We start from the raw sequence: 105,981 nt of genomic DNA, 5'->3' as shown, positions 1-105,981 counted from the left end.
GGCGGTACGGACGTGCATCTGGTCCTGGTCGACCTGCGCAACTCCGAGCTCGACGGACAGCAGGCCGAGGACCGCCTCCACGAGGTCGGCATCACCGTCAACCGCAACGCCGTCCCCAACGACCCCCGGCCCCCGATGGTCACCTCGGGCCTGCGGATCGGCACCCCGGCGCTCGCCACCCGCGGGTTCCAGGCAGAAGACTTCCGCGAGGTCGCCGACGTCATCGCCGAGGCACTCAAGCCGTCCTACGACGCCGAGTCGCTGAAGGCCCGGGTCGCCGCCCTCGCCGACAAGCACCCGCTCTACCAGCGCTAAGTGCGCACGCGGCCGGTGAACGCCGCGGTGGCCCATCCCCGTTCCCATCCAGGTCCGGGCGGCGGAAGATCCGCCCGCCCGGACCTGCCCCCTTCCCGCCAGGACGCCCCGTCCTCACGCCTCGCAGGAGACCCGCCGTGGCCATCTCCGTCTTCGACCTCTTCTCCATCGGCATCGGCCCATCCAGCTCGCACACCGTCGGCCCGATGCGGGCCGCCCTCATGTTCACCAGCCGCCTGAAGAGCGAGGGCCTGCTCACTGACACGGCCTCGGTACGCACCGAGCTCTTCGGCTCCCTGGGCGCCACCGGCCACGGCCACGGCACCGTCAAGGCCGTCCTGTTGGGCCTGGAGGGCCACTCCCCCCGCACGGTCGACGTCGAGAAGGCCGACGGCATCGTGGAGCGCATCCGTACCACCGGACGACTACGGCTCATGGAGACCGAGATCGGCGCGGACCACGAGATCGCGTTCGACGAGTCGACCGAGATGATCCTGCACCGCCGCCGCTCACTGCCGTACCACGCCAACGGGATGACCCTCTTCGCGTACGATGCCAAAGGCGCCCCGCTGCTCGAGAAGACGTACTACTCGGTCGGCGGCGGCTTCGTCGTCGATGAGGACGCGGTGGGCGCGGACCGGATCAAGCTCGACGACACGGTCCTGCCGTACCCGTTCTCCACCGGCGACGAGCTGCTCCAGCTCTCCCAGGAGACCGGCCTGTCCATCTCCGCGCTGATGCTGGAGAACGAGAAGGCCTGGCGCACCGAGGACGAGATCCGCGCGGGTCTGCTCGAGATCTGGCACGTCATGCAGGGCTGCGTGACCCGCGGCCTCTCGCGCGAGGGCATCCTGCCCGGCGGCCTCAAGGTCCGCCGCCGCGCGGCGACTTCCGCCCGGCAGCTGCGCGCCGCGGGCAACGCGGAAGCGTACGCCATGGAGTGGATCACCCTGTACGCGATGGCGGTCAATGAGGAGAACGCGGCCGGTGGACGGGTCGTGACCGCTCCGACGAACGGCGCGGCCGGGATCATCCCCGCGGTCCTGCACTACTACGTCAACTTCGTGCCCGGTGCCGACGAGGAGGGCGTGGTCCGCTTCCTGCTCGCCGCGGGCGCCATCGGTCTGCTGTTCAAGGAGAACGCCTCCATCTCCGGCGCCGAGGTCGGCTGCCAGGGCGAGGTCGGCTCCGCCTGCTCGATGGCCGCGGGCGGCCTCGGCGAAGTCCTCGGCGGCTCCCCGCAACAGGTCGAGAACGCCGCCGAGATCGGCATGGAGCACAACCTCGGCCTGACCTGCGACCCGGTCGGCGGCCTGGTGCAGATCCCGTGCATCGAGCGGAACGGCATGGCCGCGGTCAAGGCCGTCACCGCCGCCCGTATGGCTCTGCGCGGAGACGGTCGCCACCACGTCTCCCTCGACAAGGTCATCAAGACCATGAAGGACACCGGCGCCGACATGAGCGTCAAGTACAAGGAGACCGCCCGCGGCGGCCTCGCCGTCAACATCATCGAGTGCTGAAGCGTGCTCGTCGACACCTATGGTCGCGTCGCCACGGACCTGCGGGTCTCCCTCACCGACCGGTGCAATCTGCGCTGCACCTACTGCATGCCCGAAGAGGGCCTGCAATGGCTGGCCAAGCCCGATCTGCTGACCGACGACGAGATCGTCCGGCTGATCCGCATCGCGGTCACCCAACTCGGCATCGAGGAGGTCCGCTTCACCGGAGGTGAGCCGCTGCTTCGCCCCGGCCTCGTCGGCATCGTCGAGCGGTGCGCCGCCCTCGAACCGCGCCCCACGATGTCGCTGACCACCAACGGCATCGGCCTCCAGCGCACCGCCCGGGCACTCAAGAGCGCGGGCCTGGACCGCGTCAACGTCTCCCTCGACACCCTGCGCCCCGACGTCTTCAAGACCCTGACCCGGCGCGACCGCCACCACGACGTGCTGAAGGGGCTCGACGCGGCGCACGCGGCCGGACTCACCCCGGTCAAGGTCAACGCGGTCCTGATGCCCGGCCTCAACGACGACGAGGCCCCCGAACTGCTCGCCTGGGCCGTGGCGAACGGCTACGAGCTCCGTTTCATCGAGCAGATGCCGCTCGACGCCCAGCACGGCTGGCAACGCGACGGCATGATCACCGCCGAGGACATCCTGGAGAGCCTGCGCAGCCGCTTCGTCCTCACCCCCGAGGACGCGGACGAGCGCGGCTCCGCCCCTGCCGAGCGGTGGCTGGTCGACGGAGGTCCGGACCGCGTCGGCGTCATCGCCTCCGTCACCCGCCCCTTCTGCCGCGCCTGCGACCGTACCCGGCTCACCGCCGACGGACAGGTGCGCAACTGCCTGTTCGCGCGGGAGGAATCCGACCTGCGCGCACCGCTGCGCGCCGGCGCTCCGGACGAGGAGATCACGCGGCGGTGGAAGCGGGCGATGTGGGGCAAGAAGGCCGGATCGGGTCTGGACGATCCGGCCTTCCTCCAGCCCGAGCGGCCGATGTCGGCGATCGGCGGCTGACCACTCCTCGGGGACCACCACCACATCCCTCGTACGAGCGAAGAACACCAATGAGACTGGAGTGAGGTTCGATGGGACGGGTCACCGAGCGACGGCGCGTCATACGGATCCGCGACGGTGCGGTGAGCACCCGCCCGGACAGCCTCGTCGCGGAGGAGCCGCTGGAGATACGGCTGAACGGCAAGCCGCTGGCGATCACCATGCGTACGCCCGGCGACGACTTCGCGCTGGCCGCCGGGTTCCTGGTGAGCGAGGGCGTGCTCGGCCGGGCCGACGAGCTGGCGAACATCGTCTACTGCGCGGGGGCGACACAGGACGGTTCGAATACGTACAACGTCGTCGACGTGCGGCTCGCCCCCGGCGTGAAGGTGCCCGACATTTCGCTGGAGCGGAACGTCTACACCACGTCCTCCTGCGGTCTGTGCGGGAAGGCCAGCCTGGACGCCGTACGGACCACGGCCCGGTGGCCCCTGTCCGGCACCCCGAACACGGTGCGGGTCGAGCCCGAGCTGCTTGCCGCTCTGCCGGACCGGCTGCGGGCCGCGCAGCGGGTGTTCGACCGGACCGGGGGCCTGCACGCCGCCGGACTGTTCTCGCCCGAGGGCGAGCTGCTCGATCTGCGTGAGGACGTGGGGCGGCACAACGCCGTGGACAAGGTCATCGGCCGCGCGCTCCAGTCCGGTGAACTGCCGTTGTCCCGGAGCGTGTTGCTGGTGTCCGGCCGCGCGTCCTTCGAGCTGGCGCAGAAGGCCGTCATGGCGGGCATTCCGCTCCTTGCCGCGGTCTCGGCGCCGTCCTCGCTCGCCGTCGACCTCGCGGCGGAGACCGGGCTCACGCTGGTCGGCTTCCTGCGCGGCAGCTCCATGAACGTGTACGCGGGTGAGCAGCGTCTCGCCCTGGGGCGCGGGCCCCAGGGCGTTGCGTGACGACTGACGACTGCCGAAACCCAGGGCGGGCCCTAGAGAGCCCGTTCCAGGCGGACCACGATGGACTTGGACGTGGGGGTGTTGCTGATGTCCGCCGTACTGTCCAGGGGAACGAGGACGTTGGTCTCGGGGAAGTAGGCGGCGCAGCAACCGCGCGGGGTGGGGTATGCGACCGTGCGGAAGGCCGGGGCTCGGCGTTCCACCCCGTCGGAGAACTCGCTGACGATGTCGACCGTTTCGCCTTCGGCCAGGCCGTGTTCGGCGAGGTCGTCCGGGTGCAGGAAGAGCACCCTGCGGCCCTGGTGGACGCCGCGGTAGCGGTCGTCGAGGCCGTAGATGGTGGTGTTGTACTGGTCGTGTGAGCGGAGGGTCTGGAGGAGCAGCCGCCCCTCCGGGATCCGCAGCACGTCCAGCGGGTTGACGGTGAAGTTGGCGAGCCCGGTCGCGGTCGGGAAGCGCCGCTCGTCCCGCGGGGGGTGGGGCAGCGCGAAGCCGTCCGGCTCGCGCACCCGGGCGTTGAAGTCCTCGAAGCCGGGGATGACCCGTTCGATCGCGTCCCGGATCCGGTCGTAGTCGGCCTCGAACTCCGCCCAGGGCACCTGCGGACCGTCGTCCCCGAGGGCCGCCCGCGCCATCCGGCAGATGATCGCGGTCTCGCTCAGGAGGGCGTCGGACGCGGGCGCAAGGCGCCCTCGCGAGAGGTGCACCATGCCCATGGAGTCTTCCACGGTGACCAGTTGAGGGCCGTCGGGCCGGAGGTCGGCTTCGGTGCGGCCCAGGCAGGGCAGGATCAGCGCCTGCCGTCCGGCCACCGCGTGGGACCGGTTGAGCTTGGTGGAAATCTGCACCGTGAGCTCGCAGTTACGCAGGGCGCGCTCGGTGAGCTCGGTGTCCGGTGCGGCGGAGACGAAGTTGCCGCCGAGGGCGACGAAGACGCGTACCTGTCCGTCCCGCATGGCCCGGATCGTCTCCACGGCGTCGTGGCCATGGTGACTCGGCGGTACGAAGCCGAATTCGGCGCCGAGCGCGTCGAGGAAGGCGGCGTCCGGCTTCTCGTAGATGCCCATGGTCCGGTCGCCCTGGACATTGGAGTGCCCGCGGACGGGGCAGAGGCCGGCGCCGGGGCGGCCCACATTGCCGCGCATCAGGAGGAAATTGACGACCTCGCGGATCGTCGGGACGGAGTGGCGGTGCTGGGTGAGGCCCATCGCCCAGCAGACGACGATCTTCTTGGCGGCCAGTACCTCCTGGAACGCCTCCGTGATCTCCTGCTCCGAGAGGCCGGTGGCCTCCAGAATGTCGTCCCAGGACGCCTTACGGGCCTGGTCGGCGAAGTCCTCGAAGCCGTGGGTGTGGTCGGCGATGAAGGCGCTGTCGAGGACGGTGCCGGGAGCGTCGTCCTCCGCCTCCAGGAGCATACGGTTGAAGGCCTGGAAGAGGGCCTGGTCGCCGCCGAGCCTGATCTGCAGGAACTGGTCGGAGAGTTGCGTGCCGCCGCCGAGCACACCGGAGGGCTTCTGCGGGTTCTTGAACCGCAGAAGTCCCGCCTCGGGGAGCGGGTTGACCGAGATGATGCGGGCTCCGCGGTCCTTCGCCGTCTCCAGGGCCGAGAGCATCCGGGGGTGGTTGGTGCCCGGGTTCTGCCCCACGACGAGGATCAGGTCGGCCTCGTACAGGTCCTCCAGGTGCACGCTGCCCTTGCCGATGCCGATCGTCTCGACCAGCGCGGAACCGCTGGACTCGTGGCACATGTTGGAGCAGTCCGGCAGGTTGTTGGTGCCGAAGAGCCGGACGAAGAGCTGGTACGCGAAGGCGGCCTCATTGCTCGCCCGGCCGGACGTGTAGAAGGCGGCCTGGTCCGGGGAGTCGAGCGCACCCAGCTCCCGGGCGACGACGGCGAATGCCTCGTCCCAGGAGATCTCCTGGTAGCGGTCGCTCCCGGCGGGGCGGTACATGGGGTGGGTGAGGCGTCCCTGCTGACCGAGCCAGTAGTCGCTGCGCTCCGCGAGCGACGTCAGCGTGTGCTCGGCGAAGAAGTCCGGAGTGACCCGGCGCAGGGTCGCCTCCTCCGCCACCGCTTTGGCGCCGTTCTCACAGAACTCGGCGCGGTGCCGGTGCTCGGGCTCCGGCCAGGCGCAGCCCGGGCAGTCGAAGCCCTTCTTCTGGTTGACGCTCAGCAGGGTCAGCAGACTGCGGCGGACCCCCATCTGCGCATGGGCGTGGCGCAGCGAGGAGGTGACCGCGGGAACGCCCGCGGCGTAGTCCTTCGGCGGGCCCACCCGCAGACGGGAGTCGCCGGGGTCCTCAGCAGGTGCCTTGCGGGTCATCGGTAGCGCTCCGCGGTGTGTGGGAAGTGGGAGAGATGGGTCGGGTGCCGGGCGGCGAGGGGATGTCCCCCCGCTCGCCCGGCACCCGTACTGGGGCTGTGGTGGAGCTAGCGGGTGCCGATGCGGTCCTTGACCCAGTCGTTGAATTCGCCGATGTGGTGCTCGCTGGGCACCAGCACGCCGCCCTTGGCGTACATGCGCGAGCTCATCGCGGGCTGGCAGCGCTCACAGGCATCGAAGTCCTGCCGGTTGACCCGGTCGAACAGCTCCACCGAGCGGCTGACGTCCTTGCCGCTCTCGACGACGTGCGGCAGGTAGAGCCAGTCGCACTCCACGATCGTGCGATCGGCCGCCACCGGGTACATCCGGTGGAAGATCACGTGGTCGGGGACCAGGTTGATGAACACCTGCGGCCGCACCGTGATCGCGTAGTACCGGCGGTCCTGATCCTCGGCGACACCCGGAATGCGGTCCAAGCCCTCCGAGCCGTCAACGGTGAATCCCTTGACGTCGTCTCCGAACTCCGCGCCGTGGCCCACGTAGTACTGGGCCGCGAAGCCGTCAGCGAACTCCGGGAGCACCTCGGTGAGTTCGGGGTGGATGGTCGCGCAGTGGTAGCACTCCATGAAGTTCTCGATGATCAGCTTCCAGTTCGCCTTGACGTCGTAGACGATCCGCTTGCCGAGCTCAAGGTTCTCGATGTCGTACGCGCTGATGGACTCCGCGTCCCCGAGCCGCGCCACCACATCCCCGATCACCGACTCCTCGAACGAGGGCGGGTTCTCGGCCAGGCACACCCACACATAGCCGAGCCACTCGCGCACCGCCACGTTCGCCAGGCCGTACTCGGTCCGGCCGACATCGGGCATCTTCGTCAGGTTCGGGGCCGCGATGAGCTTGCCCTCGAAGTCGTAGGTCCAGGCGTGGTACGGGCACTGGAAGGACCGCTTCACCTCACCCGACTCCTGCGTGCACAGCTTCGCGCCCCGGTGGCGGCACACATTGAAGAAGGCGCGGACGGAGTTGTTGCGCGTCCGGGTGATCAGGATGCTCTCCCGCCCCACGTCCACGGTCTTGAACGCACCCGGCTTGTCCAGGTCCGCGGAGCGCGCCGCGCAGAACCACATCGACTCGAAGATGCGCTCCTGCTCCAGACGGAAGATCTCCGGGTCCGTGTAGTGGTCACCGGGGAGAGTCGCGATCAGGCTCTCCGGAAGTCCGGTCGTAGTCATAGTTCACCTCGAAGGGAAGTGCTTTGGATAGGTAGATATGGATCGAAAGGGCAGGGGGGCTCCGGGTTCCCTTCAGCTCCCCTGCCGGGCCGGTGGCTCGATCTGTTCCGTCACGGCGTCGAGGAGCCAGTCGGCGAGGTAACCGGCGAAGGACGAACGGACCAACACCCAGAAGCCGGGCTTGAGTTCGTCACGAGGCACGAGGACGACCTGGGCCCGGGCCAGCGTGGTCTGGGCGCAGCGGCCGGCCCCGAAGACCCGCGGGTGCAGGTCGAGCGAGCAGCCGTGGGCGAGCAGGTCGCGGGAGCGCGGTCCGGCGACGAGCAGCGTGGTGCGTTGTGCGGATACGTCGACGACCGCGGCGGGATCGTCGCCGATCGCGGTACGCAGGCGCGCGATCAGGTCGGCGCTTGTCGCGGGTGGCCCGACGATGAGCCATTCCTCCGGGCCCAGCCACAGCACGGCCAGCTCACCACCGCGGCTGACGGTGTTGGGTTCGAGCGGCAGCGCAGTGCCCAGGGCCAGGCCGACGGCGTCCGCCGCCGCGCTCTTGGGGTCGAGGCGCACCGTGACCTGGGTGAGGAACGGGAGTTCCGCCAGGCGCAGCGCCCCGCCCGAGGAGCGGGTGACCTCGGCGAACCGGTCCGCCACCGGCGCCAACGGGCTGCGCCGGATCGTGGTTTCAGCCATCGCGGCGTGCCCCCTCAGGGTCGTAGAGAACAGGGCTTGTGACGGTCACCGGCACGAGGGCGCCGCCCACCCGCGCGTACAGCCGCTCGCCGATGCGGTCCCGGCCGCCCTTGATGAGGGCGAGCGCGAAGGTCCGGTCGAGCGCCGCACTGCGGTAGCTGGAGGTGACGTGTCCGAGCATCGGCACCGGCGGCTCCGGGAGCCGGTCGGTGGCGATCAGGTGCGTGCCTTCGCGCAGCAGCGTGCCGGGCTCGTCCGGGAGCAGGCCGACGAGGTGCTTGCGGTCGGGTCTGCTGTTGTCGGCGCGGGCGAAGGAGCGCTTGCCGACGAAGTCGGGCTTCTTCTTGGACACCACCCAGCTCATGCCGAGGTCCTGCGGGGTCACCGTGCCGTCGGTGTCCTGGCCGACGATCAGGTAGCCCTTCTCGGCGCGCAGTACGTGCATCGTCTCCGTGCCGTACGGGGTGATGCCGAGCGGCTGTCCCGCTTCGTACAACGCCTCCCACAGCGCAAGCCCGTCCCACGGCGAGACGTTGATCTCGTACGCGAGCTCGCCGGAGAAGCTGATCCGGCAGACGCGCGCCCGGATTCCGGCGACCTCGGTGTCGCGCCAGGCCATGAAGGGGAAGTCGGCGGCGTCGACCGCGAGCTCGGGTGCGAGTCCGCTCAGGACGTCGCGGGAACGCGGGCCGACGAGGGCGACGGTCGCCCACTGTTCGGTGACCGAGGTGCAGTGCACGCGCAGCTCCGGCCACTCGGTCTGGAGCCACTCCTCCATCCACTCGAGTACGGCGGCGGCGTTGCCCGTGGTGGTGGTCACCAGGAAGCGGTCGTCGGTGAGGCGGATGACGGTGCCGTCGTCGAAGACCATCCCGTCGGGGCGGCACATCACGCCGTAGCGGATCATGCCGACCTTCAGGGTGCTCATCATGTTGGTGTAGAGCCGGTCCAGGAAGACGCCCGCGTCCGGTCCTTGGACGTCGATCTTGCCGAGGGTGGAGGCATCCATGAAGGCGACGCCCTCGCGGGCGGCGGCGCATTCGCGCAGCACGGCCGCGTCCATGTCCTCGCCGTCCTGCGGGTAGTACCACGGGCGCTTCCACTGCCCGACGTTCTCGAAGAGAGCGCCGTGGGCGACATGCCAGTCGTGGATGGCGGTCGTACGCACGGGGTCGCTCAGGACGCCGCGGTCGCGGCCCGCGAGCGTGGCGAAGGCGACGGGCGCGTACGGGGCGCGGAACGTCGTCGTGCCCAGGTCGCCGACGTCGACACCCAGGAGGTGGGCGATGGCGCCGCTGGTGAGCACGCCCGAGGTCTTGCCCTGGTCGTGCGCCGTGCCCGCCGTGGTGTAGCGCTTGACGTGTTCCACCGAGCGCATGCCCGCGCCGGTCGCGCGCGCCAAGTCGTCCACGGTGACGTCGCGTTGCAGGTCGACGAAGGCGCGGGCGGTGTCCGTTCCGGGGACGACGAACAGCTGGGCACTGGCCGCGCCGGGCTGCTCCGCCGTCTCGGGGAGCAGCGGGCGCTCGGGCGTCCGGAAGCCCTCGGCCTCGATCGCCCGGGACGCGGCGTCGGCCCCGTCGGCCAGGCAGGCGGCCAGGCCGGAGCGGCCCGCGGCGGCGCCGGCGACCTCGACCGCCTGACGGCAGCTGGCGGCGTCGGGCACGAAGGACCCGGCCGTGTCGTCGTACCGCAGTTTGCCGCCCGCCTGGCTGAAGAGGTGGACGACGGGGTTCCAGCCGCCGGAGACGAGCAGGAGATCGGCCTCGATCCGCCGCGGTTCCCCGGCCAGGGCGCCGTCGACCAGCGCAGCGACCGTCACCGACGAGACGCGGGGCGCGCCCTCGGTGTTGGTCACCGCGTGGCCGGTCAGTACGCCGATTCCGGCCTGGGCGGCGGAGCGTGCCCACTCCCCCGCCTCGGCCCGGCTGTCGACGATCGCCGCGATGTCCACGCCTGCCGCGGCGAGGTCGAGGGCGGCGGCGTACGCGCTGTCGTTGGTGGTGAAGACGACCGCGCGGCGGCCCGGGGCGACGCCGTACCGGTTGACGTAGGTGCGCGCGGCACCGGCGAGCATGACGCCGGGACGGTCGTTTCCGGCGAACGCGAGGGAGCGTTCGTGGGCCCCGGTCGCCAGGACGACCCGTCGGGCGCGGATCCGCCACACGCGCTCACGGGCAACGTGTGCGGGCGCCGCGGCACCCAGGTGGTTGGTGCGGCGCTCCACGGCGAGGACGTAGTTGTCGTCGTAGTGGCCGAAGACCGTGGTGCGGCGAAGCACCCGCACCTCGGGGGTGGCGTCGAGCCCGCGGGCGACCTCGGCCGCCCAGTCGGCGGCGGTGTCGCCGTCGAGGGACTCGGAGCTGCCGAGCAGACTGCCGCCCAACTCCGGCTGGTCATCGGCGAGGATGACGCGCGCCCCGACACGGGCGGCGGCCGCCGCCGCGGCCAGACCGGCCGGTCCCGCGCCCACGACCAGGAGGTCGCAGTGGGCGTGGACGGCGTCGTAGCGGGCCGGGTCGGGCTCGGTGGCGAGCCGCCCCTGGCCGGGCAGGCTGCTCGCGGCCAGCCCGTCGTACAGCTCGACGGTGGTCGCCGGAAGCATGGGCTCCGGGAACGGGGCGTCGATCTGTACGACGGCGTTCGGCTCCTCGGCGCCCGCGGCGAAGATGCCGCGCGGGCGGCCGAGTTTGACGCTGGTGGCGGCCTGGTGCACGCCGTTGGCGAGGAGCGCGGAGGCGAGCGTGTCGCCCCGGTAGCCCTCGTACTCGACGCCGTCGAAGCGGAAGCCCAGCGGCTGGTCGCGGGCGATCCGGCCCCCGGCGGTCAGGCGGAAGGTCTGTTCGGTCATGAGGTCACCGGCCTCGGCTCGCCGACCCGGTACACGGCGAGGATTTCGTTGGTCGCCGTGTCCCGGACGGCGTTGAACCAGCTGCGGCAGCCGTCGGCGTGGCTCCAGCGCTCGGGGAAGGGCCCCTTGGTGTTGTCGCGGTAGAAGAGGTAGCGGGCCCACTCCTCGTCGGTCAGGGCCGCGGGGTCCTCGGGGTAGGTCACGTGGGCCTGGCCGCCGTAGTGGAATTCGGCCTCGTCACGAGGCCCGCACCAGGGGCAGGGAATGAGCATCATCGTGCGGGCTCCTAGTGGGCGACCGCGGCCGCGCCGTGCTCGTCGACGAGCGCGCCGGTGGTGAAACGGTCGAGCGAGAAGGGTGCGTTGAGCGGGTGCGGCGCATCGTGCGCGATGGTGTGGGCGTAGACCGAGCCGAGCCCCGGCGTGGCCTTGAAGCCGCCCGTGCCCCAGCCGCAGTTGACGTAGAGCTGGTCGACGGGCGTGAGCCCGACGATCGGTGAGGCATCGGGGCTGACGTCCACGATGCCGCCCCAGGTGCGCAGGATGTGCGCGCGGGCGAACACCGGGAACAGCTCCAGTGCCGCGGCCATCTGCTCCTGAATGATGTGGAACGCCCCGCGCTGGGTGTACGCGTTGTACGCGTCGATGCCCGCGCCCATGACCAGCTCGCCCTTGTGGGCCTGGCTGACGTAGACATGCACCGCGTTGGACATCACGACCGTGGGGTGCACGGGCTCCAACAGCTCGGAGACGAGGGCCTGAAGCGGGTGGCTCTGGATCGGCAGCTCGAATCCGGCCATGTCGGCCAGGACGGAGGAGTGGCCCGCGGCGCACAGGGCCACCTTGCCCGCGGCGATGGGGCCGAGGGTGGTCTGTACGCCGGTCACCCGGCCGCCGCTGATGTCGATGCCGGTGACCTCGCAGTTCTGGATGAGGTCGATCCCGGCGGCGTCGGCGGAGCGGGCGAGGCCCCAGGCGACGTGGTCGTGCTTGGCGATACCGGCGCGCGGCTGATAGGTCGCGCCGAGCACCGGATAGCGCACATCGGGCGAGACGTTGACGATCGGGCAGACCTTGGCGACCTCGTCCGGTTCGAGCCATTCGGCGTCGACACCGTTCAGCTGATTCGCCTCGACGCGGCGCACGCTGTCGCGTACGTCCTGCAGGCTGTGCGCGAGGTTGAGCACGCCGCGCTGCGAGAACAGGATGGGGTAGTCGAGGTCGTCGGCCAGCCCTTCCCACAGCTTGAGCGCGTGCTCGTAGATCCCGGCGCTCTCGTCCCACAGGTAGTTGGACCGGATGATGGTGGTGTTGCGGGCCATGTTGCCGCCCGCGAGCCACCCCTTCTCCAGGACGGCGACGTTGGTGATGCCGTGGTTCTTGGCGAGGTAGTGCGCGGTGGCGAGGCCGTGGCCACCGCCGCCGACGATCACGACGTCGTACGACCGCTTGGGCTCGGGCGTACGCCACAACCAGTCGGGGTGCTCGGGAAGTTCGGCACCCGGGGTGCGGGGACTCATGACGGGACTCCTGAGGCGTGCGGGACGAGACCGGCAGCGCGTTCGGCCGCCTCGACGACATTGGCGAGCAGCATCGCCCGCGTCATGGGGCCGACACCGCCGGGCATCGGCGCCATCCATCCGGCGACCTTGGCGACGTCCGGATGCACATCACCGAGCAGGCCCTCGTCCGTCCGGGTAATGCCGACATCGAGGACGGCGGCGCCGGGACGGACCATGTCCGCGGTGACAAGCCCCGGTGACCCGGCACCCGCCACGACGACATCGGCTTCCCGGGTATGCCAGGCAAGACCCTTCGTGCCGGTGTGGCACAGCGTCACCGTCGCGTTCTCCGACTTACGGGTCAGGAGCAGGCCGATGGGCCGTCCGACCGTGACACCGCGGCCGATCACGCAGACCCGGGCCCCGGCGAGCGGGACGTCGTGGCGGCGAAGCAGCTCGACGATGCCGCGCGGGGTGCAGGGCAGCGGGCTCTCGACACCGAGGACGAGGCGGCCCAGGTTGACCGGATGCAGGCCGTCGGCGTCCTTCGCCGGGTCCATCCGCTCCAGTACGGCGTTGGCGTCGAGCCCGCGCGGCAGCGGCAGCTGGACGATGTAGCCGGTGCACGCCGGGTCGGCGTTGAGCTCGTCGATGACGCGCTCCACCTGCTCCTGCGTGGCGTCGGCGGGCAGATCCCGCCGGATCGAGGCGATCCCGACCTGCGCACAGTCGCGGTGCTTGCCGCCCACATAGGCGTGGCTGCCGGGGTCGTCACCGACCAGGACCGTCCCGAGGCCGGGTACGACTCCGCGCTCGGCCAACGCCGCGACACGGCCGGCGAGTTCGGTGCGGATGGCGGCCGCGGTGCGGCGCCCATCAAGGGTGCGTGCGTTCATTTCTACTTCCCTTTTCTCGCCTCTACCTAGCCGCGCAGGCGCTGCATCTTCGGGTCGAACAGCGGCTCCTCGCCGACGACGGCCGGGATGAGCTGATCGAAGTAACCGATGTGCAGGGTGCGGCCGGGGGTGGCGAGTTCCGCGGGCAGCCAGGCGTAGGCGATGCCCTTGCCGATCGTGTATCCGTACGCGGCGCTGGTGACGTAGCCGACCGGCCGGTCCCCGTCGTAGACGGGTTCCTTGCCCATGACCACGGCCTGCGGGTCGTCGATGGTCAGGCAGGTCAGGCGGCGGGTGACAGCGGCGGCGCGCCGCTCGAGCGCCGCCTTCCCGAGGAAGTCGCCCTTGTCCATCTTCACGGCGAAGCCCACACCGGCCTCGTACGGGTCGTGCTCATACGTCATGTCGGTGCCGAAGGACCGGTAACCCTTCTCCAGGCGCAGGCTGTTGAACGCGCCCCGGCCTGCGGCGATGCCGCCGTACGGCCGCGCCGCCTCCCAGAGCGTGTCCCAGAGCTTGAGGCCCATGTCGGCGGTCGTGTACAGCTCCCAGCCGAGCTCGCCGACGTACGACAGGCGCATCGCGGTGACGGGGACGGAACCGATGTACGCCTGCTTCGCGCGGAAGAACTTCAGGCCCGCGTTGGAGAAGTCCGCGTCGGTCAGCGGCTGGAGCACCTCGCGGGCCTTCGGGCCCCACAGGCCGATGCAGCACGTGCCCGAGGTGATGTCGCGCACCTGGACCGACCCGTCCTCGGGCAGGTGCCGGGTGAACCAGTCCAGATCCAGTTCGCCGTTCGCGCCGACCTGGAACCGGTCCTTCGCGAGGCGGGCGATCGTCACATCGCTGCGGATCCCGCCGTCCACGTCCAGGAGCAGCGTGTACGTGACCGAGCCCACCGACTTGTCGATGTTTCCCGTCGTCAGGTACTGCAGGAAGGCGGCAGCCCCGCGGCCGGTGACCTCAAGGCGCTTCAGTGCGGTCATGTCGTACATCGCGACGCCCTCACGGGTCGCCTGCGCCTCGGCGCCCACGATCGGCGACCAGTAGCGGGCCGCCCAATCGTTCGGCGTGGGGATCTCCCGCCCCGCCAGCAGGGGCTCATTGGCGGCGTACCACTGGGGCCGCTCCCAGTTGTGCGCCTCCAGGAAGAGAGCACCGAGCTCCTGCTGGCGGGGGTGGAAGGGGCTGGTGCGCAGAGGCCGTGGCGCACCAGCCGGCTGGAGGGGGTGGAGGATGTCGTAGACCTCGACGAAGTTCTGGCAGTCGCGCTCGAGGACGTACTCGGGGGCGAGCTGCTGGGGTTCAAAGCGGTTGACGTCGAACTCGTGCAGATCGAAGGTCGAGCAGTGGCCGTCGACGAGCCATTCGGCGACGGCGCGGCCGACTCCGGCGGAGTGGGTGACCCACACGGCCTCGGCGACCCAGAAGCCCTTGACGTCCGGGGACTCGCCGAGCAGCGGCAGGCCGTCGGTGGTGAAGGAGAACAGGCCGTTGATGCCCTCCTCGACCTTGGCGTCCTGCGTCACGGGCAGCAGCGACTGCGTCTCGGTCCAGGCGTCCTCGAAGTCCTCCTCGGTGAACTTCAGGACCGACGGCATCGCGTCGGCCTCGTCCACGGAGAGGATGTCGTCGGCGGAGACCGGCATGGGCCGGTGGCCGTAGTAGCCGATGCCGAGCTGGTCGAAGCGGTCGCGGTAGTACAGGTCCGCGTCCTGGTGCCGCAGGATCGGGCGGACCGCCTCCTCGGTCTGTCCGGCGAGGGCCGGGACCGTGCCGGTCCACGCGAGCTGGTGGGCCAGCGGGGTCAGCGGCAGGTTCATGCCGACCATGCGGGCGACCTTCGGGCCCCAGATCCCGGCGCAGCACACCACGATGTCGGCGGGGATCTCGCCCTGGTCGGTGACGACGCCGGTGACGCGCCCCTCGCTCTGCTGTACGTCGAGGACTTCGTGGCCGCCGAGGAACCGGACGCCACGGCCCTTGGCGGCCCGGATCTGCGCCTCGACGGCGAGCACGGCCTTGGCCAGGCCGTCGGTGGGGATGAGGAGTCCGCCGAGGACGCGCTCGCGGGCCACCAGCGGGTGGAGCGCCACGCACTCGTCGGGCCCTACGAGCCGGGAGCCGACGCCCCAGGAGGTGAGCCAGCCGTGGCGACGCTGGAGTTCGCTGAGGCGCTCGGGGGACGTGGCGACTTCGAGGCCGCCGACCTGCAGGAAGCAGGGCTGGCCGTCGACATCGAGGGAGCAGAACTTCTCCACCGTGTAGCGGGCCATCTCCGTCAGCGCCTTCGAGGGGCTGGTCTGGAACACCAGGCCCGGCGCATGTGAGGTCGATCCGCCGGTTGCGGGCAGCGGCCCTTGATCGACCACCGTCACCTCGGTCCAGCCCCGGACGGACAGCTCATCGGCCAGCGCAGCCCCCACGACGCCTGCACCGATGATGACCACACGCGGTCCCGCCATCGCCAACCACCCTCCTATCTCGAACCCGTTCGTATGTTGCTTCATGTGCAACACACATCGGCTTGCGCAACACAGTGCGTTTTCCCCAGAGCCGCTGTCAAGGGGTCACGGAAACTGATTCCGTCAGCGGATCGAGAACGTCGACGCGGGGCGGATCCAGCGGGCCGACTTCGCGCGCAGAGACGTCGGGGCGAGCTCTTGACACCGGCCGCCACAGCCGGACTATGTTGCGTATCAAACACAACGTTGCGCATGGCGCACCCTGAGAAGGCCCGGTGTTCTCAATGTCTCTTCGCTCGCAACCCGGCCGCGAGTTCGTGCTCACGCTCTCGTGCCCCGACCGCTCCGGCCTCGTCCACGCCGTCACCGGCTTCCTCGTCCAGCACTCCGGGAACATCCTGGAGAGCCAGCAGTTCGACGACCGGCAGCAGGGCCGCTTCTTCATGCGCGTGCACTTCGACGTCTCGGATCCGAGCGTGTCCCTGGACGACCTGCGTTCCGGTTTCACGCCGGTGGCGGAGGCGCTCCAGATCTCCTGGAAGCTGCACGACGCGTCGACCCCGACCCGTACGTTGATCATGGTGTCGAAGTTCGGCCACTGCCTGAACGACCTGCTCTTCCGGCAGAGCACCGGGGCCCTCAACATCGAGATTCCGGCGATCGTCTCCAACCACCGCGACTTCGAGCCGCTCGCGCAGAGCCACGGGATCCCGTTCCACCACATCCCGGTGACCCGGGAGACCAAGGCCGACGCGGAGGCGCGGCTGCTTGAACTCGTCGCCGAACTCGACGTCGACCTCGTGGTCCTCGCCCGCTACATGCAGATCCTCTCGGACGACCTCTGCAAGCAGCTCGACGGCCGCGCCATCAACATCCACCACTCGTTCCTGCCGAGCTTCAAGGGCGCACGGCCGTACGCGCAGGCGCACGAGCGCGGCGTCAAGCTCGTGGGCGCCACGGCCCACTACGTCACCCCGGACCTCGACGAGGGCCCCATCATCGAGCAGGACGTCATCCGCGTGGACCACTCACAGAGCGCGGACACCCTGGTCACCCTGGGCCGCGACGTCGAGGCCCGGGTCCTCGCCCGCGCCGTGGAATGGCACAGCGACAGCCGGATCATGACCAACGGCAACCGCACGGTGGTCTTCCGCTGAGCGGTCGGCTCATTTCTCCAGGGACCTGAAAGCGTCTCGCCCATGAACTGGGCGAGACGCTGAGTTTCGGCGTACGACCGATCGAGTAGCCCGTGCAGGTGAGGTCTCCCAGGCGGGCGAGGCCCCCGTAGGCGGGCGAGGTCCCCTGTGCTGCCGAGGTCCTCACACCAGGGGTGTCAGTCCCGCCGGGTCGGTGACTTCGAGGCCCCAGCGGGCGGTCACCCGCACCGCGTCCATCGTCGAGGCGACGTCGTGCACACGCACACACCAGGCGCCCTGCGTGGCGGCCAGGACGGACACCGCGGAGGTGGCCGCGTCCCGCAGCTCCGCCGGGCGGGGAGAGCCCGTTACCGGGTCCGCGAGCAGCTGCCCCAGAAAAGACTTGCGGGCCGCACCCACGAGCATCGGATAACCGAGCGCCGCGACCTCCCGCAGCCGGCCCAGCAACTGCCAGTTGTGCTCGGGCTGCTTGGCGAACCCAAGGCCCGGGTCGAGGATGAGGCAGTCCGGCGAGATCCCGGCGTGCAGTGCCGCCTCGACCCGCAGCCGCAACTCGTCGACCACGTCGGCGACCACGTCCGCGTATACGGCGTTCGCCTGCATGTCCGCGGAGTGCCCGCGCCAGTGCATGGCCACGTACGGCGTCCCGGCCTGGGCGATCAGGGGCAGCATCTCGGGGTCGGCGCGGCCGCCCGAGACATCGTTGACCAGCCAGGCACCGGCCTCGATGGCCCGCGCGGCGACCTCGGCCCGCATGGTGTCCACGCTGATGAGCGCGCCCGCGGCGGCGAGCTCGCGCACGACCGGCAGTACGCGCCGCAGCTCCTCCTCGACCGACGGGCGCGCGGCGCCGGGACGGGTCGACTCGCCGCCCACGTCCAGGATGTCCGCGCCCTCGTCGAGCAGCGCCAGGCCGTGCGCGACGGCCCGTCCCGGGTCGTACCACCGCCCGCCGTCGGAGAACGAGTCGGGCGTGACGTTCACAATGCCCATCACCAGAGTCCGGGCGAGCCGGGGAAGCCCCCGCGGGTACAGCGCGGGGGCTCCCTGGCTCGGTCGGGTCGCGGTGCTCATGCCGTTTCGACGTGGGCCACGGGGGTGACGAGCTGCCGACGCCAGCGCGTGAAGAGCTTGGCCCGGTTCATGCCCAGGACGGCGACCGGCTGCCCGGCACTCCAGTAGACCGCGAGGAAGCTGCGGTCGGCCGGGCTGCCGTCCTCGATCGTCACGCTGTCGGCCATTGCGGTGTTCCCGGCGACCTGGATCCGTACGCCGTACTGATCGGACCAGAAGTAGGGCGGGCGCGGCGGATCGAACGGGGCGTGGCCGCCCGAGAGCAGGGCGGCCACCGCCGCCGCCGGGCGCTCCTGGGCGCCGCTCCAGTGCTCGACCCGGCGATGGGTGGCGGTAGCCGGGTCGTACCAGGCCGCGCAGTCCCCGACCGCGACGATGCCGGGGACGCTCGTGGTGCCGTTGGCCCAGCAGCGCACGCCGTTGTCGAGGATGACGTCGGATCCTTCGAGCCAGTCGGTGTTGGGAATCGCGCCGATGCCGAGCACGACGATGTCGGCCGGGATGCTGCTGCCGTCGTAGAGCAGCACCTCCGCTACCCGCTGCTCACCCGTCACCCCGCTCACACCGGTGCCGCACAGCACGTGCACCCCGTGATCGGCGTGGACCGAGGAGATTTCCGCTGCCATGTCCGGCCAGAGCGGACCGGCGAGCGGCGCGGGCCCCTCCACGACGAGCGTCACGTCCAGGCCCATGCTCTGAGCGGTCGACGCCACTTCGGCGCCGACGAACCCGCCGCCGACGACCACGAGCCGGCCGCCGCGCGCCAGGTCCTCCCGCAGGGCCCGGGCGTCATCGAGGGTGCGCAGGACGTGCACACCGGCCAGGCCCTCGCTGCCGGGCAGGGTCCGCGCCGAGGCTCCCGTGGCGATCACGATGCCGTCCGCCCGCACCTCCGTGCCGTCGGCGAGTCGTACCGAGTGGTCCCCGGTTCCCGAGTGGTCCGCGGTTCCCAGACCGACGGCTCGCGTGCCGAGAATCCACTCGGCCTCGAGGTCCTCGTCTTCCTCCTCCAGGGCGAGATCGGCCTCGTCCACCTTGCCGGTGAGGAACGCCTTCGACAACGGCGGCCTGTCGTAGGGGCGGTGGGGCTCCTCGCCAATGATGACGAGGCGTCCGTCATAACCCTGCCCGCGCAGCGAGCGGGCGGCGGACAGTCCGGCGAGCGAGGCGCCCACGATGGCGACGGACTTCATGCGAAACCTCCGAGCAAAGTGCGGGAGTACGGCAGGGCGGCAGGTTCAGTGACGGCGTCGGACGGAACTACCGTGGCCATATTGCGTATAGAGAAACATGATGCGTTATGCGCAACGAGAGTCTGCGGGGCGGTCCGGAGCCCTGTCAAGGCGCCGAAGCGGGCAACCCAGGACGGCTCCAGCTCAGTGGTGCCCCGCCGTCTCGTGCACGCTCGATGCCAGGGCCAACAGCCGGGAGGCCTTGAGTTCGGTCTCGTCCCACTCACGCTCCGGATCGGAGCCCCAGGTGATCCCGGCGCCCGTGCCGAAGCGCAGTACCGGGCCGCGTGGGGTGACGCGGTCGATCCAGAACGTACGGATGCCGACGGCCAGTTCACCGGTACCGCGGTCCGCGTCCACCCAGCCGATGCCGCCGCAGTACGGGCCGCGGGGCGCGGTCTCGAGCGCATCGATGATCCGCAGCGCGCTGGACTTGGGGGCCCCGGTGACCGAGCCGGGCGGGAACGTACCGGCGAGCAACTCGGGCCAGCCCGCGCCGTCGGCCAGCTCGCCGCGCACGGTGGAGACGAGGTGCACCAGGCCGGGATGCGCCTCGACCGCACAGAGGGCGGGGACGGTCACGGAGCCGGTGGCACAGACCCGCCCCAGGTCGTTGCGGACCAGGTCCACGATCATCACGTTCTCGGCGTGGTCCTTGTCGAGCAGGTCGGCCTCGGTGCGGCCGGTGCCCTTGATCGGCCCGGACTCGACGGTACGGCCCGCGCGGCGCAGGAAGAGTTCGGGCGAGGCGGTGGCCACCTCGACGCCGTGGCCGGGAAGCCGGACCGTACCGGCGTACGGGGCGGGGTTGCCGCGGGCGAGCAGCGCGGTCAGCGCGTCGACATCGGCGGCGACCGGTTCGGGCAGCGGCGCGGACAGCACCCGGCAGAGGTTGGCCTGGTAGACCTCGCCCTGGGCTATGTGCTCGCGGATACGGCGTACGCCCGCGGTGTAGGCGGCGCGGTCGAGCGACGAGGTCCAGTCGGCGGGGTCGGGCCCGCGCCACGCCCCGGGGACCGGCTCGGGCACCGGCTCGCGGCGCACGTCACCGAACCGCGCGCAGACCAGGCGACCCTCGAAGTCCGCGACGACGGCCCAGAAGCCGGAGGAGTCCAGGGCGGCGGGGTCGCTGGTCACCTCGCGCAGATCAGTGGCGACGAGGCCGCCGAAGCGGGCCAGCGGGGTGAGGTCGTACACGGTGGTGAGTCCAGTGAGCTCGTTGTTTGTACAGAACGGATAGTTGCTTAATATGGAACAAAAATCTCCATACGCAACGAGCATCGGGCAGGGGGAACCCCTGGTCAAGGGGCCGCGACGAAACGGATGTCGCTCCCCGCCCGACCGTCGGCCGGGTCAGTCCACGACGATCCCCGGATAGCAGTGCTCGTGGTGCCAGTCCGGGGCCACCGGGTAGCCGCAGTGGCAGAGTTCGGGCCGGGCGGGCTCGCCCCGGGCGCGCCGGGCCAGGGCGGCGATCAGGGGCTGGCGGTCCAGCCAGGACGCCGCGTCGTCGCGGTCGGTCAGGCCGAGGGCCTCCGGCGTCACGTCGAGCCCGTCGGTGAGCAGCTCGACGAGCGCGTCGGCCTGTTTGCGGATGAAGCGCAGGACGTTGCCGCAGTAGGACGGGGACATCTCGTCCAGGCGGTGGCGGCGGTCCTGGACGTCCTGCCAGACCTCGTCCTGGTTCAGGAGGTGCACCCAGTGATCCTCCAAGGTCCAGCGTGCCGCGGGCGCGACGGGCCCGCCGCTGCTCGCGGCCCGCGCCAGCTCCTGGGTCTCCACGGCCTCTTCGAGGGCCCGGCAGTACTCCGCGTGGTCCTCGGCCGCGAGGCGCCGGTAGATCGCCACGGACGCGTCGGCGTCCCGGCGCGCGGCGGCGAGGTCGCCCTCGGCGCCGAGCCGGGCCTGGGCCGACTGGCGCAGGACCTTCGCGTGGTCGCTCTCGTACCGGACCGGGTCGGCCGCCGCGAGCCGTGCGGTGATCCCCGCCGCCTCGTCGGTCAGGGCGAGGGCCTCCCGGTAGCGCTGTAGCCGCCCCAGATAGCTGGCGAGCCGCGACGCGAGGTCGGCCAGGACGGGCTCGTGCACCGTCGGCGCCACCGCGGCGAGCCGACGGGCGGTCGCGACCGCTTCCTCGAGCGCGGCGACCGCCTCGTCCCTGCGCCGCGACGCCCACAGCAGCAAGGACAGGTTGCCCAGGCACTGCGCCAGCCCGGACTCGTCGAGCACGAACGCGCGGGCGAGCAGCGACCCGGCGGGCGGACCGGCCGCGAGTCCGCGCCGGGCGAACTCGATGGCCCGCTCCTGCGCGGCCACGGCGTCCGAGAGGCGGCGCAGCTGCCAGGAGAAGATCCCGAGGTTGTTCAGGGCGAGCGCGAGACCGGTCTCGTACCGGTCCGGGTGGGTCGCCGTCAGCCGCCAGAAGATCCCGACCGCCTGCTCCGTGGGCGCCATGGCCCGGTCCGGATAGCCCGCCGCGGCAAGACCCCGGCCCACCTGTGCGAGGGCCAGGGCGAGACCGGGCTCGTGGGCCACCGGGTCCGCCGCTGCCAGGTCCTGGAAGAGCGCGGCAGCCTCCTCGGCCGCGTGCAGGGCGCGGTCCGGGGCGTCGGCGTCGAAGGCGTGCTGGGTCAGGTGCAGCAGCGCGGTCGCCAGGGCCGGGGACGGGGAGGTGGACGAGGGTGTGGATATGGACAGAGGCTGAGACGGAGACCTGTGCGCACCGGAAGCCGCCCCCTCCCGGGACGCGCCCCCGGCAGCCGCCGCCTCCCGGAAGCAGCGCACCGCCTCCTCGTCCGCGGCCAGTGCCTCCCGTGCCCGCCCGGCCCGGCCGAGCCGGAAGCCGAGGCCCTGGTGCAGGCGGCCGCGCTCGGCGGGGTCGACGGTGTCGGGGAGGCGTTCGGCGACCAGGCGGGCGGTGAACGTCGCGATGCCCGCGTCCAGGTCGAGCTGCCCGAACTCCGGGAAGCAGGCCGCCACGGAGGCGAGTACGGAGACCGGAAGCGCGGCCTCGGCGAGCGCCGTGAGGGCCGCGCTGCCCGCGGCGACGGCCACCGACGGGTCCTGCCGCAGGATCTGCTCCAGGTGCCCGGCGACGTGCGGCCAGCGCCCCGGTGCCGCCGCGGCGGCGAGGAACGTCAGGCCGCGCGTGACCGACGGCGGAACCGCGCCGTCCGGGCCGCGGGCGCTGAGCGTGCGCGCGGTCGGCGCCGCCCAGGGCGTGGCCGGGTAGCCGGTCACGCGGTGCCCGTCGAGGCTGAGGGCGAGGAAGTCCTCGGCGAGCCGGTCCGGGTAGAGGGGTTCGAGCACGGCGCCCGGCTCCGCCGCCGGGTAGCAGGTGCCGTGGTCGGTGAGCAGCCGCTGCGGCCGGGCCAGGCCGAGACCCGCGAGCAGGGCGCTGCCGTCCCCGGGTGACGCGGCGCCGGTGAGGGCGGCCGTGAACACGACGCGGTCCATGTCGCTCGGCGGGGTGGCGAAGTCCAGGCCCTCCAGGCGGTTCTCCCACAGCCGGGTCCAGTGCCGCCGCTCCCGGTTCAGGAGGTACGCGGAGAGACCGGCCAGGTCGTGCGGGGCCGGTTCGTGGCGTACGTGGGCGTCGACGGCGACCAGGGCGGCCATGTGCACCGCGAGGACGAGCCCGAACTCCTCCCGCTCCAGGTCCTTCGGGGGTGCGATCACGGCCGGGTCGGACACGCCGTACCGGGCGGCGAAGCAGTCCCGGGCCGCCGCGAACATGGCCGACCGGGCCCGCGGGTCGCCACCGGGGGTGCCAAGACCGCCGCCGGAGGTGCCAAGGCCGCCACCGGAGGCGCCCAGAGGCCCAAGCTCCTGGTCCCGGGTCCCGGCCATGACGTCCTCCAGGGCGGAGCGCACGGCGGGCCAGGCGGTGGCCGAGCGGGCGAGCAGCAGCAGCCGGGTCGGCAGCGGCCCGGCGAGAAGCCGGTTGCTGAACAGCCAGGTGAGGTGCGAGACGGGCCAGCGGTCCGCGTAGTCGACCACGAGGAGCAGGCCACGGGCCCCGTCGGGCCGCAGGTCCGCGCCGCTCTCCGGGCCAGGCCCTCTCTTCCGGATCATCCCGGCGTCGCGGGCCCTGGCACGCCCATCTGCGGCGTTGTCGTCAGTTGCCGACGCTCCGCGTCGCCGCCCTCCTCCGCCTTGCAGCTGCACGCACCAGACCCCGCTCGAGTCACCCGGAAGGCCCCGTCGTCCGGAGCCGGGCTGATCCGGAAGAGAGGACCTAGCGCTCAGGACGGCGCCCGGGCCGTGCGTGGCCGTGACGACCTTCCAGCCCGCGGCGGCGCTCTCGGCGGCGAACTCGTCGGCGAGGCGGCTCTTTCCGTGCCCACCGGGGCCGTGCAGCCACGTCGCCGAGAGCCGCGGCCCGGGGCCGTCCCGCCAGGCGGCGAGCTCGGCGCGCTCCCGCTCCCGGCCGGTGAAGTCGACCAGACGGTAACGGGCGTTGAGCATCCGGCTCGGCTGGTCGAGGAGCCAGGCGTCGTCCGGCGCGGGAGCCGCGCTCCGGTGCTCGCCGAGCAGGTAGACGGGCCCGCGGTCCGGGAAGACGTGCAGGTCGGCCCCCACGACGCCGTACCCGAAGCCGCTCTCCACCCGGATCGCCTGGTGGACGGCCGCCGCAGCGGCGGGCCCGGGCGGCGGCGGTGCGCCACCGCCGCCGCCCGGGGCCGCTCGGCGGCCCTCCTGTGCGCCCCCGTCAGCCGCGGTCACCGAGCGGCCCCGCGGGTGCTCTCACCCCCGGACTCCCCATCGTCCTCGGGTGGTTCGGCGGCCCGATCCGGTGCGGACTCGGGGCCGTGGTGGTGGTTGACGATGTTCCCGCCCTGCACCACGAACGCCTTCGCGTTGTCCCGGACGACGACGTCCTGCACCCACTTCGGGGCGCTGTTCCCGGCGGGCCGCACCTCCTCGATCAGGGCCCGCAGTTCGTCGGCCGCCTCCGGGTCGCGCCGCAGCAGTGAGCGCAGTTCGAGCTGCCACATCGGAAGCAGCGTCTGCCGCACCTCGTCGCTGTCCTCGGCCTCCGCCACGAGCCGTGCGTTGCTGTCGAGTTGGCCCTCGATCGCCTGCTGCCGGTCCTCGCCGCCGCGGCGCCGGAACAGCTCCGCCACGCGGGCGCGGGCGAGCGTCCACGAGTCGGTGGCCATGGCGCCGACCACGGCCGTACCGCCGGCCAGCACGAGTTCGTCGAGCACAATTCCTCCCTCTGCGGGCCCCGTTGAAGCCGCGCGTGCCGCGCACCCCCGCCCCGCACCGACGACCGTAGAACATCCAGCCGGAATCCGGGCGTTGCGCTGGGCGTTTTCACGACGTGTGAGCGATCACTCGCTCCGCCGTGCCCCCTGTGTCAAAGTTGCGTCATGCGCACGGCTGGTGGGGGAGAACACGAGGAAGCGGCCGCGTCGGGAGAGTCCGTACCGGACCTGGTCCGCACGCGGTGGGGGGTCCGCCTGACGGGCCCGCTCCTTGCCCGCTTCGAGGAGCCCGGCTGGAGCTACGAGGAGCAGGTCCCGCGCAGCTGCCCCGCTTGCGGCGGCGAGCTGCACTCGCTGCGCAGACCGTACGAGTCCCAGGGGCGCGTCTATCGCTACGTGGCCGTCGTCTGCCCGCGCTGCCCCGCCGCCTTCGCGCTCGCCGACCTCGGCGTGAAGACGTACGACAAACTCATGGGCCACAGCGGCCGGGCCCCGGCCCCCGGTCCCGCCCCGCCCACGCAGCCCGACCGCGACCCCGGCGACGCCTGGGAACGGCTGCTCGGCCCGTGCCCCACCGGCGACGAGCCGGGCGGCCTGACCATCACCCCGATCTACGCCACACCAGGCGGCGCCACCTCGACCCGCCGCACCCGCGGCTCCGCGCCCGGCCCAGCACGCGTCATCGCCTCGAACCTCGCGTCGCCCGGCCGCAGTTGGCCCGCCGACCTGCCGCTGCCCGCCGAGCCCGAGCGCCGCCTCCTGTACTGGTGCAAGGTGACCGACCCGCGGTGGCGGCCGCCCTTCGAGGCCATCGACGCGGCCGAGGACATCCGCGTCATCATGCCGGACGGCCCCGAATTCGACGCCCTGCGCGCGTACCTGGCCGACGAGGACATTCCGTACCGCTGCGCCCGGCACTGGCAGGAGGCCGAAGTCGTCGCCACCATCGGCGAATTGGGCGACCGTACCGACCTCGTCGCCCGGCCCGTCCGTAACGGGCCGCTGCCCGCCGCCCCGGTCGCGGGTCCCGGTGCGCACGCCGCCCGGGACGCGTTCGCGCAGCAGTGGGACGCCCTGGAGGAACTGCCCGAGGACGCCGACGACGCCTACGTGCCGGTGGCCGAGCTGGTGCCGCCGGGCTGGTCACCGTTCCTGAAGTACCCGACGTTCAATCCGGCGCAGGCCGACGCCGTCCCGGCGATCCTCGAGGACGACGGGAACGTCCTGGTCGTCGCCCCGACCGGCGCGGGCAAGACCCCGATCGGCATGGTCGCCGCCCTCAAGGCCAACGCGCAGGGCCGCAAGGCCGCCTGGCTGGTGCCGCAGCGCTCCCTGACCGACGAACTCGACCACGAACTCGACCTGTGGCGCGCCAACGGCCTGAGCGTGGTGCGCCTCACCGGCGAGTACGCCGTCGACGCCGAGCTGATCCGCAAGGCCGACATCTGGGTCGCCACCACCGAGAAGTTCGAGGCCATCTGCCGCACCGGCTCGCTGCGCGACGCCCTCGCCGACGTCGGCTGCCTCGTCGTCGACGAGGTCCACCTGCTCGGCGACCCCGGCCGCGGCCCGATCCTGGAGGCACTGCTCGCACGCCTCGGCGAGGACACCGAGCAGGTGCGCGTCGTCGGCCTGTCCGCGACGGTCGCCAACGCCGACGAGGTCGCCGACTGGCTCGACGCCCGCCTCGTGCGCACCACGTGGCGGCCCACCCGGCTGATCTGGCAGATACCCGTGCCCGCCGCGTCCACCAACAGCGACCGGGGCGCCCGCGCCACGGCCCGCACCCGCGCCGCCGTACGCCAGGTCCGCACCATCGCCGACGAGGGCGGCAGTGCCCTGGTGTTCTGCGGCAGCAAGCGCGGCGTACGGCTGACCGCGCTCGCCCTCGCCGAGGACCGCGGGGCCCGCACGAAGGGCGTCGACAAGGACGACCCGGAGGTCGTCGAGCGGCTCTGCTCGCAGGCGGGCGTGCGCGTCCACTACCGGGACTGGCCCTACAAGCGCGAGGCCGAGCGGGCCTTCCGGAACCGCGAGGCACACGCCCTGGTGGCGACCTCCACCGTGGCGGCCGGGGTCAACCTGCCCGCCCGCGCCGTCGTCGTACGGGACACCGAGATCGGCATGGACCGCGTCGAAGTCTCCATGGTTCAGCAGATGTTCGGCCGCGCCGGGCGCGTCGGCGCCGGGGAGCGCGAGGGCTGGGCCTTCCTCCTCACCGACGGCACCGACCGGCCCGAGTGGCAGGCCCGCCTGGCCGCCGGCTACACCGTGCGCTCCCGCATCCGCGAACGCCTGCCCGACCACCTGCTTGCCGAAGCGGTGCAGGGCCGGGTGCGCACACTCCGCGAGGCCGAGCAATGGTGGACCCGCACCCTCTCCTGCCACCAGGGCAACGAGAGCTTCGACCCGCTGTACGACGCCGTCGAGTTCCTCACCGAGGCCCGCTATCTGCGCCGCAGCCCCGGCCCGGAGGACGACGACACCCTGGTAGCCACCGAACTCGGCACCCTCACCAGCCGTTTCATGCTCGCCACCGACCTCGCCGACGCCCTGTCCGACGCGCTGCGCGCCGCCCCCGTGCCCCAGGACCCGGACGCCGCCGAGCAGTTGCTCACCGCGCTGCTCGCCACGCACCTGCCGCAACTGGAACAGGCGCAGTTCACCGACCGGGCCCGCGCCGCGCTGCTGCGGGTCCTGCGCAACGGCGGCCACCTGGACCCCCCGGACCCGGAGGCGGGCGGCGCCCCGGCGCGGCCGACAGACGAACCTGCGGTCGCCGGGGACCTGGCGCGGGCCGCGCTGCTCCTGGTCGCGCACAGCCCCAAGATCTTCCGCACCCGCTCCTCGTACATCCTCGGCATCCCCGCCGAGAGTCTGACCGGTATCTACGAGGAGTCCCAGCGCTACCTGTCCTGGCTCGGCGCGCAAGGCCCGCTCGGCACCGTGCACCCCTGGGCCGCCGTCGTCGCCGCCGACCTGGCCGCCCGGATCCGCTGGCGGGAGCTCGGCCCGCGCCGCGGCGCCGGGCGCCTGTTGTGGATCTGCGAGCAGATGGCCACCGCGCCGCTCGCCGCCCGGCTCGTGCCGCAGATGTGGCGCGCCGCCCGCAAGCGCGGCATCGGCGCCCCCGACTGGCCGGGCAGCACACCACCCAACGGCTGCGCCCTACCCACCCAGCGCTACCGACAGCTCCTCACGGAGCGCACGACCGGCACGCTCCTGACGCCGGGCCCGGACGGCGTCCTGGTCCAGGACTGCCCGCGCGGCGCGACCGTACGACTGTGGAACGGCACAGCCGTGGACATCCACCCGGCCGAACACACCCCGACCGACCTGCCCTACCCGCGCCCGTCCCCCGACGACCCGGAGCCCGGACACCGCGGCGCGGCCGTCTTCACCCGGGGCGACCACCTGGCCACGGGCTGGCTGGCCGCGTACAACGGCTTGGACTGACGACAGCCAAGCGGAACAACAGCCATGCGGAATGGCAAACGGCCTCACCGTCGGGTGCCGCCCGCTCTTCACGCGCGAAGAGCTCCGGCATGGCCGACTCCGCCTATCCCGATCTGACGCGCGCCCAGCCACGCACCCTCAAGGAGGCCGTCGCCGCGATGCGCGACGCTCCCCTGGCCACCGATCCCGGAGTCAAGCACAGCTACCACAACCCCCATTACTTCGTCGCCGCACGCCTGGTCGAGGTCGTCAGCGGACGGCCCTTCGCCGACCACATGTCCGCGAAGATCTTCCGGCCGCTGCGCATGACGCGTACGTCGTCCGCCTCCGGCACGGACGAGATGCCCGAGCAGGCGCGGGGCTACGTACGCGCGTACGGCATGGGGGTGTCCACCGCCCACCCCCGCTGGTTCACCGCAGGCGGCCACGGAGTGGTCACCACCGCCGACGACCTCGCCCAGTGGCTGATCTCCCAGAGCAACCACGGCGTCTCCGCCGACGGGCGGCGCATCGCGTCCGCACGGACCATCGACCTCACGCACACACCACCGACCACGCCGGAGGACAGCGACTACGCCATGGGCTGGTCGCAGCACACCAGCGACGGACCACGGCAGATCCAGCACACCGGCCAGCTCCTCACCCACAACTCCATGGCGACCCTGCTGCCCGACAGCCGGACCGGCATCGCGGTCGTCACCAACACCGGCATGATCTCCGGTGACGATGCGCCCCAGATCGTGCGGGGCCTCGTCGACCTGGCCCAGGGCAAGCGGCCCGAAGTGGCCGAGCCGTTCTCGATGACGGCCGACCGGGTCCTGGCGGCACTGACCCTGCTGGCGCTCGGCCTCGGTACCCGCGGCGCGGTACGCGCCGGCCGGTGGGCCCAGCGCGCTGCGGGACGAGCATGGTGGCGGCTCGCCCTGCGTGTTCTGCCGTATGCCCTGCCCACCCTGCTCCTCACGCAACTCGCCGCACTCTTCGGCCTGTTGATGCGCCGCTCCGGAACCCTGAGCCAGGTCGCCTACGCCTGGCCGGCCCTGGTGATCTGCGCGGCCGCGACCGCTCTCGCCTCGTCCACGGTCCTCGCGGCACGACTGCTCGCCGTCGTCCGTCTCCACCGGCGTACGCACAACGCGGCCACGACGGCAGCGCGGCCCTGAAGTCGTGTGAGTGCCGTTGCCGCGATGCGGCGGGCGGCGTATCCGGGCGCGGTTCCACCCTCCCGGACCAGCCATGCACGGTACGTGACTGCTGTACCGTGCCCGGCCAACGGCAGGACTACCGAGGGAGGCGCCTCCTATGTTAGGCAGGACGACGACGTACTTGCCGACGCTGGTGGTGCTCCCTGCCCTCGCTCTGGGGCACGGGGTCGCAGGGGCCGCCACGCACCTTCCGGCACCATCCTGACCGGGCGCTCCTGGCGATAACGGCGGGCCGCATGGCGGGGCTGTCCTCCCCGCCAGGTCTCCTCCGACACCATCCCTGGCCGTGATGTCCGTGTGGCGGATCCAGGAGACACAGCGCGCGCTGCTGCCCATGAGCGGCGCGGCGCGGATCAGCGCACTTCCGGAAACCACACATGGAAAGAAGTGGAAGGTCGCCTATGGGAACGCGAAGAAGGAACGCGGCACCTGTGATGGTGGACATGAGCGCGGCGCGTGTCATCGCGGCGTTCGCCGCCCTGGGGGCCGCCGTGATTCATCTCGCGTCTGCCCCGGACCACTACGGTGAGTGGTGGCCGGCCGGGGTGTTCTTCTACGCCGTCGGGGCACTTCAGATCGGCTGGGCCCTGGCCGCCCTCCGGTGGCCCGGACCGGCCGTGATGCTGCTCGGCCTGCTGGGCAATGCGGGTGTCATGGCGATATGGGCGGTCAGTCGTACCGTCGGGGTTCCTGTCGGCCCCAGCTCCGGGGTGCCCGAGGGCATCAGCCGAGCCGGCATCACCGCCGTGGCCTTCGAGGCGGTTGTCTGCCTGGTGGCGCTGTGGCATGTGAAACGGCGCAATCCGCGGGGTTTCGCCTCCTCTCTTCGAGCGGTTCTGGTGGTCGGCGCCGCAAGCGCGGCCGTTGTCGGCCTGACCATGCCCGCGGTGGAAACCGCCCTGAGCCACAGTCACGGCACAGCGGGGGATTCGGGCCCGCACGGGCACGAAGACGACGACGGACACCACGCGGAGCCCGAGGAGTCACCCGTCCCCAGCGACGGCGAGGCGGATACGGGCGAGTCATCACCCGGCTCCGGGTCCGAGCCCGGCGAGCCGCCATCATCCGAGAAGCCGACCGACCCCGGACACGATGACGAACCGCACGGCCACTGAGACGCCGGTGGAAGAGAACGGCACTGCTCTGCCCCACCGGGGCTCAGGCAGCACGGCGCCCGAGTAGCCGAACAGCGGGATCGCGGCCCTCAGGCGCGGTGACCTTAGCTGCGCCCTTCGCGGCGTGCGGCGAGCACCGCGCGCAGCTCGTTGACCTCGCCCTCGTCCAGCTCGTCGAAGAGCCGCACCAGCGTCGCCGTACGGTCGGCGCCGGTCGCCCACACCTGGTCGATCAGCGTGGCGGCGTACTCCTCACGATCCTTCGTGGCCCGGTAACGGAAGGCCCGGCCCTCCTTCGCCCGGGACAGCCAGCCCTTGCGGTGCAGGATCTCCATCACCGTCTGCACCGTGTTGTACGCCAGCGGCTGCGGCCGGGTCCGGTTGAGCCGCTCCAGGACCTCGCGCACCGGAAGCGGCTCCTCCGCGCCCCACACGACGTCCATGATCGCCTGCTCCAGCTCGCCGAAGCCCCGCATCCCAGCCGCCTCCCTGAACGAAAACCTAAGCGCCATAGTACGGGCGCCCCGGTGTCGGCTGGCCACGTCCAGACCCGCTGCTGGAGCCGCCGGGCGTTACTCCACCCCGATGCGCGCGAGAAAGCGTGAACTCCGGCCCGTGCAGACGTAGTTGGACGGCACCGGCACCGCCCCGCACACCCGCTCCTGCTACCGGCCTACCGGCCTACCGGTCTACCCGATCTAGAGGCGGAGCAGCCGTTGGATGATCTCCCGGTACTGCCGCAGCGCGAGGTGAAGTTCGGCGGACTGTGTTTCGGGGTCCTGGTCCTGCCAGCCCGCGCGGAGGGCACGCCGCTGTTCGGCGAGGACGTCCATGAGTTGAGCGGTGGTGTCGTCGAAGGCGCCTTCGGCTTCCTCCAGCGCCTGACGCGGGGTGTCGGGGAATGCGTTGAGGGCCCGTCCGAGGCGCTGGCCGATCTTGTCCCGCTCGTCCGACGGAAAGAGCGGTTCCGGGCCCGGGGCGCGGCGTGCCGCTGCGTCGCGGGGCAGGTCCGAGGGCTGTTGAGCGCGTGTCTGGTCGTACATCTTTGGGTGCCGCTTTCCTGTGCGTTGTGCCGGATTTCCGGAGCGGCATGGCGCTGAGCCGTGCCGCCAGTCAACGTCCGGCGTCGGTCCGTGTCAACGCGATGCCGCTGCCGAGCAGACGTGGTTGTTACACGGGCGGGAGTACGGTGAAGAGGACGGGGGACTTTTCCATGCCGGGTTCGGACCGGCTCCAGAACGCCGCTTCGTGTGCAGGACGAATCCACCGGACCCGTTCCTTCCGTAGCACGCGACCCGTCCTCGCAGGGGCAGCCCGTGACCCCGGCCGCGCCATCCGCATCCAGGCCGAGGAGCCAGTATGCCGCTCACTCCCCTCACATCCGCGACGGTCCCGCCCCCGGACACCGCGCCGCCACCCCAGGGCTACGACGGGACGTCCCCCTTCCCGCCGGACGGTACGGCATCCGCGCGCAAGGGCGGTGAGCGGCTGTACGTCACAGTGACGACGGTCATCGTCGTTCTGCCGTTCGTGGCGATCGGCCTGGCCGGCTGGCTGCTGTGGGGACGCCTCATCCATCCCACCGACATAGTCCTCGCGCTCGTCCTCTACACGATCACGGGCCTGGGCGTCACGGTCGGCTTCCACCGTGGTCTCACCCACGGCGGCTACCAGGCCGTCCGTCCCGTGCGCATCGCGCTCGCGGTGGCCGGTTCGATGAGTTTTCAGGGCGACGTCATCGGCTGGGTCGCCACCCACCGTCGCCACCACGCCTTCACCGACCGGCCCGGCGATCCGCACTCCCCGTACCGCTACGGCACCCATCTGCGCGGCCAGTTGCGCGGGCTGCTGCACGCGCATGTCGGCTGGCTGTTCCGCAACGACCCCACACCCGCCGACCGGTACGCGCCCGACCTCCTGGCCGACCGCGACATCCGTGCCGTCGCCCGCGCCTTCCCCGTCCTGTGCCTCCTCACGCTCGCCGTGCCGTTCGCGGCGGGCCTGGTCATCGGCGGTACGTGGGTGCACGGTCTAACCGCCCTGTTGTGGGCGGGACTTGTGCGCATCGCGCTGCTCCACCATGTCACCTGGAGCGTGAACTCCCTTTGTCACATGATCGGCGAGCGCCCATTCCGTACCCGGCGCCACGACCGGGCCACCAACCTGTGGCCGCTCGCCCTGCTCTCCTTCGGCGAGAGCTGGCACAACCTCCACCACGCCGACCCCACCAGCGCACGCCACGGCGTCGACCGCGGTCAGCTCGACCCCTCGGCCACCGTCATCCGCCTTCTCGAACGCCTCGGTTGGGTGTACGACGTGCGCTGGCCCACTTCGGCCCGCGTCGCCGCCCGCCGTGCCTGACACCGACCACTCACCTCCGCCGCCGCAAGGCATGCGCCGCCGCAAGGCGGTTGACGGGAGCTCTCATGACCACCGCACTGCAACCCCCGCTTCCCTCCCATCCCGTCCTCCGCCTGCGCCTCGCTCCCCACGGCGGTCTGCCCCGGCCCATCGACGGGGCGTGGTGGCCCCGTTCGTACGACCTGCTCGCCGAACTCCCGCAACTGCTCGCCGGGTTGCCGCCCGCGTGGGGTCACATCAGCAGCATCACCGTCAACGAGGCGGTGTGGTCCGCGGCGCCCGGCCGGATGCTCGTCTCCAACCAGGTCGTACGACTGCGCAGGACCGCGGCGGCATCCGCCCCGCACACCATCATCCTGCTCACTCCCGGTCTGGGGCGCTGGGACCTCCTTATCGTGCCTCCGGATACGACCGCGGAGGCCGCGGAACCGCTCATGGCAGCCGCCGCGGGCGATCACATGTGACGCGAGTCGCGCTACTCCTGAGATGGCGGAGCCGCGAACGGTCCGTTCGGCCTGTGCGAGGAGTACCCTGGGCTCACCGAGGATATTTCGCGCACCGGCTGCCGGGCTCGTGTCGTTTTCGGCGATCGAATATGCCGGGCCGGTTGCCATCGGTCCGGGGCAGGGTTCGCGTCATGACTGCGACCATCTCCTCCTCGCCGACACTCGAAGCCGATGACCGGTTCTCCCCGTCCTCTCTCCGTCTGTCGCTCGCTCCCGCCGGTTCCGCACCAGCTCTGCTGGACGGCGCCTGGTGGCCCCGCTCCCGCGACCTCTCGGCGGAACTCCCCTCCCTGACCGCCGTACTGGATCCGCTGTGGGGGCGGATCACGCGGGTCACGGTGAATCCCACCCACTGGCCGGTCGTTCCGCGCAAGGTGCCGGTCGCCGGACACGTCGTGAAGGTGGGCTGGTTCCTGCCGGAGCAGGACCCGCACGAACTGCTGCTGCTCTCATACCACTTGGGCCGCTGGAACCTCCTGGTGGTCCCACCGCGGACGACTCCCGCCTCGGCCGCCTGGCTGATGGCCGCCGCGAGCGACCCACTGGGCACGTCGACCGCGAGCCGGCTGATGGAGGCGGCGGCGAGCCTGCGGACGGTGTCCGAGACCGACCGGGCCGTGGAAGCGGCCTGGGAATCCGAAGGCGGACATGCGGCCCACGATCCGGCCGCAGGTCCACGGATCCCGACCGTGACCGCCGCGATGCCGCTTCAGCCGACGAGGATGTGAGAACCATGGAGACGTTCGTGACCGTGGCCGTGGTCGTGACGATGATCGCCCTCGGGGTGCTCCTCATCCACCAGCTCAACTCGCAGCACGGTGACCACAGCACCGCCTTCCACTACGGCCGCTCCGGGACGCCCGTCCCGGGACCGGCCCCGTCGACTCCGCGGAAGGCCCGCGGCAGGGCGGGGGCGCGCGGCACCGGCGCCCGCCGCGCGTGGCTCCGCCTCCGGCGCCGCACCCGTACGCCACACCCGTAAGGGAGCCGCGTGAGCCCCATCGTTCCGGCGAACTCCCCCGGCCGTCACCGAACCGCAAACCGAGACCACACACGTCGAAGGGCCCCACCGCGAACGGTGGGGCCCTTCGACATCGTGCCCGGTGAGGCACGGGATCCGGCCTCTTCCAGTGACAAGGCGTCGTTATCCGGCCGGCCATGACACGGTTCCCTCGGCGACCCATCGGTGGCGGCAGATCAACGCACCCTTCCCCTCGGTTTCAGCGGCACAGCGGGCAGGTCAGGAGCAGGAAGCGGATCCCCGTCGTACCCCTTGACCTGCCCGAATCGCGTCCCGGTCATCCAGTCCTCACGAGCCTGTGCGATCTCGTCGTGCGACCGCCCGATGAAGTTCCACCACATGACGAGTTCCTCGGCGAACGGCTCGCCGCCCAGGAGCATCAGGCCCGCTTCCGACTCGGCGCGGAGCGGGAGTTCGGTGCGGCCGCAGCCGAGGTAGAGCATGGAGCCGGGGAGGACCGGGACGCCGTCGACGGTGACCTCGCCGGACATGGAGAGGACGGCGTACTCGAAGTCGGGTTCGACCGGGAGGCGGACGTCGGCGTCCCGGTCGAGGGCGAGGTCGGCGCCGACGATCGGGGTGTACGTGATGCCGGGTGAGATCGCCCCGTCGAGGGTGCCGAGGATCAGGGTCGCCGTCAGGCCCGCGGCCTGGATGACGGGCAGGTCGGTGTGGTGCTCGAAGTGGGCGGCGCCGTGGCGTTCGTTGTCCGGCAGGGCGACCCAGAGTTGGGCGCCGTGCAGGAAGCGGGAGTGCGACGTCGGGGACTCCTCCGAGTGGCTGATGGCCCGGCCCGTGGTCTGCAGGCCCAGTTCGCGGGGGCGGATCGTGGCCAGGCTGCCCGTGGAGTCACGGTGCAGGACCTCGCCGTCGTGCAGCCAGCTGACGGTCTGGAGGCCCATGTGGGGGTGCGGCGGGACCTGCATGCCGGGCTCGTCCGCGATGTCGTCGGGGCCGTAGTGATCGACGAAGCACCAGGCGCCGACCATCCGGCGACCCAAGTTGGGGAGCAGGCGGCGCACTTCGGTGGACTCGCCGAGCTTCACCTTGCGCGGTGCCAGGAGTTCCCGTACCGGCTCGGCTACGACAAAGCCCCGTCCACCGCACACGGACGGGGTGGCCTCGCGATCTAGGTTGCTCATGGCGGACAACCTAGTCCAGACGGGGCCTGGGGTGGGGGTGCTTCGCGGGGCGGGTTTCCCCTGCCCGGCACCCCCCCGCCTCGCACCCCCGGCGGCCGTACGTCACCGCGTGCCCGTCACCCGCTTCTGGAGGCTCTCCAGCGGGCCGTACGAGAAGCGCCGCAGCCACAGCGCCGAACCGCCCATCAGGAGCAGGCAGACCACCGCCCACAGGCCGATCACCCACCAGGGCCCGGCGTCAGCGAACCGGGCGGCGAGGCCGAGCCCGATGCCGTACGAGGCGAGCATGCAGAGCACGTTCTGGCCGACGTAGCCGGACATCGCCATCCGGCCGAGCGCCGTCACGCCCGCCGTGAGCGGGCCCGGCCGCCGCACCCGGTCCATCACCGCGCCGATCAGGCCGATATAGCCGACCGCCACCAGCGGCGCCGCCACATAGCGGCCGAGGGCGAAGAAGTCGGGGCCGCCGAGCGACACGGCCACGTTGAGCGGCAGGCCGAGGCCCAGGCCCCAGCGGAGCATCCGGGTCCGCAGGGCGCGCCCGGTGGCGTCCGGGGCGAAGGCTCCGGCGCGGTGCAGCCGGATGCCGAGCAGGAACAGGGTCAGGAGCAGGCCGAAGGAGAGGATCGGTTCCAGGCGCAGGATCAGGGCGTGGTCCAGGCGGAAGAGGATCTGGTCCAGGTAGCTGCCGTGCGCGTAGAGGTCCACCACTGCTTGGTCGCCCGCGCCGCCGCCGTCGCCGCCACCATCGCCTCCACCGTCGTTCGATACGACCAGGGCGAGCGTGAACAGGGTCATCGCCGTCACATGCAGGGTCGCCGCGGTCCACATCACGCGGTTGCGGAGGCGCTCGGTCCGGGCGAGGAGGCGGGATACGAGGAGCGCCGTGAGGGCGTACCCCATGAGGACGTCCCACGCGAAGACGAACACGAAGTGCACCGTGCCCTCGGCGAGCAGGAACAGCGCCCGCCGCGAGTAACGGCCGGGCCAGGCAAGGCCCTTGCGCAGCGCCGAGTCGCACTGGATGGCCAGGCCCACGCCGAACAGCAGGGTGAGGAGCGAGAGGAACTTGCCGTCCGCCAGGAAGCGGAACACGCTCTCCACCGCCTGCGCGGGCGTGGGCTCGTCGAGTATCGCCCCCAGGCTCGCGTCCGTCACCGCGCTGCCGAGGACGCCCCACTCCGCGCCCGGCGCCGTGAAGATCCAGACGTTCGTCATCAGGGTGCCCAGGATCGCGGTGCCTCGGAGGACATCCAGGAGCGGCAGCCGTCGGCCGGGCGTACCTCGCGACGGTCCGGGCGCTCGCGGTCCGGGTGCTTGCGGTGCGGTCGCGGGCTCGGGCCCGGTGAGTGGATTCGGCATGGTCCCATCGTTGCCGCGCAGTTGGCGGCGATCATCGTGAGCGGTGATGAATCCGCCGTACATCGAAGGATGTACGGGATCCTTCTCGGGTGATCACTGACCACCGTTCCGCCGTACGCCGTCGCCGGGCCACCCTGTTCCCGGCCGGTGCCGCGGCCCTCGCCGCCCTGTCCGCCCTCTCCCTGCTGCCCGCCGCCGAACCGGCCGCGGCCTCCCCCGCGTTACCCGCCGCCCCCTCGTCCCCGGCCTCCGAAGCCACCCCCACTGCCACTCCCACAGCCACCCCCGCCGAGCAGCGCACCGACGCGTACCTCGACTCCATCCGTCAGAACCCCACCGCGCTACGGGAGTTCTTCACCCGCATGCCCAAGGGCGGCGATCTGCACAATCACCTCCCCGGCGCGGCCTCCACCGAGTTTCTGATCGAGCTCGCGGGGCGCGACGGGCTCTGCATCGAGCAGGACTCGATGACCGCCGTCCCGCCACCGTGCGAGCCGGGGCAGCGGCCCGCCGTCGAGGCGCGCACCGACGGCGACTTCCACCGTGCGCTCATACGGGCCTGGTCGATGCAGGACTTCCCGGCCGACGGGTCCGGCGAGTCGGGGCACGATCATTTCTTCGCCACGTTCGGGAAGTTCGGCGCGGCGGCCCGCGGGCACCGGGGCGAGCTGCTCGCCGAGGTCGCCGACACCGTCGCGGAGCAGAACCAGTTCTATCTGGAGACCATGGTCACCCCGGCCGCGGAGCGCACCAACGAGCTGGCCGACGAGGTCGGTTGGGACGGGGACGATGCGGACCTCGCCCGGATGCACCGCAAGCTGCTCGCGGGCGGCCGCCTGGACCGGCTGGTCGCCCAGGCCCGCCGTGAGGCCGACGACACCGAGGCCGACCGCCGGGCCGCGGGCCACTGCGGCACGACCCGACCCGCGCCCGGCTGTGCGCTGCCGACGCGCTTCATCTCCCAGGTCGCGCGCGGCAGTTCACCGGAGCGGGTGTTCACGCAGATCGCGCTCGGGCTGCGGCTCGCGGAGCAGGACGAGCGGTATGTCGCCGTCAACCTGGTCGAGCCCGAGGACGGGGAGCGGGCGCTGCGCGACTACCGGTTGCACATGCGGATGCTCGACTACTTGCACGGCCGGTACCCGGACGCGCATATCACCCTGCACGCCGGGGAGTTGTGGCCCGGCCTGGTCAAGCCGGAAGAGCTGACCTTCCACATCGGCGCGGCGGTGCGGACCGGGCAGGCCGAGCGGATCGGCCACGGTGTGGATCTGCGGTACGAGGACGACTGGCGGCGGCTCGCCCGCACCATGGCCCGTGAGGAGATCCCGGTGGAGGTGCCGTTCTCCAGCAACGCGCAGATCCTCGGCGTCAGCGGGGACGAGCACCCCTTCGAGGCGTACCGGGCGTACGGCGTGCCCGTCGTGCTCGCCACGGACGACCCGGGCGTCTCGCGGATCGACATCAGTCACGAGTACCGGCACGCGGCGATGACGTACGACCTGTCCTATCCGGAGCTGAAGGAGCTGGCCCGCGCCTCGCTCGAGTACGCCTTTCTGCCCGGGCGCAGCGTGTGGCGCGGCAACCCGACCCGGCAGGGGTACCGGCCGGCCGGACCGTGTGTGCGGGACGTGCCCGGCGCCGGGTCGCCCTCGCGGGCCTGCGCGCGGCTGCTCGCGGGGAGCCCGAAGGCGGCGGTGCAGTGGCGGCAGGAGGCGGCGTTCAGGGGCTTCGAGGGGCGGTACGGGGGTGCCACCTCGGGGAGCCTCACCCCTGGTACGTCTCGAGCAGCCGCAGCCACACCTCGCTGATCGTCGGGAACGCCGGGACCGCGTGCCAGAGGCGTTCGACGGGGACCTCGCCCGCGACCGCGATGGTCGCCGCTTGGAGGAGTTCCCCGGCTCCGGGGCCGACGAAGGTGGCGCCGAGCAGGATCTCGCGGTCGAGGTCGACCAGCATGCGGGCCTGGCCGCGGTATCCGTCCGCGTAGAGGGCGGCGCCGGTCACCGAGCCCATGTCGTAGTCGACGGCGCGGACCCGGTGCCCGGCGCGTTCGGCCGCGGCGAGGCTGAGGCCGACGGCGGCGACCTCGGGTTCGGAGAAGACCACCTGGGGGACGGCGGCGTGGTCGGCGGTGGCGGCGTGGGCGCCCCAGCGGTCGGTCTCCAGGATCGGGGTCCCGGCGGCCCGCGCGGCGATGGCGGCGCCCGCGATGCGGGCCTGGTACTTGCCCTGGTGGGTCAGGAGCGCACGGCGGTTGACGTCGCCGACGGCGTAGAGCCAGTCGGTGTCCGTGACCCGGCAGCTGTCGTCGACGGTCAGCCAGGAGCCGGGCTCGAGGCCGACGGTGTCCAGCCCGATGTCCTCGGTGCGCGGGGCACGGCCGGTGGCGAAGAGCACCTCGTCGGCCTCGATCGTCTCGCCGTCGTCGAGCGTGAGCGTGACGCCGCCGCTGCCGCCGTCGCGTACGACCGAGGTGATGGGCGTACGCGTACGCACCTCGGCGCCCGCCTCGCGCAGCGACTCGGCGACCAGGTCGCCCGCGAAGGGTTCCATCCGCGGCAGCAGCCGCTCACCGCGGACGAGCACGGTGACGCGGGCGCCGAGGGCCTGGAAGGCGGTGGCCATCTCGGTGCCGACGACGCCGCCGCCCACGATCGCGAGCCGCCCCGGCACGGAGCGTGCGCTGGTCGCCTCGCGGCTGGTCCAGGCCCGGGCCCCGGCGAGCCCCGGCAGGCCCTGCGGCAGGACGGCGCGGCTGCCGGTGCAGACGACCACGGCGTGCCGGGCGGCGAGGATGTGCCGCTCGCCCTCGGAGCTGGTGACCGCCACGCGCTTGCGGCCGTCGAGGCGGCCGTGGCCGCGGTAGACCCGTACGCCGATGGAGTCGAGCCAGCCGGCCTGGCCGTCGTCCTTCCAGTTGTTGGTGAAGTAGTCGCGGTGGGAGAGCACCGCGGGGGTGTCGAGCGGTCCGGCCACCGCCTTGCCGAGGCCGGGTACGCGGCGGGCGTCGGCCCGCGCGAGGGCGGGCCGGAGCAGCGCCTTGCTGGGCACGCAGGCCCAGTAGGAGCACTCGCCGCCGATCAGCTCGCTCTCCACGATCGCCGCGCTCAGGCCGGCCGCCCGGGCGCGGTCCGCGACGTTCTCGCCGACCGGGCCCGCGCCGAGGACGACGACGTCGTATGCGGTGGTCCCTGTGTGTCCCTGTCCCATGAACGTCAGTCTTCCCGCATGTGTGCGGTCCGGCCACAGGGGCAGTCGCCATGGAGGTCCCGGGACTCCCGGGAATACGACCCGCCCCCCGTGCCGTTGTGCGGGGGGCACGACACCACCGCCCGGAAGGGGTAGGACACCGTGAGCAACACCCAGGAACTTACGAAGGACAACTTTGACGAGATCGTTTCGTCGAACGACTTCGTCCTCATCGACTTCTGGGCGGAGTGGTGCGGCCCATGCCGCCAGTTCGGCCCGGTCTACCAGGCGGCCGCGGAGCGCCACCCCGACCTGGTCTTCGGCAAGGTCGACACGGAGGCGCAGCCGGAGCTCGCGCAGGCCTTCGGGATCCAGTCGATCCCGACCCTGGCGATCATCCGGGACCGGGTGGCGATCTTCGCCCAGCCCGGTGCGCTGCCGGAGGCGGCCCTTGAGGACGTGATCGGGCAGGCCCGGAATCTGGACATGGACGAGGTCCGTGCGGCTATCGCGAAGGAGCAGGCTTCGGAAGAGACCTGAACCGTCGGTTCGGCTGAGGGAACTGGGGGCTGCGCCCCCAGCGCCCCGCATCGCCCTCCGGGCTCGTCCTCAAACGCCGGACGGGCTTGTATTAGAAGGGGTACGTCGCCGTATCCCCCCGCACCGTCGTCCACCGCAGCTCCGTGAACGCCTCAAGGTTGGACTCGCCGCCGAACCGGGCGCCCGTGCCGGAGGCGGCGATGCCGCCGAAGGGGGCCACGGCCTCGTCGTTGACGGTCTGGTCGTTGATGTGCGCGATGCCCGTGGGGATACGGTCGGCGAGCGCGAGGCCGCGCGCGGCGTCCCGCGTGACGATGCCCAGCGAGAGGCCGTACGGGTCCGCCGAGGCGAGGGCCACGGCCTCGTCGGCGGTGTCGAAGGACCGTACCGGCGCGACCGGGCCGAAGACTTCCTCGGCGTAGGCCGGGGTGTGGTCGTCCACACCGGCGAGGACGGTCGGCCGGTAGAAGAGGCCGTCGTGCGTGCCGCCCGCGGCTACCTTGGCGCCGCGGACGGCCGAGGCCTCCACCAGGCCGTGCACCTTGGCGAGTTGGCCGTGGTCGATGAGCGGCCCGAGGTGCACCTCCGCACGGTGCGGGTCGCCGACCGCGAGGGACTCGGCGCGGGCCGCGAGCCGCTCCACGTACGCGTCGTAGAGCGAGGCGTGGACGAGGTGGCGCCCGGTGGTCATGCAGATCTGGCCCTGGTGGAAGAACGAGCCCCACGCCGCGGTGGAGATCACCGCGTCCAGGTCGGCGTCCTCCAGGACGACGAGCGCCGAGTTGCCGCCCAACTCCAGGTGGACGCGCTTGAGATGGCGCCCGGCCGCCTCACCGACCGCCCGCCCGGCGGGCGTTGACCCGGTGAAGGAGAGCACCGGAACGTTCGGGTCGGCGACGAGCGCCCGCCCCGTCTCGGGCCCGCCGGGCAGCACGTGAAGCAGCCCGTCGGGCAGGCCCGCCTCTGCGAAGACCGCGGCGAGTGCGAGCCCGCCGCAGACCGCGGTGCGCGGATCGGGCTTGAGGACGACCGCGTTGCCGAGGGCGAGGGCCGGGGCGACGGAGCGTATGGAGAGGATCAGCGGGGCGTTGAACGGGGCGATCACCCCGGCCACGCCGACCGGGACGCGCCGCGTGTACGACAGGCGCGGGGCTTCGCTGGGCAGCACCTGGCCGGTGGGCCGGGAGGCGAGTGCCGCGGCCTCGTAGCACTCCTGGGCGGCGACGTGCAGCTCGAAACCGGCCTTGCCCGGGACCGAGCCGGACTCGCGGACCAGCCACTCGCTCAACTCGTCGGCGTGCTCGGCGAAGAGGTCCCCGGCCCGGCGAAGGACCGCGGCCCGCTCCAGGTGCGGGGTTGCCGCCCAGGCGGGCTGCGCGGCGCGCGCGGCGGCGCTCGCGTGCGTGACGTCGTCCCCGGTGGCGTGCGTGACGATGCCGAGTTCCGCGCCGGTCGCGGGCTCCGTGACGGGGTGCTCGCCGCCCGCGAGCGCACGGGGCTGCCAGGTCTTCGGGTCGAGCAGGGGCATGCCAGGTCTCCGATCGCCGATACGGCTGCGACAGGACCGTGCCGGGCCCCGCCGGTGCTGTGAAGTCCCGTGTGCGGGCACCCTGTTCGGGGCCGGTGGGGTCACCGGGGCGGGTGGTGCTGCTGTGCCGATGGTGCCGCGTGGGGTAGTTAAGCGTGCAACATCTTAGAGGTTTTCCGTACGGATGTACGGCGCCAGGGGCGCGGCGGTTCGAATCTTTACCCGTTACTCCCGGTACCCCAACTTCCCTGCCGCTCAAGGACGTTGTCAGCGCTCCAGGACGAGCGCAAGCCCCTGTCCCACGCCGATGCAGAGCGCCGCGAGGCCGGTTCCCGAGCCCGCCGCGGCGAGCTGGTGGGCCACCGAACCGGCAAGCCGCGCACCGGACGCGCCGAGCGGATGGCCGATGGCAATCGCCCCGCCGCGCGGGTTGACCACGGCCGGATCGAGCTCGGGCCACTCGGCGAGACAGCCCAACGCCTGCGCCGCGAACGCCTCGTTCAGCTCGAAGGTCGTGAGGTCCGCGAAGCCGCGCCCCGCCTTGCCGAGCGCGCGGCGCACCGCCTCGACCGGGCCGAGCCCGAACAGCTGCGGCTCCACACCGGTCACGGCGGAGGCACCGATCCGGGCGAGCGGCTCGCGCCCGGTGGCCCGTAGGCCCTCCTCGTCCACGAGCAGCAGCGCCGCGGCGCCGTCGTTCAGCGGCGAGGCGTTGCCGGGCGTGACGGTGCCGCCGTCCCTGCGGAAGGCGGGCTTCAGCTTGGCCAGGGCCGCCATCGAGGTGGTGTCGCGGATGCACTCGTCGCGCTCCAGGTCCGCCCCCTCGTACGCCACCACCTCACCGTCGTAGTGGCCCTTGGCCCAGGCCTCGGCGGCCTTCTGGTGGCTGGCGAGGGCGAAGGCGTCCTGCTGCTCGCGGCTGATGTGGTGCTTGTCGGCGACGAGTTCGGCGCCCTCGCCGAGTGAGACGGTCCACTCGGGTGGCATCTTCGGGTTGGTCATGCGCCAGCCGAGTGTGGTCGAGTACAGCTCCTGATGCCCGGCGGGGAAGGCCCGTTCGGGCTTCTGCAGCACCCAGGGTGCGCGGGACATCGACTCGACGCCGCCCGCGATCGCCACGTGCGCATCACCGAGCGCGAGGGCGCGGGCCGCCTGCACCACGGCCTCCAGGCCGGAGCCGCAGAGCCGGTTGACAGTGACGCCGGGCACGGACACCGGGAGCCCGGCGAGCAGCACGGCCATGCGGGCGACGTCGCGGTTGTCCTCGCCCGCGCCGTTGGCGTCGCCGAAGTACACGTCGTCGATCCGGGCCGGGTCGAGGTCGGGGCTGCGGTCCGCCAGGGCCCGTACGACATGGGCGGCGAGATCGTCGGGCCGTACGGAGGCGAGGGCGCCGCCGAACTTTCCGATCGGGGTGCGGACAGCGTCGACGACATAGACGTCACGCACGGTGGGGCTGCTCATGGCGGCTTCTCCAGCGGCTCGGCTCGGGCTGCTCGGCCTGAGTCTCGGGCCGGGCGTCGTGCGATGTCAACGGGGGTCGTTGGTGGGTGCATTCACATGGCGTTCAGGTGCGCTCAGGTGCCTTCACCTGCGTTCAACAGGCGGCGCGGGGCGTCACGTCGAATCACGAGGCACCGCCGAGACGGCCAGCAGGTCATGCACCTCAGGCTCCCCGTCCGGCTCGCGCACCGCCGCGTCCACCAGCTCCGCGAGCCGCTGTCCGGACGGCAGCTCCAGGTGGACCGTGCTGAGCCGGGGCCGCAGAAGTCGCCCGAGGAGCAGGTCGTCGGCGCCCATCACGGCGGTCTCGGCGGGCACGTCGATCCCGGCGTCCTGCAGCGCGCGCATCAGGAGCATCGCGTACTCGTCGTTGTACGCGAACACCGCGTCGAGCCCGAGCTCCCGCCAGCGCCCGGCGAGCGCGGCCGCGGAGTCCTCGCTGTAGCCGAGCGGCACCTCGGTCACCCGGGCCCCGCCGGCCCGCGCGGCCGTGCGCACCCCGTCGAGCCGGGGTTCGGAGAAGGTGCCGAGGCCCGGTTCCTCCGGTACGACGACGCCGATCCGGCGGCGGCCGCGCGCGACCAGGTGCTCGCCGGCGCGGCGGCCTACCTCGCGCTGGTCCATGAGCAGGGCGTGCGCGCCGTCGACCCGTTCGGGCCCGAGGGTGAGTACGGCCCTGGCCCCGGACCGCTTGAGCACGGCGACGCCGCGTGGGCCGAGGGTGCCGTTGCCCGGCACGAGCACGGCCACGGGCCGCAGTTCGGCCCAGGCGCGGGCGGCCTCGTCGCCGGTCATGCCGAGGCTGCCGTACTGCACGACGGTGTAGTCGAGGCGGCGCAGCGCCCACTGAAGCTCGTTGACGAAGTGGCTGTAGAGCGAGCCGACCGGGACCGGTGGCGTGGGCATCAGAACCATCCGGCTGTGCCCGGCGCGCAGCGAGCGCGCGGCGGCGTGCGGCACATAGCCGAGCTCCTCGGCCGCCTCGCGGACGCGGCGCCGGGTGGGCTCGCTGATCCGGACCGCGGTGGTGTTGTTGAGGACGTACGACACGGTCGCGCGCGAGACCCCGGCGAGCCGGGCCACGTCGGCGCTCGTCGGCACGGGGCTCATCGCCGGCACGGGCTGTTTCGGTATCTGCACCATGGCCCTGCGCATCCTTCCAGATGCCGGTCGGCCCGATTCTGCGGGTTCCGGTACCGGGCCTGACGGGGACGGCTAACGTTCGTTCGTACGAACGAGAAGCAGCTGTCAGCAGCCGTAACAGCCCGTCGGAAGCCGCAGAGAGGTCGCCCGCCCATGCCCCTGGACCGCGCCGCAGGTCTGGCCCCCACCGCCCGGGCGCTCGCCGCGGGCGAGACCTCGTCGCGCGCGCTCGTCGAGGCGGCGCTCGCCCGGATCGAGGCGGCGCAGGGCACGCTCAACGCCTTCCGGCGGGTCCGGGCCGAACGCGCCATGGACGAGGCCGCGGCGGCGGACGCCCGGCTCGCGGCAGGCGAGCGGCTGCCGCTGCTCGGTGTTCCGGTGGCCGTGAAGGACGACATGGATGTGGCGGGCGAGCCGACGGCGTTCGGCTGCCGTGGCGACTTCCCGGTCAAGGAGCGGGACGCGGAGGCGGTACGGCGGCTGCGCGCGGCCGGGGCCGTGATCGTAGGCAAGACCAATACCTGTGAACTGGGGCAGTGGCCGTTCACCGAGGGCCCGGCCTTCGGTGAAACGCGGAACCCGTGGCACACGGGCCATACCCCGGGCGGTTCGTCGGGAGGTTCGGCGGCCGCGGTCGCCGCCGGTCTGGTGCCCGCGGCGCTCGGCTCCGACGGGGCCGGGTCGGTGCGGATCCCCGCGGCGTGGACGCAGTTGGTCGGCATCAAGCCGCAGCGCGGCCGGATCTCGACGTGGCCGCTGCCGGAGGCGTTCCAGGGCATCACGGTCAACGGCACGCTGGCGCGTACGGTCGAGGACGCGGCGCTGCTGCTCGACTGCGCGAGCGGCAGCCACGACGGCGATCTGCACAAGCCGCCGCGGGTGCGGCTGAGCGAGGCGGTGGGCCGCGACCCGGGACGCCTGCGGATCGCGCTCTCCTTCCGGATGCCGTTCACGGCGACCCCCAAGAGGCTTGACCCCGCGGTGCGTTCGGCCGTGATGGGCCTGGCGCACCGGCTTGCCGCGCTCGGGCACCACGTAGAAGAGGCGGATCCGGCCTACGGGCAGATCGGGCTCGCGTTCGTGCCGCGCGCGACCGCCGGGGTCGCCGAGTGGGCCGGGCGGGTGCCGGATCCGCGCCTGCTCGACCCGCGCACCCGGAGTGCGGCCCGGATGGGGCGGGCGCTCGGCGGGGCGCCGCTGCGCCTCGCGCGGCGGGCGGAGGCGGCGCTGCACCGCCGGGTGGGCGCGATCTTCGGCCGCTATGACGTGGTGCTCGCGCCGACGACGGCGACCCCGGCGCCGCGCATCGGGGAGCTGGCCCGCCTGAACGGCCCGCGCACGGACCAGGCGATGATCGCGGCCTGCCCGTACGCCTGGCCGTGGAACGTCCTGGGCTGGCCGGGCATGAACGTCCCCGCGGGCCGCACACCGAAGGGGCTCCCGGTCGGCGCCCAACTCCTCGGCCCGGCACACAGCGAGCCGCTCCTGGTCTCCCTGGCGGCCCAGCTGGAGACCGAGACCAAGTGGTACGAGGAGTGGCCACCGGAGCCGAACGGCGACGGCCTACCCTGACCCGCGTGACTGCATACCCCGATGACCTCCGCACGCCCGACTCCCCCGGCCGTCACGGCCCTTCGGCCACCACGGAGGCCGAAGCGCGCGCCGTGGGCCCGATCCGGACCGAGTACGCACCGGCCCACGACGGCGATCCGGACCCGGGCGAGGTGATCTGGACCTGGGTGCCGTACGAGGAGAACGACGGCCGGGGCAAGGACCGTCCGGTCCTGATCGTGGCGCGGGAGGCCGGTGGCACGGTGCTCGGTGTGCAGCTGTCCAGCAAGGAGCACTCCGGCGACCGGGAGTGGATGCCGCTCGGCAGCGGCCCGTGGGACACCTCGGGCCGGGACTCCTGGGTGCACCTGGACCGGGTCCTGCGCATCCATCAGGACGGCATGCGGCGCGAGGCGTGCGCGCTGGACCGGGCGAGGTTCAACGCGGTGACGGATCTGCTGCGGCGGCGCCACGCCTGGCGCTGAGTCCGCGGCGTGGGGCGCACCTGCCGTCGTACCCCGTACCCAACTCCCTTTTGGTCCAGACCTGTTGACGCCAGGTCTGGACCTTCTTACTGTGTGCGGCATCGCACGGCGCGTACCCCCTGCTCCTCTCCTCCCCCCACCAAGGAGCGCGGCATGACCCGTGTAACCGGCGTAACCGGTATGAGCGGTCGCACGGCACGGCGGTTGGGCATCGGCATGGCCGTGGGCCTGTTGGTCACGGCCCTGACGGGCGCCGCCCCACAGAACCCCCGCCAGGACGAGACCTGCGCGGTAAAGCCCCGCCCCACCGGCAAGGTCCTACAGGGCTACTGGGAGAACTGGGACGGCGCGGCCAACGGGGTGCACCCACCCTTCGGCTGGACCCCGATCACCGACAGCCGTATCCGCGAGCACGGCTACAACGTGCTCAACGCGGCCTTCCCGGTGATCCGTTCCGACGGAACCGTCCTGTGGGAGGACGGCATGGACAAGACGGTGAAGGTCGCGACCCCGGCCGAGATGTGCGAGGCGAAGGCGGCCGGGGCGACCATCCTGATGTCGATCGGCGGCGCGGCGGCGGGCATCGACCTGAGTTCGAGCGCGGTCGCCGTCCGCTTCGTCGAAACGATCGTGCCGATCCTGAAGAAGTACAACTTCGACGGCATCGACATCGACATCGAGACCGGCCTGACCGGCAGCGGGAACATCAACCAACTCTCGCCGTCCCAGGCCAACTTGATCCGCATCATCGACGGTGTCCTGGAGCGGATGCCGCCCGACTTCGGCCTGACGATGGCCCCGGAGACGGCCTATGTGACCGGCGGCAGCGTGACGTACGGCTCGATCTGGGGCGCGTACCTGCCGATCGTGAAGAAGTACGCGGACAACGGCCGCCTGTGGTGGCTGAACATGCAGTACTACAACGGCAGCATGTACGGCTGCTCCGGCGACTCCTATCCCGCGGGCACCGTCGAGGGCTTCGTGAAGCAGACGGACTGCCTGAACGACGGCCTGGTCGTCCAGGGCACCACCATCCGCGTCCCGTACGACCAACAGGCCCCGGGTCTCCCGGCCCAACCCGGCGCGGGCGGCGGCCACATGACGCCCGCTCAGGTCGCCGAGTCCTGGCGGCACTTCGGCGGCGCGCTCAAGGGCTTGATGACCTGGTCCATCAACTGGGACGGCTCGAAGGGGTGGACCTTCGGCGACAGCTTTCCCGGGCGGTCCGGTCACGGATAGCGTTCGCGCGCCCGAGCGCGGGGTGGGTCAACCGCGCTCCTGCGTACGGTTCGTTCGCAGTACCGGTACCGCTTCCAGGACCAGCACGGCGAGGTCGTCATCGATCGGGTCGGGGCTGAAGTCGTGGGCCGCCTGGCGTACCCGCTCCGCCACGGCCTTGGCGCCGAGCCCCACGCAGCCCCGCAACAGCTCGGCGAGGCCGTCGTTGTCGTCCAACTGCCGGTTGCCCCGGCGGCGTTCGGTCACCCCGTCGGTGACGCACAGCAGCGTCTCGCCCGGTGCGAGGTGGAAGGAGTCCGCCCGGAACTCGGCGCGCTCGTCGATGCCGAGGAGCATCTGCGGTTCCGCGGCCGGGGTCACCGTGCCGTCGGCCGACAGGCGCAGCGGCAGCGGGTGCCCGGCGCTGGCCAGGGTGACGCGCGCGCCGCCGGAGATCGCGTCGGGCTCCAGCTCGCCGTACAGCAGGCTCAGGAACCGGGAGCCCGCGGGCTCCGCGGTGATCGCCGCCGCTTCCGCGGCCTCTTCCGCCATCGCCCGGTTCAGCCGGTCGAGCAGGGCCTCGACGCCATGGCCTTCGCGGGCGAGCAGCCGTACGAGGTGGCGGGCCAGGCCGGTGACGGACATGGCCTCCAGGTCGTGGCCGCACACGTCGCCGAGCAGGAAGCACCAGCGGCGGTCGCCCATGGGGAACAGGTCGTAGAAGTCGCCGCCGACGGTCTGACCTTCGCCGCAGGGCTCGTAGACGATGGCCGTGTCGACACCCGGAATGGCCGCGAGGGACGTGGGCAGCTGTCTGCGCTGGAGCGAACGGCTGATGTCCGCCTGCCGGGTGTAGTGGCGGGCCGTGACCACGCCCTGGGCCACCCGCCGTGCCACGTCCTGCGCGAGGCGTACGACGGCGCCGGTGAGCCGCGGCTGTCCCGCTCGGCCGATGACCAGCGCGCCGTGGCACCGGCCGCTCGCGACCAGCGGGAACATCAGCGCCTGGCCGCCCGGCTCGGTGACGTCCGCCCCCTCGGGCCAGGGCCAGGCGAGGGCGGTGGCGCTCAGTGTGGCGGGCGGCGGGCGCTCCAGCTCCAGGGCCTGGCGGAGCGTACGGATCTGCTGCTCGTCCCGGTGCCAGACGCGGGAGAGCCGCATCTGGCCGTTGGTGGTGATCAGCCAGACGCCGCACCAGTCGGCGAGCCGGGGGACGAGGAGCTGTCCGGTGAGCGCGGCGACCATGTCCTCGTCCAGCTGCCCGGCGAGCAGCTCGCTGACCTCGGCGAGGAAGGACGACCCTGCGTGGTCGGGGTCCTCGGGGGCGTGACCGCGGTGGTCGGGCGCTTCGGCCTCGCGTACCGCCGCGGCGAGGGGTGCGAGGGAGTCGCCGGGATCGGGCCGGGCCGCCAGCGGGGTGCCCAGGCGGAACCACACGGTCTTCTCGGCATGGCGGCAGGTCACGCCCCAGGATTCGGCCAGGGCGTGCAGCAGCTGCAGTCCGTGGCCGCGCAGGTTGTCCCGTAGGTCCTGGCCGCTTTGATCGGCGTCGGACAGGAAGCGGTCCACCACGTCGACGACGACGCCCACGAAGCCGTTCTCCGTGTCGAGACGGCAGCCGACCTCGACCTCGAATCCGCCGTGCACGGTGGCCGCGGTGGTCAGCTCGCTGACGAGGAGCACGGCGTCGTCGATGAGCTGCTCGCTGATCGGCGACGGCGCCCCGGCGGCCGCCGTCGGCACGGGCAGTTCGGGCAGGGCGACGTGCAGGAACCTGCGAGCCGCGGCGGGCGCCCGCTCATTCGCGGGCAGACGTATCCGCGACAAGGAATCCCGCAGGTCGGAGGAGTTCCCCACAGGCGGCTCCCGGCTCGGTTCCGGCGCTCAGCTCGATGAATGTAGTCTAAATCGCACTAGAAGGATCAATACTCGCTTATTGCGGACATTGCGCGATTGAGGATTTTCGCCATGAAACGTGAGCTGGACCAGCTCGACAGTCCTCCCCGCGCGCCACACTCCGAAGAGGCCGCTTCCGAAGAAGCCGCGGGATCCACCCGAGATGATCAGGTGCTGCGCGCGGCCGAATTGAGGCCGCTGCTCGCGACGATGAATGCCGTCCGTGACGGCGATTTCACCGTACGCGCGGATGGTGCGTACGAGGGGGTGGCCGCGGAGCTGGCGGAGGTGTTCAACCAGATCGTCACGCGGAACGCGCATATGGCCGCAGAGCTCCAGCGGGTACGCCAGGAAGTGATCCGGCAGGGCCACCTCGACGAGCGGCTCACGGCCAGCCCCGGCCACGGTGCCTGGACCACGAGCGTGGACGCGGCCAACTCGCTGCTCGAAGCCCTGGTCGTACCGCTCGGGAACGCCACACGCGTCCTGGACGCGGTCACGGACGGCGATCTGACCCAGCGGGTCGAACTGCACGACGGAAAGCGCCAGCTCCGCGGCGATCTGCGCCGCCTGGGGCGTGGGGTGAACCGCATGGTGGACCAGCTCTCGCTGTTCACCGGCGAGGTGACCCGGGTCGCCCGCGAGGTCGGCACCGAGGGACGCCTGGGCGAGCGGGCGAAGGTGCAGGGCCTTTCCGGCGACTGGCGTTATGTGACCGAGGCCGTCAATGCGATGGCCTCGCGGCTTACCGCCCAGGTCCGCGATATCGCGGTGGTCACGACCGCGGTCGCCCAGGGCGATCTGACCCAGCACGTCACGGTCGAGGCGACCGGTGAGCTCCTTGAGCTGAAGCTCACCGTGAACACCATGGTCGACCAGCTGCGCGCCTTCGCCGACGAGGTCACGCGCGTGGCCCGCGAGGTCGGCACCGAGGGCGAGTTGGGCGGCCGGGCCCATGTGCCGGGCGTATCCGGCGTCTGGAAGGGCCTCACCGACAACGTCAACTTCATGGCCTCCAACCTCACTTCACAGGTACGCAACATCGCCCAGGTCACCACGGCGGTCGCCAACGGCGATCTGAGCCAGAAGATCACGGTGGCCGCGCGCGGCGAGATCCTGGAGCTGAAGTCCACGATCAACACCATGGTCGACCAGCTCTCCGCCTTCGCCGACGAAGTCACCCGCGTCGCCCGCGAAGTCGGCACCGAAGGCAACCTCGGCGGCCGGGCTCAGGTCCGCGGCGTATCCGGCGTCTGGAAGGAGCTCACGGACAACGTCAACTTCATGGCATCCAACCTCACTTCACAGGTACGCAACATCGCCCAGGTCGCCACCGCCGTCGCCCAGGGCGACCTCGGCAAGACGATCACGGTCGAGGCGAAAGGCGAGATCCTGGAGCTCAAGTCGACCATCAACACCATGGTCGACCAGCTCTCCGCCTTCGCCGACGAAGTCACCCGCGTCGCCCGCGAAGTCGGCACCGAAGGCAACCTCGGCGGTCAGGCGCAGGTCCGCGGCGTATCCGGGGTCTGGAAGGAGCTCACGGACAACGTCAACTTCATGGCCTCCAACCTCACTTCACAGGTACGCAACATCGCCCAGGTCACCACGGCCGTCGCCGACGGCGATCTGTCGAAGAAGATCACGGTGGATGCCCGGGGCGAGATCCAGCAGCTGAAGGACACCGTGAACACCATGGTCGACCAGCTGCGCGCCTTCGCCGACGAGGTCACCCGTGTGGCCCGCGAGGTCGGCACCGAGGGCCGGCTCGGTGGCCAGGCGCACGTCCGTGGCGTCTCCGGCGTGTGGGAGGACCTCACGGAGAACGTCAACTTCATGGCGGACAACCTGACGTCGCAGGTACGCAATATCGCCCAGGTCGCCACCGCCGTCGCCCAGGGCGACCTGTCGAAGAAGATCGACGTGGATGCGCGCGGCGAGATTCTGGAGCTGAAGACGACCATCAACACGATGGTCGACACGCTCTCCTCGTTCTCCTCCGAGGTGACCCGGGTGGCCCGCGAGGTGGGCAGCGAGGGGCAGTTGGGCGGCCAGGCCCGGGTCGAGGCCGTCTACGGCACCTGGAAGCGGCTGACCACCAGCGTCAACGAGCTGGCCTCCAACCTCACCACCCAGGTACGCGCCATCGCCGAGGTGGCCAGCGCGGTCACGCAGGGCGACATGTCGCGCTCCATCACGGTCGAGGCGCAGGGCGAGGTCGCCGAGCTGAAGGACAACATCAACCTCATGGTGTCCAACCTCCGCGAGACCACCCGCGCCAAGGACTGGCTGGAGTCCAACCTGGCCCGCATGGCCGCCCTCATGCAGGGCAAGCGCGATCTGGTGGAGGTCGCGGGGCTGATCCTCAGCGAGCTGACCCCGCTGGTGAACGCGCAGTTCGGCGCGTTCTTCCTGGCCGAACCCGGCGCGCGCCCGGGCGAGGACCTCCAGTTCATCGCCGGGTACGGCACCGACCAGGCGGGCGGCGGAAGCCCGCTCCCCGGCACCGGAACCCCGGGCCGCGGCCTGATCGCCCAGGCGGCCAAGGAAAAGAAGCGCATCCTCGTCCTCAATGCCCCGCGGGACTACATCACCATAAACTCCGGGCTCGGCGCGGCGCTCCCCGCCAACATTGTCATCGTGCCGATCCTCTTCGAGGGCAAGCTGCTCGGAGTGATCGAGCTGGCATCGCTGAGCAGGTTCAGCGATGTGCACCTGGCCTTCATCGACCAGTTCGCCCACACGATCGGCGTCTCGTTCAACACGATCATCGCCAACTCGCGTACGGAATCGCTGCTTTCGGAGTCCCAGCGGCTCACCGCCGAGCTGCGTGAGCGCTCCGAGGAGCTCCAGCGCTCCAACGCCGCGCTCGAGGAGAAGGCGGCCCTGCTCGCGACCGCTTCGCAGTACAAGTCGGAGTTCCTGGCGAACATGTCGCACGAGCTGCGTACTCCGCTGAACTCGCTGCTCATCCTCGCCCGGCTGCTCGCCGACAACCCCGACGGTCATCTCTCCGAGCAGGACGTGCAGTTCGCCGCCACGATCCACCGCTCGGGTTCCGATCTGCTCCAGCTGATCACCGACATCCTCGACCTGTCGAAGATCGAGGCGGGCCGGATGGACGTACACCCCCGAGAGCTGTCCCTGAGCAGGCTGCTCAAGTATGTGGACGCGACGTTCCGGCCGCTCACCGTCGACCGCGGCCTCGACTTCGAGATCACCGTCGACGACGATGTGCCGCAGGAGCTGTACTCCGACGAGCAGCGCCTCCAGCAGGTCCTGCGCAATCTGTTGTCCAACGCGGTGAAGTTCACCCACTCCGGTGGGGTGGAGCTGCGCGTCGAGCGGGTGCCGGGCGAGGACTTCACGCTGGAAACGCTACGGAACGCGGAAGCGGTCCTCGCGTTCCACGTCAAGGACACCGGGATCGGCATCTCCCCCGACAAACTCCCGGTGGTCTTCGAGGCGTTCAAGCAGGCCGACGGCACCACCAATCGCAAGTACGGCGGCACCGGTCTGGGCCTGTCCATCAGCCGGGAGATCGCCGGGATGCTCGGCGGCCAGATCGTCGCCGAGAGCCAGGCCGGCGTCGGCTCCCGGTTCACCCTCTACATTCCGTCGCGCCACCCGGGCGGTCCCGTACCGACCACGGAAACACCGGCCGCTGCCCAGGAAGCGGAACCGGGCGGTACGACTGCCGGGGCGACCGTCGGCACGGTCGAGAGCGCGAAGATCCTGTCCCCGGCGGTCGCCCCGCCCGTGGAAGACGACCTGACCCCGCAGGATCTGGTCCCGGACACCCTCGAGTGGCCGGACGACCTGGTCGGCGCGGCGGCCGCAAGGGAGACCGAGCCGCGCGAGGACACCTGGCCGCAGACGACCCGGCTCAAGGAGTGGCTCAGCGGCCGCCCCGGACGCATCCTGGCCGGGCGCCGCATCCTCATCATCGACGACGACATCCGCAACGTCTTCGCTCTGACGCATGTACTCGGCCGGGTCGGCATCACCGTGAAGTACGCGGAGAACGGCCGCGAGGGCCTGGAGGTCCTCCAGCGCACCCCCGACGTATCCGTGGTCCTGATGGACATCATGATGCCCGAGATGGACGGCTACGAGACCATCCGCGCCATCCGCAGCACCCCCCGCCTCGCCCACCTCCCGATCATCGCGCTGACCGCCAAGGCCATGCCCGGAGACCGCGAGAAGGCGATCGACAGCGGCGCCAACGACTACGTCTCCAAACCCGTGGACATCGACCGCCTGTTGTCGGTGATCTGCGCTCTGCTCGACCCGCGGGACGACGACGCGGCGGCGACGGACGACGGCGGCGAACCGACGAGGGGCCTGCCGTGAACCCCGTACCGGACCAGTGCAGCATCCTCATCGTCGACGACATGGAGGAGAACCTGGTCGCGCTGGAGGCCGTACTCGGCCCGCTCCACCAGAAACTGGTCCGCGCGCGCTCGGGCGAGGAAGCCCTGAAAGCGATGCTGCGGCAGGAGTTCGCGGTGGTGCTCCTCGACATCGTCATGCCGGGCATGGACGGCTTCGAGACCGCCGCCACCATCAAACGTCTCGACCAGACCAAGGACGTTCCGATCATCCTGGTGACCGGCATGAACCCCGACGCGGACTACGCCTACCGGGGCTACGCGGTCGGCGCCGCGGACTTCCTGGCCAAGCCCATCGACCCCTGGGTGCTACGGACCAAGGTCAACGTCTTCCTCGATCTCTATCGCAAGAACCGCCGCTTGGAGGCGGCCGCGGCGGGACCGCGGAGCGAGGAACGCCTCACGGAGATCACCCAGGAACTCACCGAGATCGAGCGGCTCCTGCGCACCGGACCCGCCCCCGACACCGCGGCCCTCGCCCAGCGCATCTCAGAGGTGGGCCGCTCCGTGGAAAGCCTGCGAGGAAGATAAGGTCCGCCCCGTACATGACACAGCAGGACGGGGAGGGGCGGGCCATGGCGAAGACCGTATGGCTACAGGGTCCAAGGACGACGAGCAACAAGAAGGACCAGCCTCAGGACGGCCAGGTACGCCACCGGATATACGCCACGGACGCCACCCCCGAGGCCCGCGGCGGCACCGAGCCGCTCGCCTACGCGGAACGCACCCTGCCGCAGGGCGGCGTCGAGGAGTACCGCAAGTCCCGACGCGACGGCATCCGGGCCTTCACACTGTGGGCCGACCCCTACCGGCAGCGGGCCTTCGCCCACGTCATCACCAAGTCGGCGGCCAAGGGACAGCACGCGACGTACGAGATCCTGGGCGCGGCCGGAGAGCCGCTGGCCTCCGTCACGCGGGAACCGGCCCGGGGCGGCGCCAGGACCCGCTGGACCGTGCAGCAGACCGCAGCCCCGGCCGTCACCGGCCGCAAGGGCCGCCTGTTCTGGTGGTGGGTGTGGTGGCTGATCTCACCGATCCAACTCGCCATCGCCGTAGCCAGCTTGATCGGCGGCGACGGCGACGTCGCGCGCATGCCGCGCCGCACGAAATGGCTCCACGACGGGCAGCCGGTCCTTGACTGGGCGAGCGGCGGCGCCGACGTCCACCTCACGGTCGCGGCCGACTGGTGGGACCCGCGCGTGACGGCCGGACTCGTCGCCCTCCTCAAGAGCTACGACGGTACGTTCGGCAGCTCCTGGGACGAGCGCAAGGACGCCTGAACAGCACCGGACCGGCGGATCGTAGCCTGTACGGGTGTGGAGCGCCGATGAACTGACCGAGCCCGAACGGGCGTTGTGGGACGCCTTTCCCCAAGGCCGCCTGGTGGACCTGAGGTCCGGGGTGGACGCCGACGACGATCCGGGCGGCGGCGCCGGGTGGGGGGACGGGCGTACGGTACGGGCCGCGGTCATTGCGGCGCTGCTGCTCGGGGCGGAACCGGCCCTACCCGGGGCCGTTGCCTCGCTGCGCCTTTCCGGGGCGCGGATCACCGGGCGGCTCGACCTCGACGGCGCCGAGGTCGGCTCACTGCTCCGGCTTGAGCACTGCCACTTCGAGGAGCCGGTGCGGCTGTACGGGGCCACGACGCGGACCATACGGATCACGGACAGCCACCTGCCCGGCCTGGACGCGACCCTCGCCCGGATCGAGGGGCGTCTCGTCCTGGAGCGCTCCGTTCTCACCGGCCGCCTGGCCCTGGTCAACGCCCGGATCGGCGGGGAGCTCGGCCTCGACGGGGCGCGCCTGTCCGCCGAGGCAGACAGCCGCAGCGGCCACGCCCTGTTCGCCGGGGGCCTCGCCGTGGAGGGCAGCGTCTTCGCCACGCGGGGGTTCCGGGCGGAGGGCGGCGTGCGGCTCATCGGCGCGGAGATCAGCGGCGCGCTCCGGCTGGACGGTGCCCGTCTGGACAACCCAGGTGGCCTCGCACTCAACCTGTCCCATGTGACGACCACTTCCGTGTTCCTGTCCGACGGGTTCACGGCGGTCGGGGCGGTACGGCTCCAGGGCGCGCGGATATCCGACCAGCTCACGTTCGACGGGGCCACCCTGCGCCACGACTCCGGCACCGCCGTGAATGGCCTGCGCCTACAGGCGGAGGAGGTGAGGTTCACCCCGGCCGCGCCGACCGGCGGGGCCGTCGACCTGCGTGGGGCCCGGGTCGGCACGCTGCACGACCGGGCCGACGCCTGGCCCCGCGAGCTGCGGCTCGAAGGGTTCGCGTACGACATGCTGCGCTCGGACGACGACGGCGACGTCGGCGATGTGCCCACGACGGGCGAGGGATCGCGCCCGCAGGACGTGGCCAAGCGCCTCGCCTGGCTGCGTCACAACCCGGGGTACGCCCCGCAGCCGTACGAGCAACTCGCCGCCTGGTACCGGCAGATCGGGCACGATGACGCTGCCCGCCGGGTGCTCCTGGAGAAGCAGCGGCGGCGCCGCAGGACGCTCCGGCCGACCGGACGCGCCTGGGGGTGGCTGCTCGACGTCACCGTCGGTTACGGCTACCGGCCGTGGCTGGCCGGGCTGTGGCTGCTCGCCCTGACACTGCTCGGGACGCTGGCCTTCAGCCTCGGGACGCCGACGCGCCGGAAGCCCGACGAGGGCGGTCCGTTCCACCCCCTCGTGTACACCGTCGACGTGCTGTTCCCCATCGGCGACTTCGGGCAGCGCAGCGCCTGGTACTTGGCCGGGTCCGCGCAGTGGCTCGCGTATCTCTTCATGGCCCTCGGCTGGCTCCTGACGACCGCCGTCGTCGCCGGGGTGTCCCGGGCGCTGAGCAGGAACTGAGCCCGCGGCGCGCAGCCGGGACGCGGCCGGGGCGGAGCTGACGGGCGCGTTGCCGCGGGGCAAACTTTGCCCTCGCACCGCGGAGGCCCTCTTGTGGTGGCGGGTGCGGACGGTCTTGGGTTGACTGTTGGTGTGCCGTACCACCGAAGGGAACGTCACCATGAAGACCGACGAGAGCGGGCCCGGGCCCGGCAGTCAGGAGCCCGACTGTCCCCCGCCCGGCCGCCTTGGACCCGCTGACATCGTGCCCGAGGCCGAGCTCGAGGCCCTGGTGCACGGGATCTGCTTCAAGACCGGCCCGCCCCGCAGCCTCGGCGTCGAACTCGAATGGCTCGTCCACGCCTTACACGCCCCCGACGACCCCGTCCCCGACGACCGGCACGCCGCGGCCACCGCCGCCCTCCGTGCCCTCCCGCTGCGTTCGGCGCTCACCGTCGAACCCGGCGGCCAGCTGGAGCTGAGCTCGCTGCCCGCCGCCTCGCTCGCGGAGTGTGTCTCCGCCGTCTCCGCCGACCTCACCCGGGTCCGTGCCGCGCTCGACGACTTCGGGCTCGGCCTCACCGGTCTCGGCAAGGAGCCCTACCTCGCGCCCCGGCGCCGCCTCAAGGCCCCCCGGTACGACGCCATGGAGGCCTATCTGGACCGAGGCGGACCGGCGGGCCGGACCATGATGTGCGCCACCGCCTCCGTGCAGATCTGCGTCGACGCCGGGCACGAGGAGCCGGGCCCCCTCGGACACGCGCGCCGCTGGTGGCTCGCGCATGTGCTCGGCGCCGTGTTCGTGGCCGCGTTCGCCAACTCCCCGCTCGACGGCGGGCGTCCGACCGGCTGGCGCTCCACGCGGCAGGCCGTATGGGCGGCGATCGAGCCGGGGCGCAGCGCCGCGCCACCGGACGGAGCGGACCCACGGGCCGCCTGGGCGCGGCGGGTGCTCGACGCGCCGGTGATGTGCGTGCGCTCGGACACCGGACCGTGGCTGGTGCCCGAGGACGTGACGTTCCGGGAGTGGGTGCGCACCGGGCGGCCCCGGCCGCCGACCCGGGCGGACCTGGAGTACCACATGAGCACCCTGTTCCCGCCGGTACGGCCGCGCGGCCACCTGGAGCTGCGGATGATCGACGCGCAGCCCGGCGACGACGGCTGGCTGGTCCCCCTCGCGGTCACGGACGCCCTGTTCGACGACCCCGAGGCCGCGGAGACAGCGTACCGGGCGCTCAAGCCCCTCGCGCAGCGGGCGGCGGCCGGTGCGGACAGGGACGGTGCGGACAGGGACGGTGCGGATCCGGGCGGCGCGCTCGACGGTACGCCGCCCGCCGCGCCCCGCAGCGCCCTGTGGCTGGACGCCGCCCGGCACGGCCTGAGCGACCCCGAGCTGCGCGGGGCCGCGACCGACTGCTTCAGCGCCGCGCTCGACGCGCTGCCCCGGCGCGGGGCGCCGACCGCGGTACGGGACGCCGTGGGCGCGTATACCGACCGCTATGTGGCCCGGGGGCGCTGCCCCGCCGACGATCTGCTCGACCGAGTTCAGGGGAGGCACCCGTGACCGAGGACAACGCCGCGTACGACACCACCCAGGAGACCGCCTCCGCCCCGGACCCCGAGGCGCTGCACGAGCGCGCCCTGCACACCCTGACCGCCGCGCGCGAGCGCACCGGCACTCTCACCACCTGCGTCGACGACGCCGAACTCACCGCGCAGCACTCGCCGTTGATGTCCCCGCTCGTCTGGGACCTGGCCCATATCGGCAACCAGGAGGAGCAGTGGCTGCTCCGCGCGGTCGGCGGCCGCGCGCCCATGCGGCCCGAGATCGACCCGCTGTACGACGCCTTCGAGCACCCACGCGCCGAGCGGCCCGCGCTGCCGCTGCTTCCGCCCGCCGAGGCGCGGCACTACGCGGCCGAGGTGCGCGGCCGTGCCCTGGACGTGCTCGAGGGCAGCCCGCTGCGCGGCACGCCGCTGCTCGACGCCGGTTTCGCCTTCGGCATGATCGCGCAGCACGAGCAGCAGCACGACGAGACCATGCTCATCACCCACCAGCTGCGCCGCGGCCCGGCCGCCCTGACCGCGCCCGACCCGGCCGGGGTCACCGCGCCCTTGTCGCAGCCGGAAGTCCTCGTCCCCGGCGGCGCGTTCACCATGGGCACCTCCGTGGAGCCCTGGGCCCTGGACAACGAGCGGCCCGCGCACCCGCGCGACGTGCCCGCCTTCCGGATCGACACGGCGCCGGTGACCTGTGGGGCGTATCTCCGCTTCATCGAGGACGGCGGGTACGACGAGCCACGCTGGTGGCACCCGACGGGCTGGGACCACATCCGGCAGCACACGATCGGCGCCCCGCTGTTCTGGCGGAGCGAGGGCGGACAGTGGCTGCGGCGGCGGTTCGGCGTGACCGAGCCGGTGCCGCTCGACGAGCCCGTGCTGCATGTGAGTTGGTACGAGGCCGATGCCTATGCCCGCTGGGCGGGGCGCCGCCTGCCCACCGAGGCCGAGTGGGAGAAGGCCGCCCGCTGGGACCCGGCCACCGGCCACTCGCGCCGCTACCCGTGGGGCGACACGGACCCGGAGCCCGGCCACCACGCCAACCTCGGCCAGCGCCATCTGCGGCCCGCCCCGGCCGGTGCCTATCCGGCGGGCGAATCCCCGCTCGGCGTACGGCAGTTGATCGGCGACGTATGGGAGTGGACGGCGAGCGACTTCCTGCCCTACCCGGGGTTCGTGGCCTTCCCGTACCGCGAGTACTCGGAGGTGTTCTTCGGGCCGGACCACAAGGTGCTGCGCGGCGGCGCTTTCTCCGTCGACCCGGTGGCCTGCCGCGGCACGTTCCGGAACTGGGACTACCCGATCCGGCGGCAGATCTTCTCCGGCTTCCGCACGGCCGCGGACGCGACACCGGAAGAGGACCGGGCCTCTCGCACGGAGGTGCTGCGCTGATGTGCCGTCATCTCGCATTCGTGGGGCCGCCCGTGGCCCTGGAGGAGCTGCTCGTCCGGCCGCAGCACAGCCTGTTCCGGCAGTCCTGGGCGCCGCGCCTGCAGCGGTACGGCACCGTCAACGCCGATGGTTTCGGGGTCGGCTGGTACGCCGACGGGGACCCGGTTCCCGCCCGGTACCGGCGCGCGGGACCCATCTGGGCCGATCCGTCCTTCACCGATCTGGCCCGGGTGGTACGCACCGGGGCGCTGCTCGCCGCGGTGCGGGACGCGACCGTGGCGAGCGCCGACGGGGAGGCCGCGGCCGCACCATTCGCCTCCGGGCCCTGGCTGTTCAGCCACAATGGCGCCGTCACCGGATGGCCAGGATCCCTCGCCGGACTCGCGGCCGGGCTGCCACCGCAGGAACTGCTCGCCCTGGAGGCCCGCTGCGACGCGGCCCTCGTCTGGGCCCTGCTCCTGCACCGGCTGCGCGCCGGTCGGCCCGCGGGGCAGGCGCTCGCCGCGACGGTGCGCGAGGCCGCCGCGGCCGCCCCGGGGTCCCGGCTCAACCTGCTCCTCACCGACGGCGCCTCGATCACCGCCACGGCCTGGGGCGACACTCTCTGGTACCGCACCGGGCCGGAGCACGGAACGGTCGTCGCGTCCGAGCCGTACGACGACGATCCGCACTGGCGCGAAGTCCCGGACCGGACGCTCCTGGTGGCCGACCACACGCAGGTCCGCCTGTCCCCACTGGGCGACCACGGTCACATGGCCGCCACCGATCAGACCGCCACTGAACAGGCAGCCACGGATCAGGCCGCCCCCACCCACACCGCACACGTCAAGGAGTCCCTGGCTTGAGCCCGTCCGCACCTCTGCTCGTCACCCGCACCCTGCCCGAGGACGCCACCGACGCCGCGCTGCGCGCCGACGTGCTCGACGGCCTCACCCGGGCCCCCAAGACGCTGCCGCCCAAGTGGTTCTACGACGCCCGCGGCAGCGAGCTCTTCGAGGAGATCACCAGGCTCCCCGAGTACTACCCGACCCGCGCCGAGCGCGAGATCCTGCGCGCCCGCGCGCCCGAGATCGCGGCGGCGAGCGGCGCCCGCACCCTCGTGGAGCTGGGCTCCGGCTCGTCGGAGAAGACCCGGCACCTGCTCGACGCGCTGCCCGGCCTCGACACGTACCTCCCGGTGGACGTCAGCGAGAGCGCCCTCAGGCAGGCGGGCGAGGCGCTGCTCGCCGAGCGGCCCGGGCTCGCGGTGCACGCCCTGATCGCCGACTTCACCCGCGAACTGACCCTGCCCGAGGCGCCGGGCCCGCGCCTCGTCGCCTTCCTCGGCGGCACTCTCGGCAATCTGCTCCCGGCCGAGCGCGCGGAGTTCCTCACGTCGGTACGGTCCCTGCTCTCGCCCGGCGACGCGCTGCTGCTCGGCACCGACCTGGTCAAGGACCCGGCGACGCTGGTCGCGGCGTACGACGACGCGACGGGCGTGACGGCGGAGTTCAACAAGAACGTGCTGCGCGTCATCAACCGCGAGCTCCACGCCGACTTCGCGCCGGAGTCCTTCGACCACATCGCCCGCTGGGACGCCGAGCGGGAGTGGATCGAGATGCGGTTGCGCGCCCGCACCGCGCTCACCGTGAAGATCACCGAACTGGATCTCGTGGTGGACTTCGCGGCGGGTGAGGAACTGCGCACCGAGATCTCGGCGAAGTTCCGCGAGGACGGCGTACGGGCGGAGCTCAAGGCGGCGGGCCTGGAGCCGCGCCACTGGTGGACGGACACGGCGGGCCGCTTCGCGCTGTCCCTCTCGATGGTTCCGTAGGCCCGATAAGCCGCAGGAGAGGCGGGTCCGGGTCCGTGGCCGGTGCGACAGGTCGCGGACCCGGGGCCGCTGGGGCACGGTGGAGGAACGGAGCGAACCCGACGGAGCGCGTGCCGAGCGAGGAGCGCGTACCGAGCGAAAGGACGGCCCGCCGCCATGTCCAACCACACCTACCGGGTCACCGAGATCGTCGGCACCTCCCCCGACGGCGTCGACCAGGCCATCCGCAACGGCGTCAGCCGCGCCGCACAGACCATCCGTGGCCTGGACTGGTTCGAGGTGACGCAAGTACGCGGCTACATCGTGGACGGCGCCATCAACCACTACCAGGTCGGCCTGAAGGTCGGGTTCCGCCTGGAAGAGCCGCCGGAGGAGTAACGCTCAGGTGCGGCCCTCCCGCTCCTGGGCTTCCGTCAGCGCCTCGGACGGGGCCGCCCAGCGGGCGCGTATGACCGTGAAGCCCGCCGCGCTCACGGCGTCGCACACCAGCTCGTCGTCGTCCACGAGCATGCGCACCTCGCGCCCCGCGGCCAGTCGGCGCACCACCTCGAGCTTGGTCTGCCGGGCCGGGCGGCGGTCGTGGTCGCGACGCATCCAAAGGCGCCCGTCGGGCAGGCCCTGCTCCTTGAGCCAGGTACGGGTGTCGGACCGGCAGCGCTCCGGGCGCCCGGTCAGGTACTGGATCTCGCACTCGGCGGCGGTCTCCAGGAGCAGGGTTATCCCGGCCGCCAGGGGCGGGTCGTCGGGCGCCGCGGCGAAGAAGCCGTTCCAGTCGCGGGGCGTGCGCTCCAGGAAGTGCTGGCGGTGGGCGGTGTCGGCCAGGGTGTTGTCCAGATCGAAGAGCGCGAGGGGGCGGCGGCTTGGCGGCGAGTCGGACATGGCGCCCAGCGTACGGGGACACCTCATCCCCCCCGGACCCGCCCGGACTCCGCAGAACCGCCCCGAGCCCCCAGCTCGGGAATCCTCACCGCCCCACCGTGTTGAACCCCATGTGACTTCTGCGCCCCCGCCCTCCGACGTACTCGCCGCCACCCGGTTCTCCGTCCTCGACCGCTCCCGTACCCGCCAGGGCCAGGAGCACCCGCGGGCCCTGCGCGACACCGTGCGGTTCGCGCGGCAGGCCGAGGAGCTCGGCTACCACCGGTTCTGGGTCTCCGAGCACCACAGCGTGCCCGGCGTCGCCGGTTCCGCGCCCACCGTGCTCGCGGCCGCCGTGGCAGCCGCGACGAGCACGATCCGGGTGGGCACGGGCGGCGTGATGCTGCCCAACCACCAGCCGCTGGTCGTCGCCGAGCAGTTCGGCGTCCTGGAGTCGCTGTTCCCGGGCCGGATCGACCTGGGCCTGGGCCGCTCCGTGGGGTTCACGGGCGGGGTCCGCAAGGCGCTCGGGCGCGGCAAGGAGGACGCCGAGGACTTCGCGGACCAGCTCCGCGAGCTGCTCGGCTTCCTCACCGGCGAGCAGACCGCCCACCCCCAGGTGCACGCCCACCCCGCCGAGGGCCTGCGCATACCCCCGTACGTCCTGGCCACCGGCGAAGGCGCCGGCATCGCGGCGGACGCGGGGCTTCCGCTGGTCATCGGGGAGCTGCGCGGCCGGGACCGGATGCTGGCCGCGATCGACCGCTACCGGGACGGTTTCAAACCGTCCGTCTGGGCGGACGAGCCGTACGTCGTCGTGGCGGGCAATATCGCCGTGGCGGACACGGAGGAGCGGGCGCGGCGGCTCCTGATCCCCGAGGCGTGGTCCATGGCGTACTCGCGCACGCACGGCGTCTTCCCTCCCCTGGAATCGGTGACGGACACCGAGCGGCGCGACATGACCGCGAAGGAGCGGGAATTCTTCGAGGCCGGGCTGCGGGGGCACGTATACGGCACGGAGGAGCAGGTCGCCGCGGAACTCGCGGAGTTGATCACGGCGAGCGGCGCCGATGAAATCCTGGTCACGACGTCGACGTACGACCGCGCCGAGATGCTGGACTCCTACCGCGGGCTGGCCCGGACGGTGGGCCTGACCGCACGGCTCTAGAATCGTGGAGTTTGTCCTCCCCACCCCACCCCTCGCGGAGCGCCCCGTGCCGTCCAGCCCCCACGGTCCCCACGACCCCTACGTCCGCGTGCGTGGTGCCCGGGAGCACAATCTGCGCGGGGTCGATGTGGATATTCCGCGGGACGCGCTCGTCGCCTTCACCGGGGTGTCCGGGTCCGGGAAGTCCTCGCTCGCGTTCGGGACCGTGTACGCCGAGGCGCAGCGCCGCTACTTCGAGTCCGTCGCGCCGTATGCCCGTCGTCTGATCCACCAGGTGGGGGCACCGAAGGTGGGTGAGATCAGTGGGCTGCCGCCCGCGGTGTCCCTGGAGCAGCGACGCTCGGCGCCGACCTCGCGGTCGTCCGTCGGGACCGTGACGACGCTGTCGAACTCGCTGCGGATGCTGTTCTCGCGGGCCGGGGACTATCCGGAGGGCGCGGAGCGGCTCGAGTCGGACGCGTTCTCGCCGAATACGGCGGCCGGGGCGTGCCCGGAGTGTCACGGTCTCGGCCGGGTGCACCGTACGAGCGAAGAGTTGCTCGTGCCGGATCCGGCGCTGTCCATCCGGGAGGGCGCGATCGCCGCCTGGCCCGGCGCGTGGCAGGGCAAGAATCTGCGGGACGTGCTCGACGCGCTCGGTTACGACGTGGACCGGCCGTGGCGGGAGCTCGCGCCCGCGGACCGCGAGTGGATCCTGTTCACCGACGAGCAGCCGGTCGTGACGGTGCACCCGGTGCGGGAGGCGGGCCGGATCCACCGCCCGTACCAGGGGACGTACCTGAGCGCGCGGCGGTACGTCATGAAGACGTTCGCGGACTCGAAGAGCCAGACGTTGCGCGCGCGGGCCGAGCGGTTCCTGGAGAGTGCGCCGTGCGCGGTCTGCCGCGGCGGCAGGCTGCGGCCCGAGGCGATGGCCGTGACCTTCGAGGGACGCACGATCGCGGAGCTGGCGGCGCTGCCGCTGACGGAGCTGACCCGGATCCTGCGCGCTTCGGACGGCGACGAGACCGCGCGGGTGCCCGGGGGTGTCTCCCCGGTCTTTGCGGGCCCGCTGGTCGCCGACCTGTGTGCGCGCATCGAGGTCGTCACGGAGCTGGGACTCGGCTATCTGAGCCTGGACCGGTCCACGCCCAGTCTCTCCGCCGGTGAGCTCCAGCGGCTTCGCCTCGCGACCCAGCTGCGCTCGGGGCTCTTCGGGGTCGTGTACGTCCTCGACGAGCCGTCGGCCGGACTGCACCCGGCGGACACCGAGGCGCTGCTCACCGTCCTCAACCGCCTGAAGGCGGCGGGCAATTCGGTCTTCGTGGTGGAGCACCATCTCGATGTCGTACGCGAGGCGGACTGGGTCGTCGACGTCGGTCCGCACGCGGGCGAGCACGGCGGGCAGGTGCTGCACAGCGGCCCGGTGGCGGAGCTCGCCGGGGTGGACGCGTCGGCGACCCGCCGTTTCCTCTTCGACACCGGTCCCGCTCCGGTACGGGAGCCGCGTCCGGGCCGTGGCTCACTCAAGGTCGGCCCGGTCACCCGTCACAATCTGCGCGGCGTCACGGCGGAGCTGCCGCTCGGCGCGCTCACCGCGATCACGGGCGTGTCCGGCTCCGGGAAGTCGACGCTGATCGGCGAGGTGACCGCCGAACTGCCGGGCGTGGGGCGGCTTGTGTCGGTCGACCAGCGGCCGATCGGCCGTACGCCGCGCTCCAATCTGGCCACGTACACCGGTCTGTTCGACGTCGTACGGAAGGTCTTCGCGGAGACGGACGCGGCGCGCGAGCGGGGCTTCGGCGTGGGGCGGTTCTCCTTCAACGTGAAGGGCGGGCGGTGCGAGACCTGTCAGGGTGAGGGGTTCGTGTCGGTGGAGCTGCTCTTCCTGCCCAGTACGTATGCGCCGTGCCCGGACTGCGCGGGCGCCCGCTACAACCCCGAGACTCTCCAAGTGGCGTACCGGGGACGGAACATCGCGGAGGTCCTCGATCTGACGGTGGAGTCGGCAGCGGAGTTCTTCGCCGATGTGCCGGGTGCCGCCCGCTCCCTCACGGCGCTGCTCGACGTCGGCCTCGGCTATCTGCGGCTCGGGCAGCCCGCCACCGAGCTGTCGGGCGGCGAGGCGCAGCGCATCAAGCTGGCGAGCGAGCTTCAGCGGACCCGGCGCGGTCACACCCTGTACCTCCTCGACGAGCCGACGACGGGTCTGCACCCGGCCGATGTCGAGGTCCTGATGCGGCAGTTGCACGGACTCGTCGACGTGGGCAACTCGGTGGTGGTCGTCGAGCACGACATGACGGTGGTCGCGGCCGCGGACTGGGTGGTCGACCTGGGCCCGGGCGGCGGCGACGCGGGCGGCCGCCTCGTGGCAGCGGGCACCCCGGCGGAGGTGGCACGGGCGGAGGGGAGCAGGACGGCGCCGTATCTGGCCAGGGTCCTCGACCGCACCGCCTCTAGCGCCGCGCGTACGCCTCCCGCAGCAGCCGCTTCGCCAGCTTCCCCGTAGGCGTCCGCGGAAGCTCCTCCGCGAAATCCACGTTCCGCGGCACCTTGTAGTGCGCGATCCGAGACCGTACGAACTCCAGGAGCTCCGAGGCGAGTTCGAGCCCCGCCACACACCCCGCCTCCGGCTGCACCGCGGCCTGCACCGACTCCCCCATCTCCGGATCCGGCACCCCGAACACCGCCACGTCGGCGACCTTCGGGTGCAGGACCAGACAGTCCTCGATCTCCTGCGGGTAGATGTTGACGCCCCCGGAGATGATCGTGAACGCCCGGCGGTCGGTGAGGAAGAGATACCCGTCCTCGTCGATGTGCCCGATGTCGCCGGTGGTGGTCCAGGTGGGGTGCTCGGGGTGCTGGGCCTCGACGGTGCGGGCGCCGTCGTTGTGGTAGCGGAACGGGAGTTCGTCGCGCTCGAAGTAGACCGTCCCGGTCTCGCCGGGCGGCAGCACCTTGCCGTCCTCGCCGCAGATCCGTACGTCCCCCAGGAGGCCGCCGCGCCCGACCGAGCCGGGTTTACGCAGCCACTCCTCAGGGCCGATGAAGGTGATGCCGTTGCCCTCGGTCGCGGCGTAGTACTCGTACAGGACGGGGCCCCACCAGTCCATCATCCGGTGCTTGACCTCGCGGGGGCAGGGCGCGGCGGCGTGGATGGCGACCTTCAGGGACGACACGTCGTAGCGTCCGCGCACCTCGTCGGGGAGCTTCAGCATGCGGACGAACATGGTGGGAACCCACTGGCTGTGGGTGACCCGGTGGCGTTCGATCGCCGCGAGCGCGCCCTCCGCGTCGAAGGCGTCAAGGAGCACGACCGTGCCGCCGGTCGCGGTGATCACGGCACAGAAGCGGAGCGGAGCCGCGTGGTAGAGCGGGGCGGGGCTGAGGTACACGGTGTCCGTGTCGAAGCCGTACATGGTCTGGAACAGCTGGACGTACATGCTGGGTTCGGTACGCACATCGCCCTCGGGCAACGCGGGTTCGATGCCCTTGGGTCGGCCGGTGGTGCCGGAGGAGTACAGCATGTCGGCGCCGCGCGGCTGGTGGGCGGGCGGCTCGGGCGAGGCGGCTGCGAGGGCGGCCGCGAAGGAGGTGCCGCCGACGCCGCCCTCGTCGTCGAAGCCGAGTCGTGGCAGGGGCGGCCCACCCGCCAGCCGCAGGGCGTCGACGGCGAGTTCGCTCAGGTCAGTGGAGTGGACGAGCAGCTTGGCGCCGCAGTCCCGCACGATGTACGCGACCTCGTCGGCGGTCAGGTGGTGGTTGACGGCGGTGAGGTAGAGCCCGGAACGCAGGGCGGCCCAGTAGACGACGAGTACGCGCGGGTCATTGCCACTGAGCAGGGCGAGGTGGTCACCGGTGCGCAGCCCGGCGCCGCGCAGATGGCCGGCGAGGCGCAGCGAGTCCGCTTCGAGCTGCCCGTAGGTGAGGGTGCGGCGGCCGTCGGCGGTGACGACGGCCGCCGTGTCGGGGTCGTACGCTCCCGGATACATGGGCCGACGGTATGGATGGCCCGTACAGCCGGTCAAGGCGTACGACGTTACGTTTTTGACGTGGCGTCAGAAGACCCGCGAGGGTCAGCGGGCCGCCCGCTCACGGCTCACGCGGCGCAGCCCGATCAGCTCGGCGACGGACTCCAGCCAGCGGGCCACGACCTCGTCCCCCTCGACGGGCCGGGCCACCGGCGCGGCGGACTCCAGCCAGCCGCGCACCAGGTCCGTGGCCTCCTGGCCCGGCAGCAGCTCGGGCAGCCGCGCCGTGTACCCGACGCCGCCGCCTCGGACGACCTTCGCGAGGAACGCCACGGAGCGCGGCACCACCCCGAGCCGGTCGAGCACGACCGCGGCGCCGACCGCCCCGTCCCCGAACAGGGCGGTGCGGTGCGGGCCTTGGGCGACCAGGCCGTAGCGGAGGAGCATGGCGATGTCCGCTTGAGCGGACTCGTCGTCGGTCTTCTGGGGCTTTTCCATGGTGACCTCTGGGTTGGTCATCGGACGGTGACCGTGTAGATGAAGTATTCGGGTTCGTTGCCGGGGGTGCCGGTGGCGGTGGGCACGGGCCCTGCGCCGGAGCCCGTGGGATGGGGGTCCGGGTTGTCCTCGGTGGTGGCGCAGCGCCCGTGGATGCAGTGGATCAGCTTGATCTTGGTAGTGCCCGGCTTGACGGCCTTGAAGTCGATGAACTGCGTGCCGTCGGCGCCACCGTCGAGGTCACTGCCCTCCACCTCCTCGCGCTCTCCCACCCGCTTCACGACCGTCGAGTCAGGGTGCGGCCGGACCAGGGACCAGCTCTGCCCCAGTCCGGGGCTCGCCGGGAGAGAGAGGGTGAACTCATCACCCGCGTCCACCTCGATGGACCGCTCGGTCGGCTCGTACGTCGCGGGGCCGAAGAGCCCGCAGCCCGTGAGGGTCACGGCCGCGAGGGGCAGGGCGGCCAGAGCGGTGACAAGTCGCTTGCGCATGGCTGGTCTCGGGCTTCCGTTCATGTCAGTCGGCGGGCATGTGGACGCCGTAAGCGTCGGGCAGGTCGTTGTCGGATGCCTTGGCCATACCGCCGTTGACGAAGTCGTCCTCGCTGATCCAGGTGGTGTGGCCCCAGGGGTTGTAGACCTGCAGCATGTCGCCCTCCTGGCCGACGATCATCATCGAGTGGCCGGAGCGGTTGCCGTTCTCGTCCGTGCCCTCGACGCCGATCGGTACGGGCTTGCCCTCCGCGACGGACTTCTGGATGTCGGGCAGGGCGTCCCGGCGGTCGTCCGCGCTGCGGATCTCCTGGAACTCGTACTCGCTGCCGGTGTGCGGGCTGATCTCCTTGTTGGCGATCTCGGTTTTGCCGTCGTTGCCCATGCCGTCGGGCGTGGAGCCGAAGGGGAAGTCGTACGCGTTGTCGCCGTCGCCCTCCTCGTGCATCCGCAGCTGTTCCTCGCGCAGGCGCTCGCGGAAGGCGTCGGGGTCGTCCTCCTGCCCGGAGGGGCCGCCGGTGAGTTCCAGGGCGTAGAGCGGGTCGACGGTGGCGCGGCCGGTGACGACGGTCGACGGCACGCAGGTGTTGCCCTCCTGCGACCAGTTCTCGCCCTTGAACCCCTGGTCGTCGGAGTTGTGGTTGTGGCCGTCCGAGGCGACGCCCTCGTTGTTCATGCTGTCCCCCGCCGTAGTGATCGGCGTCAGATGCCGCTGCAGCCACTCCGGGTCCTTGCCGTGGATCTTGTCCCGGAACTCGGAGACCTTGTCGACGTCGTGGCCCGCGGCCAGGGCCTTCACCAGGTAGGCGCGCTCCTGCGGGGTCTTCGCCTCGGCGAGCATCTTCTCGAAGCGGGCCTCGTCGCGGGCGTTGAGGCGTTCCATGGCCTTGCCGGAGCGCTCCAGGTCGTTCGCGGTGAGCAGCTCGTTCATCTCCATGGGGCCGCTCGGCCCGGCGATGTCGGCGAGGACGAGGCGGTCGGCGGCGGAGATGTTGTCGGTCTTCATCTGGCCCGCGCGGGCCTCGGCGGCGAGCTTGTTGAGGTCGCGGGCGGCCGCGCGGGCTGCGTCGTCGACGTTCTCGGCGGCGGTGTGGCACTCCTTGGCCCCGGCGGCCGCGATCTTGCGGGCGCGGAGCCGCTCGGCCTCCTCCGCGTCCTTCTCGACCATGTCGTCGAACCAGCCGTCTTCCCCGCCGAGCATGCCGAGGGCCTCGCGGAGCTGTTCGCGGCCGCCCTTGTCCTTGGCCTTCGCGGCGGTCACGGCGTCGGCGAGCTTGAACAGCGCGCTCGCCGCGCCGCCGAACGCCTGCTCCATCTGCTCGGCGGCGCGGGAGGCCGCGTACACGACCTCGGACGCCTTGGCGCCGGTGCTGCCCACCCAGGCGTTCGGCAGGCCCTCGCCCGCGACCTGGGCGATGCGCCGCTCCACGTCCGCCGCGTCGTCGACCTGCCTGCGGTAGCGCTTGGCGATGCTGTCGATGGTGCTGGGGTCGCCGACCGGCGCCGAGACGCCGAGGGCTTTGTTGATGGCCTCGATCAGGTCGTTCTTGCTCTCCGCCGAGGAAATGGACTTGTGGTGGGCGGCGAGCTGCTCGCGACGGTCCGTGGTGGATTCGCCTGCGTCGGGCATGACGGTACGGCCTCCGGCTGATGCTGAAGTCGGGACGGGTGGCGCACGGTCAACTGACGTGCCGCGCACCGGAGTCAGAAAGGTGCTGCGCGGGAGCGTCAGTCGAAGTCCGACAGCGAAGGGTGGCGCTCGCCCGGCGTGGGCCGGGTGCCGTACCTGGGATCGGGTGTGTCACCGGCAGGCGTGGGCCGGGTGCTGTAGCCGGGGTGCGGGGTGGCGCCGATGGGGGCGGGCATGGTGGTGAAGCCGCCGCCGTCGGCCGCGTTCAGGGCGCGGACGGTGCGCGCGTCGGCGCCGTGGTAAGAGGCCTTGGACGTACGGACCTTGTCGGCCAGCTCGTGCAGCGCGGCCTCCAGGACCTTGGCCTCGTCCTGCCAGTTGTCGGCGAAGTTGTTGTAGGCGGGGCCCGAGTCCGAGCCGCCGAGCACGTCCGGCAGGTAGCAAAGGGTGTCCTTGACGGCCTTCGCTATGTCGCCGACGTCGTCGCCCGCCTTGTCGAGCTTCTTCGCCTCGCTGTCCATGCCTTCGTTCTGGACGCGATAGCCGCCGCTCTGGCCGGGTACCGTCATGTTCCTGCCCCCCGAGTGATCGTTCTCAGCGGGCATTCAAACAGGGGCGGTGACATGCAGACAACTTCCGTCACCGCCCCCGCACACGTTTGTCGCACGGCACGGACACCCGTACCGGGACTGCCGCCAGGGTTCTAGCCCCGAGAGACCTTCCGAGTGGCCCGCAGCCACTCCTTGTTCATCGCCGCGATGGACGGCAGCGGAATGCCCTTCGGGCAAGCCGTGGCGCATTCGCCGGTGAGGGTGCAGCCGCCGAAGCCCTCGGCGTCCATCTGGCCGACCATGTCCAGGACGCGGGTCCCGCGCTCCGGGGCGCCCTGGGGCAGGACGTTCAGGTGGTTGACCTTGGCCGAAGTGAACAGCATCGCCGAGCCGTTGGGGCAGGCGGCGACGCAGGCGCCGCAGCCGATGCACTCGGCGTGTTCGAAGGCGGAGTCGGCGTCCGGCTTCGGTACCGGGGTGGCGTGGGCCTCGGGGGCGGAGCCGGTCGGGGCCGAGATGTAGCCGCCGGCCTGGATGATGCGGTCGAAGGCGGAGCGGTCCACCACCAGGTCCTTGACCACCGGGAAGGCCGCGGCCCGCCACGGCTCGATGTCGATCGTGTCGCCGTCCTGGAACGCGCGCATGTGGAGCTGGCAGGTGGTGGTGCGCTCAGGGCCGTGGGCGTCGCCGTTGATCACCAACGAGCAGGCGCCGCAGATGCCTTCGCGGCAGTCGTGGTCGAAGGCGACGGGGTCCTCGCCCTTGAGGATCAGCTCCTCGTTCAATGTGTCCAGCATCTCCAGGAAGGACATGTCGGACGAGATGCCGTCCACTTCGTACGTGGACATGGTGCCTTCGGCGTCCGCGTTCTTCTGGCGCCAGACGCGCAGGGTGAGCTTCATCAGGCGTAGCTCCGCTGTGTGGGGTGGACGTACTCGAAGACCAGGTCTTCCTTGTGCAGGGTCGGGGCCTCGCCCGTACCCGTGAACTCCCAGGCCGCCGCGTACGAGAAGTCGTCGTCGCGGCGCTCGGCCTCGCCGTCCGGGGTCTGGGACTCCTCGCGGAAGTGGCCGCCGCAGGACTCGCCGCGGTGCAGCGCGTCGAGGCACATGAGCTCGGCGAGCTCCAGGTAGTCGACGACGCGGTTGGCCTTCTCCAGGGACTGGTTGAACTCCTCGCCGGTTCCGGGGACCTTGATGCGGCGCCAGAACTCGTCACGTATCTCCGGGATCCGGTCGAGCGCCTTGCGCAGGCCCTCCTCGGTGCGGGCCATGCCGCAGAACTCCCACATGAGCTCGCCGAGTTCGCGGTGGAAGGAGTCCGGGGTGCGATCGCCGTCGACGGACAGGAGCAGGTTGAGGCGGTCCTCGGTCTCCGCCAACACCTCCTGGACCACCGGGTGTTCGGCGCTCACCTCGTCCTTGTGCGGGTTGCGGGCCAAGTAGTCGTTGATCGTGGACGGCAGGACGAAGTAGCCGTCTGCCAGGCCCTGCATCAGCGCCGACGCGCCCAGGCGGTTCGCGCCGTGGTCCGAGAAGTTGGCCTCGCCGACCGCGAACAGGCCGGGGATCGTGGTCTGAAGGTCGTAGTCGACCCACAGGCCGCCCATCGTGTAGTGCACGGCCGGGTAGATCCGCATCGGGACCGTGTACGGGTCCTCGTCGGTGATCCGCGCGTACATGTCGAAGAGGTTGCCGTACTTGGCCTCGACGGCCGCCCGCCCCATCCGCTTGATGGCGTCGGCGAAGTCCAGGTAGACGCCCTGTCCGCCGGGGCCCACTCCCCTGCCCTCGTCGCAGACGTTCTTCGCGGCGCGCGAGGCGATGTCGCGTGGGACGAGGTTGCCGAAGGACGGGTAGATGCGCTCCAGGTAGTAGTCGCGCTCGTCCTCGGGGATCTTGTTCGGCGGACGGTCGTCACCCTTGGCCTTCGGCACCCAGATCCGGCCGTCGTTGCGCAGCGACTCGCTCATCAAGGTGAGCTTGGACTGGTGGTCGCCGGTGCGCGGAATGCAGGTCGGGTGGATCTGCGTGAAGCAGGGGTTGGCGAAGTAGGCGCCGCGCCGGTGGGCCCGCCACACGGCGGTGGCGTTGGAGTTCATGGCGTTCGTCGAGAGGTAGAAGACGTTGCCGTATCCGCCGCTCGCGAGCACCACGGCGTCCGCGAAGTATGTGTCGATCCTGCCGGTGATCAGGTCGCGGGCGACGATGCCGCGGGCCCGGCCGTCGACGACGATCACGTCGAGCATTTCGGTACGCGGGTGCATCTCGACGTTGCCCGCGGCGATCTGCCGGGACAGCGCCTGGTAGGCGCCGAGCAGGAGTTGCTGGCCCGTCTGGCCGCGGGCGTAGAACGTACGCGAGACCTGGACACCGCCGAACGACCGGGTGTCGAGCAGGCCGCCGTACTCGCGGGCGAAGGGCACGCCCTGCGCCACGCACTGGTCGATGATCTCGACGGAGATCTGCGCGAGGCGGTGGACGTTGGACTCGCGGGCGCGGAAGTCGCCGCCCTTCACGGTGTCGTAGAAGAGGCGGTGGATGGAGTCGCCGTCGTTGCGGTAGTTCTTCGCGGCGTTGATGCCGCCCTGCGCGGCGATGGAGTGGGCGCGGCGCGGCGAGTCCTGGTAGCAGAACTGCACGACGTGGTAGCCCTGTTCGGCGAGCGTGGCCCCGGCGGAGCCGCCCGCGAGGCCCGTGCCCACCACGATGACGGTGTGCTTGCGGCGGTTGGCCGGGTTGACCAGCTTCGCCTCGAAGCGGCGGGTGTCCCAGCGCTCGGCTATCGGCCCGGCGGGTGCCTTGGTGTCGCGGATCGGCTCGCCGATGCCGTACGAAACGTAGGAGTCAGAGGTAGTCATTCAGCTCACCACTCCGGTCATGACGGCGACGGGGACGGAGATGAAGCCCACGGTCAGGACCAGGGCGAGGACGTTGGCGAGGAGCTTCAGGGCGCGGTCGCGGGCGGCGCTGCCGACGCCGAGGGTCTGGGCGGCGCTCCAGAAGCCGTGCCGGACGTGCAGGCCGACGGCGAGCATCGCGACGATGTAGATGACGTTGCTGTACCAGGTCGAGAAGGTCGCGACGACGTTCTGGTACGCCTCGCCGTGCACCCCGTGCGGGTTGACGGTCAGCGTCGTCAGGTCGAGCAGGTGCCAGACGATGAAGAGGGCGAGGATGATGCCGCCCCAGCGCATCGTGCGGGTCGCGTAGCTCGCGCGCGGCCGCTTGTGCGCGTACTTCTGCGGGCGTGCCTTGATGTCGCGGCGGCTGAGCTGGTACGCGGACACGGCGTGTGCGACGACCGCGGCGACCAGGACGATACGGACCAGCCAGAGCGTCCACTCGTAGTGCATGAAGGGCTCGCCGACGGTGCGCAGCCAGTGCGCGTAGCCGTTGAACTCGTCGGAGCCGAAGAAGATCTTGAGGTTGCCCAGCATGTGGACGACCAGATAGAGGAGCATGATCAAGCCGCTCACGGCCATGACCGTCTTCTTGCCGACGGTCGAGTCCCAGAGCGTACTCCCGCCCGTCGCCCGACCACCGCCCCTCACGGAGCGCTGTCGCGCGCTGCTGTCTTTCGACGGCCGTCGGTCCGTCCTCGTTGCCAGAGCCATGCAAAGGACGCTAGGGCCCAAGGACCCGAGAGGTCCAAGACATGGTCCAGCTCATTTCCATAGCTGATGCCTATTGAGGCGTACGCTGGCCCCATGCAGTTCCAGCAGCTCCAGTACTTCGTGGCGGTGGCCGAGACCCGGCACTTCACCCGCGCCGCCGAGCGCGTGCATGTCGCCCAGCCCTCGCTCTCGCAGCAGATCCGGGCCCTGGAACGGGAGTTGGGCACCGACCTGTTCAGCCGGGCGCGCGGCAACATCGCGCTGACCGACGCGGGCGAAACCCTGCTCCCGCTGGCCCGGCGGATCCTCGCGGACGCGGACACGGCGCGGCAGGAGGTGGCGGAGGTGGGCCGTCTGGAGCGCGGCCGGGTCCGCCTGGGTGCGACGCCGAGCCTGTGCACGGGCCTGCTCCCGGACGTCCTGCGCACCTTCCACGACCGCTACCCCGGCATCCGGCTCATGATCGAGGAGGGCGGCTCGCACGACCTGGTCCGCGAACTGGCCCGTGGCGCCCTGGACCTGGCCCTGGTGGTGCTGCCGCTGCCCAGCCCCTCGCCCGCCCTGACGACGGTGGAGCTGCTCCGCGAGGACCTGGTGGTGGTGTCGTCGACCGACGCCCCGGCTCCGGGCGGCGGGACATCCTCAGGGACCTCGGTGGCCGTCGCCGAGCTGCAGCGCGAGCGCCTTGTGATGTTCCGGCACGGGTACGACCTGCGCGAGCTGACGGTCGCGGCATGCCGGGCGGCCGGGTTCGAGCCGGACTTCGCGGTGGAAGGCGGCGAGATGGACGCGGTGCTCGGGTTCGTGCGGGCGGGGCTCGGGGTCGCGGTGGTGCCACGCATGGTGGCGACGCGCGCGGGGCGGGATCTACGGGTCACGCCGCTTGCCCCTCCGGGGTTGCACCGGACGATCGGGCTTGCCCACCGGAGCGATGTGGCTCCGCCTCGGGCCGCGAGGGAACTGCACAGCATGCTGCTGGCCGTCGGCTGAGCAGAGGCGAGCCGCGTCGCGCTGAGGTTGTCCGCTGCGGTGCCCGGAACCGGGGCGCTGTGCCCACCCTTCCCCAAGCTCTCAACTTCGTTCGAGCAGGGGAGACCCCACTCGCCCTGCGGCACGACTGCCCACAGCGGGGCGGATACGGAGCGCCTGCCCGGGCGAGTCAGCCTGTCGCGTCCACCAGTGCCAGCGCATGCAACCGGTCCGGCGGCCCAGGCCGCGCGTAGTACCAACCCTGAGCCGTATCGCAGCCCAAGTCCCGGAGTTGCTCCGCCTGCGCGCCGGTCTCCACGCCCTCGACCGTGACCGACAGGTCGAGGCTGTGGGCCAGGGACACCACACCCTCGACTATCTTCAGGTCCACGGGATCCACCGGGTACCGCTGCATGCCCTGCGTGAAGGATCGGTCCAGCTTCAGGACGCCGACGGGCAGTCGGCGCAGGTTGGCCAGGTTCGAGTAACCCGTGCCGAAGTCGTCCAGGGCGATGTCGACGCCCATCTCGGAGAGTCGGCGCAGCGGCTTCAGCAGGTCGTCGTCCGCGCCGATCAGGGCCGACTCCGTGACCTCGAGGCAGAGCGCGCCCGGTTCCAGGCCCGCCCGCTCCAGGATCTCGACCGTGTCCGAGACCAGGCCCGGGTGGTGCAGCTGCACCGGGGACAGATTGACGTTGATGCGCAGCGGCCCCGCGTCCGCGTGCTTCTGCTGCCAGTCGCGGGCCTGGCGTACCGCCTCCTCCAGGACCCAGCGGCCGAGCGGCACGATCAGACCGGTGTGCTCGGCGAGCGGTATGAAGCGGTCCGGGCCGAGGACGCCGTGCTGCGGATGGGTCCAGCGCACCAGCGCCTCGGCACCGCTCACCGACCCGTCGGCCAGGTGCACGAGCGGCTGGTACTCGATGAAGAACTCGCCCCGCGCGAGCGCCGCGGGCAGCGCCGTGGTCAGGCCGTGCCGGGTGATCGTACGGGCGTCGACCTCGGGGTCCGCGAGCTCGAAGCGGTTGCCGCCCGCCGACTTGGCCCGGTACATCGTGATGTCGGCGCTGCGCAGTACCTCGGCCGGGCTGCGCTCGCCCGCCGGGCCCTCGACGATGCCGATGGAGCCGCGCACGGTCAGCTCGCGGCCCTCGATCCGTACCGGGATGGCCAGCATGGACAGGATCCGCCCGGCGAGCTCGTCGACCTCCCGCTCGGTGTCGGTGCCGGTGGTGAGCGCCACGAACTCGTCGCCGCCGAGCCGCGCCACCATCTCGCCGGGCGCGGTCGCGCAGGACTGGAGCCGGTCGGCGACCTCGACGAGCAGCCGGTCGCCCGCCGCGTGGCCGAGGCTGTCGTTGATCGCCTTGAAGCCGTCGAGGTCGAGGTAGCACAGGCCGAACCGCTTGCCCTCGCCCGCGGCAAGGGCCTTCTCCAGGCGCTCGAAGAACAGCGTCCGGTTGGGCAGTCCGGTGAGCGCGTCGTGCGTGGCCTCGTAGCGCAGCCGCAGGTTGAGCAGGCGGCGCTCGGTGGTGTCCTCCATCAGGCACAGCTGGTACTGCGGGCGGCCCTCGGCGTCGCGGAGCAGCGAGACCGTGAGGTTGGTCCACAGGACGGTGCCGTCGTGGCGGTAGTACGGCTTCTCCACCCGGTAGTGGTCGCGTTCGCCGCGCACCAGCTCGTCGTAGAGCCGCCACACCTGCGGGGCGTCGTCCGGGTGGGTCCAGTCGCTCACCTTGCGGCCGCGTACCTGCGTCTCGAGGCCGCCGCCGAACATCCGCAGGAGCGCGCCGTTGACCTGGAGCACATTGCCGTCGAGGTCCGCGATGCCGATGCCGACCGCGGCGTCCTCGAAGACCGCACGGAACCGGGCCTCGCTGGCGTGCAGCGCCTCGGCCACCGCCTCGCGGGCGTCGAGCGCGGCCCGCGAGATGGCCTCCTGCTCGGCGAGCGTGCGGTCCCGCAGCGCCTGCGCGAACCCGGCGGCGACCGCGTGCTGAAGCCGGGAGCTGCGGGTCCTGAGCTCCTCGCGGCCGCGCGGGTCGTCCGCGTCGCCGCAGTAGAGCACCAGGTAGGCGTCGATCACGTCGAGAGTGCGGCTGAGCGCCTCGGGGTCGGTGCAGTGGGTGCCGATCAGGGCGGCGCCCACCGTCTGTCCGGCCGCGGCGTCGAAGGTGCGCTCGGCGAGCGCGTCGGCGAGGCGGCGGGCGAGCGGCACGAGTTGCTGCTCGAACTCGGGCCGGGTCAGGGACGTCGCCGTCACCGGGAAGACCGCACGGCTCCAGATGGTGGCGAATCTCCGCACTCTGCTGTCGCGGTCGTCGGGCGCCGCGCTGTGTCCGGTCACGCCTTGCGCCCCACACCCGCATACCCGGAGAAGGCGTACGGGTCCTCCTGCTCCGGCGGCGTTTCGGGCCGCCAGTGCGGCATCTGCACAAGACCGGGCTCGACCATCTCGTACCCCTCGAAGAACCGCGCGACCTGTTCGCGCGAGCGCATGACCAGTGGACTGCGAATGTCCCGGTAGACCCCGACCGCTCCCTCGGCGCGCTCCTCCGGCAGCGGTATGCCGTCGTACGAGGCGTGCGTGAGGACGAGCAGACTTCCGGGCGCGAGGCCGGAGGTCAGCTCGGCCACGGCCTTGTACGGGTCGTCGGCGTCCTCGACGAAGTGCAGGATCGCCACGAGCAGCAGCGCCACCGGCCGGTCCAGGTCGAGCAGGCCCGCCACATCGGGGCTGCCCAACACCTCCTGCGGCCTGCGCAAATCGGCCGCCGCCACGGCGGTGTCGGGGTTGCCGTCGAGCACGGCGCGGCTGTGCGCGACGGCTACCGGATCGTGATCGACGTATGCCACCTTCGCACCCGGAAGCGCGCCTTGGGCCACCTCGTGCACATTTCCGAAGGTCGGGATTCCGGAGCCGATGTCGAGGAACTGGGTGATACCCCGCTCGACGGCGTAGCGCACGGCCCGGCGCATGAAGGCACGATTCGCCTGCATCACCTTGGGGAGTCCGGGCATGAACTCCATGGCCTTGCGGGCCGCCTCGCGGTCCGACTCGAAGTTGTGCGAACCGCCCAGGTAGAAGTCGTAAATACGGGACACGCTCGGCTTCGTGATGTCGATGCCCGGCGGTGCCCAGGCGGGTCGCTCCATCGTGTCTCCAAGGCGTAGGCGAGCCGGTGTTCGAGCCGAGGCTACTGATCGCTCGCCAACGGGTCGAGCAGAACCGGAAATTGCTCGTCCGTTCTCGGTCACTGCCCTTGGCAAGTGCACCTGCAGCTGCACGTGCAGCTGGCCCGATTGCAGTTGCACATCAGCAAGCCGACCCCTCCTCCGTGGGGGTGGAGGAGGGGTCGGCCGCACCGGAACGGCGGCTCGCCGTGTCCGGTTCTCTGCGGTGGGGAGGCATCCGCGGTCGTGTGCCGCGGCGGCGACCGCAGGCTACGGTTTGGTCTCGATCAGCTTCCCTTGCGGCGAAACGGCATACCAAGTGCCGCCCACGCCCTGGCCGTTGGTGTCACCGGGCTTCTTGTCACCGGCGAAGGTGTAGAGCGGCCAGCAGTCGATGGTCTGCTGCTTGATCCCGTCGGGCCGGTCGAAGGTGACGAACCCCTTCTTCAGGATGCCCTGGGTGTCGTTCTTCTCCACGGGCTCCACGACGGGCCACTGCTCCAGGCACTTTCCGGTGCAGGCGGACTTCATGGGCCAGGCGGAGTCCTTCTTGAAGCGGTAGACGGTCATGCCGTTCTTGTCGATCACGACCTGGCCGAGTTCGGGGTCCTTACGGGTGGACAGGCCCGGCAGCGCTTCATCTCCGTCGGCCGACTCGCCCGCCTCCCCGCCCCCGTAGCCCGCCGCGCCGCCGCCCTCGTCGGCCTTCGCCGGGGCGGCCTTCTTGCCGTCGGGCGCCGCGGCGTACCAAGTGCCGCTCACCCCCTGCCCCTTGGCGTCGCCGGGCTTCTTGTCCTCGGCGTACCGGTACATCGGCCAGCCTCCGACGGTCAGTTGCTTGGTGCCGTCGTCCCGCGTGACCGAGGAGAGCAGGGACTTGTCGACGCCGGGCGGCGGCTTCGCCCCGTCGGCGGCGACCACGGGCCATGCCTTTGCGCAGTCACCGGCGCAGGTGGCGGTCGGCGGGTCCGCGGAGTCCTCGTCGAAGCGGTAGAGCGTGAAGCCCTCGCCGTCCGTGACGACCTTGCCGAGCTCCTTGCTGTTCCACACGGCGAGCTGCCCCGCGGCCTTGGCCTCGTCGCCGTCCCCGCCTTGCCCGGTCTCGTATCCCCCCTTGTCCTCCGCGCCGCCCGAGCCGTAACCGTCTCCGCCGTAACCGCCTTCGGCCGGGGCCGCGTTGCCCACCGACTGCCCGTCCGCGGTGCCCGTGCCCTGCTCCTGACCGCACGCCGTCGTCAGTGCCAGAAGGGCCACGGCCGTCACCGCGAGCGGGGCGCTGTGCCAGGTCTTCATGGTCAACTCCCGTTGTTCCAGAGGCTGTTGCGATGCAGTGAGGCATCGCGTTCGGCCCTGGGTACGGACCCGGGAGCGGGCCGTGTTCAATCTCCGCTCATGATTCTTTCGACGGCCGCACGCCGGAATGGCTTGATCTGACCTCTTCAAGTGGGAGCCAATCCCCCCGAATGGCGGCAAGTCATCGCATGGTGCCTCTAGGGCCTCTTATCCCCGAGTTGTCCCCGAGCTGCGGGTCCCGGCGGACTGCCGCACTCTGAAGCCATGACCTGGCACGCGCCCATCGTCGTCCATCCTCTCGGTGCGGGGGCGGGGCGGCGGGTGACCGTGCGCGGGCGCTCGCTCGGCACCGCGTACGGCGACCGCGAGCTCGTGGAGTTCCTGCGCCGGGCGGGCCTCGACGACGCCGACATGGCCCTGGACGACCCGCACCTCGTGGAGTGGCGCGGCAGCCCCCCGCACGTCTGGCGGTCCGACAGGCCCTCAGCCCCCGGGTGACCGCACGCGACGAAGGGGACGACGTGGAACTGGTGCCGATCGCCACCGGGCCGCTGGACTGGTCGCTCATCAGCGGCCCGCTGCCGCTGACCCTCAAGGTGCTCGGCTCCGCCTCGCTCGCCGCCCTGGTGATCTCCGGCAGGCGGCGCTGGTGGACCCTTCTCCTTCCGGCGGGCCTGGTGGCCGCGGCCCTCCTGACCCTGCTGGTGAAGATCTGGGTCAACGACTGGTGGAAGCCGTTCCCGGACGAGCTGCCCTTCGAGGTCCTGGTGTGGACCGGCGTGCTGCTCCTCGGCCTGATCCTCGCCGCCCTGCGGATGCCGTCCCTGCGCGGGCGCGGCCGCGCGGGTGCGGTGCTCGCCGCGCTCCTGGTCGCCGTGTTCGCCGCGAACCAGGTCAATATCTACTACGACAACTTCCCCACCGTGCGCACCCTGCTCGGCCCGCAGAACACCGTGAGCCTCAAGGAGGCCACCGGCCCCAAGGAGGGCCTGCTCAAGATCCCCGAGGGCAAGACGCTCGCCGACGTCTGGCGGCCGCCCGCCCATCTGCCCGCCCAGGGCACCGTCTCGCAGACCCCGATCCCGGGCACGAAGTCGGGCTTCGATGCGCAACCGGCGTACGTCTATCTCCCGCCCGCCTATCACGCCGACCCCCGCCCGCCGCTGCCCGTGCTCGTCCTGATGGCGGGCCAGCCGGGCGCCCCGGAGAACTGGATCACCTCGGGCCAGCTGCCGGACATGATGGACGCGTTCGCCGCGCGGCATCAGGGCCTGGCCCCGGTCGTGGTCGTCGCCGACCAGCTGGGCTCCCCGTTCAAGGACCCGCTGTGCATGGACTCGCGGCTCGGCAACGTGCGGACGTATCTCTCCGAGGACGTGCCGAACTGGATCCGGTCCCATCTCCAGACCGCCCAGGACCGTCGGCAGTGGACCATCGCGGGCCTGTCGAACGGCGGCACCTGCGCCCTGCAGATGGCCGTCAACGCCCCGGAGGTGTACGGCAACTTCATCGACATCTCCGGCGAGCTCCAGCCGACCAGCGGCAGCCTGGAGAACACCGTGCAGAAGGCGTTCGGCGGCGACATGGCCGCGTACAAGAAGGTCAATCCGGTCGATGTGATGGCACGGCAGCGGTTCCCGGACACGGCGGGCGTCTTCGTCGCGGGCCTGGACGATCCGCCGTACCGGCCGCAGGCCCACCAGATCTACGCCGCCGCCAAGCGGGCCGGAATGCACGTGACCCTGATGGAACTCCCCGGCAACCACAGCTGGCAGGTCTGGCGCCCGGCCATGGAGCAGAACATCCCGTGGCTGGCGCGGCAGACAGGGCTCACACGCTGACGGCGGGTCGGCGGCTCGGCGGCTCGGCGGCTCGGCGAAGGATCCGTGGCTGGCTGTCCGGTCCGGGACGCAAACCCGTTGAGGGCGCGTTCGCCCGGGCGGCGGACACCGGTGCCCCATTCGCCCGACAGGGATCGCGGCCGATAGGAGGCATCCCTAGCGTTCCGAACATCGAGGTGCATGACCGGCGTAGTCGGAAGAAGGTCCGCGCCTGCTCCTCGGGGACCCGGAGTACCAGCCATGCGCGCGATATCCCTGACTTCCCTCACCCTCGCCTCGGCCGGCGCCCTCGCGCTCGCGTGCGCGCCGACGGCCGCGCACACCGCGGTCAGCGGCGACGAGCACAACATCACGTCGTTCGGCTTCAGCGTCAGCCCGACGACCGTCGCGCCGGGCGGTCAGGTCACGCTCAAGGTCGACGGCTGCGAGCACAACGCGACCGCCTCCTCCGGGGTGTTCGACACCGTGACCATCCCCAAGGGCCAGAGCTCCGCCACGGCCCATGTGGACCCGGACGCCAAACCGGGAGCGAGGTACACGGTCACCTTCGAGTGCAAGGGCGAGAAGGGCACGACCGATCTCACCATCGCGAGCGGCGGCGGGCACACGGGCGGGCACACCGGCGGCGTCCACAAGGGCGTCAAGGCCGGTATCGGCGGCAGTTCCGGCGACCTCGACCTCGGAGAGATCGCCCTGGGCGCCGCCCTGATCGCCGGGGCACTCGGCTCGGCGGTCCATTGGGCCAGGCGCCGGCCCACCGAGGACGGCAGCTGACCGGACCGGGTCAACGGCCATGCGGTGCAGAGCACTTCACCCCGGGATCCACACCGATCCCGGGGCGCCGTGCTGCCCGGCCGCCGGGCCGAGCCTCGGTCGTACGAGGCCGGCCACGCAGCCACCGGGCGGGGCCGCGCGGTCACCGGTCCGCGCAGCCACCGGGCAGCGCCACGGACGTGCCGGGGCGGGCGGCCTCCGGCAGGCCCGGGCGCGGCCCGGAGTCAGGTTCCGTCCAGCGCGTCAGGCCCTGGACTCGTTCCGGCGGCGCAGCCAGAACACGCCGCCGCCGACCACCGCGGCGGCCACCAGGGTGCCGCCGATGGCCATGTCCGTGGCCGTGGCGCCGGTGTTGGAGCTGCCGCCGAGACCGCCCATGGTGCCGCCGTGGATGACCGTGAGGGCGTTGGGCTTGGTGACGGAGTGACCGGCGCACGTCGCGGTCACCTCGTGGGAACCGATGGTGGCGTTGTTGTTGATCCTCACCCTGGCGGTCGCCGTGTGGCCGCGCGGGACCAACCGGGCCTGGTGGAATGCGGACGAGGAGACGTGGCCGCCCCCTTTGCATTCGGAGGCGTTGACGGTGACGGTGACGGTCTGCCCCCGGCGCGCCGTGCTGGGCGAGACGGAGATGGTGCTCGCGTCCCAGGCGATCGCCGCGGGTGCCGCGAGCCCGATGAACGCACCTGCGGCAGCTGTGACTGCCAGGGCACGAGTAGTACGCATGAGGACCTCCGCGGGAGAGCGCCCCCGGGGCACGTCCCCGGGCAGGATCGGCGAGTGCGCCTCCCAGACAGACACTCAGGTGCCTTCCGGAGAGCCGCATTTCGGGGCTGGTCCGTCCTGGTGAGCCGACACGCCGAGCGCATCGCGTGCGCGGCCACGTACCCGCAGGTCACGGACCGTCAGAAAATAATGCGAGGTGAGCGACTCGGATGGCGCACCGGCCGCTCTCCCGCCACCCATTCGCCGTTCCGCTGTCGCAGGCCGCCCGCCGCCCACTTACCGTTCTGCCATGCGTAACGGGATGCGCCGTCATGCCGCGTCGAGAGGGGCCGAGAGGGGATTCTGCATGCCTTCGTCCGAATCCGCCGTAGAGGCGGAGCCGCAGAAGAGGCGCGCCCCTTGGGGAGTGATAGCGCTTGTCCTCCTGACCGGCCTCGCCTTGATACGGAATGGCTCCGGCGAATTCGCCGTGGGGCCGCCGCAGCCCGCTTCGGCGGCGTCCGCCCATACCCGGATCTCCGCCCCGCCCGCCAAGCCGGACGAAGCGGCCCCGCTGCCGTTCTCCCTCGCCGAGCAGATCCGCATCCCGGCGATCCGCGTGGACGCGCCCATCCAGGCCGTGGGTCTGGACCCGGAGGGCTGGGTGGAGGCGCCGCCCGCCGAGAACTCGAACCTGGCCGGCTGGTTCACCGGCGCGGTCGCGCCCGGCGAGAAGGGCACCTCCGTCATCGTCGGCCACGTGGACAACATGGCGGGGCCCGCGGTGTTCTACGGGCTGGGCGCGCTCAAGAAGGGAAACCACGTCGAGGTCAAGCGCCAGGACGGCCGCACGGCGGTTTTCGAGGTCTACGGCATCGAGGTGTTCGACAAGAACAACATCCCCGCCGACAAGGTCTATGGGGACACCGGCCACGCGGAGTTGCGGGTCATCACCTGCGGCGGCGGGTTCTCCAAGCAGAACGGCTACGACGGGAATGTGGTGGCGTTCGCCCGCATGATCGAGACCCGCTAGGCGATCAAGACCCGCTGGGCGATCAAGACCCGCTAGGCGATCAAGACCCTCCGCGATAAGGGCAAGAACACTGGGGACGGGCCGAGTTGTCGGCCCGTCCCCAGTGCTTTCGCCCTTACATCTCGTAGCGGTTCGGCACCCCGATCGCGTAGCCCTCGTCGAGGAGCCGGGGCAGATAGGTGTTCAGGGCCGCCACGCTCTGCGAGCGGTCGCCGCCCGCGTCGTGCGAGAGCACCACCACGCCCGGTCCCGCGCCGCCAAGGACCCGGCGCACGATGGTGCCGGTGCCGGGCTCGCGCCAGTCGAGGGTGTCCACGGTCCAGGCGAGCGGCTCCATGCCGAGCTCGGCGCCGATCTCGAACACCCCCCGGTCCCAGGCCCCGTAGGGCGCGCGGAACCACAGCGGCGGCCGCCCGACGAGGTGCGCGACGATCTCACTGGTCCGCTCGATCTCCTGCCGCACCCGTTCCCGCGAGAGCCGGGGCAGCTCCGGATGGGCCCAGGTGTGGTTGCCGATGGTGTGGCCCTCGTCGACCGTCGCGCGCAGCAGATCGGGGCTCGCCTCGACCATCTCGCCGCAGACGAAGAACATCGCGCGCACGTCGTGCTTGCGCAGGGTCCGCAGGATGCCGGGCGTATAACGCGGGTCGGGTCCGTCGTCGAAGGTGAGCACCATCTGCCGGGAGTGGTCCGGGGAGCGCAGAATCGGCTTGCTGCGTACGGCGGTTCGCATCGGCGCGGCCCGTTGCGGACCGTATCCGGTCATCGGTCGCAGCCGGTAGGCGGAGTGTCTGTGGGGGCGGGCCGCCGGGGCGCCGCGGGCACCGGCCGCCGCAGGCGAGGTGGAAGAGGGTGCCCGTGCCCGGTCCGTGCCCACGCAACCGGCCATGGTGGCGACGGCGAGGAGCGCGGCGCCGCGCAGCAGGACACGGCGCTCCAGGAGGAGTTCGTCGTTTTTCATGACTAATGCCTCGCACGGCCGGTACCGTGCGGGCGTCATCAACACGGGCGTCCCCGCGAAAGCACCTGATGAGACCGGCTCGGGATGCGCTCCGGTCAACGGCGGCGTACAAGAGGGAAGGGCAGCGTTTCGCGAATCGTCAACCCCGTGAGGAACATGACGAGCCGGTCAACACCCATGCCCAGACCGCCGGTGGGCGGCATCGCGTACTCGAGGGCGTCCAGGAAGTCCTCGTCCAGCTCCATCGCCTCCGGGTCTCCCCCGGCGGCGAGCAGCGACTGTGCGGTCAGGCGGCGGCGCTGCTCCACCGGGTCGGTCAACTCCGAGTAGGCGGTGCCGAGTTCGGTGCCGAAGGCGACCAGGTCCCAGCGCTCGGCGAGCCGCGGATCGGTGCGGTGCTGGCGTGTGAGCGGTGAGACGTCGGTCGGGAAGTCCTTGTAGAAAGTAGGCAGTTCGGTCTTCTCCTCGACCAGGCGCTCGTACATTTCGAGTACGACGTCGCCGCGGCCGTCGTCCGCCGTGTACGGCACCTCGGCCCGGTCGCAGAGGCGGAGCAGGGCGGGCAGTTCGGTGTCGGCGGTGACCTCTTCGCCGAGGGCTTCGGAGATCGCTTCGTGGACCGTCTTGACCGGCCAGAGCCCCGAGATGTCGTGCTCGGTCAACTTCCCGTCGCCGTCCGCCTTGTGGGCGACCGGGCGGCCGAACGCGGCGGTCGCGGCGCCCTGGATGAGCTCGCGGGTGAGGTCGAGCATCACGTCGTAGTCGGCGAAGGCCTGGTAGGCCTCCAGCATCGTGAACTCGGGGTTGTGCTTGTAGGAGACGCCCTCGTTGCGGAAGGTCCGGCCGAGTTCGAAGACCTTCTCCAGGCCGCCGACGCACAGCCGCTTCAGATACAGCTCCGGGGCGATCCGCAGATACAGGTCGAGGTCGTAGGCGTTGATGTGCGTGGTGAACGGGCGGGCGTTGGCGCCGCCGTGGATCTGTTGCAGCATCGGCGTCTCGACCTCGAGGTAGCCGCGGTCCAACAGGCCCTGGCGCAGCGCCTGTACGGCGATGGAGCGGGCCCGCACCACGGCGCGGGCGTCCGGGTCCGCGACCAGGTCGACATAGCGGCGGCGCACCTTGGCCTCGGGGTCGGTCAGGCCACGGCGCTTGTCGGGCAGCGGGCGCAGGCACTTGCCGGTGAGCTGCCAGGCGTTGACGAAGACGGACAGCTCGCCCTTGTCGGAGGCGCCGACCTCGCCGTCCGCGGTGAGGTGGTCGCCGATGTCGATGACCTCGGTGAAGCGGGCCAGGGCCTCGGGATGTTCGCGCGTGAAGACCAGTTGCAGATCGCCGGACCAGTCGCGGAGCAGCGCGAAGACGACGCCGCCGAGGTCGCGTACGAGCATCACGCGCCCGGCGACGGTGACCTTGTCGCCGGTGCGGGTGCCCGCGGGCACATCGGGGTGCTCGGCGCGGATCGCGGCGAGGGTGTGGCTGCGCTGGGCGATACCCACGGGGTACGGGTCGATGCCCGCGTCCTGGAGGCGGCGCAGCTTCAGGTGGCGGATGCGGACCTGCTCGGGGAGCCCGGCCAGCGGGTCGGCCTCCGCCACCGCGGCCTTGGCCAGGCCGAGTTCGGCGATGGAGGGCAGCCCCGCGGTGGTGGACGGCATGAAGGAGCGGTGCGTGTGGCCCTTGCCCCAGAGCTTGCGCATGCTGGGTACGGCCACGAAGCCCTCCGCGATGCCGGAGGCCAGGCCGATACGGGCGAGGGCGCCCGCGTCGCCGTAACAGATGAAGCGCGGGAACCACTCGGGGTCGTATTTGGCGTTGGAGCGGTAGAGCGCCTCCAGCTGCCACCACTTGGAGAAGAAGAGCAGCAGTCGGCGCCAGAGGCGAAGGACCGGGCCCGCGCCGATCCGGCCGCCCTCCTCGAAGACGGAGCGGAAGACGGCGAAGTTCAGGGAGACCCGCCGTACCCCCAACTTGCCGACGGCGCCGCAGAGTTCGGCGACCATGAACTCCATGACGCCGTTGGGCGCGGTGCGGTCGCGGCGCATCAGGTCGAGTGAGATGCCGTCCCTGCCCCAGGGAACGAAGGACAGCAGCGCGAGCAGTTTGCCGTGGCTGTCCAGACATTCGACGAGCAGGCAGTCGCCGTCCTGTGGGTCGCCGAGCCGGTCCAGGGCCATGGAGAAGCCGCGTTCGGTCTCGGTGTCGCGCCAGGCGTCGGCCCGGTCGATGATCTCCTCCATCTCCGCGTCCGTGAGCGTGGAGTGGCGGCGGACGCGGCAGTGGGCGCCGGTGCGCTTGACGCGGTTGACGGCCTGCCGGGTGACGCGCATGTCGCGGCCGTCGAGGTCGAACTTGTTGACGTACAGGATCGCCTCGTCGCCGAGTTGGAGGGCGCCCATGCCGTGCCGGGCGAACGCCTTGGCGCCCTCCTCGGACGCGCCCATCACGGCCGGGGCCCAGGCATACCGCTTGGCGACGTCCAGCCAGGCGTCGATGGCCTGGTCCCAGGCGCCCGCGTCGCCGACCGGGTCGCCACTGGCCAGACAGACGCCGGCCTCGACGCGGTAGGTGACGGCGGCCCGCCCGCTGGGGGCGAACACGACGGCCTTGTCCCGGCGGGTGGCGAAGTAGCCGAGCGAGTCCTGCTCGCCATAGGCGCCGAGCAGCGCCCGGATGCGGTCCTCCTCGTCGCCGTGCAGCGCGGCCTCCATGCGCTGCGAGCGGAACAGCGTCATCGCGGCGTACAGGAGGGCGAGCGCGCCGAACAGGCCGAGGAAGAAATTGAGCGGCCGCGGCGGGGCGCCGTCGAACTGGCCGCTGTGCACCAGGCCGCCGCAGACCCGGTTGGCCGCCCAAAGGAGCCGCTGCCCGCGCTCCAGGGAGCCCGGGAACAGCTCGACGAGACCCCAGCCGACCAGAATCGAGACACCGATCCCGGCGCCGAGAACGCCGAGCGCGCGCAGGAAGGCGCCGCGCCGCGCGTCCGCGGAGAACTCCTTGTACGCGAGGACGAGCAGCACGAGCGCCAGGCCGCAGACGAGCACCGAGGGCAGCGACTCGGCCCAGTGGCCAAGGGCGATCCGGATGCCGTCCCAGATGATCAGGATCGACAGATACGCGACGACGATCCGCCAGGCGATGGTCTTGCGGGAGGCGCAGGCCGCGGCGAGCAGGAACAGGAACACCGCGTACGCGAGGTTGGCGCTGACCGGCACCGTGGCGAGGTCGAGCGCCCGCGTGACGGGCCGCAGGAGGCGGCGCAGCGGCGCGATGACGGCGATGACCGCGCAATAGAGGCCGAGGAGCCCGAAGAACGTCCCGAACCCGTCCGGGACCCGACTCAGCCAGCCGCCGCGCGAGCCCTGACCGGCCCCGCGCGCCGACCGCTCGGCTATCGGTCCCCTGTCTTCCACGCGCACAGTCATGGATCCGACTCTAGGAATGCCGTACGGCGACCGCGCGTCGGAAGCGTGGCTGCGGGGGGTACGAAATCCAGCCCGTTCGGCGTGTGAGGACGAGCGCGTTCAGGGCGAGAAGGGCGGGGCCTGGGCGCGCAGCCTGGAGTCCCTGATCCCGGAGATCCGGGGTGCGGCCGAGCGGGTGACGGACCTACGAGCGGGTGACGGACCTCTACGACGAACCTTCTGCGAACCTTCCGCGAGGCTCGGGCCGGTGAGCGGGTGCGGTCCGCTCGCCCGCCCACCGGTCGGATGGGGCCCGTCTACCGCCCCATCATCAGACCCTGCTCGGCCGCTCCCCTGCTCAGGACGACGTCCCGGATGCGGTCGCGGATGGCGCTGTGGTCGGCGCCGCGCTCGATGGCCGCGTTGAGGTTGACGATCCGGCCCGCGTCCGGGTCGAACCACTGCGGCAGGAACTCGGCCTTCGTCACCTGCCAGCGCCCGCCGGGCTTCTTGGGCGGTACGAAGGTGAAGCGGCCGATGGTGCCCTGGTTGCCGCGCGGGTCTTCGGCGCCCGAGTAGTTGATCATGCGCCCGGCGATCTGGTCGCCCATGCCGTACACCACCCAGGTCCCGTTGACCTTCTCGTACGCCTGCGGGACATGTGCGTGCGTGCCGATGATGAGGTCGATGTCGGGGCGGCCGTTGGTGTTCGAGGCGGTGAGTTCCTCGGCCAGCTGGAGTTGCTTGGCGTCGGGCTCGTCCTGCCACTCGGTGCCCCAGTGCGGCGAGAGCACCACCACGTCGGCACCGGCCTTCCGGGCCGCCCGCGCCTTGGCGATGATCTTCTCCGGGTCCAGGAGGTCGAGGGCCCACGGCTGCCCCTTGGGGAGCGGGAGTCCGTTGGTGCCGTAGGTCGCGGCGATGTGGGCGACCTTGGCGCCGCCCGCCCGCAGCATCGTGGGCGTGGCCGCTTCCTTGGCGGTACGGGCCGAACCGGCGTGCTGGACGCCCGCCTTGTCGAGGGCGTCGAGGGTGCGGCTCAGCCCGGCCCGGCCGTCGTCCAGGGTGTGGTTGGAGGCCGTGGAGCAGGAGTCGTAGCCGGTGGCGGCGAGGCCTTCGGCCACCTGGGGCGGGGACTTGAAGGCCGGGTAGCCGGTGTAGTCGCCGTTCTCGCCGTAGACCGTCTCCATATGACAGATCGCCAGGTCCGCCCGGGAGATCACCGGCTTGGCCCCGGCCAGCATCGGCCCGAAGTCGTAACCGTCGCCGCCCGCGTCGGCCGCGGCCCGCTGAATGATCGAGTCGTGCGGCAGCACGTCGCCGGTCGCGGCGAGCGTGAAGCCGCGCCGCTGCGGCGCGGCATGCCCACCGGCCGCGGACGGCGCGGGCGGGGTGGCCCGGTGCGGCGCCCGCGACCCGGCGCCGGGCGGTGCGGAGCACGCGGCAGCGGTGCCGAGCAGCACGGCGGTGGCGGTGACGGCGGCCGTGGTGCGGGGGTGGCGGCGTGCGGCGCGGAGACGGTGTGCGGTGCAGGGGAGGTGGCTGCGAGGGGGCATCGGTGTGGCTCCGTTGATCGGTGGGGGGGTGCGCCCGCCGGGGAGCGGTTTTCGGCCCGGGGGCGGGTTCCGGTCGTACGAATCCACCCGTCGGACCGCGTGACGATCAAGGAGCGTCTCCGAGGGCGCCGGGAAGACCAACGGAAATGGCTGTCCGGGGCGGCAGCCGGCCGCCCACCGGTGGCCGGTTCGTCGGATCGCGGCGAGAATGCGCGGCGGGAGACGCCCGGGTACGCGTACGGCAGCACCCCCGGGCCCTGCGTTCGGACCACGCTTTTCTACGTCCGTGGCTGTGCTCGGCGGGACGGCGTGCGCCCGCGGGGGCCAGGTCCTGTCGTCAGACTCGCGTCGTCGCCCGGAGGGCGGCCCTGCCGGGGGTACCTCCCGCTCGAGCGAAGCCGAGAGTGGGGGAGTCTGGTGCGGCGATCGCAAGGCGCCGGAAGGCCCACGTAGCGACGCTACTTGGGCCTTCCGGCAACGCCGCGAGCGTGCGTGCCAGGCGTCGCGGGGCAGGCGGGAGTCTGACGACAGGGCCTAGGGGTGACGGAAGCGTGCTGCGCACGGCCTTCCGCCCGGTACCGTGAAGTCCCGCGCGTACGATGCGGTGCGCGCGCTGCGGCGAGTTTCATCCGGGGTACGCCGCCGAGCTGCGGTGAAACCGACGGTCCGGTCAAGCCTCCGTAAAAGGCCTTGCCCCGGGCCGAGTTCAGTAATCGGCTACTCCCACACCGGGTCGCGGCAGAGGCTCACCCGCGCACGGACCGGAGTTACCGGACGAGAAGGGCTGGACAGGATGCAGCACAGAAGCACGGACGGCGGCGCCGGGGACCGCGGTGGCCGCGGCGGGGACGCGCTAGTAGTGCCGATGTCCTGGCTGTACGCCGAGTACATCGCCGACGAACTGCTGCGCACCGGCGAGCTGATGCCACCCACGTCCTTCGAGTACAAGGCGGGCCGGGACGCCCTCGCCCTGACCATCTTCCTGGCCGACTCGGAGGGCGAACTGTCCGGGATCCGGGTGGTCTCGCAGCTGGACACCTGGCTGTCGCTGACCGCGTACGACACGGCCTGGCAGGACTGGGTGTGCGAGCGGATGGACCTCCTGGAGGCGGAGGCCTTCGAGGCGGGCGGCGCCGGGCCGGATCTGGAGCTGGCCCGGGAGACCTGGCGGTGGCTGGAGGAGACGGAGCTGCTCGCGCCGGATCTGGACGCGGCGCTGCTCGAACTCGGGCCCGGGTTCTCGGAGGACGAGGGGCCGAAGGTGTGGACGCCCGCTTGGCAGTTGGGGCTGCCGTTGGGGCATCTGGCGATCCATCTGTTCTGAAGTGGCCGGTAAACGGCGCTACTTCCGGTAAGCGGCGCTACTTGAGGAGGCGGGACATCCGGCGGTCGGCGAGCGGCTTGCCGCCGGTCTGGCAGGTGGGGCAGTACTGCAACGACGAGTCCCGGTAGGAGACTTCGCGGATCGTGTCGTCGCAGACCGGGCAGGGCTCGCCGGTGCGGCCGTGCACGCGCAGGCCGCTCTTCTTCTCGGCCTTCAGGCGGCCCGCGGCGAGGCCGCGGGAGCGTTCGACGGCCGTGTCCAGGGTGGTGCGCAGCGCCTCGTAGAGGGTCTGCGTCTCCTCGGCGGTGAGGCTCGCGGCGAGCTTGAACGGGGACATCTTCGCGGCGTGCAGGATCTCATCGCTGTACGCGTTGCCGATCCCGGCGATCAGGCTCTGGTCCCGCAACGCGCCCTTCAGCTGCCGCCGTTCACCTGCGAGCAGCCCGGCGAACGCGGCCGCGTCGAAGTCCGGGGCGAGCGGGTCGGGGCCGAGGCGGGCGATGCCGGGGACCTCGTCCGGGGCGTGTACGACGTACACCGCGAGGCGCTTCTGCGTTCCGGCCTCGGTCAGGTCGAAGCCGGAGCCGTCCTCGAGGGCGACGCGCAGCGCGAGCGGGCCCTTGCCGGGGCGGGGCGGGCCGCTGGGCAGGGTGTCCTTCCACTGGAGCCAGCCCGCGCGGGCGAGGTGGGTGACGAGTTGGGGGCCGTCGGCGGTGCGCAGGGCGAGGAACTTGCCGTACCGGTCGATGCCCGTGACGGTCCGTCCTTCGAGGGCGGTCAGCGGCGGGTCGTACGTCTTGAGGACGCTGACCGCCACGGGCAGCATCCGCACGATCCGCAGCCCGGTCAGGTGCTCGGTGAGGAAGCCGCGCAGGGCTTCCACCTCGGGGAGTTCCGGCACCTCAGCTCCTCTCCCGCTTCTCCGGCACGATGAATTCGCACCATACGCACTTGCCGCTGCCGCGTGGCTCCACGCCCCAGACGTCCGCGAGACGGTCCACGAGGAGCAGGCCGCGCCCGGAGACCCCATTCTCGCCCGCCTCGCGGCGGCGCGGCAGGGCGCTGGAGACGTCCTCGACCTCGACGCGCAGGCGCCGGTCGACGGCGGTGACGACGCGCACCGTGACGACGGCGGCGCCTTCGGTGTGCATCAGGGCGTTGGTGATCAGTTCGTCGGCGGCGAGCTCGATCTCGTCGGCGCGGTGGTCCGCGCCCCAGGCGCCGACGGCGGCCCGGATCAGGTGGCGGGCCCCGGCCAGGGCCTCGGGGTCGCCGGGCGGGACGAGTTCCTTGAGGCGGCCACCGGTCCGGGGGACGCCGGTGTCGCGGCGGCGCAGCAGGAGCAGGGCCGCGTCGTCCTCGCCGCCGCGTTCGTCGACGAGGTCGCAGAGCCGTTCGGCGAGCTTGTCGAGATCCTGGGGGCCCGCGCGAACCTCCGCGGCGAGGGCCTGCATGCCGTCGCCGAGGTCGGCGCCCGGCTGTTCCACGAGTCCGTCGGTGCACAGGATCAGGGTCTGGCCGGGGTCGAGGTCCAGCGTGGTGACGGGGTAGTCGAGCCATCCGAACTCGGCGGAGAGGCCGAGAGGCATGCCGCCCGCCACGGGCACCGGGCGGCAGCTGCCGTCGGTGTACCGAAGGAGCGGGTCTATATGTCCGGCCCGGACCATCTGCACGAGTCCGGTGCCGGGGTCGGCCTGGGCGTACAGGCAGGTGGCGAAGCGGTCGGTGTCGAGTTCGTGCAGGAAGGCGGAGGCGCGGGCCATCACGGTGGCGGGGTCGTGGCCCTCGGCGGCGTAGGCGCGCAGCACGATCCGCAGCTGGCCCATGACGGCGGCGGCGTCCGTGTCGTGGCCCTGTACGTCGCCGATGACGGCGCCGATGCGGCCGCCGGGCAGCGGGATCACGTCGTACCAGTCGCCGCCGATGTCCCGGCCGACCTTGGCCGAGCGGTAGCGGACCGCGATGTCGGCGCCGGGCACGGCCGGGATGCTGCGCGGCAGCATGGCCTGCTGGAGGCCCTGGGCGAGGTCCTTGTCCTGCTCGAACAGCATGGCGCGGGCCAGGCTCTGGGCGATGCTGCTGCCGAGCGCGACGAGCAGGTTGCGCTCGTCGGCGGTGAAGCCGGTCCGGTCCCGGTAGAGCAGGCCGAGCGCACCGATCGGCCGGGCCTGGGCGATCAGCGGCAGATACGCGGCCGAGCTGATATCCAGGTACTCGATGTTCGACCACAGGTCCGGGTACGACCGGGCGAAGTCCTCGCGGCTCTCGATGAAGCGCGGGGTGAGGGTGCGGACCACCTCGCTCATCGGGTACGGCTCGTCGACGCGGGTGAAGCGGGTGCCGGGCACGAAGGACCCCGCCGGGCCCTCGGCGATCAGGTGGATACGGCCCGCCTCCACGAGGCCCATGACCATGCTGGCGGCACCGAAGTGGCGCAGCCCCTCGGTGTCACCGAGCACGTCGATGACGTCCTGCACGGTGCGGGCGCTGGCCAGGGCCGCCGTGGTGCTCTCCACGATGTTGGTACGCCGCCGTGCCTCGGCGTCCCGCACCCTGCGCACCCGGGTGTCACTGAGCTCCTGAGTGGCGTCCCGCACGATGCCGATGATGCGCCGGGGCCGCCCGGATCCGTCCCGCCGGACATAGCCCTGGGTATGGGTCCAGCGCAGAGAGCCGTCCCGGGTGCGGATCCGGAAGTACGTCCCGTAATTCTCGCCGCCGCTCTTCAGCGTCTCCGAGACCAGCGCGTCCAACCGGTGCCGCTCACCGACCGGCACCCGCACCGCGAGACTCGTGGGCCGCCCGTCGTACTCCTCGGGCCTCAGATCGAAGACCTGATGGGCCTGCGCGTCCATGTGCATGAGGCCGGTGTCGAGGTCCCAGTCGAAGGTGCCCATGCGGTTGAGCGCCAGGATCGGATCCGGGTGGGTGGGCCGGTCATCGGCCGGGAGCTCCTCCACCATGCGCCCACTTTGTCATCAGTCAGGGCATTTTTCGAGATATACGATTTTGCCGACTGGTCTCCGGACGGTGGCCCGGCCCGGTTTCCCGGCTGTGCCCCAGCACGTCGCCACCGCGATCTGCGGCGTACGGGTGACGGGCGCGGGGCTAGGCTCGTCCGTCCGCGTGGCCGTCGATTCCGTGAACGGGTCGGGTCCCGCCTGGGCAACGGGCTGGAGGAAAGCCACGGGACGCCCCCAAGTCGGGACCGAGGCGCCCCCAGGCCGGGAAGAGGGCCGTCGGCGGAGTGACAATGAGGGGGTGGAGTGGTTCACGGAGCCCGGCTACTGGCTGTCCCGGCTGATCTTCCAGCGGGCAGTGGCCGCCCTGTACCTCGTCGCGTTCCTCGGGGCGGCGCTGCAATTCCGTGCGCTCATCGGGGAGCGGGGCATGCTGCCGGTGCCGCGCTATGTGGAACACGTGCGGTTCCGGCACGCGCCGAGCCTGTTCCAGTGGCGCTACTCGGACCGGCTCTTCGCGGTCGTGGCCTGGACGGGCGTGGCGTTCGGGGTCGGGCTGCTCGCGGGCGTGCACGAACTGGTGCCGCTGTGGGCCTCGATGCTCCTCTGGCTGGTGCCGTGGGCGCTGTACCTGTCGATCGTGAACGTCGGTCAGACCTGGTACTCCTTCGGCTGGGAGTCGCTCCTGCTCGAAGTGGGCTTTCTCGCCGTCTTCCTCGGCAACGACGAGGTGGCGCCGCCGGTACTCGTGCTGTGGCTGCTTCGCTGGGTGCTCTTCCGCGTCGAGTTCGGCGCGGGGCTCATCAAGATGCGCGGCGACCCGTGCTGGCGGAATCTGACCTGCCTCTACTACCACCACGAGACCCAGCCGATGCCGGGCCCGCTGAGCTGGTTCTTCCACCATCTGCCGCGGCCGCTGCACCGGGTCGAGGTGGGCGCCAACCACGTCACGCAACTCGCCGTGCCCTTCCTCCTGTTCACCCCGCAGCCGGTGGCGTCGGTCGCGGCCACCCTGATGGTCCTGACGCAGCTGTGGCTGATCCTGTCCGGCAACTTCGCCTGGCTGAACTGGATCACGGTCGCGGTCGCCCTGTCGGTGATCGACTACTCGCCGGTGGCCGGGGATCCGCCCGCGTTCGCCGCCGCGCCCCTCTGGTACGAGGTCGTGGTCCTGGGCCTCACGGCCCTGGTGGTCGTGCTGAGTTACCGTCCGGCGCGCAATCTGCTCTCCCGCCGGCAGCTGATGAACTATTCCTTCGACCCGCTGCACCTCGTCAACGCCTACGGCGCGTTCGGTTCCATCGGCCGGGTGCGTACGGAGGTGGTGGTGGAGGGCACCTCCGAGCCGGTGCCGCTGCCGGACGCCGGGTGGCACGAGTACGAGTTCCGCGGCAAGCCCGGCGACGTACACCGTCTTCCGCGGCAGTTCGCGCCGTACCACCTGCGTCTGGACTGGCTGATGTGGTTCGCCGGGCTCTCCCCCGCGTACGCCCGTGCCTGGTTCGGGCCGTTCGTGGAGCGGCTGCTCGAGAACGACCGGGACACGCTGCGGCTGCTCCGCCACAACCCGTTCCCGGACGCACCGCCGACGCACGTCCGCGCGCTCCTGTACCACTACCGCTACACCACCTGGCGCGAGTTGCGCGAGACGGGCGCCTGGTGGCACCGGACGTACATCCGCGACTACCTGCCGCCGACACGGCTCGAGGTGCTGCCGCCGCGCGCTCAGGAGGAGCGCAAGCCGTAGACCCGCGCGGCGGTACCGCGGAACACCGCGTCGCGCTCCGCCGACGACAGCTCCTCCGTCACCTCACCTGCCACCGCCATGACTTGGCCGTACGACGCCGCGAGCGTGCACACCGGCCAGTCGGAGCCGAACATCAAGCGGTCGGGCCCGAAGGCGTCGAGCGCGGTCTCGGTGTACGGCCGCAGATCGGCGGTCTTCCAGGTGGCGGTCTTCCAGGTGTCCGGGGCGGCCTCCGTGACGAGGCCGGAGAGTTTGCCGACGGTGTTGGGCAGGGCGGCCAGGGCGCGCAGGTCGGCCGCCCAGGGGGTGAGGTCACCGGTGGCGATGGGCGGCTTGCCCAAGTGGTCCAGGACGAAGGTGAGTTCGGGGTGCGCGGCGGCCGCGCGAGCGCAGGCCGGGAGCTGGTGCGGCAGCACCACGAGGTCGTACGCCAGGCCCGCGGCGGCCACGGCGGCCAGGCCCCGGGCCACGTCCGGCCGCAGCAGCCACGCGGGATCCGGCTCGCCCTGCACCTGGTGCCGGATGCCCACCAGGCGGTCCCCGCCGGGGAGTTCGCGCAGTGCGGCCAGGCGGTCGGCGATGTCCGGTGCCGTGAGGTCGGTCCAGCCGACGACGCCCGCGACGAGGCCCGAGCCGTCCGCCAGTGCGAGCAGCTCCGGGGTCTCCTCGGGCACCGTCACCGTCTGTACGACGACCGTCGCGGTCACCCCGGCCCCGCGGGCCCGCGGGGCGAGCTCGTCGAGGGCGAAGTTCCGGCGGATCGGGGCGAGTTCGGGGTCGGTGATCCAGTCCTGGTCGCGTACGGTCAGGTCCCAGACGTGGTGGTGGGCGTCGATCACGGGCGGTACTTCGGCGTTGGCGGTCACAGCTGCCACACCACCGGCAGTCCGGCGGCCGCGCCCTCGGCCGAGTAGTCGTGCGTCACGTCGAGAAGCTCCGCCATCCGGGCCTGCCAGGCCACATTCACCGGCAGCTGCGCCAACTCCGCGAGCAGCCGGGCGTAATCCGCGCACTCGATGACGTGGAAGAGGTCCGTCCCGCTGCGCCAGATCGTCCAGGACGTGGCCCCGGCGGCGCGGATGGCGACGGTCAGCTCCCCGGGCACTTCGCGATGGGCGGCCTCGTACTCCTCGACGCGGTCGGCGCGGACCTTGGTGTGCAGGGCGACTCTCATGCGGGCTCCCGTAGCGGCAGGGGGACGCCGGCGGACAGCAGGCCCGCTGCCCGTGCCTCGTGCCAGAAGTCGTCCGGTACCGGCGCGCCCGACCGGGCGACGGCGTCCCGCACTTCGTCCGGTGAGCGGGCGCCGACCAGGACGGTCGCGACGGCCGGGTGCCCGAAGGGGAACGCGAGGGCGGCGGCGCGCAGCGTGCTGCCGTGCCGTTCGGCCAGGGCCTTGAACTCGCTGGCGCGCGCGACGAGTTCGGCGGGGGCCCGGGCGTAGTCGTACGGTGCGTCGGGCCTCGGGTCGGCGAGCAGGCCGGAGTTGAACACGCCGCCGAGCACCACGTCGGTGCCGCGCGCCGCGGCCGCGGGCAGCAGCTCGGCGAGGGCGCTCTGATCGAGGAGGGTGTAGCGGCCCGCGCACAGCACGACGTCCACGTCCGTGTCGCGCACGAATCGCGTCAGCATCCGGGCCTGGTTCATGCCCGCGCCGATCCGGGTGACGACGCCCTCGGCGCGCAGCCGTTCGAGGGCCGGGTAGCCCTCGCGGAAGGCCTGCTCGGCGTGGTCGTCCGGGTCGTGCAGGTACACGGTGTCGACCCGGTCGAGGCCGAGGCGGGCGAGGCTCGCCTCCAGGGAGCGGCGTACGCCGTCGGCGCTGAAGTCCCAGACGCGGCGGTGCGTTGCGGGGACGGCGAACCCGGCGGCCAGGTCGTCGCCGGGGCGCGGGTCGGGGCGCGGATCGGGCTCCAGGAGGCGGCCCACCTTGGTCGAGAGCCGGTAGGCGGCGCGCGGCCGCCCCCGCAGGGCCGCGCCGAGGCGGCGTTCGGACAGGCCGAGGCCGTAGTGGGGGGCGGTGTCGAAGGCGCGGATACCGAGGTCCCAGGCGGTGGTGACGGTCGCGTGTGCCTGCTCGTCGGGGACGGGGCGGTACAGGTTGCCGAGCGCCGCGCCACCGAGGGCGAGCCGGTCCTGCCGCGTGGCCCCGTTCACTGCCCCACCGGCCGCAGCCGCAGCCCCTGCATGCCCCCGTCGACCGCGAGTGCCGTACCGGTGGTGGCGCCGGCGGCCGGGCTCGCCAAGTAGGCGATGGCGGCGGCGACTTCGGCCGCCGTGACGAGGCGTCCGGTGGGCTGGCGGGCTTCCAGGGCGGCGCGTTCGGCGGCCGGGTCGGGGGCCGCGTCGAGGAGTCGGCCGACCCATGGGGTGTCGACGGTGCCGGGGTTGACGCAGTTGACGCGGATGCCCTCGCGGACGTGGTCGGCGGCCATGGCGAGGGTCAGGGACAGCACCGCGCCCTTGGACGCGCTGTACAGGGCGCGTTGGGGCAGCCCGGCGGTGGCGGCGATGGAGCAGGTGTTGACGACGGCGGCGCGGCGGGATCGCCGGAGGTGTGGCAGGGCGGCGCGGGTGGTGCGGACGATCCCGAGGACGTTGACGTCGAGGACGTGCCGCCACTCGGTGTCGTCGTTGTCCTCGACGGTGCCCTGGGCGCCGATGCCCGCGTTGTTGACGAGAATGTCGATACCGCGGCCGCCGCCCATCTCGTCGGCGGCCGCGGTCACAGCCGTACGTATGGACGTGTCGTCGGTGACGTCGGCGTACCGGGCGAGCAGCGGCTTGGGCACGGTGTCCGGGTGGAGATCGAGGACGGTGACCTGCGCGCCGCGGGCGGCGAGCAGGTCGGCGGTGGCCCGGCCGATGCCGGATGCGCCCCCGGTGACCAGGGCCTTGAGCCCGTCGAGCCGGGTAGTCGCGTCGAGGTCCGTCATGCGGCGGCTCCCTTGTTCTGTGGTCCGGTCTTGCGTGGTCCGGTGGGCAGGTCGTCGCGCCCGGCCCAGTAACTGCCGTCCGGGTAGCGGTAGGTGGCGATGGACTCGGGGCGCATGGCCGCCGAGAAGCCCGGCCGGTCGGGGGCGACGTAGTGCCCGTCGCGCACCACCGCCGGTACCAGGAAGTGCTCGTGCAGGTGGTCGACGTATTCGATGACGCGGTTCTCGGTGGTGCCGGTGAGCGCGACGTAGTCGAACATCGAGAGGTGCTGGACGAGTTCGCACAGGCCGACGCCGCCCGCGTGCGGGCAGACCGGGACGCCGAAGTGGGCGGCGAGCAGCAGGATCGCGAGGTTCTCGTTGACACCGCCGACGCGGGCCGCGTCGATCTGGAGTACGTCGATGGCTTCGGCCTGGAGGAGTTGTTTGAACACGATGCGGTTCTGCACGTGTTCGCCGGTGGCGACCCGGACGGGGGCGACGCGGGTGCGGATGGCGGCGTGGCCGAGGACGTCGTCGGGGCTGGTGGGCTCCTCGATCCAGTAGGGGTCGTACGGGGCGAGGGCACGGGTCCAGGTGATCGCCTCGTCGACGTTCCAGCGCTGGTTCGCGTCCACGGCGATGCGGACGGTGTCGCCGACGGCGGCGCGGGCGGCGCGCAGTCGGCGCAGGTCGTCGTCGAGGTCGGCGCCGACCTTCAGCTTGATCTGCGTGAAGCCGTCGGTGACGGCGCGGCGGGCGAGCCGGGTGAGCTTCTCGTCGCTGTAGCCGAGCCAGCCGGGCGAGGTGGTGTAGGCGGGGTAGCCGTGCCGCAGCAGGAGTCCGGTCCGCTCCCGCGCGCCGGTGCGGCCGCTCCGCAGCAGGTCGAGGGCGCGTTCGGGGGTGAGGACGTCGGCGATGTAGCGGAAGTCGATCTGGGATACCAGCCACTCGGGGTCGGCCTCGGCGAGCAGCCGCCACAGGGGCTTGGCGGCGCGCTTGGCGGCGAGGTCCCAGACGGCGTTGACGACGGCGCCGATCGCCATGTGCATCACACCCTTCTCGGGCCCGAGCCAGCGGAGTTGGCTGTCGCCGATGAGGGCGCGGTTGAGGGTGCCGGGGTCGGCACAGAGCGCGTCCACCGGCTGTCCGACGACATGGGGGCGGAGCGCTGCGACGGCGGCGACCTGGACGTCGTTGCCGCGCCCGATGGTGAAGCTGAAGCCGTGTCCCTCGTGCCCGTCGGCGGCGTCGGTGCGCAGCACGACATAGGCGGCCGAGTAGTCGGGGTCGGGGTTCATGGCGTCGGAGCCGTCGAGCTCGCGGGAGGTGGGGAAGCGGATGTCGTACGTCTCGACGGCCGTGATGCGAGGAGGAGTTGCTGCCACAGGGGCCCTCTCTTCAGTGGCGCACGGGTCAGTCCTGTGCGCGGCCGGTGGTGACGCGGGCGATCATCAGGGCGACGAGGATGATGCCGCCGTAGATCGCCTGGATCCAGAAGGACGGCACCTGGGCGAGGGTGAGCAGGTTCTGGACGACGCCGAGGAGCAGTACGCCGGTCAGGGCGCCGAACATGGTGCCCTTGCCGCCGTCGAGGCTGATTCCGCCGATGACGGCGGCCGCGAACACCGTGAAGATCATGTTCTGGCCCTGGTTGGCGTTGATGGCGCCGACGTAGCCGGTCTGGAGGAGGCCGCCGAGCGCGGCGAGCACCCCGGCGATCACGAATACGGCGAGCAGCACGCGCTCCACCCGGATCCCGGCAGCCCGGGCCGCCTCGGGGTTGCCGCCGATCGCGTACAGGGCGCGCCCCCAGCGGTGGTACTTGAGCAGCAGCCCGGCGGTGCCGAAGGCCCCGGCGGCCAGCCACACCGACAGCGGGATGCCGATGAACGTGCTGGTGGCGAGGGTGTAGAAGCCCTCGGGCAGGCCGAAGAGGGTCTTGCCCTGGGTGGCGCCGACGAGCAGGCCGCGCAGCACGATGAGCATGGCGAGGGTGACGATGAACGCGTTGAGGCGGAGCTTCACGACGAGCACGCCGTTGAAGGCGCCGAGCGCGGCCCCGGCCACCAGGATCGCGAGCAGCGCCGCGGCGGCGGGCCACTCGGTGCCGAACCCGGCCTGGGCGACGGGCAGGGCGAGCAGCGCGCCGAACGCGGGCGCGATGCCGACCACCGATTCCAGGGACAGGTCGAACTTTCCGGCGATGAGGACGAGGGACTCGGCGAGCACGACCATCGCGAGGGCCGCGGAGGCGCCGAGTACGGAGATCAGGTTGCGTTCGGTGAGGAACGAGTCGTTGACGAGGGCGCCGAGCAGCAGAAGCAGCAACAGGGCGGGGACGAGGGCGAGTTCGCGGGCGCGCCGCAGCAGTACGTCCTTGGCGGGGCGGACGGCGGAGCGGGCGCCGGGGGCGCGTGCCGGTGCTGTCGGCGGGGCCTTGGGGTCAGCTGTGTCCGTCACGGGCCACTCCTTCGATGGCGGCGATCAGCTCGTGGTCGTGCCAGCCGGCCGGGTGCTCGGCGACCACGCGGCCGTGGAAGAGGACCAGGACGCGGTCGCAGCGGCGCAGGTCGTCGAGTTCGTCGGAGACCACAAGCACGGCGGTGCCGTCCTCGCGTGCGGTGTCGACGCGGGCGAGCAGGGATTCCTTGGACTTCACGTCGACGCCGGCGGTCGGGTTGATGAGGACGAGAAGCCGTGGCTCGGGGGCGAGGGCGCGGGCCATCACGACCTTCTGCGCGTTGCCGCCGGACAGGTCGGAGACCGGCTGGTGCGGGCCCTCGGCGTGGATGTCGAGGCGGTCGATCAGGTCGGCGGCGACGGTACCGCGCCGTTCGGTGCCGACGAAGCCGAGGCGGCCGAGGCGGTCAAGGACGCTCAGGGTGGCGTTGTCCCCAATGGTCATGCCGGGGATCAGGCCCTGGTCGTGCCGGTCGCGCGGGACACAGCCGACGCCCGCGTCCAGGGCGGCCCGCACATCGCCGTACGGCAGGTCCACGCCGTCGATACGGGCGGTGCCGCCGGTCGGCGTGTGCAGCCCGGCGAGGGACTCGGCCAGCTCGGTCTTGCCGCTGCCGCTGGTTCCGGCGAGCCCGACGACCTCGCCGCGGCGGATGGTCAGCGCGACATCCTCGTACGCCGGAGAAGTGAGCCCGCGCACGTCGAGCAGCACCGGCGCATCGGCCTCAACCGCCCTGCCGGGCAGGGGCTGTTCGGCGACCGCCTCGCCCGCCATGGCCGCCACCAGGGCGGCGCGCGGCAGCTCGGTGACCGGTGCGGTGGTGATCCAGCGGGCGTCGCGCAGCACGGTGACGGTCCGGCACACCTCGTACACCTCCTGGAGGTGGTGCGAGATGAACAGGAAGGTCACGCCGGAGTCCTGGAGCGCCCGCATGCGCAGGAAGAGCCGCTCGATGCCGCGGTTGTCGAGCTGCGCGGTGGGTTCGTCGAGGACGATGAAGCGTGCCCCGAAGCTGAGCGCGCGGGCGATCTCCACCATCTGCCGGTCCTCGACACCGAGTTCGGCGGTGCGGATGTCGGGGTCGACGCGCACGTCCCAGGTGTCGAGGAGCTCGGCGGCCTCGGCGCGCAGCCGTCGCCAGCTGATGAGGCCGCCGCGGCCGGTCGGCTGGCGGTTGACGAAGAGGTTCTCGGCGACGCTGAGTTCGGGCACGACGGTCGGGTGCTGATAGACGCAGGCGACCCGGGCCCGCCAGGCGTCGCGGTCGGCGAGCGGCGGCGCGGGCACGCCGTCGAACCGGACGAACCCGGCGTCGGGCGGTTCCAGGCCGGTGAGGATGCGGACGAGGGTGGACTTGCCCGCGCCGTTGCGGCCGACGAGGGCGTGCGACTCGCCCGCGAAGACGGTGAGTTGCCCTTCCTGAAGGGCAGTGGTCGGACCGTAGCGCTTGACGATGTCGGTGGCCTCGACGAGGGGCGGAGGGTTCAACGGATCGCTCAACGGATCGCTCATCGGACCGTGTTGCCCCACAGCTCGGGGTCGTCGACGTTCTCCTTGGTGACCAGCGGGGCGGGCAGCTGGTCCTCGAGGTTGCCGCTGGGCAGCTTGACGATGGTGGAGCCGTGGTCGGTCGGGCCCGGCTCGAAGGTCTTCCCGGCCATCGCGGCCTTGATGTAGTACATGCCGTACTCGGCGTACGCGTCGGCGGGCTGCGAGACGGTGGCGTCGATGTGGCCCTTGCGGATGGCGGCGAACTCCTGCGGGATGCCGTCGTTCGACACGACGGTGATGTGCCCCTTCTCCCCCGCCTTCTTGAGCATCCCCTTCGCCTTGAGGGTCTGGAGGGTGGGCGCGAGATACACCCCACCGGCCTGGAGATAGATGCCCTTGATGTCGGGGTCGGCATTGAGGAGCGTGTCCAGCTTGGCGGCGGCCTGATCGGACTCCCACTTGGCGGGAATCTCCAGGACGTCCAGCTTCGGGAATTTCTTCTTCACACAGGACCGGAACGCCTCGGAGCGCTCCCGCCCGTTCACGGACGCCAGATCGCCCATGATCTGCACGACCTTGCCGCTCTTGACCTGCCTGCCGAGATAGCCGCAAGCCTTCTCCCCGTACGCCACGTTGTTGGCGCGTACGACCATCGCGACCTTGCCCTTCTCGGGCGCGACGTCCACGGCGACGACCGGGACGCCCTTGCGCTCGGCCTGGTCGAGGCCCGCGGAGATGGCGGCGCTGTCCAGCGGGGCGACGACCAGGCCGCCGACGCCCTGGTTGAGCTGGTTGTTGATGTCGGTGATCTGCTGCGCCGAGTCGCTGTTGGAGTTGACGGTCTTGAGCGCGTCCACGCCCTGGGACTTCGCCTTCTTCGGTACGTAGTCGTGGTACGCCTGCCAGAACGGCGAGGTCAGCAGCGGCACGATCACGCCGACCTTGCCGCCGCCCGAACCACCGCCCGCCGCGGCGTCCTTGGTGCTGCCGCAGGCGGCGAGCAGTGCGGCGGCGCAAGCGGCGGCCAGCGCGGCACGTGCTTTCCGCGATCCCATCCGGTCCATGTGACGGCTCCTCGTCGAGCGACTGTCCAGCGGGGTCGGCGCATATTTATCAGACCACTTCTTGGCCGCAACACCCTTCGTGCCGAAGTTTTCCCGGAGTTGACACATAGTGGTCGGACCACATACGTGGTTAGACTGCGGCGCACCCAGGACCCCGGACCCGGGTCCCGGGACCGGACAGTGGGGAGGAGTGGTGGTGGAGCAGCTCGATCAAGAGGCGGCACCGAAGGGCACCGTGACCCAGCGGGCCATCGAGGAGATCAAGGCGATGATCGCCGGGGGGCTCCTGGAGCCGGGCCAACGACTGCCCACCGAGCGGGACCTCGCGGCGCAGCTCGGCATCTCGCGCAGCTCCATGCGGGAGGCGATCCGCGCGCTGACGGTGCTCGGCGTCCTGGAGGCGCGGCACGGCTCCGGCATCTACGTCACCCAGCTGGAGGCGGGCGACCTCCTGGAGACCTTCGGGGTGGTCGCGGACCTGTCGCGCGGGCCCCGGCTCGTCGAACTCCTCGAGGTGCGCCGAGTCCTGGAGTCGACTGCGACGGCCCTGGCGGCCGCCCGTATCACGGACACCCAACTCGCCGAGGTCGAAGCCCACTTGACGGCGATGAACGCCACGGACGACCCGGAGGAGATCCTCGCCCACGACCTCGCCTTCCACCGGACGATCGCGGCGGCCGCGGGCAACGACACGATGGCGGCGATCCTGGAGGGCCTGTCGTCGCGTACGTTCCGGGCCCGGGTCTGGCGCGGCTACCAGGAAGAGGGCGCCTTCGACCGCACCCGCCGCGAACACGCCCGAATCTACGGGGCGTTGGCGGCCCGCGACCCGGAAGCGGCGCGAGCGGCGGCGGCCGCACACGTGGGCGAGGTGGAGCAGTGGCTACGGGCCCACACTCCTGGCCCGTCCGGCGTTTGAGGACGAGCGCGTTCAGCGCGATATAAGGGGTCTGGGGGCGAAGCCCCCCCACGCGGCGTTAGCCGCATATCGACACAGCCGGGAAGGGGCGGGACCGGGGAAGAGACAACGCGCGCACGCCCTACACCCGGGACCGGGACCGGTAAAGCCCGAACTCCGCGATCCGCCCCGCCTCCCGCGCCCCCGTGATCCGCAGCCGCCACCGGCGGGCCGTCACCGGCACGGGCAGCGCCAGAATCCGGCTCGCCCCGACGACGCCCGCCTCCGCGACCGGCACCCAGACACCACCGGGGCCCTCCGCCTCCACCACCAACCCCTCGACCTGCTGCCCATGCCGCACGTCCTCCGCGAGCCGGACGCGGTCCGCTTCCCGCGCCGCGCCGAGGTCGACGGTCAGCGTCCCGGACGCGGGGGCGGGCGCCGTCCACGCCGTGTCCGGGTCGCCGTCGACCGCGCGGGCCGCCCCCGAGCCGTCGCCCTCGGCCCGGGCGCCGCGTGCCAGGTCCTCCGGCAGCTCGGCGGCGATCCGGGCCGCGAACTCGCGGAGCCGCAGCACGTCCGCGTCCGGTAGCAGGCCCCGCTTGTCCGGCGGGATATTGAGCAGGAGTACCGCGTTGCGGCCCACCGAGCGGTACCAGATGTCGGTCAACTGCTCGACGGACTTGGGGACTTGGTCCTCGTGGTAGAACCAGCCGGGCCGGATCGACACATCGCACTCGGCGGGCCACCACTGGAGATGCGTGGCCCCGGCCTCGCGCTGTGCCCGGACGAGGGCTGCGCGGCTGCCCTGGTCCGGGTCGTCGTGGGCGAGGGCGTAGTCGGTACGGCCGTATTCCTTCTCCTTGACGGGGACGACGCTCCACTCGTCCTCGCGGGCGAGCCCGCCCTCGTTGCCGACCCAGCGCACGTCCGGCCCGGAGATGGCGATGGTCGCGTCCGGCGCGAGGGCGCGGATCAGCTCGTACCAGCTGTCCCAGTCGTATTTCTCCACCTTGTCCGGCGGGATATGGCCCTGGGCGCCGTCGAACCA

General features: G+C 71.7%; 82 protein-coding genes and 2 pseudogenes (1 of these 84 cut by a window edge). 36 read left to right on the top strand and 48 right to left on the bottom strand.

Going from position 1 to position 105,981, the window contains the following annotated elements; translation table 11 throughout:
- The 4 genes and pseudogenes from ACWD10_RS21500 to fdhD all read left to right on the top strand — a co-directional run.
- Positions 1-315: pseudogene (locus ACWD10_RS21500) on the top strand (serine hydroxymethyltransferase); the annotation flags it as partial.
- 137 nt (positions 316-452) lie between these two features.
- A complete protein-coding gene (locus tag ACWD10_RS21495) occupies positions 453-1,835 on the top strand; it encodes an L-serine ammonia-lyase (RefSeq protein ID WP_451093272.1) in 1,383 nt (460 codons plus the stop codon).
- A 3-nt stretch (positions 1,836-1,838) separates the two neighbouring features.
- Positions 1,839-2,828, top strand: a complete 990-nt coding sequence (moaA, locus tag ACWD10_RS21490) for a GTP 3',8-cyclase MoaA (protein WP_451093270.1) — start codon at positions 1,839-1,841, stop codon at positions 2,826-2,828.
- 71 nt (positions 2,829-2,899) lie between these two features.
- Complete coding sequence (gene fdhD, locus ACWD10_RS21485; protein ID WP_451093268.1) at positions 2,900-3,754, top strand: formate dehydrogenase accessory sulfurtransferase FdhD; 855 nt, start codon at positions 2,900-2,902, stop codon at positions 3,752-3,754.
- 32 nt (positions 3,755-3,786) lie between these two features.
- Here fdhD and ACWD10_RS21480 read toward each other — a convergent pair whose 3' ends face one another.
- From ACWD10_RS21480 to ACWD10_RS21450, 7 genes and pseudogenes are all read right to left on the bottom strand, one after another.
- Positions 3,787-6,081, bottom strand: a complete 2,295-nt coding sequence (locus ACWD10_RS21480; protein WP_451093266.1) for an FdhF/YdeP family oxidoreductase — start codon at positions 6,079-6,081, stop codon at positions 3,787-3,789.
- Positions 6,082-6,188: 107 nt separating this feature from the next.
- Positions 6,189-7,313, bottom strand: coding sequence for an aromatic ring-hydroxylating oxygenase subunit alpha (locus ACWD10_RS21475; protein WP_451093264.1), 1,125 nt, complete (start codon positions 7,311-7,313; stop codon positions 6,189-6,191).
- Between the two features lie 72 nt (positions 7,314-7,385).
- The gene (locus tag ACWD10_RS21470) at positions 7,386-8,003 is read right to left on the bottom strand and encodes a sarcosine oxidase subunit gamma (RefSeq protein WP_451093262.1); all 618 of its coding nucleotides are present in this window, start codon (positions 8,001-8,003) and stop codon (positions 7,386-7,388) included.
- Positions 7,996-11,129 (bottom strand): annotated as a pseudogene (locus ACWD10_RS21465) (sarcosine oxidase subunit alpha family protein). Before ACWD10_RS21465 ends, ACWD10_RS21470 begins: the two are co-directional and overlap by 8 nt.
- An 11-nt stretch (positions 11,130-11,140) precedes the next feature.
- A complete protein-coding gene (locus ACWD10_RS21460; RefSeq protein WP_451093260.1) occupies positions 11,141-12,373 on the bottom strand; it encodes a sarcosine oxidase subunit beta family protein in 1,233 nt (410 codons plus the stop codon).
- Positions 12,370-13,251, bottom strand: a complete 882-nt coding sequence (locus tag ACWD10_RS21455) for a bifunctional methylenetetrahydrofolate dehydrogenase/methenyltetrahydrofolate cyclohydrolase (protein ID WP_451093258.1) — start codon at positions 13,249-13,251, stop codon at positions 12,370-12,372. The genes ACWD10_RS21460 and ACWD10_RS21455 overlap by 4 nt, the downstream gene beginning before the upstream one ends.
- A 26-nt stretch (positions 13,252-13,277) precedes the next feature.
- The gene (locus ACWD10_RS21450) at positions 13,278-15,716 is read right to left on the bottom strand and encodes a GcvT family protein (protein WP_451093256.1); all 2,439 of its coding nucleotides are present in this window, start codon (positions 15,714-15,716) and stop codon (positions 13,278-13,280) included.
- A 284-nt stretch (positions 15,717-16,000) separates the two neighbouring features.
- On the opposite strand from ACWD10_RS21450, the gene purU reads away from it, so the two are divergent.
- Complete coding sequence (purU, locus tag ACWD10_RS21445; RefSeq protein ID WP_451093254.1) at positions 16,001-16,873, top strand: formyltetrahydrofolate deformylase; 873 nt, start codon at positions 16,001-16,003, stop codon at positions 16,871-16,873.
- A gap of 162 nt (positions 16,874-17,035) precedes the next feature.
- Here the strand turns inward: purU and folP are convergent, their stop codons facing one another.
- The 5 genes from folP to ACWD10_RS21420 form a co-directional block, all read right to left on the bottom strand.
- Positions 17,036-17,947 (bottom strand): dihydropteroate synthase, encoded by a 912-nt coding sequence (gene folP, locus ACWD10_RS21440; RefSeq protein ID WP_451093253.1) that lies wholly within the window; start codon positions 17,945-17,947, stop codon positions 17,036-17,038.
- Complete coding sequence (locus tag ACWD10_RS21435; RefSeq protein ID WP_451093251.1) at positions 17,944-19,140, bottom strand: NAD(P)/FAD-dependent oxidoreductase; 1,197 nt, start codon at positions 19,138-19,140, stop codon at positions 17,944-17,946. The genes folP and ACWD10_RS21435 overlap by 4 nt, the downstream gene beginning before the upstream one ends.
- 183 nt (positions 19,141-19,323) lie before the next feature.
- Positions 19,324-20,376, bottom strand: coding sequence for a chorismate-binding protein (locus ACWD10_RS21430; protein WP_451093249.1), 1,053 nt, complete (start codon positions 20,374-20,376; stop codon positions 19,324-19,326).
- Positions 20,377-20,532: 156 nt separating this feature from the next.
- On the bottom strand, positions 20,533-23,904 hold the full coding sequence (locus ACWD10_RS21425; RefSeq protein WP_451093247.1) for a tetratricopeptide repeat protein: 3,372 nt from the start codon (positions 23,902-23,904) through the stop codon (positions 20,533-20,535).
- Positions 23,901-24,389: a hypothetical protein gene (locus tag ACWD10_RS21420; protein ID WP_451093245.1), complete on the bottom strand. Its 489-nt coding sequence runs from the start codon at positions 24,387-24,389 to the stop codon at positions 23,901-23,903. The genes ACWD10_RS21425 and ACWD10_RS21420 overlap by 4 nt, the downstream gene beginning before the upstream one ends.
- A 165-nt stretch (positions 24,390-24,554) precedes the next feature.
- On the opposite strand from ACWD10_RS21420, the gene ACWD10_RS21415 reads away from it, so the two are divergent.
- The 3 genes from ACWD10_RS21415 to ACWD10_RS21405 all read left to right on the top strand — a co-directional run bounded on the left by ACWD10_RS21415 (position 24,555) and on the right by ACWD10_RS21405 (position 30,165).
- Positions 24,555-27,845 (top strand): DEAD/DEAH box helicase, encoded by a 3,291-nt coding sequence (locus ACWD10_RS21415; RefSeq protein WP_451093243.1) that lies wholly within the window; start codon positions 24,555-24,557, stop codon positions 27,843-27,845.
- 89 nt (positions 27,846-27,934) lie between these two features.
- Positions 27,935-29,008, top strand: a complete 1,074-nt coding sequence (locus ACWD10_RS21410) for a serine hydrolase domain-containing protein (RefSeq protein WP_451093241.1) — start codon at positions 27,935-27,937, stop codon at positions 29,006-29,008.
- Positions 29,009-29,493: 485 nt separating this feature from the next.
- Positions 29,494-30,165, top strand: a complete 672-nt coding sequence (locus tag ACWD10_RS21405) for a hypothetical protein (protein WP_451093239.1) — start codon at positions 29,494-29,496, stop codon at positions 30,163-30,165.
- A gap of 104 nt (positions 30,166-30,269) precedes the next feature.
- Here ACWD10_RS21405 and ACWD10_RS21400 read toward each other — a convergent pair whose 3' ends face one another.
- Both ACWD10_RS21400 and ACWD10_RS21395 read right to left on the bottom strand, forming a co-directional pair.
- Positions 30,270-30,641: a BlaI/MecI/CopY family transcriptional regulator gene (locus tag ACWD10_RS21400; protein WP_451093236.1), complete on the bottom strand. Its 372-nt coding sequence runs from the start codon at positions 30,639-30,641 to the stop codon at positions 30,270-30,272.
- A 222-nt stretch (positions 30,642-30,863) separates the two neighbouring features.
- Positions 30,864-31,208: a hypothetical protein gene (locus ACWD10_RS21395; protein ID WP_451093235.1), complete on the bottom strand. Its 345-nt coding sequence runs from the start codon at positions 31,206-31,208 to the stop codon at positions 30,864-30,866.
- Positions 31,209-31,524: 316 nt separating this feature from the next.
- On the opposite strand from ACWD10_RS21395, the gene ACWD10_RS21390 reads away from it, so the two are divergent.
- The 4 genes from ACWD10_RS21390 to ACWD10_RS21375 all read left to right on the top strand — a co-directional run bounded on the left by ACWD10_RS21390 (position 31,525) and on the right by ACWD10_RS21375 (position 34,014).
- Positions 31,525-32,526, top strand: coding sequence for an acyl-CoA desaturase (locus ACWD10_RS21390; RefSeq protein ID WP_451093233.1), 1,002 nt, complete (start codon positions 31,525-31,527; stop codon positions 32,524-32,526).
- A gap of 65 nt (positions 32,527-32,591) precedes the next feature.
- Entirely contained in the window at positions 32,592-32,990 is a 399-nt protein-coding gene (locus ACWD10_RS21385; RefSeq protein WP_451093231.1) for a DUF5994 family protein, read from the top strand.
- A gap of 173 nt (positions 32,991-33,163) precedes the next feature.
- Positions 33,164-33,760 carry a DUF5994 family protein gene (locus tag ACWD10_RS21380; protein WP_451093229.1) on the top strand — a complete coding sequence of 199 codons (597 nt, stop codon included), beginning with the start codon at positions 33,164-33,166 and terminating at the stop codon, positions 33,758-33,760.
- A 5-nt stretch (positions 33,761-33,765) separates the two neighbouring features.
- Complete coding sequence (locus tag ACWD10_RS21375) at positions 33,766-34,014, top strand: hypothetical protein (protein WP_451093227.1); 249 nt, start codon at positions 33,766-33,768, stop codon at positions 34,012-34,014.
- A 215-nt stretch (positions 34,015-34,229) separates the two neighbouring features.
- Here the strand turns inward: ACWD10_RS21375 and ACWD10_RS21370 are convergent, their stop codons facing one another.
- On the bottom strand, positions 34,230-35,195 hold the full coding sequence (locus ACWD10_RS21370) for a pirin family protein (protein WP_451093225.1): 966 nt from the start codon (positions 35,193-35,195) through the stop codon (positions 34,230-34,232).
- A 102-nt stretch (positions 35,196-35,297) separates the two neighbouring features.
- Positions 35,298-36,557: a DUF418 domain-containing protein gene (locus ACWD10_RS21365; protein ID WP_451093223.1), complete on the bottom strand. Its 1,260-nt coding sequence runs from the start codon at positions 36,555-36,557 to the stop codon at positions 35,298-35,300.
- An 89-nt stretch (positions 36,558-36,646) separates the two neighbouring features.
- Between ACWD10_RS21365 and ACWD10_RS21360 the strand changes: the two genes are divergently transcribed.
- Positions 36,647-38,368 carry an adenosine deaminase family protein gene (locus tag ACWD10_RS21360; RefSeq protein ID WP_451093221.1) on the top strand — a complete coding sequence of 574 codons (1,722 nt, stop codon included), beginning with the start codon at positions 36,647-36,649 and terminating at the stop codon, positions 38,366-38,368.
- On the opposite strand, the gene ACWD10_RS21355 is transcribed toward ACWD10_RS21360, so the two are convergent.
- The gene (locus tag ACWD10_RS21355; protein WP_451093219.1) at positions 38,325-39,770 is read right to left on the bottom strand and encodes a dihydrolipoyl dehydrogenase family protein; all 1,446 of its coding nucleotides are present in this window, start codon (positions 39,768-39,770) and stop codon (positions 38,325-38,327) included. The two genes, ACWD10_RS21360 and ACWD10_RS21355, sit on opposite strands and share 44 nt — an antisense overlap.
- Before the next feature lie 141 nt (positions 39,771-39,911).
- Between ACWD10_RS21355 and ACWD10_RS21350 the strand changes: the two genes are divergently transcribed.
- Complete coding sequence (locus ACWD10_RS21350) at positions 39,912-40,289, top strand: thioredoxin family protein (RefSeq protein WP_451093217.1); 378 nt, start codon at positions 39,912-39,914, stop codon at positions 40,287-40,289.
- Positions 40,290-40,380: 91 nt separating this feature from the next.
- Here ACWD10_RS21350 and ACWD10_RS21345 read toward each other — a convergent pair whose 3' ends face one another.
- From ACWD10_RS21345 to ACWD10_RS21335, 3 genes are all read right to left on the bottom strand, one after another.
- Positions 40,381-41,817 carry a benzaldehyde dehydrogenase gene (locus ACWD10_RS21345; protein ID WP_451093215.1) on the bottom strand — a complete coding sequence of 479 codons (1,437 nt, stop codon included), beginning with the start codon at positions 41,815-41,817 and terminating at the stop codon, positions 40,381-40,383.
- Between the two features lie 267 nt (positions 41,818-42,084).
- Positions 42,085-43,281 carry a thiolase family protein gene (locus ACWD10_RS21340; protein WP_451093213.1) on the bottom strand — a complete coding sequence of 399 codons (1,197 nt, stop codon included), beginning with the start codon at positions 43,279-43,281 and terminating at the stop codon, positions 42,085-42,087.
- Between the two features lie 153 nt (positions 43,282-43,434).
- Positions 43,435-44,463, bottom strand: coding sequence for a LacI family DNA-binding transcriptional regulator (locus ACWD10_RS21335; protein WP_451093211.1), 1,029 nt, complete (start codon positions 44,461-44,463; stop codon positions 43,435-43,437).
- Between the two features lie 153 nt (positions 44,464-44,616).
- On the opposite strand from ACWD10_RS21335, the gene ACWD10_RS21330 reads away from it, so the two are divergent.
- From ACWD10_RS21330 to ACWD10_RS21320, 3 genes are all read left to right on the top strand, one after another.
- Entirely contained in the window at positions 44,617-46,035 is a 1,419-nt protein-coding gene (locus ACWD10_RS21330; RefSeq protein ID WP_451093209.1) for an amidase, read from the top strand.
- A 5-nt stretch (positions 46,036-46,040) separates the two neighbouring features.
- A complete protein-coding gene (locus tag ACWD10_RS21325; RefSeq protein ID WP_451093207.1) occupies positions 46,041-46,499 on the top strand; it encodes a type II toxin-antitoxin system PemK/MazF family toxin in 459 nt (152 codons plus the stop codon).
- Between the two features lie 180 nt (positions 46,500-46,679).
- Positions 46,680-47,738 (top strand): chitinase, encoded by a 1,059-nt coding sequence (locus ACWD10_RS21320; protein WP_451093286.1) that lies wholly within the window; start codon positions 46,680-46,682, stop codon positions 47,736-47,738.
- A 27-nt stretch (positions 47,739-47,765) separates the two neighbouring features.
- Here the strand turns inward: ACWD10_RS21320 and ACWD10_RS21315 are convergent, their stop codons facing one another.
- Positions 47,766-49,574 carry a SpoIIE family protein phosphatase gene (locus ACWD10_RS21315; protein WP_451093205.1) on the bottom strand — a complete coding sequence of 603 codons (1,809 nt, stop codon included), beginning with the start codon at positions 49,572-49,574 and terminating at the stop codon, positions 47,766-47,768.
- A 249-nt stretch (positions 49,575-49,823) separates the two neighbouring features.
- Between ACWD10_RS21315 and ACWD10_RS21310 the strand changes: the two genes are divergently transcribed.
- From ACWD10_RS21310 to ACWD10_RS21270, 9 genes are all read left to right on the top strand, one after another.
- On the top strand, positions 49,824-53,966 hold the full coding sequence (locus tag ACWD10_RS21310; RefSeq protein ID WP_451093284.1) for a HAMP domain-containing protein: 4,143 nt from the start codon (positions 49,824-49,826) through the stop codon (positions 53,964-53,966).
- A gap of 41 nt (positions 53,967-54,007) precedes the next feature.
- Positions 54,008-54,535, top strand: coding sequence for a response regulator (locus ACWD10_RS21305; RefSeq protein WP_451093282.1), 528 nt, complete (start codon positions 54,008-54,010; stop codon positions 54,533-54,535).
- 14 nt (positions 54,536-54,549) lie between these two features.
- The gene (locus ACWD10_RS21300) at positions 54,550-55,284 is read left to right on the top strand and encodes a hypothetical protein (protein WP_451093203.1); all 735 of its coding nucleotides are present in this window, start codon (positions 54,550-54,552) and stop codon (positions 55,282-55,284) included.
- Positions 55,285-55,318: 34 nt separating this feature from the next.
- Positions 55,319-56,851, top strand: a complete 1,533-nt coding sequence (locus tag ACWD10_RS21295) for an oxidoreductase (RefSeq protein WP_451093201.1) — start codon at positions 55,319-55,321, stop codon at positions 56,849-56,851.
- Between the two features lie 160 nt (positions 56,852-57,011).
- Positions 57,012-58,394 (top strand): ergothioneine biosynthesis glutamate--cysteine ligase EgtA, encoded by a 1,383-nt coding sequence (gene egtA / locus ACWD10_RS21290; protein WP_451093199.1) that lies wholly within the window; start codon positions 57,012-57,014, stop codon positions 58,392-58,394.
- Entirely contained in the window at positions 58,391-59,782 is a 1,392-nt protein-coding gene (gene egtB / locus ACWD10_RS21285) for an ergothioneine biosynthesis protein EgtB (RefSeq protein WP_451093197.1), read from the top strand. Before egtA ends, egtB begins: the two co-directional genes overlap by 4 nt.
- Positions 59,782-60,627, top strand: coding sequence for an ergothioneine biosynthesis protein EgtC (gene egtC / locus ACWD10_RS21280; protein WP_451093195.1), 846 nt, complete (start codon positions 59,782-59,784; stop codon positions 60,625-60,627). Before egtB ends, egtC begins: the two co-directional genes overlap by 1 nt.
- A complete protein-coding gene (egtD, locus tag ACWD10_RS21275; RefSeq protein ID WP_451093193.1) occupies positions 60,624-61,595 on the top strand; it encodes an L-histidine N(alpha)-methyltransferase in 972 nt (323 codons plus the stop codon). The genes egtC and egtD overlap by 4 nt, the downstream gene beginning before the upstream one ends.
- A gap of 156 nt (positions 61,596-61,751) precedes the next feature.
- Positions 61,752-61,973 carry a dodecin gene (locus ACWD10_RS21270; RefSeq protein WP_451093191.1) on the top strand — a complete coding sequence of 74 codons (222 nt, stop codon included), beginning with the start codon at positions 61,752-61,754 and terminating at the stop codon, positions 61,971-61,973.
- A gap of 3 nt (positions 61,974-61,976) precedes the next feature.
- Here ACWD10_RS21270 and ACWD10_RS21265 read toward each other — a convergent pair whose 3' ends face one another.
- Positions 61,977-62,474: a phosphatase domain-containing protein gene (locus ACWD10_RS21265; protein ID WP_451093189.1), complete on the bottom strand. Its 498-nt coding sequence runs from the start codon at positions 62,472-62,474 to the stop codon at positions 61,977-61,979.
- Between the two features lie 112 nt (positions 62,475-62,586).
- Here ACWD10_RS21265 and ACWD10_RS21260 point away from each other — a divergent pair, with 112 nt between their 5' ends.
- Entirely contained in the window at positions 62,587-63,621 is a 1,035-nt protein-coding gene (locus ACWD10_RS21260; RefSeq protein ID WP_451093188.1) for an LLM class flavin-dependent oxidoreductase, read from the top strand.
- Positions 63,622-63,667: 46 nt separating this feature from the next.
- A complete protein-coding gene (locus ACWD10_RS21255; protein WP_451093186.1) occupies positions 63,668-66,109 on the top strand; it encodes an ATP-binding cassette domain-containing protein in 2,442 nt (813 codons plus the stop codon).
- On the opposite strand, the gene ACWD10_RS21250 is transcribed toward ACWD10_RS21255, so the two are convergent.
- The 8 genes from ACWD10_RS21250 to ACWD10_RS21215 all read right to left on the bottom strand — a co-directional run bounded on the left by ACWD10_RS21250 (position 66,057) and on the right by ACWD10_RS21215 (position 74,357).
- Positions 66,057-67,592, bottom strand: a complete 1,536-nt coding sequence (locus ACWD10_RS21250; RefSeq protein ID WP_451093184.1) for an acyl-CoA synthetase — start codon at positions 67,590-67,592, stop codon at positions 66,057-66,059. The two genes, ACWD10_RS21255 and ACWD10_RS21250, sit on opposite strands and share 53 nt — an antisense overlap.
- 84 nt (positions 67,593-67,676) lie before the next feature.
- Complete coding sequence (locus ACWD10_RS21245) at positions 67,677-68,090, bottom strand: hypothetical protein (protein ID WP_451093182.1); 414 nt, start codon at positions 68,088-68,090, stop codon at positions 67,677-67,679.
- Positions 68,087-68,560, bottom strand: coding sequence for a protease inhibitor I42 family protein (locus ACWD10_RS21240; protein WP_451093180.1), 474 nt, complete (start codon positions 68,558-68,560; stop codon positions 68,087-68,089). Before ACWD10_RS21240 ends, ACWD10_RS21245 begins: the two co-directional genes overlap by 4 nt.
- Before the next feature lie 25 nt (positions 68,561-68,585).
- Entirely contained in the window at positions 68,586-70,190 is a 1,605-nt protein-coding gene (locus ACWD10_RS21235) for a peptidoglycan-binding protein (RefSeq protein WP_451093178.1), read from the bottom strand.
- A 98-nt stretch (positions 70,191-70,288) separates the two neighbouring features.
- On the bottom strand, positions 70,289-70,759 hold the full coding sequence (locus ACWD10_RS21230) for a WXG100 family type VII secretion target (protein ID WP_451093176.1): 471 nt from the start codon (positions 70,757-70,759) through the stop codon (positions 70,289-70,291).
- Positions 70,760-70,893: 134 nt separating this feature from the next.
- On the bottom strand, positions 70,894-71,643 hold the full coding sequence (locus ACWD10_RS21225) for a succinate dehydrogenase/fumarate reductase iron-sulfur subunit (protein WP_451093174.1): 750 nt from the start codon (positions 71,641-71,643) through the stop codon (positions 70,894-70,896).
- Entirely contained in the window at positions 71,643-73,601 is a 1,959-nt protein-coding gene (locus ACWD10_RS21220) for a fumarate reductase/succinate dehydrogenase flavoprotein subunit (RefSeq protein ID WP_451093172.1), read from the bottom strand. Before ACWD10_RS21220 ends, ACWD10_RS21225 begins: the two co-directional genes overlap by 1 nt.
- Positions 73,602-74,357, bottom strand: a complete 756-nt coding sequence (locus tag ACWD10_RS21215) for a succinate dehydrogenase (protein WP_451093170.1) — start codon at positions 74,355-74,357, stop codon at positions 73,602-73,604.
- A gap of 93 nt (positions 74,358-74,450) precedes the next feature.
- Between ACWD10_RS21215 and ACWD10_RS21210 the strand changes: the two genes are divergently transcribed.
- The gene (locus ACWD10_RS21210; RefSeq protein WP_451093168.1) at positions 74,451-75,347 is read left to right on the top strand and encodes a LysR family transcriptional regulator; all 897 of its coding nucleotides are present in this window, start codon (positions 74,451-74,453) and stop codon (positions 75,345-75,347) included.
- A 169-nt stretch (positions 75,348-75,516) separates the two neighbouring features.
- On the opposite strand, the gene ACWD10_RS21205 is transcribed toward ACWD10_RS21210, so the two are convergent.
- The 3 genes from ACWD10_RS21205 to ACWD10_RS21195 all read right to left on the bottom strand — a co-directional run bounded on the left by ACWD10_RS21205 (position 75,517) and on the right by ACWD10_RS21195 (position 79,793).
- On the bottom strand, positions 75,517-77,673 hold the full coding sequence (locus tag ACWD10_RS21205) for a putative bifunctional diguanylate cyclase/phosphodiesterase (RefSeq protein WP_451093166.1): 2,157 nt from the start codon (positions 77,671-77,673) through the stop codon (positions 75,517-75,519).
- Positions 77,670-78,482 (bottom strand): SAM-dependent methyltransferase, encoded by an 813-nt coding sequence (locus ACWD10_RS21200; protein WP_451093164.1) that lies wholly within the window; start codon positions 78,480-78,482, stop codon positions 77,670-77,672. The genes ACWD10_RS21205 and ACWD10_RS21200 overlap by 4 nt, the downstream gene beginning before the upstream one ends.
- Positions 78,483-78,770: 288 nt before the next feature.
- Complete coding sequence (locus ACWD10_RS21195; protein ID WP_451093162.1) at positions 78,771-79,793, bottom strand: SCO0930 family lipoprotein; 1,023 nt, start codon at positions 79,791-79,793, stop codon at positions 78,771-78,773.
- A gap of 264 nt (positions 79,794-80,057) precedes the next feature.
- On the opposite strand from ACWD10_RS21195, the gene ACWD10_RS21190 reads away from it, so the two are divergent.
- The 3 genes from ACWD10_RS21190 to ACWD10_RS21180 all read left to right on the top strand — a co-directional run bounded on the left by ACWD10_RS21190 (position 80,058) and on the right by ACWD10_RS21180 (position 82,408).
- On the top strand, positions 80,058-80,291 hold the full coding sequence (locus ACWD10_RS21190; RefSeq protein WP_451093160.1) for a hypothetical protein: 234 nt from the start codon (positions 80,058-80,060) through the stop codon (positions 80,289-80,291).
- Entirely contained in the window at positions 80,288-81,634 is a 1,347-nt protein-coding gene (locus tag ACWD10_RS21185) for an alpha/beta hydrolase (protein ID WP_451093158.1), read from the top strand. The genes ACWD10_RS21190 and ACWD10_RS21185 overlap by 4 nt, the downstream gene beginning before the upstream one ends.
- A 240-nt stretch (positions 81,635-81,874) precedes the next feature.
- Positions 81,875-82,408, top strand: coding sequence for a hypothetical protein (locus tag ACWD10_RS21180; protein WP_451093156.1), 534 nt, complete (start codon positions 81,875-81,877; stop codon positions 82,406-82,408).
- Positions 82,409-82,651: 243 nt separating this feature from the next.
- Here ACWD10_RS21180 and ACWD10_RS21175 read toward each other — a convergent pair whose 3' ends face one another.
- The gene (locus ACWD10_RS21175) at positions 82,652-83,134 is read right to left on the bottom strand and encodes a hypothetical protein (protein ID WP_451093154.1); all 483 of its coding nucleotides are present in this window, start codon (positions 83,132-83,134) and stop codon (positions 82,652-82,654) included.
- A gap of 346 nt (positions 83,135-83,480) precedes the next feature.
- Here ACWD10_RS21175 and ACWD10_RS21170 point away from each other — a divergent pair, with 346 nt between their 5' ends.
- Positions 83,481-84,146 (top strand): class F sortase, encoded by a 666-nt coding sequence (locus ACWD10_RS21170; RefSeq protein ID WP_451093152.1) that lies wholly within the window; start codon positions 83,481-83,483, stop codon positions 84,144-84,146.
- Positions 84,147-84,261: 115 nt separating this feature from the next.
- Here the strand turns inward: ACWD10_RS21170 and ACWD10_RS21165 are convergent, their stop codons facing one another.
- The 3 genes from ACWD10_RS21165 to ACWD10_RS21155 form a co-directional block, all read right to left on the bottom strand.
- The gene (locus ACWD10_RS21165) at positions 84,262-85,107 is read right to left on the bottom strand and encodes a polysaccharide deacetylase family protein (RefSeq protein WP_451093150.1); all 846 of its coding nucleotides are present in this window, start codon (positions 85,105-85,107) and stop codon (positions 84,262-84,264) included.
- A 95-nt stretch (positions 85,108-85,202) separates the two neighbouring features.
- The gene (lysX, locus tag ACWD10_RS21160; RefSeq protein WP_451093148.1) at positions 85,203-88,532 is read right to left on the bottom strand and encodes a bifunctional lysylphosphatidylglycerol synthetase/lysine--tRNA ligase LysX; all 3,330 of its coding nucleotides are present in this window, start codon (positions 88,530-88,532) and stop codon (positions 85,203-85,205) included.
- Positions 88,533-88,828: 296 nt separating this feature from the next.
- The gene (locus tag ACWD10_RS21155; RefSeq protein WP_451093146.1) at positions 88,829-90,067 is read right to left on the bottom strand and encodes a CapA family protein; all 1,239 of its coding nucleotides are present in this window, start codon (positions 90,065-90,067) and stop codon (positions 88,829-88,831) included.
- A gap of 793 nt (positions 90,068-90,860) precedes the next feature.
- Between ACWD10_RS21155 and ACWD10_RS21150 the strand changes: the two genes are divergently transcribed.
- Positions 90,861-91,391 carry a hypothetical protein gene (locus tag ACWD10_RS21150; RefSeq protein WP_451093144.1) on the top strand — a complete coding sequence of 177 codons (531 nt, stop codon included), beginning with the start codon at positions 90,861-90,863 and terminating at the stop codon, positions 91,389-91,391.
- Positions 91,392-91,428: 37 nt separating this feature from the next.
- Here ACWD10_RS21150 and ACWD10_RS21145 read toward each other — a convergent pair whose 3' ends face one another.
- On the bottom strand, positions 91,429-92,292 hold the full coding sequence (locus tag ACWD10_RS21145) for an Fpg/Nei family DNA glycosylase (protein ID WP_451093142.1): 864 nt from the start codon (positions 92,290-92,292) through the stop codon (positions 91,429-91,431).
- Position 92,293: 1 nt separating this feature from the next.
- Positions 92,294-94,354, bottom strand: a complete 2,061-nt coding sequence (locus ACWD10_RS21140) for a SpoIIE family protein phosphatase (RefSeq protein WP_451093140.1) — start codon at positions 94,352-94,354, stop codon at positions 92,294-92,296.
- A 298-nt stretch (positions 94,355-94,652) separates the two neighbouring features.
- Between ACWD10_RS21140 and ACWD10_RS21135 the strand changes: the two genes are divergently transcribed.
- Complete coding sequence (locus tag ACWD10_RS21135; RefSeq protein WP_451093138.1) at positions 94,653-96,098, top strand: lipase maturation factor family protein; 1,446 nt, start codon at positions 94,653-94,655, stop codon at positions 96,096-96,098.
- On the opposite strand, the gene ACWD10_RS21130 is transcribed toward ACWD10_RS21135, so the two are convergent.
- From ACWD10_RS21130 to ACWD10_RS21095, 8 genes are read right to left on the bottom strand one after another with little or no spacing between them, the layout of a single operon-like run.
- Positions 96,077-96,973, bottom strand: a complete 897-nt coding sequence (locus tag ACWD10_RS21130; protein ID WP_451093136.1) for an amidohydrolase family protein — start codon at positions 96,971-96,973, stop codon at positions 96,077-96,079. The genes ACWD10_RS21135 and ACWD10_RS21130 overlap by 22 nt on opposite strands.
- Complete coding sequence (locus ACWD10_RS21125; protein ID WP_451093134.1) at positions 96,961-97,272, bottom strand: L-rhamnose mutarotase; 312 nt, start codon at positions 97,270-97,272, stop codon at positions 96,961-96,963. Before ACWD10_RS21125 ends, ACWD10_RS21130 begins: the two co-directional genes overlap by 13 nt.
- Positions 97,269-98,255 (bottom strand): aldo/keto reductase, encoded by a 987-nt coding sequence (locus tag ACWD10_RS21120; RefSeq protein WP_451093132.1) that lies wholly within the window; start codon positions 98,253-98,255, stop codon positions 97,269-97,271. Before ACWD10_RS21120 ends, ACWD10_RS21125 begins: the two co-directional genes overlap by 4 nt.
- Positions 98,252-99,034 (bottom strand): SDR family NAD(P)-dependent oxidoreductase, encoded by a 783-nt coding sequence (locus tag ACWD10_RS21115; protein WP_451093130.1) that lies wholly within the window; start codon positions 99,032-99,034, stop codon positions 98,252-98,254. The genes ACWD10_RS21120 and ACWD10_RS21115 overlap by 4 nt, the downstream gene beginning before the upstream one ends.
- Positions 99,031-100,401 (bottom strand): enolase C-terminal domain-like protein, encoded by a 1,371-nt coding sequence (locus ACWD10_RS21110; RefSeq protein ID WP_451093128.1) that lies wholly within the window; start codon positions 100,399-100,401, stop codon positions 99,031-99,033. Before ACWD10_RS21110 ends, ACWD10_RS21115 begins: the two co-directional genes overlap by 4 nt.
- Before the next feature lie 28 nt (positions 100,402-100,429).
- Positions 100,430-101,476, bottom strand: a complete 1,047-nt coding sequence (locus tag ACWD10_RS21105) for an ABC transporter permease (RefSeq protein WP_451093126.1) — start codon at positions 101,474-101,476, stop codon at positions 100,430-100,432.
- The gene (locus ACWD10_RS21100) at positions 101,460-102,989 is read right to left on the bottom strand and encodes a sugar ABC transporter ATP-binding protein (RefSeq protein WP_451093124.1); all 1,530 of its coding nucleotides are present in this window, start codon (positions 102,987-102,989) and stop codon (positions 101,460-101,462) included. Before ACWD10_RS21100 ends, ACWD10_RS21105 begins: the two co-directional genes overlap by 17 nt.
- Complete coding sequence (locus ACWD10_RS21095; protein WP_451093122.1) at positions 102,986-104,032, bottom strand: sugar ABC transporter substrate-binding protein; 1,047 nt, start codon at positions 104,030-104,032, stop codon at positions 102,986-102,988. Before ACWD10_RS21095 ends, ACWD10_RS21100 begins: the two co-directional genes overlap by 4 nt.
- Positions 104,033-104,228: 196 nt before the next feature.
- Between ACWD10_RS21095 and ACWD10_RS21090 the strand changes: the two genes are divergently transcribed.
- Positions 104,229-104,951 carry a FadR/GntR family transcriptional regulator gene (locus ACWD10_RS21090; protein WP_451093120.1) on the top strand — a complete coding sequence of 241 codons (723 nt, stop codon included), beginning with the start codon at positions 104,229-104,231 and terminating at the stop codon, positions 104,949-104,951.
- Between the two features lie 121 nt (positions 104,952-105,072).
- Here ACWD10_RS21090 and ACWD10_RS21085 read toward each other — a convergent pair whose 3' ends face one another.
- Positions 105,073-105,981, bottom strand: the 3' portion of a protein-coding gene (locus ACWD10_RS21085) for an alpha-L-fucosidase (RefSeq protein WP_451093118.1). 759 nt of this gene lie beyond the right edge of the window; the window shows 909 of its 1,668 coding nt (coding positions 760-1,668); its start codon lies beyond the right edge, outside the window — the gene reads right to left on this strand; its stop codon occupies positions 105,073-105,075.

It is taken from the genome of Streptomyces sp. NPDC002851, assembly GCF_053591935.1.
The sequence above is the reverse complement of the archived record's forward strand: the minus strand, read 5'-3'. Positions and strand labels throughout refer to the sequence as shown.

What these genes read in the sequence shown, in the direction of transcription:
- ACWD10_RS21190 (WP_451093160.1), top strand. Translation starts at nt 80,058, where the DNA reads ATGACCTGGCACGCGCCCATCGTCGTCCATCCTCTCGGTGCGGGGGCG.
- ACWD10_RS21435 (WP_451093251.1), bottom strand. Translation starts at nt 19,140, where the DNA reads ATGAAGTCCGTCGCCATCGTGGGCGCCTCGCTCGCCGGACTGTCCGCC.
- ACWD10_RS21215 (WP_451093170.1), bottom strand. Translation starts at nt 74,357, where the DNA reads ATGGCTCTGGCAACGAGGACGGACCGACGGCCGTCGAAAGACAGCAGC.
- ACWD10_RS21100 (WP_451093124.1), bottom strand. Translation starts at nt 102,989, where the DNA reads ATGAGCGATCCGTTGAGCGATCCGTTGAACCCTCCGCCCCTCGTCGAG.
- ACWD10_RS21240 (WP_451093180.1), bottom strand. Translation starts at nt 68,560, where the DNA reads ATGCGCAAGCGACTTGTCACCGCTCTGGCCGCCCTGCCCCTCGCGGCC.
- ACWD10_RS21330 (WP_451093209.1), top strand. Translation starts at nt 44,617, where the DNA reads ATGCCCCTGGACCGCGCCGCAGGTCTGGCCCCCACCGCCCGGGCGCTC.
- ACWD10_RS21225 (WP_451093174.1), bottom strand. Translation starts at nt 71,643, where the DNA reads ATGAAGCTCACCCTGCGCGTCTGGCGCCAGAAGAACGCGGACGCCGAA.
- ACWD10_RS21140 (WP_451093140.1), bottom strand. Translation starts at nt 94,354, where the DNA reads ATGGTGGAGGAGCTCCCGGCCGATGACCGGCCCACCCACCCGGATCCG.
- ACWD10_RS21150 (WP_451093144.1), top strand. Translation starts at nt 90,861, where the DNA reads ATGCAGCACAGAAGCACGGACGGCGGCGCCGGGGACCGCGGTGGCCGC.
- ACWD10_RS21395 (WP_451093235.1), bottom strand. Translation starts at nt 31,208, where the DNA reads ATGTACGACCAGACACGCGCTCAACAGCCCTCGGACCTGCCCCGCGAC.
- ACWD10_RS21250 (WP_451093184.1), bottom strand. Translation starts at nt 67,592, where the DNA reads ATGTATCCGGGAGCGTACGACCCCGACACGGCGGCCGTCGTCACCGCC.
- ACWD10_RS21165 (WP_451093150.1), bottom strand. Translation starts at nt 85,107, where the DNA reads ATGAAAAACGACGAACTCCTCCTGGAGCGCCGTGTCCTGCTGCGCGGC.
- ACWD10_RS21455 (WP_451093258.1), bottom strand. Translation starts at nt 13,251, where the DNA reads ATGAACGCACGCACCCTTGATGGGCGCCGCACCGCGGCCGCCATCCGC.
- ACWD10_RS21385 (WP_451093231.1), top strand. Translation starts at nt 32,592, where the DNA reads ATGACCACCGCACTGCAACCCCCGCTTCCCTCCCATCCCGTCCTCCGC.
- ACWD10_RS21210 (WP_451093168.1), top strand. Translation starts at nt 74,451, where the DNA reads ATGCAGTTCCAGCAGCTCCAGTACTTCGTGGCGGTGGCCGAGACCCGG.
- ACWD10_RS21460 (WP_451093260.1), bottom strand. Translation starts at nt 12,373, where the DNA reads ATGAGTCCCCGCACCCCGGGTGCCGAACTTCCCGAGCACCCCGACTGG.
- ACWD10_RS21310 (WP_451093284.1), top strand. Translation starts at nt 49,824, where the DNA reads ATGAATGCCGTCCGTGACGGCGATTTCACCGTACGCGCGGATGGTGCG.
- ACWD10_RS21365 (WP_451093223.1), bottom strand. Translation starts at nt 36,557, where the DNA reads ATGCCGAATCCACTCACCGGGCCCGAGCCCGCGACCGCACCGCAAGCA.
- ACWD10_RS21170 (WP_451093152.1), top strand. Translation starts at nt 83,481, where the DNA reads ATGCCTTCGTCCGAATCCGCCGTAGAGGCGGAGCCGCAGAAGAGGCGC.
- ACWD10_RS21155 (WP_451093146.1), bottom strand. Translation starts at nt 90,067, where the DNA reads ATGCCCCCTCGCAGCCACCTCCCCTGCACCGCACACCGTCTCCGCGCC.
- ACWD10_RS21390 (WP_451093233.1), top strand. Translation starts at nt 31,525, where the DNA reads ATGCCGCTCACTCCCCTCACATCCGCGACGGTCCCGCCCCCGGACACC.
- ACWD10_RS21410 (WP_451093241.1), top strand. Translation starts at nt 27,935, where the DNA reads ATGGCCGACTCCGCCTATCCCGATCTGACGCGCGCCCAGCCACGCACC.
- ACWD10_RS21265 (WP_451093189.1), bottom strand. Translation starts at nt 62,474, where the DNA reads ATGTCCGACTCGCCGCCAAGCCGCCGCCCCCTCGCGCTCTTCGATCTG.
- purU (WP_451093254.1), top strand. Translation starts at nt 16,001, where the DNA reads ATGTCTCTTCGCTCGCAACCCGGCCGCGAGTTCGTGCTCACGCTCTCG.
- ACWD10_RS21180 (WP_451093156.1), top strand. Translation starts at nt 81,875, where the DNA reads ATGCGCGCGATATCCCTGACTTCCCTCACCCTCGCCTCGGCCGGCGCC.
- ACWD10_RS21200 (WP_451093164.1), bottom strand. Translation starts at nt 78,482, where the DNA reads ATGGAGCGACCCGCCTGGGCACCGCCGGGCATCGACATCACGAAGCCG.
- ACWD10_RS21380 (WP_451093229.1), top strand. Translation starts at nt 33,164, where the DNA reads ATGACTGCGACCATCTCCTCCTCGCCGACACTCGAAGCCGATGACCGG.
- ACWD10_RS21195 (WP_451093162.1), bottom strand. Translation starts at nt 79,793, where the DNA reads ATGAAGACCTGGCACAGCGCCCCGCTCGCGGTGACGGCCGTGGCCCTT.
- ACWD10_RS21370 (WP_451093225.1), bottom strand. Translation starts at nt 35,195, where the DNA reads ATGAGCAACCTAGATCGCGAGGCCACCCCGTCCGTGTGCGGTGGACGG.
- ACWD10_RS21270 (WP_451093191.1), top strand. Translation starts at nt 61,752, where the DNA reads ATGTCCAACCACACCTACCGGGTCACCGAGATCGTCGGCACCTCCCCC.
- ACWD10_RS21405 (WP_451093239.1), top strand. Translation starts at nt 29,494, where the DNA reads ATGAGCGCGGCGCGTGTCATCGCGGCGTTCGCCGCCCTGGGGGCCGCC.
- folP (WP_451093253.1), bottom strand. Translation starts at nt 17,947, where the DNA reads ATGAGCACCGCGACCCGACCGAGCCAGGGAGCCCCCGCGCTGTACCCG.
- ACWD10_RS21470 (WP_451093262.1), bottom strand. Translation starts at nt 8,003, where the DNA reads ATGGCTGAAACCACGATCCGGCGCAGCCCGTTGGCGCCGGTGGCGGAC.
- ACWD10_RS21175 (WP_451093154.1), bottom strand. Translation starts at nt 83,134, where the DNA reads ATGCGTACTACTCGTGCCCTGGCAGTCACAGCTGCCGCAGGTGCGTTC.
- egtC (WP_451093195.1), top strand. Translation starts at nt 59,782, where the DNA reads ATGTGCCGTCATCTCGCATTCGTGGGGCCGCCCGTGGCCCTGGAGGAG.
- ACWD10_RS21355 (WP_451093219.1), bottom strand. Translation starts at nt 39,770, where the DNA reads ATGGGACAGGGACACACAGGGACCACCGCATACGACGTCGTCGTCCTC.
- ACWD10_RS21095 (WP_451093122.1), bottom strand. Translation starts at nt 104,032, where the DNA reads ATGGACCGGATGGGATCGCGGAAAGCACGTGCCGCGCTGGCCGCCGCT.
- ACWD10_RS21305 (WP_451093282.1), top strand. Translation starts at nt 54,008, where the DNA reads ATGGAGGAGAACCTGGTCGCGCTGGAGGCCGTACTCGGCCCGCTCCAC.
- ACWD10_RS21335 (WP_451093211.1), bottom strand. Translation starts at nt 44,463, where the DNA reads ATGGTGCAGATACCGAAACAGCCCGTGCCGGCGATGAGCCCCGTGCCG.
- egtA (WP_451093199.1), top strand. Translation starts at nt 57,012, where the DNA reads ATGAAGACCGACGAGAGCGGGCCCGGGCCCGGCAGTCAGGAGCCCGAC.
- ACWD10_RS21450 (WP_451093256.1), bottom strand. Translation starts at nt 15,716, where the DNA reads ATGGCGGGACCGCGTGTGGTCATCATCGGTGCAGGCGTCGTGGGGGCT.
- ACWD10_RS21415 (WP_451093243.1), top strand. Translation starts at nt 24,555, where the DNA reads ATGCGCACGGCTGGTGGGGGAGAACACGAGGAAGCGGCCGCGTCGGGA.
- ACWD10_RS21230 (WP_451093176.1), bottom strand. Translation starts at nt 70,759, where the DNA reads ATGACGGTACCCGGCCAGAGCGGCGGCTATCGCGTCCAGAACGAAGGC.
- ACWD10_RS21235 (WP_451093178.1), bottom strand. Translation starts at nt 70,190, where the DNA reads ATGCCCGACGCAGGCGAATCCACCACGGACCGTCGCGAGCAGCTCGCC.
- ACWD10_RS21245 (WP_451093182.1), bottom strand. Translation starts at nt 68,090, where the DNA reads ATGACCAACCCAGAGGTCACCATGGAAAAGCCCCAGAAGACCGACGAC.
- ACWD10_RS21400 (WP_451093236.1), bottom strand. Translation starts at nt 30,641, where the DNA reads ATGCGGGGCTTCGGCGAGCTGGAGCAGGCGATCATGGACGTCGTGTGG.
- ACWD10_RS21475 (WP_451093264.1), bottom strand. Translation starts at nt 7,313, where the DNA reads ATGACTACGACCGGACTTCCGGAGAGCCTGATCGCGACTCTCCCCGGT.
- lysX (WP_451093148.1), bottom strand. Translation starts at nt 88,532, where the DNA reads ATGACTGTGCGCGTGGAAGACAGGGGACCGATAGCCGAGCGGTCGGCG.
- ACWD10_RS21220 (WP_451093172.1), bottom strand. Translation starts at nt 73,601, where the DNA reads ATGACTACCTCTGACTCCTACGTTTCGTACGGCATCGGCGAGCCGATC.
- ACWD10_RS21125 (WP_451093134.1), bottom strand. Translation starts at nt 97,272, where the DNA reads ATGAGAGTCGCCCTGCACACCAAGGTCCGCGCCGACCGCGTCGAGGAG.
- ACWD10_RS21340 (WP_451093213.1), bottom strand. Translation starts at nt 43,281, where the DNA reads ATGAGCAGCCCCACCGTGCGTGACGTCTATGTCGTCGACGCTGTCCGC.
- ACWD10_RS21480 (WP_451093266.1), bottom strand. Translation starts at nt 6,081, where the DNA reads ATGACCCGCAAGGCACCTGCTGAGGACCCCGGCGACTCCCGTCTGCGG.
- ACWD10_RS21345 (WP_451093215.1), bottom strand. Translation starts at nt 41,817, where the DNA reads ATGCCCCTGCTCGACCCGAAGACCTGGCAGCCCCGTGCGCTCGCGGGC.
- ACWD10_RS21375 (WP_451093227.1), top strand. Translation starts at nt 33,766, where the DNA reads ATGGAGACGTTCGTGACCGTGGCCGTGGTCGTGACGATGATCGCCCTC.
- ACWD10_RS21115 (WP_451093130.1), bottom strand. Translation starts at nt 99,034, where the DNA reads ATGACGGACCTCGACGCGACTACCCGGCTCGACGGGCTCAAGGCCCTG.
- fdhD (WP_451093268.1), top strand. Translation starts at nt 2,900, where the DNA reads ATGGGACGGGTCACCGAGCGACGGCGCGTCATACGGATCCGCGACGGT.
- ACWD10_RS21300 (WP_451093203.1), top strand. Translation starts at nt 54,550, where the DNA reads ATGACACAGCAGGACGGGGAGGGGCGGGCCATGGCGAAGACCGTATGG.
- ACWD10_RS21320 (WP_451093286.1), top strand. Translation starts at nt 46,680, where the DNA reads ATGAGCGGTCGCACGGCACGGCGGTTGGGCATCGGCATGGCCGTGGGC.